This window comes from Kribbella sp. NPDC051620 (genome assembly GCF_044453825.1).
Lineage (GTDB): Bacteria > Actinomycetota > Actinomycetes > Propionibacteriales > Kribbellaceae > Kribbella.
Genome location: NZ_JBITDB010000003.1, coordinates 1 through 114242, shown reverse-complemented (window position 1 = coordinate 114242; position 114242 = coordinate 1). Strand labels below are relative to the sequence as shown.

Sequence of the window (114242 nt, the reverse complement as noted above, 5' to 3'; positions counted from 1 at the left end):
TCGATCGGGATTCGGCGCAGCAACATCCACGGAGTCAGCGAGCTGATCGTCGTCAACGCGAGCACCCACACGGTCGGCGTACCGGCGAGCGCGGCCAGCAGCGACTCCGAGCGTCCGCCGGACGAGGATCCACGCTGCTCGTCAACGAGCAGCAGGGCGCCGATCCAGAACAGCGTCGACAGCGCCCACCCGCCGAATCGGTGAACCCGCTCGAACAGGTCGTGCCGCTTGGCCCGCATCGATGGCCGCGACGTCATCACGATCGCCAGCAGCAGGAGCGACTGCACGTAGTACACGACAAGCAGCCCCAACCCCACCTGGCCGGTTGCGGCGACGGTCAGCGCGAAGAACCACAGCGTCCCGCAGACAGCGCCACCCACATGCAGTCCGCCCAGGTGGTACCCCTTCGCCAAGGCCCACCGAAGCCGCAGCGGCCACGACTTGGGCACTCGCATCACCAACTGGGAAAGGAAGTTCACGAAGAACTGTTGCCGCACCACCACACCCAGCGCGAAGTTGACCTGAGCAACCAGCGCCAGGTTCAAGACGGAGTCCCACCAGTGGCCGCTCAGCCCCCAGCCGAACACCAGCACGTTGGACATCACCACGAACAACGTCAACCGATGGCTCTGCATCATCCGCGGATGCTTCAGCACCCGCCGCGCCACCGGAAGCGGCTCCGGCAGCTTCACGTCCGGTAAAGGGACAGGCGTCAGCAACTCTTGTACCGCAGTCATGAAATTCCCCCAGAATTTCCGAATCACCCCGTTGTTCAAGGTAAGACGCCTCAGCGGCGGATTCGGTTGATTCCGACCCGAATCCCGCCGCCGGAGGACCTCACAATGCGGGAGGCTGTGGCGTCGGTACTTCGAGAGACGACGGCAACCCGAGGAGGCGGCAGTGAGCGGTGGCGACCCGAAGCTGAGCGTGATCATGAGTGAGCGGCGGCAGCTGATCAATCTCGCGTACCGGCTGCTCGGCTCACTCGCGGACGCCGAGGACGTGGTGCAGGAGACGTACGCGCGCTGGTACGCGATGTCGCGGGAGAAGCAGGATGCGATCGAGTCGCCCGGCGCCTGGCTGACGACGGTCGCGAGCCGGATCTGCCTCGACCTGCTCGGCTCCGCCCGGGTACGCCGGGAGCGCTACGTCGGCGAATGGATCCCCGAGCCCGTGCCCGACCAGACCGAGACCGACCCGGCCGACCGCGTCACCCTGGACGAGTCGGTCAACATGGCCTTCCTGGTCGTGCTCGAATCGATGACGCCGGCCGAACGCGTCGCCTTCATCCTGCACGACGTCTTCCGCTACCCGTTCCCCGAAGTCGCCGAGATCGTCGGTCGTACCCCGGCCGCCTGCCGTCAGCTCGCCACCTCGGCCCGCCGCCGCCTCCGCACCTCGCAGACCCCGCCGCCTCCGGAGGCCGAGCGCACCGCGATCGTCCGCGACTTCATGCAGGCCTGGAAGGCGAAGGACATCCAGGCCCTGGTCGGCCTGCTGGACCCGGCGGCCGTCTCGATCGGCGACGGCGGCGGCCTGGTCACCGCTGCCCTCCACCCGGTCGAAGGCGCCGAGGCCATCGCCCGGCACTTCGTCGACATCGCCGAACGCCGAGGCTCCCTCACCGTCGAGGAACGCACCGTCAACGGCCAGCCGGGCCTGGTGGTCCTCGACGAAGGCAACGCCGCCGCCGTCCTCGCCTTCGACCTGGAAGGCGACAAGATCAAACACATCTGGTCCATCCGCAACCCGGAAAAGCTCCGTCCCTGGACGGCGAACTGAACGACGGACGGGTGGTACAGGCGGCCGCCAGAGGGGTGTGTCCGAGGGGTGAGCAGACGACTCGCCGGGGGCTGTGGCAGCCAGTTCATCGTTGTAACGTGGCGGAGATCGCGAAATCGATTTCGCTAGGAGGAGCCGGTGTCGACACCGCTCAAGGTTGCTGTTCTGGGGTTCTGGCACGTTCACGCGAAGGACTACGCCCGGCAGGCGCAAGAGCATCCCGGTACGGAGCTGGTCGCCGTCTGGGATGACGATCTCGACCTCGGCCAGGCGGGGGCAGAGCAGTTCGGCGTCCCGTTCACCGATGATCTGGAGGGGCTGCTGGCCCGGGATGACCTCGACGGGGTCATCATCACCACCTCGACCGACGTGCACCGCGACCTGATGGTCAAGGCGGCCAACGCCGGCAAGCACATCTTCACCGAGAAGGTGCTGGCGCCGACTGTTGCCGAGGCCACCGAGATCATCGAGGCCGCCGATGCCAACAACGTGAAGCTCGTAGTGTCGCTGCCGCGGCTCGCGCACGGCTACACGCAGGCCGTCCGCGAGGTGATCGCCAGTGGTGTGCTCGGCCGGCTCACGTATGGCAGGGTTCGGCTGTCGCACGACGGAGCGATCGCGCGCGACGGCAACGAGGGCTGGTTGCCGCAGCGGTTCTTCGATCCGAAGGCGGCCATCGGGGGAGCGCTGACCGACCTCGGCTGCCACCCGATCTACCTGCTGCAGTTGTTCCTCGGGGCCGACCCCGAGACCGTCAGCGCGACGTACCGGTCGGTGGCCGGGCTCGGCCTGGAGGACAACGCCGTCGTCACCGTCGGCTACCCCGATCAGAAGATCGGCGTGATCGAGGCGGGATTCGCCAGCCCGAACCCGTTCACGATCGAGATCTTCGGTACCGACGGCAGCCTCAGCTACACCGACGAAGGCAACGTACTCCGGGTAGCGGGCAACCAGTTGCCCGTGCCCGAGCACAGCCCGGACCCGTTCGCCCAATGGGTCACCCACATCACCGACGGCACTCGCGCGGACGACAACCTCGCCCGCGCCGTCGAGCTGACCCGGCTCGTGGTCGCCGCCAACGAGGCCGCGACGACGGGCAATTCCATCGCGTACGACGGGAAGGTGATCGGCTGATGACGCAGCTCAAGGTCGGCCTGATCGGCGGTGGTGGGATCGCGTCGGCCCACATCAAGGGCTATCACGAGCACTCCGCCAAGATCCGCATCACGGCCGTCGCCGACGCGGTCGAGACCACGGCCAAGGCCCGTGGCGAGGAGCTGGGCGCAACGGCGTACACGGACTATCTGCAGATGCTCGCAGTCGAGGAGCTCGACGCCGTCGACATCTGCCTCCCGCACCACCTGCACCGCGATGCGATCGTGGCCGCGGCCCAAGCGGGCAAGCACATTCTCTGCGAGAAGCCACTCTGCCTCTCGGCGGACGAAGCGGCCGACGTGCGCAAGGCGGTCACCGAGAACGACGTCACGCTGATGTGCGCGCACAACCAGTTGTTCATGCCGGCCGTGGCGAAGGCGAAGGAGCTGCTGGACGCCGGCACGATCGGCACCGTCTACGAAGTACGGACCACGGACAGCTTCTACAACGACTTCGATCCGGCCAACATGGGCTGGCGGGCGAGCGCGAAGACGAGTGGTGGTGGCGAGCTGATCGACACCGGGTACCACCCGACGTACCTGATGCTGCACCTGGCCGGCGCGCTGCCGGTCGAGGCGACCGCGATGCTGTCCACGCATCGGCTGAAGTTCATGGAGGGCGAGGATTCCGCCCAGGTGCTGATCAGGTTCGACAACGGCGTCGTGGGGCAACTCGTGACGAGCTGGGCCTACGATCCGGCGCCGAACACCGAGCGCTTCTCCGTCGTGGGCGAGCTCGGATCGCTGCGCAGCGACGGCGAATCGCTCACCACCCAGCTCCGCTCGGGTGAGACCGAGACCGTCGATCTCGGGTCCGTCGACACCTTCGTCGCCGAGATCGGGCACTTCGCCGACTCGCTGCTCGGCAAGACCCGCCCGCTGCACACCGAGGAGGAAGGCATCGCCGTCCTCGGCATCCTGCTCGCCGCCTACGAAGGAGCCCGGTCGAACACCATCGCCCCGATCAGATGAAGGCGATCGCGCTCACCCCGAGCGTGATCCCGACCAGATAGGTGCCGAGGGCACCGATATCGCGGAGCGGACCGTGCGCGGCGAGGGTCTTCGCCGACAGCATGCCAACGGCGTGCACGGTCCGTACTGCGAGCGCCGCGACCGACAAGGCATCGACCCACCAGCTGTCGGACAGTGCCGAGCAGACCAGCAGCAGCACGATCATGGTCGGGATGTACTCCGCGGCGTTGCCGTGCGCCCGGACCGCGATGAGAAGCCGGTCGGCGGGGTCGGTCGATGCCTGGGGGCCGCCGTTCTTGCCGCGGATCACCCGCCACCTGGTGACGTTGGCGCCGAGCACGAACAGCAGGACGCCCATCAGGGCGATGCAGACGATCGTGATGGTGGTCATGTGAGGACTCCTTCGAGGTGATGGTTCGGCTGGACGAGGCGGCTGACGATCGTGTGACTGAGTCGGGTACCGAGCAGGGCGTCGGTCTTGTGCATGCCGCCGGGACACGTGACGTTGACCTCGATCAGCCGGCCGCCGATCACGTCCAGGCCGGCGATGGCGATTCCGTGCCGGAGCAGGTGCGGGCGGAGCGCGTCGACGATCGCCCGGTCCGCGTCGTCGATGGCGGCGGGGGCGACGGGCGGGCCGATCCGGAAGTCGTCGGCGCACGGCCTGCGGAGTACGGCGCCGACGATCTCGGCGTCCAGCAGGAACAGGCGTTTGTTGCCGTGCTCAACGGCCGGCAGGTATTGCTGGGCGATCACCTGGCGACGGCCGCCATGTGTTGCCGACTCGAGAAGTGACGTTGCCGCGTGGTCGTTGCCGACCAGCCAGACGTCGAGGCCGGCGAAACCGTCGACGGGCTTGACGACCGCGGTACCGACGCCGGCGACGAATTCGCGCAGGCCGGTGAGCTCGGCCCCGACATAGGTGGGCGGGCACAGGTCGGGGAAACGCAGGGCGATCAGCTTCTCGTGCATGGCCCGGATTCCGTCGGGGCGGTTGACCACCGGCGTACCGGCCAGATCGAGCAGGTAGGTCGTGTGGAGGTAGCGCTCGTCGACAGGCGGGTCGATCCGCAGCTGTACCAGGTCGAAGGTGGCGACCTCGACGACGGCGGTGGCGAGTTCGTCGTACCAGTGCGGGTCGACGATCCAGCGATGGTCGTCGCCGGCCGGCTGGCGCGGCCGGAGGCTGATCCGGTGGGCTCTGGCGTGAAGTTTGCCGTTGGCAACGATCAGGTCCGCGGGTTCGCAGGACCAGACATCGAGGCCGAGGTCCTGGGTTGCGCTCATCAGACCGATGGTGGCGTCAATGTCGGCCTGCAGGCCGTTGAGCGGGTCGGTGACGAAGAGGACGCTGTTCATGCGGCCGGCTCCAGTTCAGGGAGTAGCCCATCGGCCGGGGCGAGGGTTCCCATGGCTGCCGCGTGCCAGTGGTCGGCCAGGTGGGGTTGCTCGGGCTCGAGTCGGCGCAGGGTGCGGCGGCGGAACTCGTCGTCGTACAGGAGGTTGGCGAGGGTCGTGATCACCGGGCCGACTTCGGTGGGTTGCTGCGCGTCGAGGAAGCGGACTTCGAGGTATGTTCCGCGCGGCCGGACTGGTGGGAACAGCGTGGTGAGGTGGTCGGCGGCGCCGCCGGTGACGAAGACGTGGGCTGCTGCTGCGAGTTCGGCGTACGCCGTCACTGGGTCTTTGCGCAGCAGGCGGTCATCGAAGCCGGTGCGGGCGGGATCGGTGCGGAGCCAGGTGGTGAGCCGGCCATCGAGGCCTGAGCTCCTCGCGAATCTTGCTGCGAGGAATGGACCGGCGAGGTTGAGAACTCGCCACTGCTCGATGCCGGCCGCGCCCGGCCACCAGTCCAGGCAGACCTGGGTGGATGCGGTTCGGCGCATCCTGCGGCGGCCGGCGGGGCCGATCGTGTCGAAATGACGATGCATGGCGACGTACCGCGGGGTGGTCAGTTGCAGTGGGACCTCGTGTTCGGGGCGCGGGTCGCAGGGGTGGGCGTGGAGCTGGATTCCGGCTGCGGTGAGGTGGGTCTGGAGATCATCGGTGTAGGCGCGGAGGTTGCCGGCCGGGTCCTGGGCGCAGGGGAGGCTCAGTTCGAGTTGGCCTCCGGGTTCGAAGCTGACGTAGGGGGCGGCGTGCGCAGTACTGGCTGCTTGGCGCACTCGTTCGATCGGTACGGCGGCGCCGGTCGTACTGTCGGCGACCAGGAACTCCTGCTCGACGGCGATGCGCGTGGTCCGGCGGCGGCCCCGGGCGAACAGGCCGGCCACGAGGGGGCGCAGCTCCTTGGTGTCCATGGTCGCTCCTGATACTGTAAGGATTCCTGTCGAAATATTGGAAGGAATCCTTACGGATGTCAAGGGCTGAGCTGCCGCGGCCGGATCGCAAGCCGCTGATCGCGCTGGTCGAGCGGGCCAATCGGGCCCTGCAGGCCGACATGGTGCGGACCGCTCATCTGCGCGGCCATCCGGAGGTCAAACCGGCACACAACTCCGTCTTCGGGACGTTGTCGAGGGACGGTTCGCGGGCCAGCGACATGGCTGAGCGGGTCGGGATCACCCGGCAGTCGATGGGGGAGGTGATCCGCGACATGGTCGGCCTCGGCATCCTCGAGATGCGCCCGGATCCCGAGGATCGGCGGGCCAAGCTGGTGACGTATTCCGAGCACGGGCTGGAGGTCGCGGCCGACGGGTACGGCCATCTGGTCGAACTCGAGCAGCGATTCGCGGCGGAGTTCGGCGCGGCGGAGTACGACATCGCTCGTGACGTCCTCAGCCGGGTCGTGGACCTACTGGACGCCTGGGCTGCCGAAGAAGCCGGCGCTGCCGCCGTTGGCGAGTAGCTGACTTGACTGGAATGTAGTCAGTGCCTACAGTCGTGAACAGAACCTGGACATCAAACGTCCAGAATAGTCGAGAAGAGGACGGCGATGAGAATCTTTCTGGCGGGCGCATCGGGGCTGATCGGGCAGCGGCTGATCCCGCTGCTGCTCGAGGAGGGGCACGTGGTCGGCGGCATGACCCGGTCGGCGGGCAAGACCGAGCTGCTCGAGCGGCTCGGCGCCGAGGCGATCCTGTGCGACGTCTTCGACCGCGAGGCACTGATCGAGGCGGTGACGGAGTTCAAGCCCGACCTGATCCTGAACGAGCTGACCGACCTGCCGGACGACCTGGCTCAGATCGGCGCGCACGCCGAGCTGAACGCCCGGATCCGTACCGAGGGCAACCAGAACCTGATCGACGCCGCACGGCAGGCCGGCTCGCCGAAGCTGCTGGTGCAGAGCGTCGCGTGGCAGTTGCCGGCCGGACCTGACGCGGTGGCTGTCGCGTCGCTCGAGAAGTCGGTCCTCGCCGAGGGCGGCGTCGTCCTGAGCTATGGGCAGTTCTACGGCCCGGGCACCTACAACGAGGCGCAGCTCCCCGCGGAGCCGCGGGTGCAGATCGATCGCGCCGCCGTCCTGACGGTCGCGGCCCTGGATGCGCCGTCGGGCGTCGTCGTCATCACTGACTGAGGAGCTCTTGTGTCAACACCACGGATCCGCACCCTGCCCGCGGGACTCGCACTGGCGGGCGCGGCGATTACCTTCACCAGCATGTACCTGGCAGCGGGCGCGCTGACGCCGTTGCTCGTCGTTTACCAGCAGCGGTTCGACTTCGCTCCCTCGATGCTCACGCTGGCGTTCGCCGTCTACGCGATCGGGTTTCTCGCGGCCGTACTGACGGTGGGGTCGCTGTCCGATCATGTCGGCCGGCGGCCGGTACTGATCGGCGCGCTGGTCGTCCAGATCGCGTCGAACCTGCTCTTTCTCTTTGCCGCCGATGTGGGGTGGGTGATCGGCGGGCGGATCGTGCAGGGGGTGGCGAGCGGAGCGGCGACGAGTGCCTTCACAGCGATGCTCGTCGAGGTCGCGCCGGCTCATCGCAAGCGGCTCGGGACGATTCTCGGCAGCGTGGGGCTGACGGGCGGGCTGGGTGGTGGCTCGTTGCTTGCTGGGTTCGCTGTCCAGTTCACCTCGTCGGCGAACACGATCATCTTCGTCGTACTGACGGTCGCGACCGTGCTCGGGATTCTCGTGGTCGCGTTCTCGCCGGAGAGCGTGACCCGTGCGCCGGGGGCGGCGCGGTCGTTGATCCCGCGGATCTCGTTCCCTGCGGCGACCCGGCGGGAGTTCGTGGCTGCCGCTCCGGTGGTGGCTGCGGTCTGGATGCTGGCGGGGTTGTCCGGCGGGCTGGCGCCGAGCATGGTGCGGAGCGTCTTTCACTCGGACAGCAGTCTGCTGGGTGGCTTCGCGGGGTTCGTCGCGCCGGCGGTGTCGGCGGTGGTCGGGTTGACGTTCGCCCGGGTGGCGCCGCGGCGGGCGATGACGATCGGGATCTACGCGTCGATCATCGGAGCCGTCGGCATCATCACCGGCGTACTGGTCGGCAGCTTGGCGGTCATGATCGTGGGGCAGGCTGTTGCGGGTGTTGGGTTCGGGGCGTCATTCACTGCTTCGCTGCGGCTGATCTTTCCGTTGGCGGCGGCGCATCAGCGGGCCGGTGTGGTTGCGGGGATCTACCTGGTCTCGTACCTCGCGCTGGGGGTGCCGATCGTGATCGAGGGGCAGTTGGTGGGTCCGCTTGGTGAGGTACCGGCGGTGTTCTGGTACACGGCTTTGACGATTCTGCTGGCTTTGATCAGTCTGATTGCTCAGCGGCGGTTGGCGATCAGCCAAGGGTCGCCTGGCGTTCTGTCCGGGCGGAATCCCGCGGAGGCGGCCAAGGCGGCCGCGTCGGCCAGGCCTGCGGCGAGCGCTTCCGGCAGGTGAGCGTCGCTGCCGAAGGCGACGCGCTCGCCGCCTTCCTCCGGCCACCATTGGAGGATCGTCGGATGGAGAGGCAGGCGGGTGTTGATCTCCAGGGCGCGGCCACCGTCGGCCAGGGCTTTGAGGGCGTGCCGCAGTTCGTCCTCGAAGTCTTCTGGGGCGAAGGGTTCGATGGTGCCGGGCCAGGAGCGGATGGGGTAGTCGATGTGGGCGAACACCTCGAACAGATCCGAGCCGGCGACCATGCGGGGGATCTCGGCCAGGTACTCGCGGAAGACCTCGTCGGCGGGGCGATGCGGGTAGAGCTCCCATGGTTCGGCGTAGACGGTGCCGTCGAGCAGGCAGTGCAAGGAGCCGAGCAGCCGGTCAAAGGTGCCCTGGGCAAGCAACTTCCTGAGTTCCACGTCGTGCAGGTGGGGCTGCCCGACCTCCACGCCACTGAGGATCCGGAGGTCCGGGTACTTGGCCCGGCACTTCTCGATCGATTCGAAGTAGCTCTGGGCGGCGAGCTCGGGGGCGTGGAGGATGCCGTTGGTGATCAGATCGGGAAACTTGTCCTCGAGAAATCCCGCCCGGAACGGCGTGTAGTCGACGTGCTCGGTGAAGGCGACCGAGGGGAGGCCCAGCTCGACGGCCCTCGCGCAGGTGCGGTCCATCGACCCTTTGTCCGCATCCCAGGAGTACTCGCTGTGGACATGCCCATCACCCGGTAACTCCATATCCGGCATTCTGCCGCAGCCGGGGGGTGGTGGCAGGTAAGTTCCTTGGGCATGGATGACATCGCCGTCCAGATCATCGAGTACCAGCGCTCGCTGCTCGCCCAGGTGGCAGACCTGGCGGTCCCGCGGGATGGCTACCCTTCGGCCGCCGACGCGGGGGCTGTCGCCTTCATCGAGCGCGTGCTCGCCGAGGACCGCCCCGACTGGCGTTCGCGGGTCGATCGCGCCCTGAATGTAGTGGCCACAGCTAGGCCTCCCGTCGTCGGCGCCGCTTCGGTGGGCGGGGGGCTGGAGCGCGTGCTCGCCGATGCCGACGTTGCATGGCTGCTCCGGCTGTTTGCGCAGGGGTATTACTCCTCGCCGGGGAGTTGGCCGATGCTCGGGTGGCGGCCTGATGCCGGCGGCGCGATGGACGCGAGGTCGACGGAGCTTGCAGTGACGCCGCGGGCGGGGATTGCTGATCGGTATGACTGTGTGGTCATCGGATCGGGGGCTGGTGGCGGTACTGCCGCGCAGGTGCTCGCGGAGTCGGGGCGGTCGGTGCTGGTGGTGGAGATGGGTGGCTATCCGTCGACCGCTGGGTTGGCTGCTGATCATCTTCGCAATCCACGGTCGGTCGCGGGGCTTCCGGCGCCGACTGATCCTGATCCGGCGGGGCGGCCGCGGGTCTCGGTTGTCGATGGGGTGGCGAGGATGGTGCTGCCGCCTGATGGTGGGTGGGGGAACAATGCCTTCACGGTTGGCGGTGGTACTCGGGTCTATGGGGCACAGGCTTGGCGGTTTGTGCCGCTCGACTTCGGGATGGCTAGCGCGTACGGCGTACCGGAGGGAAGTGGGTTGGTCGATTGGCCGATCACGTACGCCGAGTTGGAGCCGTACTACAGCCTGGCTGAGCATCGGTTCGGGGTGAGTGGCGGCGGGGTGGATCCGTGGCATGACGCGCGGTCGGTTCCGTTGCCGATGCCGCCCCTGCCGCGGACCGAGCCGGCGCGATTGCTGGCCGCCGCGGCGGATCGGTTGGGGTGGGGGACGCTCGACGTACCGCTGCTGATCAACTCGGTGGAGTATCAGGGGCGGCCGGGATGTGCGCGGTGTGGGCAATGTGTCGGCTTTGCCTGTCCGGTCGAGGCCAAGTCGGGTACGCACAACACGGCGCTGCCGGCCGCGCTGGCGACCGGCCTGTGCACACTCGTCACGAACACGACCGCGTCGCGCCTGGTGACTGATGATGGAGGCCGGGTCGCCGGCGTCGAGCTGGTTGCCATCGACAACGGTCAGGTCTGGCGGCGTACCGTCGACTGCGCCGAGGTCGTCCTCGCAGCGGGCGCCACCGAGACTCCGCGGTTGCTTCTCAACAGCGCGCATCCCCTTGAGCCACAGGGAATCGGCAACAACCACGACCAGGTCGGCCGCTATCTCCAGGCGCACGTTTATGCGGGCGCCATCGGTCTGTTCGAAGACGAAGTGTCCGACCTGCTCGGCCCAGGAGTGTCGATCGCGACCTGCGACTTCCGGCACGGCAACGAGGGCATCATCGGTGGTGGCATGCTGGCGAACGAGTTCGTCCCGACGCCTGCCGCGACGTACGACTACCTGACCTCGGCCGGCCTCATCCCGCGTACGGGCATCGAGAGCAAACAAGCGATGCGCCACGAGGCCCGCCGGATGATGCGCGTCGTCGGCCCGATCCAGCAAGTCACCTCACCGAACTCGAGAGTCCAGCTGGATCCTGCGATCACTGACCGCTTCGGCCTCCCCGTCGCCCGCATCAGCGGCTCGATCCATCCCGAGGACCTCCGCGCCCAGGCGTTCATGAGCGCAAAGGCCCGCGAGTGGCTCCTCGAGGCCGGCGCCACCCGTACTGCCGTCTCCGCGCCCGCCAACCCCACCCAAGCCAGCGTCGGCCAGCACCAAGCAGGCTCCTGCCGAATGGGCACCGACCCCACCCACTCCGTCACCGATCCCAACGGCCGCCTCTGGACCCACCACAACGTCTACGTAGCCGACGCCTCCCTCCACCCCACCAACGGCGGCGTGAACCCAGTGCTCACCATCCTCGCCAACTCCCTGCGAATCACCACCCGGCTCACCCACCGCTAGCTCGCTCCTTGGCGTAGCGTATCGAATTTGATACCGTCGAGAAGTGGATGTTGCTGACTACGAGCGGGCGCAGATCGCAGACGACATGCGGTTGGCGCTGGCCGACGCGGGGCTGACCCAGGAGGCGTTTGCCCGCCTGCTGGGGACGTCGCGGCCTCGACTGTCCGCCTATCTCAGCGGCCGGACGATTCCGTCAGCCGCTCTGTACCAACGCGCTCTGCGCGCCGGGCGGGCACTCAAGAGCAGCCGTGCCCATGGCTGGATGACGCCGGACCGGACGATCGACGAGATCAACGCGACCCTGGCTGAGGGTGACGAGCAGTGGGCGTTCAAGTTGGTCTTGCAGGCACGCGATCAACTGGCCTACCAGCTGCGCAATCATGAAATGGGTAGTGACGCGTGGCTGCTCCGGAGCCGCGAGATCGCAGATCCGCGCTTCGAGACATTGCTCGCTGCGTTGATCGGACACGAGTTCTCGTCGTACGACGAGCGTCGTACTCCGGAGTGGGCCCGGGACGTCAGGTTGAAGAAGCCGTGGCTCCATCCCAACGCCCGCCGCGGTGCCGACTGGACCAGGAAGAACACCCCGCCATGGCTCGCCGAGCGCGGAATCTTCATCTCCGAACACGATCTGAAGACCGCGTAGAACACTGATGGCAGACGACTTCACCGCACCCGAGATCCGACGACTTCTTGATCTGCTCGAAATGGAACTCGCTGGGCGAGGCGTGGCCGCGGCGATGTAAGTCGTGGGTGGCGCGGCCATCGCGTTGAACTACAGCTCGGGCCGCCGCTGTGGTCAATGCACCGATTCGTGCCGGGCTGCGCATCGAGGTCGCGACTCCGGAAGCGCTGCTGGCCATGAAGTTGGAGATTCACGGTGGCTACGACGACATGCTGCTGTGGTGCCGGAGTCTCGTCGGGATGCTTTGGCCATAAGTGACGTCGAGGCTGCGTGGAGCTCTAGGCGTCGATGAGGGCTGTGTGTTTGCCGGTGGTCAGGGATTGGCCTCGGTCGATCATTTGTTCGGCGATTCGGTCTACGGCGGTGGAGAAGGCGGGGGCGTTGTCGGGGTCCCAGTCTTCGAGGCGGGTGAGGATCCAGGTTCGGTAGGCGCCTACGAAGCGCTGGAAGAGTTCGAGGCCGGGCTGGGTGAAGCGGTAGTGGCCGAGGGTTTCGGAGAGATAGCCGTCGGAGACCAGCTGGGTGGCCAGGGGTTCGAAGACGCCTGGTGGGACCTTGAGGTCGCCGGTGATCTCCTGCAGGGTGGCGGAGCCGCTTTCGGCGCCGCCGCGGAAGACCCGCATGATCATCCAGGCTTGGGCGATCGAGAGTGGGATGCCGGACTCGGCGAGTACTTCGGGGCCGGGGTTGCGTTTGTGGTTCTGGACGACCAGGGCGAACAGCTTCTGCAACTCGTGTTCCGAGTCGAAGGACGCCGGTGCGGCGAAGCTGTCGCCGACGCCGGAGTTGCCGCCGGCCGCGACTCGCGCGGTGTCGCGGAGCGGAACCTCCTTCAGCAGCAGGGCAACGAGCAACCCCACCACGGCAACCGGTACCGCCGCCAGGAACACCACATGCAACGCGTCGGCGTACGCCGCGGTGATCGGTTCGCGAGCCGCCTCGGGCAGATTGCGCACACCATCCACCGATGCTGCCAGCCGCGGATCGACGCCGGGAGGAATCGCGCCGGCCAGCTTGTCCGGCAGCGTCGACGCATAGAAAGACCCGAAGACGGCCACCCCGAAGGAGCTGCCCATCGTCCGCAGGAAGCTCACCCCAGAGGTCGCGACCCCGAGATCCGCATAGTCGACGGTGCTCTGCACGACCACCGTCGGCACCGGCATACAGAGCCCGACCCCGAGCCCCAGGACGACCATGAAGCCCGCCGTGGTCAGGTACGCCGTCTGGTTGGTCATCAGCGACAGCAGGTAGAGCCCACCCGCGATCAGCACCGTCCCGATGATCGGGAAGATCCGGTACCGCCCGGTCTTGCTGATGATCGTGCCGACCGCGATCGACGCGACCAGCAACCCGATCACCAGCGGCAGCATCTGCAGCCCGGAATCCGTCGCCGACGCCCCGTGCACGTACTGCAGGTACGTCGGCAGGAACGTGACCCCGCCCAGCATCGCGAACCCGATGATGAAGCTCAGCAACGCACACACCGAGAACACCCCGGACCTGAACAACCGCATCGGCAGCAACGGCTCGGCCGCCCGCAACTCGACCAGGATGAAGAGCCCGAGCGCGATCAGCGACCCGAACGTCATCGCGATGATCGTCGGCGACAGCCAGTCGTACTCGTTCCCGCCCCACGTGGTCACCAGAGTCAGCCCGGTCGCGGCCAACCCGATCAGCAGGATGCCCGCATAGTCGATCGCCGGTTTCACCGCGGCCTTCACCGACGGCAGCGTGATGGCCGCGACGATCAGCACGATGACGCCCAGCGGCAGGTTCACGTAGAACGCCCACCGCCAGCTCAGTTGGTCGACGAACAGCCCGCCGAGCAGCGGCCCGGCCACCGTGGAGACGCCGAAGACCGAACCGATGAAGCCCTGGTACTTCCCGCGCTCGCTCAACGGCACGACGTCCGCGATCACCGCCGTCGCGGTCACCATCAGGCCGCCGGCGCCGAGCCCCTGGATCGCCCGCGACCCGACCAGCCAGAGCATGTCGTTCGCCATTCCGCACAGCGCGGACCCGGCCAGGAACAGCACGACGCTGATCAGGAACATCGGTTTGCGCCCGTACAGGTCGCCGAACTTGCCGACCAGCGCCGTCATGATGGTCTCGGCCAGCAGGTACGCCGTCACCACCCAGGACAGGTGGTTGGCGCCGCCGAGATCGCTGACGATGGTCGGCAACGCGGTCGCCACGATCGTCTGGTCGAGGGCCGCGAGCAGCATTCCGAGCATGATCGCGACCACCACGGCGTTCTGGGTGGCCTTTCCGACGGGCTGGGCCTCGGTCTCCATGAGCTGAATGTAGCGACTCGATGACGGAGTGCTACCACGGAATCACCGCGATCGGGTCTCAGAATTTCCGGCCCGTACGATGGACAGGTGCCATCGACACTGCCCGAGGGGGAGGTTGCGCCCCGGGACGGGTCGCTGCCGGAGCCTTCCCTGCAAGAGGCGGCCACCAGACCTTTCGGGTTCTATCTGCACGTCCCGTTCTGCGCCGCGCGCTGCGGATACTGCGACTTCAACACCTACACCGCCAAGGAGCTCGGCGGCGGTGGTTCGCAGGCGTCGTACGCCGAGACCGCGGTGGCCGAGGTCCGGCTGGCGCGCAAGGTGCTCGGCGACCTGGACCGGCCGGTCGACACGGTCTTCTTCGGCGGCGGTACGCCGACCCTGCTCCCGGCCGAGGACCTGGGCCGGATGCTGGCCGCCGTGCGGGACGAGTTCGGGCTGGCCCCCGGCGCCGAGGTGACGACCGAGGCGAATCCCGAGTCCGTCGATCCGGCGTACCTGGCCGCGATCCGCGAAGCGGGCTTCAACCGGGTCTCCTTCGGCATGCAGAGCGCGACCCCGCACGTGCTCCAGATCCTCGACCGCTTGCACACGCCCGGCCGCGCGCTCGAAGCGGCCAAAGAGGCGACCGCCGCCGGGTTCGAGCACGTCAACCTCGACCTGATCTACGGCACTCCGGGCGAATCCCTCGACGACTGGCGCCGGTCGCTGGAGTCCGCGTTGTCCGCCGAACCAGACCATGTCAGCGCCTATGCGCTGATCGTGGAGGACGGCACCCAGTTGGCCCGGCGGGTACGCCGCGGCGAGTTGCCGATGCCCGACGACGACGATCTCGCGGACAAGTACGTGTTGGCCGACGAGCTGCTCACCGCGGCCGGCCTCGGCTGGTACGAGGTCTCCAACTGGGCCCGTACTCCCGAAGCCCGCTGCCGCCACAACGAGCTGTACTGGCGTGGCGACACCTGGTGGGGGATCGGCCCCGGCGCCCACAGCCACGTCGGCGGAGTCCGCTGGTGGAACGTCAAGCACCCCACCGCGTACGCCGAACGGCTCGCGGCCGGTGACAGCCCGGCGTACGCGCGGGAGACCCTGGATGCCGAGACGCGCCGGGTCGAGCGGGTGCTGCTGGAGATCCGGCTGGCCGACGGGCTGCCGCCGGACGTCCTGGACGAGGCCGGCCGGCAGGCCGTGAAGGATGCGGTGGGCAACGACCTGCTGACCGAGAAAAACGACCGCTTGGTACTCACTCGGCGTGGCCGGCTGCTGGCCGACGCCGTGGTTCGTGACCTGTTGCCGTAACCCGGCAGGGCCGGGAAAAGGCCAGGAAAAGCAGCGATCCGTCACCGGTGTGGTTCGGTCCGTGACATTTGCGACGGGTATGTACTGACCAATGCCCGGTCATGTCTCAGCGTAACGATGTGGTCCTTGACACAGTCAGTTGAAACGCTCGAAACTCATTCCACTTTCCCTCACCGAAAGCGCTCTCAACCCGTCCTCTGTAACAGGGAGCATTTCCCATGCGGCCCAGCGCCCGCCAACGCAGTGCCGTAGTGGCCCTCGCCTGCAGCCTCACCCTGCTCGCGTCCGCCTGCGGCGGAAGCGACCAGCAGTCCTCCTCCTCGGATTCCGGCTCCGGCGACGACGGCGCGAAGATCGAGCTGACCATCGCGACGTTCAACGAGTTCGGTTACGACGACCTGTACGCCGAGTACGAGGCCGAGCACCCGAACATCAAGATCACCCCGCGCCGGGCCAAGACGGTCGACGAGCACATCAAGAACCTCGACACGAACCTGGCCGCCGGTTCCGGGCTGGCCGACATCGAGGCGATGGAGATCGGCTGGATCTACAACTACCTGGCCAAGGCCGACAAGTTCGTCGACCTGCGCGACTACGGGGCCAACGACCTCGGCGACCGCTGGCTGGACTGGAAGGTCGCGGGCGCGACCACCGCCGACGGCAAGATCATCGGCTACGGCACCGACATCGGTCCGGAGGCGATCTGCTATCGCAAGGATCTGTTCGCCAAGGCCGGCCTGCCGACCGACCGGGCCCAGGTCGCCAAGCTGTTCCCGGACTGGAACTCGTACTTCGCCACCGGCCGCAGGTTCAAGGCCAAGGTGCCGGGCTCGGCCTGGTACGACTCCTCGGTGCTGGCCTGGGAGGCGATGCGCAACCAGCTGATCGAGGCCTACTACTCCAACAACGACCGGTACCTGGGTGACGAGAACCCGTTGCTGAAGCAGACCTGGGACCAGATCGTCGAGGGCTACCAGGATGGTTTGTCGGCCAAGCTGCCGGCCTGGAGCGACCCGTGGACCAAGGCCTTCCGCAGCGACGCGTTCGCGACGATGGCCTGCCCGGGCTGGCTGCTCGGCGTGATCCAGGACAACGCCGGGACGTTCGGCAAGGGCAAGTGGGACGTCGCCGACGTGTTCCCCGGCGGCGGTGGCAACTGGGGCGGGTCGTACCTGACCATCCCGAAGCAGTCGGCCAACCCGGCCGAGGCGGCCAAGCTGGCCGCCTGGCTGACCGCGCCGGAGCAGCAGATCAAGGTCTTCAAGAAGATCGGCTCGTTCCCCTCCACCCTGGACGCCTACGAGGCGCCGCAGGTGAAGAGCCAGGTGAACGCCTACTTCAACAACGCGCCGACCGGCAAGATCTTCATCGACCGGGCCAAGAGCGTGATCCTCAAACAGCACAAGGGCCCGCGCGAGGGCGAGGTCAACACGGTCTTCACCGACGCGCTGGCCCGGGTCGACGCCGGCAAGCAGAAACCCGACGACGCCTGGAAGCAGGCGCTGCGCGACGCGGACAAGGCCGCCAACACCCGCAAGGGCGGTTAGGCCGGATCCGCAGACCGCCCCGGCCGGTACGGCGGTGTTTCCGGCGGCCGGGCCCCGATTGGTACTACGGTGGCAAGGTCAGAATCAGCCGGGGGAGGTCCGTAGTCGATGCACGGTGGTCTGGGCAGTGGATCTCCGACGCTGGAGCAGGTGGCTGCGCTGGCCGGGGTCTCGCGCGCGACCGTCTCCCGGGTGGTGAACGGATCGCCGAAGGTGCTGCCGGAGACGGTGGCGGCGGTCGAGCGGGCGATCGGCGAGCTCGGGTACGTGCCGAACCGGGCCGCTCGCGCGCTGGTGACGCGCCGGACGGATTCGGTCGCGCTGGTCGTGCCGGAGCCGGACAGCCGGGTGTTCTCGGACCCGTTCTTCGCCGGCATCCTGCGCGGGATCAGCATGACCCTGGCGCCGACCTCGTCGCAGCTCGTGCTGCTGATCGAGCCCGCCGAGGGTGACGACCAGCGGTTGCTGCGGTACCTGCGCGGCGGGCACGTGGACGGCGCGATCATCGTCAGCCACCACGGCCGCGACAACGTGCTGCAGGAGCTCGCCCAGTTGCCGCTGCCGATCGTGTTCAGCGCGCGGCCGCTCGGCGTCGAGGTACCGGTCGCGAGTGTCGACGTCGACAACGTCGCCGGGGCCCGGACCGCGGTCGAGTACCTGTTGTCGAAGGGGCGCCGCAAGCTCGGTACGGTCGCAGGCCCGCTCGACATGACGGCCGGCCTCGACCGGCTGACCGGCTACCAGGAAGCCATGAAGGAGGCGGGGATCGAGCAGGCCGTTGCCTATGGCGACTTCACCGCCGACGGTGGCGAGCAGGCGACGCTGCGGCTGCTCGACCAGCATCCGGAGCTCGACGGGATCTTCGTCGCCAACGACCTGATGGCCACGGCGACCCTGCGGGTGCTGTCCCAGCTCGGCAAGCGGGTGCCCGAGGATGTCGCGGTGGTCGGGTTCGACGATTCCGTGGTGGCGACGACGACCACGCCGATGCTGACCACCGTGCGCCAGCCGGTCGAAAAGCTCGGCGCCCGGCTGGCCGAGATGCTCCTGGCCAAACTCGCCGGCGCCGACCTGACCAGCCCGGAGATCTACGACACCGAACTGATCATCCGCGGATCCGCGTAAAGCATCACGGCGGGTCGTTCTGGAACTGGAACTGCACTCGGATGGATCCGTCGAGCGGTACGACGAGGGTCGTGTTGGATGCGTTCCATTGCTGCGGGACCAGGAACAGCCGGTTCTGCCCGACCACCAGCAGCCGCAACCCGCGGTACCGGTAGTTGAAGGTTTGCTCGGTGCCGGCGGTCCGGAGCGTGGTCTCCTCGATTCCGGGTGAGCGCAGTTGCAGGCGCTCCTTGGTGTCGAGGATGACGACGGGGAACTGCTTGAGGTTCTGCGCGTCCGCCTTCGCCAGGCCGCGTCCGGAGTACTGCGCTGTCGTCGCCGTCGCCCAGAACGCGCAGGTGGTGGTGACGACGGCGAGCAGTCCGAGCAGCATGTACTGCGGGGTGAGCCCGGCCGCTTTGCGATCGAAGTACGAGAGGTAGGCCAACGTCGCCGCGGACAGCCCGATCACCGCCGGTACCACCAGGGCGTAGTACGGGAGGTGGCCGAGCAGGGGATAGCCGATCAGGCCGACGACGCCGAGGAGCAGGAGCGCGATCGTGACGATCTTGGCGCGCCGGATGGTGGTGGCGGTCGGCTGGATCGCGTTGTGCAGCAGGAGTCCGGCGACGGCGAGCAGGGTGATGCCGAGCAGGGGGACGAGCAGCGGCTGGGGGCTGCGCATCACGTAGTCCTGGGTGCGCAGGCCGATCGTGTCGACGTCGATCCCGAAGTACTCGTACTGCGCGCGAGCGGACACGTAGCCGAAGTAGAAGAGCAACCCGCTGATCAGTGTCACCGGCGCGACGATGCGGGTCGCGAAGGTCACCCAGCGCTCGAGCTGGGACTGTTCGTCAGCCACTCGGCGGACCAGGGGTGAAGGAGATCTGGCTGCCCGGCACCTGGCCCTGCAGGGACTCGCAGTCGGCCTCGGTCGCGCACTCGGCGGACGCCGACAGGATCAGCTGGACGGCGTTGCCGTCGGCGATCTGCCGGACGCCGACGAAGCACGGCTTGAAGGTGTTCGACTGCCAGACGAGGTCGGTGCCGCACGGTGGCGACTTGTCACCGCAGCCGGTCTGGTCCAGTTCGAAGACGCCGCCTGGTTCGAGATGCGGCGAGCCGACCTGGATCGTCGTACCGTCCGGGATCGGGTTGCGGCCGAGCCAGTTGACCTCGGCGCACTGATAGCCGTTCTCGGTCGTCTCGACGTTGCCGCCGATCGGCGCCGACGCGATCTCGATCGACGGCTTCTGCCGGCTCGGCTGGGCGGTCTCCGGATCGGTGGGCTCGACCGATGGCTCGCTGGGCTGGCTCGCGGCCGGGCTGTCCGTGTCGAAGGTGATCGGGTCGTCACTCGAACCGCTGCCACCACAGCCGATCAGCAACAGAAGCAGGCACCACGTCACCAGCGAACGCACAAGGGTCATGACACGACCACCCCCAAGTCGGCCCTTGCCCTCAGCATGCGCTTTAGGGCACCGCGCGACAACAGTTCGTGGTTTCCCGCTCTGTCGAAGGGCGTTGTGATCGTGGTAGATCTACGAACAGACAAGGGGGGATCCATGTCCGATCATGAGATCCGGATCGCGCTGGTGCTCAACGGTGGCGTCAGCCTGGCGGTCTGGATGGGTGGAGTCACGCACGAGCTGGACCTGATCCGGCGGGCGTCCGGCACGGCCGGGGCGCCGAAATCACAGGCTTACGACGAGCAGCTCGCGAGCCGGTGGCGCGAGCTGTGCCGTCGTGGTGGTGAGCGTCGCAGAGTCGTGGTCGACGTCATCGCCGGTACCAGCGCAGGCGGACTGAACGGGTCGTTGCTCGCGACGGCCATCTCGCACGGGTCGACGCTCGATCCACCCGGTGCCGACGACGAGCGCGGGCCTTGGCTTCGGCAGCGCTGGGTGGGGCTTGGGTCGCTCGAGGTGGGCAAGCTGGTGCCTGCGTTCGGGGTCGCGTCGACGTCGGTGCTGGACGGGAAGTACTTCCTCAAGGAGCTGAAGAGTCTGCTCGATGGGGTCGCGAAGGCCGGCAAGCCGACGGCGGCCGACCCGGTCACGCTGTTCGTCACGGCGTCCGGACTCGGGGTGCAGCAGTTCGAGGCGAAGGACGCGGCGGGTCAGGCGTTCGTCGTACCGGATCATCGGTACCTGTTCTGCTTCACCAGCGAGAAGGCTGCCGTCTACGACGGTGCCAAGCGGTCGTTCTCGGTGGATCCGAAGAACGGGTTGCGGGACACGGAGCTGCTCGCCCGGGCGGCGCGCGCGTCGGCGTCGTTCCCGGCCGCGTTCGGGCCGGTGCTGGAGACGCCGAAGATGGCTGCCGCGCCACCGCGAGTCCAGCCGACGCAGGCGAAGTCGGGCACCTGGCTGGTCGACGGTGGGGTGCTGGACAACGCGCCGTTCGGGCCGGTGCTGGACGTCGTCGCGCGGCGGCCGGTCACCGGACGAGCGAGCCGGTATGTGCTGTACGTCGTACCGTCGGCCGGAATCGGTACCGCGGCCGAGACCCGGCTGACCGACGCGAGCGAACCGAACTGGCGGGTCTCGGCGATGTCAGCGGTGAAGTTCCCGCGTGAGGTGGACTTCCGGTCCGACGTGGAGCAGCTCGAACGGTTGCTGCTGGAGGCCGACGCGTCCTGGTCGGACTCGCAGCGGCTCTTCGATCGTTGCATCGAGCAACAAGATGAGCGGGACCGGTTGCGGCAGGCGGCCGGGTTGCTGCAGCCGGCGTACGCGCGTGGCCGTGCTGCTGGTGGCGTCTGGGAGGCGGTCACCATCGCGACGCATGACCAGTCGACCGTGCTGGATGCGGCGACGGCTCTGTCCGAGACGGAGATCGACGACATCCTCGGCACCGATCATCCGTGGGTGCCGGCGCCCGATGGTTCGATCGCGCCGGTGGTGAAGGATTTTGCCGGGAACCCTTGCTGGGCTTGGGGAACCGGCGCGGCCGAGCGGGTCGTCCGGTTGGTACTGCGGTCGCTGCGGACCAAGATCGACAGTGCGCCGCGCGAGCAGCGGGCGGAGCTGGAGCGGCGGTTGAAGGCGACGAGCGACAGCCTGCAGAAGGTACAGGCCGTTCGGGACGCGTTGTCGGAGGAGCTGGCCGAGGCGGATCTGGATCTGCAGCCGGCCGGCGGAGCGGAGGCAGTCGCGGTCGCGCTGAACGACATCTTCGAGACGCTGCAGGTGCAGCGGGCGCTGGGCGACGAGTTCGCGGCGCTGATCTCCGTCGTCGGTGCCGAGGTGGTGGAGACGGCGCTCGAGGTGGAGATCGTCTCGCGGTGCACGTCGGCGCGGACGCCGCAGCAGCGCAGCGCGCCGTTCAAGTTCTTGCGGCTGGGGCCGGACATCCCGCTCACCCTGCTCGACTCGGTGACCGCGGGGTCGATCGCGAACGACCTCAAGGAACGGATCCTGTACGGGACGCAGGTGAGCCATTTCGGTGCCTTCGGGGCGGCGGACTGGCGGCGCTGGGACTGGCTGATGGGCCGGCTGCACTGCGTCGCCCATCTCGGCGCGATGCTCGGTGCTGAGCCGGACTGGATCCGCGAAACCCAGCGGCTGGTGCTGGAGGCCGAGGAGTGGAAGCTGGACGACGTCGCTGAGCGGGTCCAGCGGCTGGCGCACGACTTCCCGGTCGATGCGGGGTTGGGTGCGCTCACGACGATGCGGAACGAGCTCAATACGAGTCGGGAGGGCATCGAGACGACCAGGGGACTGGCCGACCGGATGGTCGAGGTGTCGGGCGGGCTGGGGCCGGCGGTCGGGCACTGGGTCAAGTCGATGGCGGGACGGAAGTACAAGCCGGATACCTGGGCGCTGCAGGTCGCTCGGTGGTTCACGGAGCCGGCCCGGTTCAGTCTCTGGCATCGGCTGGTCAAAAATCCGGACCTGACACCGGCGCGACGGCCGTTGATCTTCCAGCGGTGGCTGCCTGCGGCCTTGCTGGGGGCTGCGGTCGTGTTGCTCGTTGCGGCGGGCGTGGTCGATCTCGCTGCGGTGCGGGTTGTCGCGGGGGTGCTGGCGGGCGTGTTGCTGACCCTTGCGGTGGCGTTCTTCGTGGGGTCGCTGCTCATCCGGCGGTTGCGGCGGCGGATCCGGGGCTGGATCGAGGAACGGGTGCCGGCGATCAGTCCTGCGTCACGAAATCGATGAGCTCCTCGACCCGGCCGAGCAGCTCCGGCTCGAGATCGGCGTAGCTGCGGACCTTGGACAGGATGTGCTTCCAGGCGGCGGCGACGTCGGCCTGGTCGGTGGCCGGCCAGCCGAAGGTCTCCAGCACGCCCTTCTTCCACTCCTGACCGCGCGGGATCTTCGGCCAGGCGGCGATGCCGACCGACGACGGCTTGATCGCTTCCCAGATGTCGATATACGGGTGGCCGACGACCAGGACGTCCCGGTTGTTGATCTCGGCGGCGATCCTCGACTCCTTCGAGCCCTCGACCAGGTGGTCGACCAGGACGCCCAGGCGCCGGCCGGGACCGGGACGGAACCGGCTGACGATGGCCGGCAGGTCGTCGATGCCTTCCATGTACTCGACGACGACGCTCTCGATCCGCAGGTCGTCACCCCAGACCCGCTCGACCAGCTCGGCGTCGTGCCGGCCCTCGACGTAGATCCGGCTCGCCCGCGCGACCTTGGCCCGCACGTTCGAGACGGCGACGGATCCCGAGGCGGTGTGCGTCTTCTTGGCCGGGGCGGCCTTCTTGGGCGCGATCAGGTTGACCGGCTTGCCGTCCACCCAGAACCCGGGGCCGAGCGGGTACGTCTTGATCTTTCCGTGCCGGTCCTCGAGATCGACCACGCCGTGCTCCCATCGCACCACGGCCCCGACGTACCCGGAACTGGGTTCCTCGACCACCAGCCCCTTCTCGATCACCAGATCGACGGTCCGCCCGTTCTTGGGCTTCCGCCAATCCCCAGCCAGCACGTCCCGCCCATACCGATCAGCCACCGTCCAAACCTAACTGGTTCAGGTACCAGGCGCGGGTTGGGTGGCGGGCGAGTTTGCCGCTGGAGGTTTTGTGGATGGTGCCTCGCTGGGTGAGGACGACGTCGTGGACGCGGAGGTCGTGGTGGCGTTTGACGGCGGCGCGGATGGAGTCGGTGGGGTCGTCGGGGGTGATGTGTTCGACGACGACGATCAGGTGCTCGGAGTCTGGGGAGGGGATGGAGAAGGCGACCACCCGGCCGGGTTTCAGGGCTGGGTGGGTTTTGTGGATGGTGGCTTCGAGGTCTTGGGGGTGGTGGTTGCGGCCGTCGATGATGATCAGGTCCTTGAGGCGGCCGGTGAGGTAGAGCTCACCGGCGTACAGGGTGCCGAGATCGCCGGTACGGAGCCAGGGGCCGGTGCCATCGGTGAGGGTGGCGTTGAAGGTTTGTTCGGTACGGGCGGGGTCGGACCAGTAGCCGCGGGCGACGTTCGGGCCGGCGATGCAGATCTCACCGATCTGGCCCGGGGGGAGTGGGTTGCCGTCTGGGTCGGCGATCACGACTGTTTGGCCGCGGGGTGGGCCGCAGGAGACCAGCTCGGTGCTGCCGAAGGTTGCGATGGTGGGCTCGGCGTCGATGGGGGCGCTGGCGACGAAAACGACGGCTTCGGCCAGACCGTACGCCGGGACGTGAGAGGTCGGGTTGAAGCCGTGATCGCGGAAGGCATCGGTGAAGGCCGTGAGGGTTGCCGGTCGGATCGGTTCGGCGCCGTTGAGGAACGCCTTGTAGCGGGTCAGGTCGAGGTTGGACTTGTCCGTGATCCGCTGGACGCAGTGGTCGTAGGCGAAATTGGGTGCCGCGGTGTAGACGTCCAGGGCCTCGTCGGCGAGCTGGAACCAGCGGGCCGGCCGCATCAGGAACGCCACCGGATCGGTGAACGCCGACCGGTCACCGTGCAGGATCGGTACGCCGAACGCGAGCATCAACCCCATGTCGTGGAACAACGGCAACCAGCTCACCGTCATCGACCGCCCCGGCCGGAACGCGAACGCCTCGATCAGCTGGCCGATGTTGGCGACCAGGTTGGCATGCGACACCATCACCCCAGCCGGCGACCCGGTCGACCCCGACGTGTACTGGAGATACGCGATCTCGTCCCCATCGATCGCCTCCAGTTCCCACTCAATTGATCCGAGCTGGTCGGTGGCAATCACCGGCAGACCGAGCCCGTTGCAGGCCTCCAAGGCGCCCGTGGTGGTGAGCGCACATACCGGAGAACAATCGGCAAGCACACCATCCAGCCGCGCGCGGTGCCCCGGGAGATCCGGCGGGAACAACGGGACCGCGATGGTTCGCGCGTAAAAGGACCCGAGCACAGCTACGAGGTAGTCGAGTCCCTGCGGCAAGAGGACCGCGACCCGATCGCCCGGCTGCGCAGTTTTGCGGATGGTCGCGGCGACGGCGCGGGCACGGCCGTCGACCTCAGCCCACGTCAGCGTGGTCCGTGAGTCGGCGCGATAGTCGACGTACGTGTAGGCAGGCTGGTCAGGCTTCTCCCTGGCCCACCGCGCGACCAGGTCGACGATCGTGGTCATGACCCCGGCCAGGGAGCGACCGGTACGTCGGTGACGCGACCCGGCGGCGGGGTGATCGGCAGGCCGAGCACCTCGAGCATCGCGAGCTGGGTGTGGAAGGCGAGCGCGTCGGCCGTCAACTCGATGTACCGCTGATGTCCGTCGTCGGCGGCGCGGTCGAGCAGAGCGTCGATTGAGGTGCTCGGCTTCGTTGTGGCGATCCAGTACTCCGCGCCGAACGGCGTCGCGTCGGTCGAGGTCGAGGAGTAGAACGGCAGCCGGACCTCCGCCGGAGCGAGATCGGCAAGCATCGGACCGAGCTGATCCGGCGTCCGGGCCAGCGCGGCGATCACCCGGGCGCCCTCGGTCGCGGTCAACGCACCCGCAACCACCGCGGCTGCAACCTCCCCACACCCCTCCGCCACGATCGCCGCCGGCACCACCCCGTACTCCCGCCAAACCAACGCCAACCCCACCTGCACCGCAAACCCAACCGGCAACTCATCACCCACCGCCACAACGTCCGTCCGCACTGCCTCCCGCAACGAGACACCAGCAGCCCAAACCATCAACGCATCAAGCTCAACCAGCACCCCCAAAAACCCAGGCACGCTCTCAGCCAGCTCCCTCAATCCAGTAGGTGAGGAACTCTGGCTGGGAAATACCCAAACCGGCTGGGGTGGGGTGGGTAGTGCTTCGGCGGCGAAGTTGGTGGGGTGGGGGGTGGCTTGGGCCAGGGATGTTAGGGCGGCGGTTAGGTCGGCTGGGTGGCGGCCGGTGATGGCGGCTCGGAGGGGGCCGCGGGGGAGGCGGCGGGCGAGGGTATGGGCTAGGTCGGCGGTGCTGGTGGCGGGGTTGGTTCGCAGGTAGGTGGCGAGTTGTCCGGCGTGGGTGCGGATTGCGTCGAGGGAGGTGTCCGACAACAGCAGCCGGGTGGGGCCGGTTGATGGGGTGCGGGCAGCGGGATGTGTTCGGCGTACTACGGCTTCGGGGCAGGAGATGGCTGCGCCGACCGGGAAGGGGAGGAGGTCGGGGGTGAGGCCGCGGTCGGCGGTCAGTACCGCCTCGAAGAAGTCGCCGGAAGGTTCGCCCTGGGGGTCGGTGCATAGGGCAAGTACCTGGTCGTGGTCGCGTTCGGCGTCGGCGAGGCGTTTGAGGACGACGACCTGGCAGGCCGGGCCGTCCAAAACTGCCACCGCGAACTCGACGACACCGGTGCGCAGATCGGACATCGCCGTGGACAGTGAGGCGCCGTCGAGGTCGCGCGGCGGCATCCCGGCGTGTTCGAGGGCCTCCCAGATGACTTCACGCAGCGTCTGCCCGCTCGCGGTCGACTTGAGCGACCGCCGGGCGAGCCCGATGACTGCGAGCTCGGAGCCGGACAGCGCGTCTGGCGAGCTGATCGGAACGCCGTCGGGTGCGGCCGGGCTCAGCAGGCCGCGGATCAGTTGGTTGATGGTCGGGTAGCGCCAGACGGACGACGGCTCCAGGCGGCGGCCGAGGACTTCCTCGAGCTCACCCGTGACAGCGACGGCATCCCGGGAGGCGACGCCGTACTGCTCGAGCAGCCGGTCGGCGTCGACGTCCGCGGGCGGCAACTCGCAGGCGCGGGCGACCCGGTCCACCAGGAAACGTCTGAGGTCGAGCTCGCTGATAGCCATCTCGCGAACGAAGATAGGTCATCGCTCGCGAGCCGGCGGTGACCTCAGTAGCTTTCGACGGCGTGGGTCGGGGCGGCGCTCCGGATCGGGGAGACGATTGTGAGCAGGAGGTAGACGAGGAATCCCGCCACCAGACCGACGACCCAGGAGTAGTCGTAGAGGGGTTGGAGGAACGGGATCAGGCCGTCGGCAGGGAACGGGCCGGCACCGGGGTTGGAGTAGGCGCCGCCGACGGCGAGGAGGGAGCCGACGAGGGTGGCGACGACAGCTCGCCAGTTCCAGCCGGCGGCGTACCAGTAGCGGCCGTTGGGGAGGTACAGGTCGGCGAGGAAGAGGTTGGTGCGGTCGACGAACCAGTAGCCCGCGATCAGCACGCCCGCCACCGACGCGAGCAGGCCGCCGTAGAACGACAGCCAGACGAAGATGTAGATCGACGGGTCCGAGATCAGCCGCCAGGGCTGGATCACGATGCCGATCACGCCGGTCAGCAGGCCGGCGGTGCGGAAGTTCAGCCAGCGCGGCAGGGCGTTGGCGAAGTCGTACGACGGGCTGACCACGTTCGCCGCCACGTTGCACGACATCGTCGCCAGGATCGCCATGATCAGGCCGATCGTGACCACCACCGGGTTCTCGAAGCGGCGGGTCAGCTCGACCGGGTCCCAGATCGCCGAGCCGTAGACGATCACCGTGCCGGAGGTGGTGATGATCGAGACCAGCGCGATGAACGACATCGTCGTCGGCAGCCCGATGATCTGCCCGATCACCTGCTGGCGCTGGCCTTTGCCGAACCGGGTGAAGTCGGGCATGTTCAGCGACAGCGTCGCCCAGAACGCGATCATCCCCATCAGCGACGGCGCGAAGATCTTCCAGAAGTCGGCGTCCCAGCCGAGCTTCGACGGCTGCGACAGGATCGGCCCGAAGCCGCCGGCCTTGACCAGCACCGTGATCATCAGCGCCAGGAAGGCCAGCGTGACCAGCGGCGCGGCCCAGTTCTCGAACCGCCGCAGCGCCTCGATGCCACGCCAGATCAGCACCATCTGCAGCACCCAGAAGAAGAAAAAGCTGAGCCACATGGTCCACGGGTGACCACCGATCGCGCCGGCATCGGACCAGCCCGAGCCGGCCAGCTCGCCGACGATCACGTAGATCGCCTGGCCGCCGATCCAGGTCTGGATGCCGAACCAGCCGCACGCGACGAACGCCCGCAGCAGCGCCGGGAAGTTCGCCCCGCGGACCCCGTAGAAGGCTCGCGCGAAGACCGGGAACGGGATACCGTACTTCGTACCCGCGTGGCTGTTCAGCAGCAACGGCACCAGCACGATCAGGTTTCCCAGCGTGATCGTCAGGAACGCCTGCAGCCAGTTCATCCCGAGCGCGACCAGCCCCGCCGCGAGCAGATAGCTGGGGATGTTGTGCGCCATCCCCATCCACAGCGCCGCGTAGTTGTACGTCGTCCAGTGGCGCTCCGGCAATCGGGTGGGAGCCAGCTCGGCATTCCCGTACCGGCTGTCGGCGACAACGGCCGGGTCGGCCAGTTCCACCCGCCCGTCCGGGTGGGTGATCTGTTCAGGAAAAGCCGGGGCCGCATGCGCCATCGTCGCCACCTCGTCCGCAGTCGTGTTTCGCACCAACGTGCGGGATGACGGACGTCCTGTCAACGCATAACAGCACAGCGTCACCGTCGTCGCCGACGGTGGCCGGGCTCACTCGTCCTTTGCTAGTCCGAGCAACGGCAGGGTCGGGCGGCGGGGAGCGCCCAGCGCGGCGTAGCCGCGGCGTACTGCCTGCTCGAGGTGGGCTTGCGGCCACGGCCAGTCGTCGGTGTGGGCGAGCGCGTCCTCGAGCGAGGTGCCGTTGTGATGCAGGCCGGAGATCGTGTTCGCGACCGTGCCGATGTCGCCGTTCTGGTCGCGGACGAACTCTGCGTCGACGACCGCACCGTGCCCCGGTACCACCTTGGCGGTCGCGGACAGCAGCCCGATCAGCCGGTCGACCGTGTCGGCCCACTCCAGCGGGTACGAGTCCTCCCCGTACGACGGGGGCGCGGACTCCTCGATCAGGTCGCCGGCGAAGAACACGTCGACATCCGGTACGACGACCACCACGTCGCCGTCGGTGTGGCCATTGCCCAGGTGCAGCACCTCGACCCGCCGGTCGCCGAGCTCGATCACCTTTGCCACGGCGAAGGTGTTGTCGATGGCAACGGTCTCGGCGACCGCTGCGGCGGTGTTCTCCTGCGCGTAGCTGGTCGCGTCCTTGAAGGCGGGATTGCCGAAGACGTGGTCGAAGTGCGCGTGCGTGTTGACCACCCAGCGGATCGGCGCGTCGGTGACCTCGCGGATGTGGGCGAGCAACTCCTCGCCCTCGGCGGGAGTGCCGCGGGTGTCGATCACCAGCGCGCCCTCGCTGCCGACGACCAGCCCGATGTTCACGTCGTACTTCTCGTACCGCCGGACCCAGGTCCGGTCGCCCAACTCAACCCACGCGCTCATGCCGACGACCCTAACCGCAGCGGTCAGCGGGAGATGACGTCGCCTGCCAGTACCTGACTCCTGTCGATGCCTTCGAGCAGCAGGCCGACGTTCTCGCCCGCGCCGGCCGTCTTGAGCTTCTTGCGGAACGCCTCGACGCCGGTGACGCGCGTCGTCGCGACCTGCTGCCCGGCGCGCATGATCAGCACTTGGTCGCCTTCGGAGATCGTGCCGGTGGTGATCCGGCCGGTCACCACCGTGCCGCGGCCGGTGATCGAGAAGACGTCCTCCACCGGCAGCACGAAACTTTCGCTGTCCCGCGGCCGCGGCGCGTCCGGCAGCTCCCGCTTCCAGAACTTCCATCCCATGCCGCGACCTTAGGCCATATCCAGCCGCCGGAATGGGGGTTGAAGGCCCCCGGCCAGCAGCCTAAGGTCGCAGAGCTGAACCGATTCATCCGATCTCTACACCGATGAAGCAATCGAAGGGCGGCGGCGTGACGACACGACGGGCACTGGTGGTCCGGGGTGGCTGGGAAGGGCATGTCCCGGTCGAGGCGACCGAGCTGTTCATCCCCTTCCTGAAGGAGAACGACTTCGAGGTGACGGTCTCGGACACCACCGAGAGCTACCTCGACCTGGCCGGTGTCGACCTGGTGCTGCAGTGCATCACCATGAGCGAGATCACCGCCGAGCAGGTCTCGGGCCTGGAGACGGCGGTCCGCGCCGGCACCGGCCTGGCCGGCTGGCACGGCGGCATCATCGACTCGTTCCGCAGCAACACCGACTACAGCTTCATGACCGGCGGCCAGTTCGTCTCGCACCCCGGCGGCGCGGTCGACCACCGGATCGAGATCGTCTCCGACCACCCGATCGTCGAGGGGCTGACGCACTTCGACCTGCGCACCGAGCAGTACTACGTGCACGCCGACCCGACCAACAACGTGCTGGCCACCACCACCTTCCGGGCGCACCCGGACTTCCCGTGGATCGACGGCGCGACGATGCCGGCCGTCTGGACCCGCACCTGGGGCGAGGGCAAGGTCTTCGTCGCCACGCCCGGCCACACCGTCGCCGACCTCGACACGCCAGAGGTCCGCACCATCATCGAGAGGGGCCTGCTGTGGGCGAGCAAGTGACCAACGTCGGCATCGTCGGCACCGGTGTCATCAGCGGTACCTACCTCGAGCACCTCGCCAAGCTCCCCGGCGTCAAGGTGGTCGCCGTGGCCGACCTGGACATCTCCCGGGCGCAGGCGATCGCCGATCAAAACCCGGGCGTCCGGGCCCTGACGTCCGACGACTTGTTCGCCGACCCCGAGGTCGACATCGTCCTCAACCTGACCATCCCGGCCGCCCACGCACCGGTCCACCAGGCTGCGCTGCAGGCGGGCAAGCACGTGTACGGCGAGAAGCCGCTGGCCGTCGACCGTGCCGAGGCAGAGCCGTTGCTCAAGCTCGCGGCTGCCAACAAGCTTCGCATCGGCTGCGCCCCAGACACAGTGCTCGGCACCGGCACGCAGACTGCCCGCGTGGCGCTCGACCGTGGCGACATCGGCGTACCGACCGCAGCGACGGCGTCGTTCGTCACGCCTGGGCATGAGCTGTGGCACCCGGCGCCGGAGTTCTACTACCAACCAGGTGGCGGCCCGCTGCTCGACATGGGTCCGTACTACATCACCAGCCTCGTCACTCTGCTTGGACCGGTGAAGCGGGTCACTGGTCGGGCCGGGCGCTCCCAGGAGCAGCGGAAGGTGCACAGCGGGCCGCGGGCCGGGGAGACGTTCCCTGTCGGAGTACCGACGCATGTGACCGGCGTACTGGAGCACGAGTCGGGTGCGCTCACCACTGTGCTGATGAGCTTCGACGTGTGGGCCGCACGGCTGCCGCGGATCGAGATCTACGGCACGGAGGGCAGCCTGTCCGTCCCGGACCCGAACAACTTCGACGGCACGGTGGAGATCGCGACTGCCACCAACCGTGACTGGACGCAACTCCCGGTAGCCGGTGGGTACGCCGGTGCCGGCCGCGGCGTCGGAGTGGCCGACATGGCTCGCGCACTGCGCAACAACGAGCCGCACCGGGCGGATGGCGCGCTGGCCTACCACGTGCTCGACGTCATGGAGTCGCTGCTCGAATCTGCCGCTCAGGACCAGTCGGTGGACGTGGCGAGTACGGTCCAGCGGCCTGCCGCCGTACCTTTGGGAGCGTCGCCGGAAAGCAGCTGAGATCCGTCCCACGCCGCTACTTGTGGGTAGGTGTCGTGCGGGCTCGGTAGACTGGCACTCGAAACTCGGGAGTGCCAACCCGAGGGGCCGACGTGAGAGGGGTGGTGCGCGTGCTGGACGAACGCAAACTGGACGTTCTCCGAGCCATCGTCGAGGACTACGTGGCCACCCACGAGCCGGTCGGCTCGAAGACCCTGGTCGACCGGCACAACCTCGGCGTCTCCCCGGCCACGGTCCGCAACGACATGGCCGCGCTGGAGGAGGAGGGGTACATCACCCAGCCGCACACCAGCGCCGGCCGGATCCCGACCGACGCCGGGTACCGGCTGTTCGTCGACAAGCTGAGCACCGTCAAGACGCTGTCGCCGGCCGAGAAGAAGGCGATCTCGTCCTTCCTGGTCGGCGCGGTCGACCTGGACGACGTGGTCCGGCGTACCGTCCGGCTGCTCGCCCAGATCACCCGTCAGGTCGCGATCGTGCAGTACCCGACGCTGAGCCGGTCGAGCGTGCGGCACGTCGAGGTGGTCACGATGACGCCGCGGCGGCTGCTGCTGGTGCTGATCACCAGCACCGGCCGGGTCGAGCAGCGGATCGTGGAGACCCAGGACGACGTCGACGAGCAACTGATCGCCGACCTGCGCTCCCGGCTGAACTCCGCGCTGACCGGCCAGCGGCTGACCGACGCGGCGACCTCGCTGGCCAGCGTCACCGAGACCTTCCCACCGGCCGACCGGTCGCTGGTGGCCGCCATCGTCACGAGTCTGCTGGAGGCCTTCACGGTCGAGGGCGAGCAGCGGATCGCGGTCGGCGGCGCGGCCAACCTGACCCGCTACGGCGACGACTTCGAGCGCAACGTGAAGCCGGTGCTGGAGGCGCTCGAGGAGCACGTGATCCTGCTCAAGCTGCTCGGCGAGGCGACCAACCCGCAGACGCTGACGGTCCGGATCGGCCACGAGAACCCGTACGAAGGACTTGCCACCACCTCGGTCGTCGCCACCGGCTACGGCTCCAAGTCGGAGGCGCTGGCCACTCTCGGCATCGTCGGCCCGACCCACATGGACTATCCGAGCACGATGGGCGCGGTCCGCGCCGTCGCGCGCTACGTCAGCCAGATCCTGGCCGACTCGTGAACCACCGAACGCACCGAACACTGCCTACCAAGTGGTCTGGAGTATGAGCACCGATTACTACGCCGTCCTCGGCGTCAGCCGCGACGCGAGCCAGGACGAGATCAAGAAGGCCTACCGCAAACTGGCCCGCCAGTACCACCCGGACGTGAACGACTCCGAGGACGCGCACCACAAGTTCCAGGAGATCGGCCGCGCGTTCCAGGTGCTGAGCGACCCGCAGAAGAAGCAGGTCCACGATCTCGGCGGTGACCCGTTCGCGAGCGGGCCCGGCGCGGGTGCGGGCGCCGGCTTCGGCCAGGCGTTCACCTTCACCGACATCATGGACGCCTTCTTCGGCCAGACCGGCGGGGCGACCCGTGGGCCGCGGCCACGCACCCGGCGCGGCCAGGACGCCCTGATCCCGCTGCGGATCGACCTCGCCGAGGCGGCCTTCGGGACGACTCGTGAGCTGAAGGTCGACACCGCGGTACTCTGCCCGACCTGCTCCGGATCCGGCGCGGCCGCCGGCTCGGAGCCGGTCACCTGCGAGATCTGCCACGGCCGGGGCGAGGTCACCCACACCCAGCGCTCGTTCCTCGGCGAGGTCCGGACGATGCGTCCGTGCCCGAACTGCCGCGGCTTCGGCACCACCATCCCGAACCCGTGCGTCGAGTGCGCCGGCGACGGGCGGGTGCGCTCCCGGCGTACCGTCACCGTCAAGATCCCCGGTGGCGTCGACAGCGGCACCCGGGTCCAACTGACCGGCCAGGGCGAGGTCGGCCCGGGCGGCGGCCCGGCCGGCGACCTGTACGTCGAGATCGAGGTCGAGCCGCACGAGATCTTCACCCGCAGCGGGGACGACCTGCACTGCACGGTGACGCTGCCGATGACGGCGGCCGCGCTCGGTACGACGATCGACCTGCCGACGCTCGAGGGCGAGACGACCCCGCTGGAGATCCGCGCGGGAACGCAGTCGGGGACGGCGATGACGCTGACCGCTCGCGGTGTACCGCGGTTGCGGCACGCGGGGCGTGGCGACCTGATCGTGCAGGTGATCGTCGAGACGCCGACCAAGCTCGACGACGCGCAGAAGGACCTGCTGCGGCAGATCGCCGAGGCGCGTGGCGAGGAGCGCCCGCAGGGTCATGTCCAGGCGGCGCACAAGGGTGTCTTCGGGCGCCTGCGCGACGCCTTCGGTGCGCATTGAAAACGACTTAGGCTGCCGGGCGATGGGACTCGCGGTCTTCTACCTGCCTGATCTCGACGGCCCCGAGCTGGTACTTGACGGGGCCGAAGGTCGTCATGCGGCCGTCGTACGCCGGATCGCCCCGGGCGAGCGAATCCGGCTGACCGACGGCCGGGGCTCGTTCGCCGAGGGTGCGGTCGTGGCTGCCTCCAAGAGCGGCCTGACCGTGGCAGTCGACCACCGTGGTGAGGTCGACTTGGCGAGCCCGCGGCTGGTCGTAGTACAGGCTCTGCCGAAGGGGGAGCGGGCCGAGCTGGCTGTCGAGATGCTCACCGAGGTGGGCGTCGACCTGATCGTCCCGTGGAACGCGGACCGCAGCCAGTTCCGCGCCAACCCCGAACGCGTGGCCAAGACCGAGAGCAAGTGGAGGGCCTGGGCCTTCGAGTCCAGCAAACAGTCCCGCCGCTCCTGGTTCTGCGAGGTGGCTCCCATCGCCTCCACCTCCGAGGTCTCCGAACTCCTCGCCGACGCCGCCCTGGCGGTGGTCCTGCACGAAGAAGCCACCACCCCGATGGCCTCGCTGAAGTTGCCGGACAGCGGCGACATCGTCATCGTCGTCGGCCCCGAAGGCGGCATCACCCCAGCCGAACTGGAAGCCTTCGCCGCCACCCCGGTCCGCCTCGGCCCCACAGTCCTCCGTACTTCGACCGCCGGCGTGGCCGCCGCCTCCGCCCTGCTCGCCCACTCCCGCTGGAGTTGACCCCCGATGGACTGGCTGGAATGGCACCAGGACTACGACGACCCATCATCTGACCTGAGCGGCCGGCTCCGCTCGGTCCAGCGCGCGATCCGGACCCACCTGGACGCACATCCCGAGGGCCCCATCCGGGTGATCAGCGCCTGCGCCGGCCAGGGTCGCGACCTGATCGAAGTACTGGCCACCCACCCGGCCCGCGACCGCGCCACCGCACGCTTGGTAGAGCTAGACCCCCGCCTGGCCGAGACAGCCCGCGCAGCAGCTGCTGCTAACGGGCTCACCGGCATCGAGGTCGTAGAGGCCGACGCCGGAGCAAGCGCGACCTACGCGGGCGCAGTACCGGCCGATCTGGTCCTCTTCTGCGGCGTCTTCGGCAACATCACTCCCGCCGACACCCAGGCCACCGTCCGCGCGCTCCCCGCCTTCTGCACCCCCGGCGCCACCGTCATCTGGACCCGCGGCCGCCACGATCCCGACATCCGCCAGGACATCCGCGGCTGGTTCACCGACTCCGGCTTCGAGGAGCTGTCCTTCGACGCCCCCGACGACGTCGTCTGGTCCGTGGGCGCCAACCGCTACGTGGGCTCCGGCGCACCGGCCGTCGCGCCGGAACGCCTCTTCACCTTCACGTCCTACTTCACGTAGACGGTCTTGGAGTCCAGGTCGGTGATGCGGCCGTCCTCCGGAGAGAGCAGGTAGACCTCGATCAGCCATTCGCCGGGGCCGAGCTTGGGGGTGAAGGCGTACGGGGAGAACTTCTGGCCCTCGGCGGCCATCGTGTAGTTCTTCACGACCGCCTTGGTCTTCAGGTTGGTGGCCTTCCAGTCCACCTGGGCCTCGAATGCCGACGCGATGCCGGTGACCTTGAAGAACTGCTTGACCGTCTGGTTGTTCTCCGGGGTCTCGATCCAGACCATTGCCTGGACGTCGGCCTTCTGGGCCTTGTTCAGCGGTTGGTTCGCGTCGATGACGCCGAAGATGGCCCTGGGGATGCGGCCCTGCTCGGTGATCTGGACCGGGACCGTCCGCTGCAGCGCGCCCTGGACGGTGTAGACGAGTTGCTGGGCGGCCATGTCGGCGACGTCCGGCTCCAGGGTGGCCTCAGGCAGTTGCTTGAAGTCGACCAGGATGAGGTCGTCGGTGTAGCGGACCGAGTTGACCGCGGCGCCGTCCCAGGGCGACACGTAGTCGGGGTCGCCAGAAACCTTCGACATCGTCATCAGCCGGACGGCCTCCTCGGCCGGCCGGCCGTTGATCGACTGCCAGGTCCGGTACAGGCGGTAGTCGGGGCCGTTCTTGTTGCCGACGACCTTGCCGAGCCAGTAGATCGGTACGGCCTTCTGCTTGACCTCGGTCTCCTGGACCGCGCGGGTCTTGTCCGTCGGAGCCACGGTGGGCGGCTGGCTGGATGCCTTGGTGGGGGCGGGCCTGGGGGTGACAGGCAGCGTGGGGGCGGTGCGGGACGGGTCGGCGGACGCGCTGGTGGTCGTGTCCGGGCCGCCGGCGATGCTGGGCTGGTCGGCCGTCTTGGTGTTGTCGTTCAGTACCGTGAACGCGCCGATCGCCGCCGCCGTACCGAGCACCGCCGCGCCCGTGGTGATCACCCAGGGACGCCGGCTGACCGGCGTGCGCTGGTTCCGGACCCGGGCCTGGATCTCGTGCAGGCCGTCGGCCGGCTCGATCCGGTCGGCCTCCTCGGCCAGACTTCGCCGCATCAGCTCGTCGAAAGGGTCTTCCCCGTGGTTGCTCATGCGCTCTGCTCCAGAACCTGGCGCAGCGACCTGGTCGCTCGCGCGGCGTGACTCTTCACGGATCCCCGGCTGATCCCCATCGTGTCGGCGATCTCCGCCTCGGACAGGTCACCGTAGTACCGCAGCACCATCACGGTGCGTTGCTTCTCGGGCAGGGTGCGCATCGCCTCGATCACCCGGTCGGTCTCAGCGCTGCGCAGCGCGGCCTGCTCCGCGCTCGGTTCGTCCGGCAGGGACTTCGGCAGATGCTTGTCCACCACCACCAGGTGCCGCTGCCGGGACCGGCAACGGTTGACCACGGCGGTCCGCAGGTATGCCAGGGCCTTGTGCGGGTCGCGGAGCCGGTTCCAGCGTCCGTGCATCGCCACGAAGGCGTCCTGCACGATCTCCTCCGCCGAACCGGTGTCGCGCAGCAGCAAGGCGCCGAGCCGGACCAACGACGTGTAATGCGCCGTGTAGACAGCCGTCAGCGCCTCGTCTGCATCCCACGAGGACTCATGTGCCACGCACTCTTCGTACACCACGGCCGGTTGTGCCACGCAACGGAGACGCGAAGGTCCGGTCCCAGGTTGACAACCTTCGGCGAATATCGCCCCGGCCGGGCGGTTTTGAGGCGGCCGGAGGGTTTTATCGGATGAGGCTGTCGGGTGGGGCCGCTAGCATGGGTGGGTCACACCATCGGGCATTTGGAGGAACAGGCTGTCCAGGCCACGCAGTATCGAGCCGTCGCAACCGGATGCGGCGCGCGCTGACGGCAGCGCAGCAGGTGCGGGTCAGGGTGCCGGTCGCGGCACCGGTCACACGGCGTCCCACAAGATCGTCGTACCGAACAGCATCGTCATGGTGGCGTTGCTCGGGGCCCGGGACGAGTTCCTCCGGATCATCGAGAAGGAGTTCGACGCGGACATCCTGGTCCGCGGCAACGAGATCACGATGACCGGCGAGCCGGCCGAGCTGGCCCTGACCGAGCGGCTGGTCGACGAGCTGATCGCGGTGGTCCGGACCGGTCACGGGCTGACCGCGGACTCGGTCGAGCGCAGCATCGCGATGATCAAGGCCGAGACGGTCGAGAGCCCGGCCGACGTGCTGACCCAGAACATCCTGTCCAGCCGCGGCCGGACGATCCGGCCGAAGACGCTGAACCAGAAGCGCTACGTCGACGCGATCGACAAGAACACGATCGTCTTCGGGATCGGCCCGGCCGGTACCGGCAAGACCTACCTGGCGGTCGCCAAGGCGGTCCAGGCGCTGCAGGCCAAGGAGGTCAACCGGATCATCCTGACCCGGCCGGCCGTCGAGGCCGGCGAGCGGCTGGGATTCCTGCCCGGCACGTTGTCGGAGAAGATCGACCCGTACCTGCGGCCGCTGTACGACGCGCTGCACGACATGCTCGACCCGGACTCGATCCCGCGGCTGATGACGGCCGGCACGATCGAGATCGCGCCGCTGGCGTACATGCGCGGCCGGACCCTGAACGACGCCTACATCATCCTGGACGAGGCGCAGAACACCTCGCCGGAGCAGATGAAGATGTTCCTCACCCGGCTCGGTTTCGGCTCCAAGATGGTCGTCACCGGCGACGTCACCCAGGTCGACCTGCCGACCGGGACGAACTCCGGCCTGCGGGTCGTCCAGGACATCCTGGAAGGCGTTCAGGACCTGGCGTTCTGCCGGCTGACGGCGCACGACGTCGTCCGGCACAAGCTGGTCGGCCGGATCGTGTCGGCTTACGAGAACTACGAAGGCAGCGCTGACAACCACCGATGAACGTAGAGGTCAACAACGAGTCCGGCGTCGAGATCGACGCACACGGACTGATGCGGCTGAGCCGCTTCGTGATGTCGTCGCTGCGGCTTCACCCGGAATGCGAATTGTCGATCAAACTGGTCGACGAGGACACGATGGCGCGGTACCACGTCGAGTTCCTGGATCTGCCGGGCCCGACCGACGTGATGTCGTGGCCGATGGACGAGCTGCGCCCCGGCGGGGACAGCACCGATGACGCCGACCTGCCGCTCGGGCATCTCGGCGACATCGCGCTGTGCCCGACGGTCGCGGCCGCCCAGGGCGCGAAGGCCGGCCACGGCACCTGGGCCGAGCTGGAGCTGCTGACCGTGCACGGCATCCTGCACCTGCTCGGCTACGACCACGCCGAACCCGCCGAGAAGGCGGAGATGTGGGACATCCAGGGCCGCCTGCTCGAGGCCTGGCGGGCGCCTGGAAACAGGCTCGGGCAGGAGTGACGGACCGGTGAGTTCCCACGACGGCGTTCTGCTGATTGTGGCTGCGGTGCTGGTGCTGCTGGCCGGGCTGTTCGCCGGCGCGGAGGCGGCGTTCTCGGCGTACTCGAAGGTGCGCGCCAACGAGCAGGTCGAGCAGGGCAACCTGCGCGCGGTGAAGCTCCGCGACCTGCTCAGCGACGCTCCGCGGTACCTGAACTCCCTGCTGCTGATCCGGCTGAGCTGCGAGATCACCGCGATCGTGCTGGTCACCCAGGCCCTGTCGAACATCTTCACCGTGACCTGGCAGCACATCCTGATCACCGCGGTGCTGATGGTGCTGGTCTCCTACGTGATCATCGGCGTCGCGCCGCGCACGCTGGGCCGGCAGCACTCGGACCGGTTCGCGATGGTCTCGGCCGGCCCGATCATGACGCTCACCCAGGTGCTCGGACCGCTGCCGAAGCTGCTGATCCTGATCGGCAACGCGCTCACCCCCGGCAAGGGCTTCGCCGAGGGCCCGTTCGCGACCGAGGCCGAGCTGCGCGCGCTGGTCGACCTGGCCGAGAAGTCGTCGGTGATCGAGAAGACCGAGCGGCAGATGATCCACTCGGTCTTCGAGCTCGGCGACACCATCGTCCGCGAGGTGATGGTGCCGCGCACCGACATGGTCTACATCGAGCGGCACAAGAAGCTGCGCCAGCTCACCTCGCTGGCGCTGCGCAGCGGGTACTCCCGGATCCCGGTGGTGGGTGAGTCGCTGGACGACATCGTCGGCGTCGTCTACCTCAAGGACGTGATGCGCCGGGTCTACGACAACGCCTCGGCGGAGTCGACCGAGCGGGTCGAGTCGGTGATGCGGCCGTGCATGTACATCCCCGACTCCAAGCCGGTCGACGAGCTGCTGCGCGAGATGCAGGCGGCCCGGATGCACGTGGCGATCGTCGTCGACGAGTACGGCGGTACCGCGGGCCTGGTGACGATCGAGGACATCCTGGAGGAGATCGTCGGCGAGATCACCGACGAGTACGACGAGGCGCCGGAGGCGGTCCAGGCGCTGTCCGACGGCGCCTACCGGGTCTCCAGCCGGTACCCGATCGACGAGCTCGGCGACCTGTTCGGCGTACCGCTGGACGACGACGACGTGGACACCGTCGGCGGCCTGATGGCCAAACTGCTCGGCAAGGTGCCGATCCCCGGCGCCGAGGTGGAGATCCTCGGACTGTCCCTCACCGCGGAACGGCCGTCCGGCCGCCGCAACCAGGTCGGTACCGTGCTGGTCCGGCGCGGACAGCTCGCCGACCAGCCGCAGGACAGCAGCCACCAGACCGCCTGACACACTTCGCCTGGCACACATCGCCTGGCACACTTCGATCACATGGAGCCATCTTTGCCTGCCGACCTCTCGGCCGAAGACGCCAAACTGGTCACCCTGGCGCGCGCCGCCCGGGCCCGTACCCGCGCCGCCGAAGGAGCTGCCGTCCGGGACACCGACGGGCGGACGTACGCCGCCTGCACGGTCCAGCTGGACACCGTGCTGCTGAGCGCATTGCAGCTTGCGGTGGCGATGGCCGTATCGTCAGGTGTCAAAGGCATCGAGGCAGCCGCCGTGGTCACCGACCACGAGCCCGCTGAGGTCGATGTCGAGGTGGTCCGTTACTTCGGCGGCGCCGCCCTTCCGGTAGTCGTTGCCGATGGCAACGGAGAGGTTCGTGATGTCGTCCACACCTGAGAACGTCGTACCCGAGTTCAAGTCCGGGTTCGCCTGTTTCGTCGGCCGGCCCAACGCCGGCAAGTCGACGCTCACGAACGCCTTGGTCGGGCAGAAGATCGTGATCACCTCGTCGAAGCCGCAGACCACCCGGCATGCTGTCCGGGGCATCGTGCACCGGGCGGACGCGCAGCTGATCCTGGTCGACACCCCGGGCCTGCACAAGCCGCGGACGCTGCTCGGCGAGCGGCTGAACGACATAGTCAAGACCACCTGGGCCGAGGTCGACGTGATCGGCATCTGCCTGCCGGCCAGCGACAAGATCGGCCCGGGCGACCGGTTCCTGGTCGCCGAGGCCGCCAAGGTGGCCAAGACGCCGAAGGTCGCGCTGGCGACCAAGGCCGACCTGGTCTCGCCCGAGCGGATGATCGAGCACCTGTCCGAGATCCAGACGCTGGGGGAGTCGGTCGGGATCGAGTGGGCCTCCGTCGTACCGGTGTCGGCCACCTCGGGGTACCAGGTCGACACGGTGGCGGACGAGCTGGTGAAGTTCCTGCCGGCCGGCCAGCCGCTCTACCCCGACGGCGACGTGACCGACGAGCCGGAGGAGATCCTGGTCGGCGAGCTGATCCGCGAGGCCGCCCTCGAAGGCGTCCGGGACGAGTTGCCGCACTCGATCGCGGTCACCATCGACGAGATGGGGCTGCGCGAGGGCCGGCCGGACGACAAGCCGCTGCTCGACATCTACGCCAACATCTTCCTCGAGCGGGACAGCCAGAAGGGCATCGTGATCGGTCACAAGGGCGCCCGGCTGCGCGACGTCGGCGCCAACGCCCGCCGCCAGATCGAGGCCCTGCTCGGTACGCCGGTCTACCTCGACCTGCACGTGAAGATCGCCAAGAACTGGCAGACCGACGCCAAGCACCTGCGGAAGCTCGGGTTCTGATGGCCGGAGCCCCGGTCCTGCTCAATCCCTCGTACTACGCGCTCACCGGCCCGCACGCCGGGCTGGCCGAGAGCCGTGGCCGGGTCCGGCGCTATCCGCCCGAGGTCGCGCCCTTCCTCGGCCTGCCGGACGACGTGACCGACCAGGACTGGGCCGACGCCGCGGAGCTTCTCGGGGCCGGCCACAGCGCGGCGTACAAGCGTCTCGATCTGCCGTTGCCGAGCAGCTTCAAGCTGGTCCAGCAGTTCGGCCTGGTCCAGTTCGTGGCACCGGATGCGTTCGGCGAGCCCGATCCCGAGGTGGTCGTGCTCGGCCCGGACGACGTGCCCGAGATGGTCGCGCTGACCGCGTTGACCGAGCCCGGCCCGTTCCGCACCCGGACGATCGAGTGCGGCCGGTACGTCGGCCTGCGCCGCGACGGTGAGCTCATCGCGATGGCCGGCGAGCGGTACAAGCTGCCTGGGTACACCGAGATCAGCGCGGTCTGCACGCACCCGGCGTACCGGGGTCAGGGGCTGGCGAGCCGGCTGATCCGCGATGTCGCCGCCGGTATCGAGGCGGCCGGCGATCGCCCGTTCCTGCACACCGGCGCCACCAACACCAGCGCGATCCGGCTCTACGAACGCCTCGGCTGGTCGGTCAGCAACCGGATGTCGGTCTCGATCATCGAGCCGGTCTGACCAGCAGCGTGGGCGGGCGGGGGACGCCTCGCCCGGCGGGGTGAGGCGTTCCTCGGCTACTGCCGGAAGGCGTTCAGAGCGACTTCTGATACTCGATCGAACGCGCGACGATGACGTAGTTCAGCTGCTCGTTGATGCCGATCATGTGGTTGTTGGACTCGGCGTTCCAGGTGTCCAACTGGGTCAGGGCCGGTTCGGCCTCGCGCAACCAGAGCAGCATGGCGGTCTTGGTCAGCGCGCCCAGCCGGTGACCGCGGTGGTCGCGGGAGACAGCCGTGTCGTTCTGCTCCGCGATGTGCGGACGCTCCCGCTCGACCGTGACCACCGAGTGGCCGGCCAGCTCGCCGGTCTGGCGATGGCGTGCGATCACCCGGTACATGGTCTGGTTGTGTCCCCGCCGGGCCGCCTCGTAGGCGCGTAGCCGCTCCGGGGTGAAGACGTCGTCCTCGATGTCCAGGTCATCCCTCGGCGCATCGTTGATCGAGGCGGTGACCGCGACCATGCCTGCCAGCATCTCGTCGGGCAGCGCGCCGATGATGCGGAGCAGTTCGTAGTCGGCCGACGCGAGTACGGCTTCGTCGTACAGCTTCTGCACGGTGGTCCAGTCCAGGTTCGTGATGTCCTGGCGGCGGTTCACCTCGACGGCCTTCGGCTCGAACCCGTGCCGCTTCGCGAACGCGTCCGCCTTCGGCAGATCCCAGGAACTGATGCCGATCGAGGTCCGGTCGAGCTCGCGGGCGACCTGCTCGCCGTACCGGACCAGCTCGCTGCCGACACCGCGGCCGCGATGCTCCGGATGGACCTGGACGTCGAGCCAGGCCAGATGGGTGTTGTCGTACGTCGGGGCGAAGACGGTGACCAGGCCGATCACCGCACCGCTGTCGTCGCGGGCCAGAAACGCACGGCCCGGGTCACCGTCCCAGCCGTACCGGAGATCCGCCGCATAGCCGGTCGGGGTCGACAGCAGGGCCGCCGGGCAGTCGACGGCGTGCGTCGCGATCTGCAACTCCACCGCGGACGCGCAACCTGCAGCGTCGTCGGGGTCAAGCCTGGTGATGTCCACCTGCCCAGAGTGAGGGGTCGAGGCCGCTCACCGCGAGTCATTTAACGGCGGTACGGAATTACCCCGCTGACCCGGGTTTCGATCCCGGGTACTGCGGTTGTTAGTGGCAATGATTTGGGAGCGGTGATGGACGAGCGGACGATCACTCGACCGGGCCTGGAGACGCCGGCCGAGAGCAGTGCATGGGCGCTCTTGCAGGACCGGGTCAGCATCAACCTGCACCCGATCGGTGGGCCGATGTCGATCGGTCTGTACGGCCTGGCCGCGGCGACGCTCTCGCTGGCCGGCCTGCAACTGGGCTGGATCAGTCCCCGCGAGGGCCCGAACGTCGCACTCACGCTGATCGGCTTCGCGTTCCTGGCCCAGTTCCTCGCCGCGGTACTGAGCTTCCTCGGCCGCGACGGCGCGGTGGCGACCGCGATGACCGTCCTTGCCCTGACCTGGCTGGTGACGGGGCTGATGCTGCACCGTTCGGCTCCCGGCGCCACCAGTGACGCGCTCGGGCTTTTCCTGCTCTTCACCGGTACGGCGATGATTCTTGCCGCTGTGACCGCGGCGACCAGCAAGCTCGTCACGGCTGCCGTCTTCGGCTTGGCCGCGGTCCGCTTCCTGGTTGCCGGCGGTTACGAGCTGTCCGGCAGCCAGGCTTGGGAGCGGACCAGCGGGGTACTGGGTCTGCTGCTGTTCGTGGTGGCCATCTACGCCGCGTTCGCGGCCGGTCTCGAGGATGCGATGGGCCGGACGATCCTTCCGCTCGGCCGCCGCGGGCAGGGCAAGGTGGCGATGCACGGCAGCCTGCTCGAACAGGTCAGTCAAGTGCCCAATCAGCCCGGAGTCAGGACGAGGCTGTAGGTGGCAGAGCGACGGATGGAGAGGCGAGATGGATCGGATCGCTGACATCTGGGGTGAGCGGACGCCGTACCCGGCGGGTGGTGGCTGGCCGGACCGGGTCGACCAGTATGTCGACGAAGGTGTACCCGAGACAGAGATCGACTGGGTGCAGTCTGCCTGTGTGCTGTGTTCGAACGGTTGCGGAATGGATATCGCTGTCCACGACCATCGGATCGTCGGTGTCCGCGGGCGCGCGGTGGACCGGGTCAACCACGGGCGCCTCGGCCCCAAGGGCCTGTACGGCTGGCAGGCGAACAACTCCGCCGACCGGTTGACCACACCGCTGGTACGCCGCGACGGCCAACTGGTGGAGGCCGGCTGGGACGAGGCGATGGATCTGGTGGCCGAACGGTCCCGCCAGGTGCTGGCCGAGCAGGGACCGCTCGGGATGGGCTTCTACAACAGCGGTCAGCTGTTCCTCGAGGACTACTACACTTTGGCGCTCATCGTCCGCGGCGGCATCGGCACCCCGCACCTCGACGGCAACACCCGCCTGTGCACGGCCACGGCCGACTTCGCTCTCAAGGAGACCTTCGGTACCGACGGCGCGCCGGGTTCGCTGACCGACTTCGACCACTGCGACACGTTGTTTGCCATCGGCTACAACATGGCCGAGACGCACACCGTGCTGTGGGCGCGGATGCTGGACCGGTTGCAGGGACCGGATCGGCCGCGCCTGGTGGTCGTGGACCCTCGCCGGACCAAGGTGGCCGAGCAGGCCGACGTACACCTTGCCATCCGCAACGGCACGAACCTTGCCCTGCTCAACGGTCTGCTGCACGAGCTGATCGCCAATGGCTGGGTCGACGACAAGTTCGTGCAGGCCCACACGGTCGGCTTCGACAAGCTGGCTGAGACGGTCGCCGACTGCTCGCCCGAGTGGGCAGCCGAGATCTGCGGTGTAGGAGCCGACGACATCCGGGCGGCGGCCCGCATCATCGGTACCGCGGAACGGCTGGTCTCCACTTGTTTGCAAGGGGTCTACCAGTCCCATCAGGCGACGGCGTCGGCCTGCCAGGTGAACAACCTCAACCTGCTGCGCGGCATGATCGGCAAGCCCGGAGCCAGCGTCTTCCAGCTCAACGGGCAGCCGACCGCCCAGAACACCCGGGAGACAGGCGCCGACGGCGACCTCACCGGCATGCGGAACTGGCAGAACCCGGCCCACATCGAGGAGCTGGCGAAGGCCTGGAACCTCGAACCGGAACAGATCCCGAGCTGGGGCCCGCCGACCCACGCGATGCAGCTGTTCCGGTACGCCGAAGAAGGCTCGATCCGGTTCCTCTGGATCGCCGGCACCAACCCGGCGGTGTCGCTGCCGGAGTTGCACCGGATCCGGTCGATCCTCGGCCAGGACCGGCTCTTCCTCGTGGTGAGCGATCCGTTCCTGACCGAGACGGCGCGGTACGCCGACGTGGTGCTGCCGACCGCCATCTGGGGCGAGAAGACCGGCACCTTCACCAATCACGACAGGACCGTCCACCTGTCCGAGAAAGCGGTCGAGCCGCCGGGGGAGGCGCGACCCGACCTGGAGATCTTCCTGGACTACGCAGACCGGCTGGGACTTCGTGACAAGGACGGCCAACCGCTGGTGAAGTGGCGAACGCCGGAGGAGTGCTTCGACGCGTTCGGCGAAGTGACACGTGGGCGGCCCTGTGACTACTCCGGGCTGTCCTACCAGAAGCTGCGTGGTGGGAGTGGCATCCAGTGGCCGGTCACCGAGGAGCAGCCGGAGGGGACCGAGCGCCTGTACACCGACCACGTGTTCAACACGGCCACCGATTACTGCGAGGACTATGGTCACGACCTGCTGACCGGCGCGGCTCAGGAGAAGAAGGATTACGCGGCCCTGGAGGCGAATGGTCGTGCTGTCCTCAAGGCCGCGCGCTACCTGCCACCGCACGAGCCACCCGACGACGATTACCCGCTGCTGTTCACCAGTGGCCGTACGGCGTACCACTTCCACACTCGGACCAAGACCGGCCGGGCTCCGCAGCTTCAGGCCGCGGCGCCCGAGGCGTGGGTGGAGATCTGTCCGGCCGACGCCGAGAAGCTCGGCATCGCCGACGGCGAGCTGGTCAGAGTGGAGTCACGTCGCGGCAGGCTGGAGGCGAGCGCCCGGGTCAAGGGCATCCGTGAGGGCGTCGTGTTCGCGCCGTTCCACTACGGCTACTGGGACCACCTCGGCGCAGGTCCGAACGGGCGCCCGACCGCAGCGAACGAACTCACCAGCACCGACTGGGATCCGGTCTCGAAACAGCCGCTGCTCAAGCTCGCCGCGGTCCGGGTCTCCAAGCTGGCCGACTGAGGAGGCGACGTGAAGCTCGACCACGCGATCACGGAGGTCCAGACCGCCGAGGCCGACCTCGGCCGCCGACTCCGGGTCATCGGCGAACGGCATGCGGTGGAGCACGACCTGTACCACCTCGGGCACACCCTGGCGAAACAGTGCGCGGAACACCTCGACCAGCTTGCGCCGCTGGCCCGGAAGTACGGGGTCGAACCGGAGGGCCCGCCCGCCGACTCACCCAGCCTGCTGGAAAAGGCCAGACACAAAGGTGCGGAACTGCTCGGCCGGACCGAAGCGGCCGGCCTGCTGCTCCTCGACGATCTGCGCGACCTGTACCTGTGCGCGCAGCACGCCGAGATCGCCTGGACGATCCTTCAGCAGGGAGCCAAGGCCGCGCGTGACCTCGAGCTGCTCGAGGTGGTCAGCAAGTGCCACCCCGAGACCGAGATCTGCGCCAAGTGGCTCCGCACCCGGATCAAGGAGACCAGCCCGCAGGTCCTCGCCACCGGCTGACTACATCCCGTACGAGTGGTCGACCTTCATCGTGAACAGCAGCCGCTTGTCGGCCACCATGGCACGCCGGTAGTCGTCCCAGTCCGGGTGCTCGCCCGACGCCTCGCGGTAGTAGGCGACGAGCTGCTCGACGGTGTCGTCATGCTCGTCGGCCGCTACCGGAGTCAGCTCGGCGTTGCCTTCCAGCACGACGTACGACCGCCCGCCCGGCCCGTTCACGTACAGACTCGCCCGCGGATCCCGCCGCAGATTCTTCGTCTTGGCCCGCCCATCGGTGAGCGACACCCGGATCACCTCACCGTCGTACAAGTAGGTGACGTTGGACAGTTGCGGGCGGCCGTCGCGCTTGATCGTGACGAGCACACCGAGGCCGGTCTTGCCGGGGAGGTTTGAGGTCATATCCAGAGCTTAGAAATTCAACCAAGCTTGAACGCAACCGTCACTCTCCGTCTCGGTCCGCGAGACCCCGGGTTCGACCTCTGGATGTGGTTGTGCATAGACTCACAGGCATCATGCGGCACCAGCTTCTTCTCCTTCGCTGCCGCGGCGAGGCCTGACGTAGGCCGGTTTCCTCGCCGCGGAGTTTCGTCGTACGCCGGTCGATCGTTGACCCAGCTGTACACACTTCCCGCGAGGAGACCCGCAAGCATGGCACCCAAGAATCAGCCCAAGCCCGTTCAGCAGTCCTCCGGCATGCCGATCGGGCGCTACAGCGCGTTCCCGCCGATCGCGCTGCCGGACCGGACCTGGCCGGCCAAGTCCGTCGACGCGACGCCGCGCTGGCTGTCCACCGATCTGCGCGACGGCAACCAGGCGCTGGTCGAGCCGATGTCGCCGGCCCGCAAGCGGCGGATGTTCGACCTGCTGGTGAAGATGGGCTACAAGGAGATCGAGGTCGGTTTCCCCAGCGCCAGCCAGTACGACTTCGACTTCGTCCGCAGCCTGATCGAGGGCGACGCGATCCCCGACGACGTCACCATCTCGGTGCTGACCCAGGCGCGCGACGAGCTGATCGAGCGGACCGTACAGTCGCTGGAGGGGTCGCCCAAGGCCACCATCCACCTGTACAACGCGACCGCGCCGCTGTTCCGCCGGGTCGTGTTCAACGTCGACAAGGCCGAGTGCCGCAACATCGCCGTACGGGGCACCGAGACGGTGATGAAGTACGCCGACGAGATCCTGGGCGACTGCGAGTTCGGCTACCAGTACAGCCCCGAGATCTTCACCGGCACCGAGCTCGAGTTCGCGCTGGAGGTGTGCGAGGCGGTCAGCGACGTCTGGCAACCCGCCGAGGGCCGCGAGATCATCCTCAACCTGCCGGCCACCGTCGAGATGTCCACCCCGAACGTGTACGCCGACCAGATCGAGTGGTTCGGCCGCAACCTGACCCGGCGTGAGCACAGCACGATCAGCCTGCACCCGCACAACGACCGCGGTACGGCGGTGGCCGCCACGGAGCTGGCCTTGATGGCTGGTGCGGACCGGGTCGAGGGCTGCCTGTTCGGCCACGGCGAGCGGACCGGCAACGTGGACCTGGTGACCCTGGGGATGAACCTGTTCAGCCAGGGCATCGACCCGCAGATCGACTTCTCCGACATCGACGAGATCCGCCGTACGGTCGAGTACTGCACCCAGATGCGGGTGCCCGAGCGCCAGCCGTACGCCGGTGACCTGGTGTACACCGCCTTCTCCGGCTCGCACCAGGACGCGATCAAGAAGGGCCTGGAGGCGCTGGACAAGCAGGCCGCGACCGAGGGCATCCCGGTCGGCCAGATCCACTGGGAGGCGCCGTACCTGCCGATCGACCCGAAGGACGTCGGCCGGTCGTACGAGGCGGTCATCCGGGTCAACTCGCAGTCCGGCAAGGGCGGCGTCGCGTACATCATGAAGTCGGAGCACCGGCTCGACCTGCCGCGCCGGCTGCAGATCGAGTTCAGCCGGGTGATCCAGCAGCACACCGACGCCGAGGGTGGCGAGGTCGGTCCCCAGCAGATGTGGGACATCTTCGAGGCCGAGTACCTGGCGCCCGGCAAGCTGTCGCTGCTGACCGTCAACTCGACCTCGGGTGAGGGACAGAACGACGCGCTCCGGGTGCAGGTCTACTCCAACGGCGTACCGCACGAGCTGGTCGGCGAGGGCAACGGTCCGGTGTCGGCCTTCGTCGACGCGATCAAGCCGCTGAAGTACGACGTCCGGGTGCTGGACTACCACGAGCACGCGCTCTCGGCCGGTGGTGACGCCCTGGCCGCGGCGTACGTCGAGTGCGAGGTCGGCGACGAGGTCTACTGGGGTGTCGGCCGGGACGCCAACATTCTCACTGCCTCCTTGAAGGCGGTCGTCTCGGCGATCAACCGCGCGACCCGTTAATTGCATGGTGTTTCACGCCCAGAGCTGATTGGCTCTGGGCGTGATCACCGTCCGCGAGATCGACCCACACGACGTTGCGGCCTTCGACGCCTGGTACGACGTACTGCGCGCCGGCGCGGTCGCCGATCGCGAGGTGCCGCTCGTCTTCACCCACGACGCGACCGCGAACTCGCTGCGCACGGACAACCCGATCAAGACCAGGCTCCCGGTCGCCGCGTACGACGGCGAGCGGGTGGTCGGCGCGATGCTGTTCGAGTACAACCTGAAGAACGACCTCGACGCGGTCATGGTGGAGATCGACGTACTGCCGGCTGAGCGGCGGCGGGGGATCGGTACCGCGCTGTGGGGCTGGGCGAGGTCGAAGGCCGCGTCGCTCGGCCGGACGATCTACCAGATCGAGCTCGCCATCCCCGAGGGGTTGACGCCCGACACCTGGCCGGGGTCGGTGTTCGCCACGAAGCTCGGGTTCGTTGTCGAGCACGTGGAGGACCATCTCGTCGTACCGCTTCCGTACGAGCGCTCGGTGGAGCTGGAGCCGCTGGAGGGGTACGAGCTGATCTCCTGGGCAGGGCCGTGCCCGGAGGAGTACCTGCCGGTGTACGCCGATCTGCGCAGCGCGATGGCCCGCGACGTACCGACCGGCGGGATGACGCGTGAGCCGAAGCTCTGGACTGCTGACGAGCTTCGCACGCTGGAGGAGCGCACCGCCAAGAGCTACCAGGCTCTGGTCGTCCTGGCCCGTACTCTCGACGGCCGTCCCGCCGGCTACACGGTCATATACCTACCGCTGACCGACCCCGACAACGTGCAGCAGCTCGACACCCTCGTGCTCCGCGACGACCGCGGCCACAACCTCGGCGCCCACCTCAAGGCAGCCAACCTCGACCAACTCGCCAAGCACCTCACCACCCAGAAATGGCTGCACACCTGGACCGCCGAGACGAACGGCGCCATGCAGAAGGTCAATGCCCGCTTCGGCTTCGTAGCCCGCGAGAAGAACGTCGAATACGAACTGGAACTCCCCGCGCCGACGCTCCGCCCGGCCGCGCGAGCTGTCGTGCTGGACCCGGAGGACCGGATCCTGTTGCTGCGCTTCGAGTTCGCGGACGGGCATGCCGTGTGGGCGGCGCCCGGTGGTGGGGTGGAGGTGGGGGAGTCGTTGCCGCAGGCACTGACCCGGGAGCTGGCCGAGGAGATCGGCATCGTGCCGCCTGCCGATGCACCGCACTTGTGGCATCAGGTGACGGTCGCTGACGGGCATGCCGCCGGGTTCGACGGAGTGACGAACGACTACTTCCTGGTGCGGACCGATGCGTTCACCCCGGCCGGCTCGATGTCGGTGGAGGAGATGCTGGCGGAGAACGTGCACGGGCATCGCTGGTGGACTTTCGAAGAGATCCAGAACCATCAAGGCCCGGAGTTCCTGTCGCCCCGCACTCTGCCGCTTCTCCTGGCCCGCCTCCGCGACGACGGGCCGCCTCCAGAGCCGGTCTTCATCAGTCTTTGACTCGGGCCGGCCGATCAGAGGCGGCGTTCCCAGGTGAGGTGGCCCTCGTCCATCAGGGCGTGGCCGTCGGCGCCGGCGGCGACGCTTGGGTCGTGGGTGGCGATGATGACGGCTGCGCCACGGTCCGCCTCGGCTCGCAGCAGCGCGAGGACGCGCTCTCTGTTGGTGCTGTCGAGCTCGCTGGTGGACTCGTCGGCGAGGATCACCTTGCCCCGCTGGGCCAGCCCGCGCGCGACCGCCACGCGTTGTTGCTCGCCACCTGACAGCTCCTCGACCAGGTGGTCGCCGCTGTCCTCCAGCCCGACGTCGGAGAGCGCTTTCGCGATGATCTCGTCGATCGACTCCAGCGCCTCGTCGCGGTCCTGGTCGTCCGACGGCAACTTCCGTTCGGCGAGCAGCGGCATCGACAGGTTCTCCCGCGCCGTGAGCACCCGCGCCAATCCGTTGCCCTGCGGAATCAGTACGACGCCGTGCGCCGCCGCCCGTGGCCGGTCGACGATCTCCAGCCCGTCGACCTCGACCGAGCCCGACTTGGCCGAGACGGCGCCGGCGATTGCCCAGAGCAACGAACTCTTGCCGGCCCCCGACGGCCCGCTGACCGCCAGCACGTACCCGGGCGGCACCCTCAGCGACACGTCGGCCACCGCGACCAGGTCGTCGTACGCGACAGTGAGGTTGTTGACGGTGATCATGCCTCGCCCTCCTGCTCGACCGGCGTCAACCGGACCTCGCCGTCCTCGGTGGTGGTCACGCGCAACAGCGTTCCCGGTGGCAGCAGCTCCGCGACATGCGGCGGCAACGGCAGCGAACCGTCGGTCGCGACCACCGCGAACTCCTCACCCGAGCGACCCTCCGAGGCGATCCGCCCGTCCTTGATCGTGATCGTCCGAGGCAGTACCGCCGCCACGTCCGGGTCGTGGGTGATCAGCAGCACGGTCATACCGGTTGCCTTGTTGATCGTCGAGATCGCGGCCAGTACCTCGTCACGCGCCCGGTGGTCGAGCTGGCTGGTCGGCTCGTCGGCCAGCAACAACCCGGGGAACGTGGCGATCCCGACAGCGACCGCGCAGAGCTGGATCTGGCCGGGCGTGAGCCGCTCCAGCGGCGTCTGGGAATGGTTGCTCAGGCCAACGAGATCCAGTACGTCCCGCGGCGTCGGCAGCGGCCGCCCCCGTACTGCGGCACGCTGGGCGTACCGGACATTGTCCTCAGGCGTGAGGTACGGAATGAGGTTGCGCCCGGCCCCCTGCAGCACGATGCCGACGTCACCGGCCCGCATCCGGTCGAGCTCGGCCTCGGTCATCGTCGCGATGTGGTGCTCGCCGATCTGCAGTCGCCCGGCGCTCGGGGTCAGCAAGCCGCCGCACAGTTGCAGCAGCGTGGACTTTCCCGCGCCGGACGGCCCGAGCAGCCCGACCAGTTCGCCCGGCCGGACGCTGATCCCGATCCCGGACAGCGCCGCGACGTCGTGACCCTGGCTGCGGTAGATGTGCACCAGGCCGGTCGTGTTGATCGCGAGGCCGGTCATGACAGCTCCTCCCGGATCCGGGTGTAGCCGGCTCGCCGGTTGACGCCGGTGCCGAGCAAGAGGGTCGCCGCTGTCATGATCGCCGTACTGATCAGCGTGAGCGCCAACGCGACGTACCAGTTGGTGGTGAGGTCGAGGGGGATCGGCGACGGTTGGCTGGTCGGGGCGAAGAGCGGGATCATCGGCAGCGCGACATGGGCGCCGAGTATGCCGCAGGCCGAGCCGAGCAAGGCGGCCAGTGCGACCGGCCCGGTCTGCTCCCACCTCGCCGCCCGTCCGGTCGTGGCCGCCGGTACGCCGGTGATGCGCAGGCTCGCGTAGTCCTGGGCCCGGGAGCGCCAGGACGTGACGATCATGAGCAGCAGAACGATGATCGCCAGCGCCCAGCCGGCCACACCGATCACCGGTGTCAGTTGGAGCGCCAGCGCGCTGGCCGAGCGGCCGTAGGTGGCGACCTGGTCGGACTTGCGGTCGATGAGGGTCGCCGGGATTCCGGCCTTGCCCAGCTCGTCGATGATCTGCTGGGAGTGGGCCAGGCCGTCCTCGTTCAGCCAGAGCTCGAAGTCGGTACTCGTGTCGGCCACGCTGCCGCCCAACCGGCGTACCGTCTCCAGATCGACGACCGCGGTGTGCGTGGTGTAGCGCGGGATCGTGGTGCGCAGCCGGTCGAGCTTCTCGACCGTGAACTCGAGACCGTCCAGGCCGGGCACGGTCTGCGACTCGGTGACCGCGTACTCCGGGCTGATCAGGGCCGGTACTGCGACCGGGATCCGGCTGGTCTGGACGCTCAGCTCCCGGCCGATGCTGGTGATGCCGAGGACCAGACCGTTCGGCGGCCCGTCGGTCGCGCTGATGCTGCCCAGGTTGGCGGCATCGCTCTCGGTCTGGTCGGGCGCGACCCAGGTGCCCGCCTTTCCGAGCGGGATCGACGGCTGGGTGTCGGTCGCGACCTTGTCGATGGTGATCTCGCCGCGGATGCCGGCCGAGTCGCCCAGCTCGCGGGTGACGCTGAGCCGGATCAGGTCGCAGGTCTCGGGGCAGACGATCTGTTTGCTGAGCTGGACCGGTTTCCCGGCCGCCAGCTTCATCGGCGGGTAGTCGACGGTGAACCGGGACCCGGTGTCGTGGCTGAAGAGCGTGGCCTGGAGAGCGACGGATTCCGCGGGTGGCCCCACCGGCACCTCTTCGCCGTCTCCGGTGGGTGGGTGGTAGGGCTGCATCGCGCCGGGCGTCGCGGTGATGGTCAGCCGCTCACCCTTCAGCGTGATCGGCGGTGGCTCGGTGGGCGCCTTGAGCTGCCGGAAGCCGTCGGCATCGGTCAGCTGGTCACCGCGGAACGCGATCCGCTGGTAGCTGTCCGGCTCGATCATCAGCGTGCGCAGGCCGTCCGGGTTCGACGGTGACGAGAGTACGACCGGAGTCAGCCAGCGCCGGTCGTGGTCGATCTTGTCGATCGCGGTGCTGAAGTCGGAGAAGACTCGCACGTCCATCGACAGGACGCCATCCGCGCCGACCTCGTACCCGGCGCGGTAGTCGCGGTTGCGGTCGGCCACGGAGGAGGCCTGGCCGGCGAATGAGACCAGTGCCGTCGCGACTGCCACCACCGCGACGATGCGGGTCACTGCTGGGCGGCGGGCCACCTGGAGCGCTCCGAGCGCTAGACCGAGCTGGCCACGGCGTAGGGCTTGCCTGCTGATCAGGCCCGCGGTCGGGAGGAGGAGGTGGGCAAAGGTCAGGCCGACCGCGAGCGCGAGCAGGCTTGGCGTCAGTACCGGCAGTGGACCGCGGCCGCCACCGGTCAGTGCGCCCAGCAGCCCTGCTGAGGCGATGACGATGACGATGACGTCGATCAGGCCGATGGTCCGGCCCCGGCGCCGCGGCACGATCCGGCGGAGCAGGGTCGAGATGGGCTGCCGGATGACGGCCCGGATGGTCCAGGCGACAACTGCGAGTCCAACCAGGGCCGCAAGCGCTGCAGCGGCCGGTACGGTCCAGGGCAGCTCCAGTGGTGCCCCGTCGTTCAGCCAGGTACTGCGCACCACAAGCAGCAGGCCGAATCCGGCCAGCGCACCCAGCAGCGTGCCGACCACTACCGGCACCGCCAGCTCGGTAGCCAACGACCGGCCGGTACGCCGTGAGCTGGCGCCACGCAACCGGGACACGGCCAGCTCGGGCCGACGCTGGTCGACCACAGCGGCCAGTGCGAGCGCGAGCACCACAACGCCGAACAGGGCCACCTGGACCATCACCAGCGGGATGATCGTCGCGGCCTGCTTGCGCTCGGCGGTGATCCCGTCGATGACGCTGGCCAGTGCGGAGGTGTTGGAGGTCTCGAACTGAGCGCCCTCGACGGTGGCATCCTCGGTGGCCTGCCGGAGCCTGGCCAGGTCGCCGACCCGGGCCTTGCCCGGCAGCGGGTGGACATCCACGGTCCCGTGCGCACCCCAGACGCCCTTCTCCAGGGTGTCCCGGGTGGTGAAGATGTAGTCAGAGGTGGCCGGACGGGTCTCGCTGGCCGGAATCGAGTGGCCGGTCGGGCCGGCGCCGTACCAGTACGGGTCGTTGTCGTCGGCGCGGTAGATGCCGACCACACGGAGCTGGCCGCCACCGGCGTACTTGGTCGACTGGGCGTTCAGCCGGGAGCCGATGGCAACGCCGAAGTTCTTCGCGTCCTGGGTCGAGACGGCGGCCTCGTTCGGCGCGCTCGGACACTTGCCTGAGGTCAGTACGAGCTTCTCGCAGTACCCGTCCCGCCAGACCACCTTGCCGGTCTGCTCCGGCTTGCCCAGACCCCAGCCGGCATCGACCGACACGCCGTAGAGCGGCGGGCTGAACAGCGGGCGCAGGTCGTCGGGGATCAGCGTGGCGATCCGCTCCGGCGGTGCCGAGGCGTTGGGTCCGCTGACCATCGCCGAGGGGATCGACTCGAGCTGCCAGCTGGCCGACAGCCACTGGCTGGTCAGGGTCTCCGTGGTGACGGTCTGCTCGACCGCGCGCGAGAACCACGGCGCGAACGTGGCGCAGGCGCCGATCAGCACGCTCACTCCGGCGAGCACGAGCATCTGGGACCACCGGTAGCGCAGCGCCTGTTTCAGAAACATCAGTGGCTCACCCCTAAGCCGTTCCACCCCTTGGACAACGATTCACTTCCTGGCCGAAGATACGGAAAACCGGGGTCGGGCAGCCCGTCAGAGGTCAAATGACACAGAGTCGTTACGGCGGTATAGGTTTCTTGGCATGCGTGAATCCCAGCTCGGAGAACTGACCGTTTCGGCCCTCGGCCTCGGCTGCATGGGGATGTCCCAGTCGTACGGCGTGCAGAGCGACGACGCGGAGTCGATCGCCACGGTGCACGCGGCGATCCATGCCGGCTGTACTTTCATCGACACCGCCGATGTGTACGGCGACGGTGCGAACGAGGAGCTGGTCGGGCGCGCCCTGGCCGGCCGCCGGTCCGAGGTCGTGCTGGCGACGAAGTTCGGGTTCCAGCGGGTCGGTTCGGACATCCCGAACGTGGTGAACGGGCGGCCGGAGTACGCGGCCGCCGCGCTCGATGCGTCGTTGGCGCGGCTCGGGGTCGACTACGTGGACCTCTGGTACCTGCACCGGCGCGACCCGGAGGTGCCGATCGAGGAGACCGTCGGGGCGATGGCTTCGGCGGTAGAGGCTGGGAAGGTCCGGTACCTGGGGCTGTCGGAGGTGTCGGGCGAGACGGTGCGGGCGGCGCATGCGGTGCACCCGATCAGCGCAGTACAGAGTGAGTGGTCGCTGTGGACGCGCGACCCGGAGACCGGCGTACTGCCGACGCTGCGCGAGCTGGGGATCGGGTTCGTGCCGTTCAGCCCGCTCGGGCGCGGGTTCCTGACCGGGCAGATCACCTCGCCGGACGATTTCGAGCCGGACGACATGCGGCGGGGGATGCCGCGGTTCAGTGGCGAGAACTTCCAGCGCAATCTGGATCTGGTGGCTCGCGTACAGGCGCTGGCCGCTGCGAAGGGGGTGCTGCCGAGTCAGCTGGCGTTGGCGTGGTTGCTTGCGCAGGGCAATGATGTCGCGCCGATCCCGGGGACCAAGCGGCGCAAGTACCTGGCCGAGAACCTCGGTGCTGTTGACGTTTCGCTGTCCGCGGAGGAGCTGGCGGAGCTGGATGCGGCGTTCCCGCCGGATGCGGTGGCGGGGGATCGGTACGCGCCGGGCGGGATGAAGATGGTGGGCAAGTGATCGGCGTGACCGGGTCGACCGGTCAGCTGGGGTCGCGGATCGCTCGGCTGCTCGCGGCGGAGGGAGTGGCGCAGCGGTTGATCGTGCGGGATCCCGGTCGGGCGCCGTCGTTGGCTGGGGCGGAGGTCGCGCAGGCGGCGTACGGAGAGCATTCCGCGTTGCTGAACGCGCTGGACGGGGTCACGACGCTGATGTTGCTGAGCGCGACGGAGTCGGCGGATCGGGTCTCGTTGCACAAGGCAACTGTTGATGCCGCGGTGGCGGCTGGGGTGCAGCGGATCGTTTACACGTCGTTCGTCGGTGCTTCGCCGTCGGCGACGTTCACGTTTGCGCGGGATCACTGGCACACCGAGGAGCACGTGCGTTCTACGGGCGTCGACTTCACGTTCTTGCGGGACAACTTGTACCTGGACTTCTTGCCGGGGTTCGTCGGCGCTGACGGTGTGATGCGCGGGCCGGCGGGGGATGGGCGGGTCGCCGCGGTGGCGCGGGACGATGTCGCCTCCGTCGCTGCTCGGGTGCTGGTATCGCCGCAGCATTCCGGGATGACCTATGACCTGACTGGGCCGTCGGCGTTCACCTTGACCGAGGCGGCTGCTTTGCTGAGCGCGGCGTGGGGCCGGCCGGTGCGGTACGAGCCGGAGACGCTCGACGAGGCGTACCGGTCGCGCGAGGGCTTCGGCGCTGCCGCGTGGGAGGTGGCCGGCTGGGTCACGTCGTACGCCGCGATCTGCAGCGGCGAGCTGAGCGGCGTGAGCAGCGCCGTCGAAGACATCACCGGCCACCCAGCCATCAGCCTCGCCGACCACCTGGCCAAGCTCTGACCTCTCGCCTCGCTCGGCCTCGTGGGGATTGTCGACGGGACCTGAGAGAATGGTCAGATGCCGCTCTATCGTGACGAGGCGATCGTGCTCCGGGTCCAGAAACTGGGCGAAGCCGACCGGATCGCCACGCTCCTGACCCGCGGCCACGGCAAGATCCGCGCGGTCGCCAAAGGCGTCCGCCGCACCTCATCCCGCTTCGGCGCTCGCCTGGAGCCTTTCAGCCACGTCGACCTGCAACTCGCCACCGGCCGGACCCTCGACGTGGTCACCCAAGCGGTGTCGATAGCGGCATACGGCGAAGGCATAGTCAGCGACTACGCCCGCTACACCACCGGCACGGTCATCCTCGAAACGGCCGACCGCCTGGTGGTGGAAGAAAAGGAACCCGCCACCCAGCACCACCTCCTGCTGGCCGGCGCCCTCCGGGTCCTCTCCGCCGGCGAACGCACCCCCGGCCTGGTCCTCGACTCGTTCTTCCTCCGCTCCCTTGCCATCTCCGGGTACGCCCCCTCCTTCGACGACTGCGCCAAATGCGGCGAACCAGGCCCCCACCGCGCCTTCAACCCCGCCGCCGGCGGCATGGTCTGCAGCACCTGCCGCCCACCCGCCTCCACCATGCCGTCCCCCGCCACAGTCACCCTCCTAGCAGCCCTCCTCACCGGCGACTGGCCAACCGCGGAACGCACAGACCCCAAAACCCGCCGAGAAGCCACCACCCTCGTCTCCGCCTTCACCACCTACCACCTGGACCGCCTCCGCTCCCTCCGCCACCTAGACCTAACCCCCAGCACCCCACCCCAACTAAAACTGGGCTAACCCACCCACCCCGCCACACCAACGCGGCCCGCTCACCAACCGGGGACACCCCCCGCCACCGGCCCCCCGCGACTGCTGGCTGGGCAGTCGGATCCGCGTCAGCGCGAGCCGGCCCGACGCGTGAACTGGGTGAGTACTGTCCGCGCGAACAGGTACAGCGCGAGCGCGCGCCAAACAGACACCCGTACTAGGGACGGCAAGCCGAACAGCCGCCTGTACTGCATGAGCGCGGCGGCTGTTTCGAGTGAGTGCTGGCCGGCCAGTCACCTGTACTACGTGAGCGTGGGCCGGGCAGAGGCGTGTACCACGTGAGCGCTGGCCAACCGACGTACGTGCTGGGTGAGGCCTGGCCGGGCTGGCGCCTGCACTGCGTGACAGCGAGCCGAGCAGCCGCCTGTACTGCCTGAACCTGACGGCCTCTAGCGGGTGAGCGCCGGCTGGGCGGTCACCTGTACTGCGATGGTGCTGGCCGACCAGTCGCCTGCGCCGCGTGAGCGTATTGCGGGCAGAGGCCTGTACTGCCTACGGGTGGCCGGGCGGGTGTCTGTACTGCGGGGGCATGGACGAGAAGACCGAGCAGACGCCTGTACTGGGTGAGAGGTGCCGAGCGGACGCCTACTGCTTGGGGGCCGCGTATTGGTAGCTGTCAGCAGTTGTTGGGGGCTGGCGCTGTCGGTTGGTCGCCATTGGGATCCACCAGGACAGGTACAGCCTCACCGATCCGTAGTTGCGTGGATGCCTGTTGGGTCATGTCGATCTGGCCGGTATCGCCGAGGGTGCTCTGCCAAGTGATGCTCCAGTGGGCGGTCGCGCTAACCGGGTATCGGCACTTCGGCTGCTCATGCGACGTCTTCCGATACCGATGACCACAATCAGGCGAATCCGCAATACCCGCCGCCTTGCTGTAGGGCGTACCAGCGCCCTCGCACCGAACCGTATTCCCGTCACCCATCGTCCAATCGACTGCCTTGACGACTCCTGTGGCCGTCACCCGAAGCCCGGGTACTTCCGCAAACCGCGTGATCGGCCCATAGGTGTTCTCCGACTTGTCCACCCACAACCACACCGGCATATTCACCAGCCCGATCTCCCCAACCCCCGGCGCAGACCGCACCTGCGGCTTCGCCAACTGCATCTTGGCAATCGCCTCATACGCCAACGTGAGCGGATCAACCACCACAGTGTCAGGAGGCCCAGGCAACCACACCCACTTGGTCACCAGATGTCTGCCCTGGCTGTACCCCTGCTCGCGTAAGCAAGCCCAGACCTCCCCATCGGTATGCCCGCCCCAACTGGGATCTGACTTTGGCGGCTGCGGGGTGAGCCTCTGCAGATAGCACTGTTCACTATTCGACCAGTTCCCGAGGTCCGAGGTGCAAGCTTGGGCGCCACCGTTGTGCTGGCATACGCGCTTACCAACCTTGGTGGACTTCCCGGGGCTGGTCTTCTTGCCAGCGCCTTTGCCGAGTTCAGACTTCAGCCAGAAGGTGCACTTGTGGGTGATCGGCGAGCAGACCTTGACGTAGCGGGGATCGTCCTGCGTTGCGGCGGTTGCTCGGGGCGCCGCAACGATGGCCAACCCCAAGGTGACCGTAAGGCAGACGCCGCCGAGTATTTTCAGCATTTTCCTGCCAGCGCCTTCTCTTCGACCAGGAACCACACCTTGGTGGTCTGACCCGCGGGCGGAGCGAAGACCATGCGAGCCAGCACCTTGTGTCGGTCCCCGTCGTCCGGGCCAGCCGGCACTGGCTTGTCATTGGACTGGTAGCGCGTGACGACCTCTGAGCTGTCGAGGCAGGAGACAAGGTCGACCTCGGGCTGCTCGCCCTTCAGCTTCACAGAATGACTGATCGGGATGACCTTGACGTTGCCACTTTGATACCACCCGTTGGCGGACTGGAATCGGAGCTCGCCGAGGACCGAGATCAGCCACGGGTCACCGTTTCCCGCCTGGAGGAGCGTTGCCCGAGCCGGTCTCTCAGGGTGGCGCAGGGCGACGGCAACAGCCTGACGTGCCGCGGAGTAGCGGCTCTTGGCGGCGGCGATGGCGCCTTCTTCTTCCTCGTTGGCCGTGGGGGTGGGGGAAGCCGTGGAGGTCGACGTAGGGGTTGTCGAGGCAGGAGTTGTGTTGGGTTGACCGGCTTCGGGGGAGTTGTTGCAGGCGGCTAGGGGGAGCGCGCAGAGGGCAACGGTTAGGAGAAGCGGTCGGCGGGGCATGCGGGTGGGCTCCGATCGTGGGTTGCTGGCGGTACAAGGTTCGCATACGGAGGGTGTTCAGGGTGGGGGTTGTCCACAGGGGTGTGGGAGGGCGGAGGGGTGCGGGAGGGCCTTGGGCAGGGGTTTGGGAGGATCTGGGTATGTCGCCTATTGGTCGTCGTCGGGGTCGGGTTGGGGAAGGTCGGCGCGGGGAGGTTGTTGCTCCTGATGTGCATCCTTCGGGGGCTCGGCCGCCGGGGATTCCCAAGGAGTTGGTGCCCAATCACGTGGCGATCGTGATGGATGGGAACGGGCGGTGGGCGAAGGCGCGGAATCTGCCGCGGACCGAGGGGCACAAGGCGGGGGAGGCTTCGCTGCTCGATGTGATAAAGGGTGGGATCGAGATCGGGGTGAAGTACCTGTCGGCGTACGCGTTCTCGACCGAGAACTGGGCCCGGTCGCCTGATGAGGTGCGGTTTCTGATGGGGTTCAATCGCGATGTGATCCACCGGCGGCGCGACGAGCTGGACGCGATGGGGGTGCGGGTCGTCTGGTCGGGGCGGCGGCCGCGGTTGTGGAAGAGCGTGATCGACGAGCTCGAGTACGCGCAGGAGCGGACGAAGAACAACGACACGATCACGCTGCAGTTCTGCGTGAACTACGGCGGTCAGGCGGAGATCGCGGACGCGATGCGGTCGATCGGCGCGGAGGTTGCCGCGGGCAAGCTCAACCCGGACCGGATCACCGAGAAGACGATCGCGAAGCATCTCTACCACCCGGAGGTCCCCGAGGTGGACCTGTTCGTCCGGTCGTCAGGTGAGCAGCGGACGTCCAACTTCTTGGTGTGGCAGCTCGCGTACGCCGAGATGGTCTTCCTCGACACGCTGTGGCCGGACTTCGATCGGCGCGATCTGTGGCGCGCGATCGAGCTCTACGCCCAGCGCGACCGGCGCTACGGCGGCGCCGTGCCCAACCAGGTCGAGCAGGCCTGACAACACCAGCCGGTACTACGTAACGCCCGTGAGCCGGTCGAGGGTCTAGGCTCGCCAATCGACCGATGGATGTCGTCGAGGGGAGTTGCCGACCGTGCAAGAGCAGCCGACGGGTGAGACGCCGGAGCAAGCACTGGCGCGGGAGTTGCGGGGCGCCCAGGCGGAGATCCGCGGCGTCCGCTCCGTACTGGACGACGCCCTCGCCGAAGACGACCGCCTGGCCGCACTCGCCGCCACCCCGCCAAACAACACCGGCCAGAGCAGCGGGGGGCAGGGCAATGCCGGCCTCGGTGATACCGGGACGAGCGGCGCCGCGACGGGCAACGTTGCGCAGGGCAATGGCGTGGCGGGCGGTAGTGGGCAGGCGGAGGGTGGTTGGCGATGACGGTGGCGGAGGATCGGCAGCGGGCTGCCAGTCTGACTGATCAGACGGCGTCGGCGCTGGTCGCTGCGCGGTCGGCGATGATGTCGGCGCGGCAAGCGACGGCTGACTTCGATCGGTTGCTCGACGCGCGGTTGGATGAGGCGGGGACTCTGGGGGTACCCGCACAGCGCGCTCGCGAAGGCGAGTATGCCGGTCGGCAGGCCGACAACCCGGGGGCTCGTGACAACGCCACCGATGACATCCGGAGAGCGCTCTACAGCGCTGGATTGACCAGTGATCAGCTCAACGGCCGGCTTCAGCGCGACCTCGGTCAGCTCGAGCAGATCGGGGACGACCTCGATCGGAGTTCCCGCACACTCACGCACGCGAAGAGTTTCCTCGACGAGCTCGAGCAGTTGCCCGTCGAGCGGGATGAGCAGACCGGCGAGCCGACCCCGGAGGCGGCCGAGCAGCTCAGGCAGACGTCGATCCTGCGGCAGCGGGTCAGCACCATCGAGAGCTCAATCGGCGAAGCCACCACCGGGGTCAAAGGCGCCGAGACGCAGCTCAAGCAGGCCCGTGAGACGGCTCGGAACCTGGTCCAGTCACCGCCGGGCGTCGGCACCGATGGCCGGATCTCCAACGCGATCGACCAGACCCGCGAGGAGCTCGGCAGCAACCTCCGGTCCGCTCGCCAACAGCTCGACGGCGCGAACCAGGATCTCACCGCCGCCCGTCCAGCCGCGGAAGAAGCCGCCCACCGCAGCGTCGACCTCGCCAACGCCACCAGAGCCGGCCTCAACCCGACCCAACCCTCACACCAAGGTCCTCCCGGAGCCTCCTCCGAGTCAGACCTGAGCCGCCGCCTCAACGGCCCCTCCCAAAACCCAACCCTCGAACGCTAACCAAAGCACTTACCGACGGGGTGAGGGGAGTAGGCCTCGTTCGATGGCGACTGTTACGGCTCGGGTGCGGTCGTCTACGTCTAGTTTGGTGAAGAGGCGTTGTAGGTGGGTTTTGACGGTTGCCTCGCCGATGAAGAGTTCTCGGCCGATCTCGGCGTTGCTGAGGCCTCGGGCTACGGCGGCCAGGACTTCCAGTTCGCGTGGAGATGGCTGGACGGCGGCGGGGGCGGGTGTGCGGAGTCGGGACATCAGGCGCGCGGCGACCGGGCCCGCGAGGACTGTTTCGCCGCGGGAGGCGGCTCGGATTCCGTCGAGGAGTTCGGCGTGCGGTGTGTCCTTGAGGAGATAGCCCGCGGCGCCGGCTTCGACCGCGTGCAGGATGTCGGTGTCGGTGTCGTACGTCGTCAGTACCAGCACCCTCGTCGTCGGATACCCGGACACGATCGCGCCCGTCGCCGATACTCCGTCGCGACGTGGCATCCGCAGGTCCATCAGTACGACGTCCGGCCGGGTCGACTCGACCAGCGCGAGGGCCTCCTCGCCGTCGCCCGCCTCGCCGACCACCTCGATGTCGTCGGTGACCGCGAGCATCCCGATCAGCCCCGAGCGGACCACCGGATGGTCGTCCACCACCAGCACCCGTACCGTCATCAATCCTCCTGACCCGTCGCCGGGATGAGTACCTGCACCCGCGTACCACGCCCCGGCGCGCTGTCGACCGACACCGTGCCACCGGACTCCTCGACCCGCCCCCGCATCGCCGCCAGCCCATACCCACCCGTGGCCGCCGACGGCGAAAACCCAGCCCCATCGTCACTGATCTCGATCGCCACCCCATCAGCCGACATCCCGAGCAGAATCCGCACCCGGGTGGCTCCAGCATGCTTCCGTACGTTCGCCAGCGACTCCTGAGCCGCCCGCAACAACACCACCTGCTGCCCCTGAGGCAACGCGGCGACCTCGTCATCAGCCATGTCCAGCGAAACCTGTACGTCGACCCCGGTCTCGGCCGCGAACCGCTCACCCTGCCGCTGCAGTACTTCGGCCAGCGTCGCCCCACTCAACGCGACCGGTGTAAAGGCCGCCACCAAAGCCCGGGCCTCGGCCAGATTCTCGCGAGCCGTGTCCTCGATCGCCGCCAACCGCCCAGCCGCCGGCTCGACCGCACCACGCGAAAGCTCAACGGCGGCCGTCTGCGACAGCATCACGATGCTCGTCATCCCCTGCGCGAGCGTGTCATGGATCTCGCGAGCCATCCGCTCCCGCTCAGCCATCACGCCAGCGGTGTGGTGAGCTTCGGCAAGCTCGTCCCGCGCTGCCTCCAACTGCTCGATCAGCTCGGCGCGCTGCTGGCTCTGGCTGATCACCTTGTCGATCCAGATGCCGAGCAGCAGGCTGACGACCAGGCTGATCACCATCCACGGCAAGATGTCCCAGAAGGCGTCCATCGTCCAGCCGGCCGCCCAGAGCTGCGCCGTGCCGACCGCGAACAGCAGCAGGAAGCTGAGCGGTACCGCGTCGAGCGTCCGGTCGCTCAGCAACCAGATCTGCGGCGAGACGATGAACAGGATGAAGACCGACGGCGGGAAGAGCGCAACTGCGGCGCTGACGCAGACGAGCATCACCGCCCGGTACAGATGAGCCTGCCACCGGCTGCGCGAGATCATCGCCGGCATCGCGAGCAGCCGGTAGGCCAGGGCCAGTACCGCGACCAGGGCCAGGTACACGATCCGCTGCGGGGTGGTCAGCTCGGAGGAGAAGAGAGCTGCGATCGCGGTGACGCCGAGCAGCGCGTAGAAGGTGATGTGCCAGCCGATCAGGGTGCGCACCCAGACGGGCTGGTCCACCTTGGTACCGGAGAGCTCCATGCGCACCATCTTCCTCCAGAACCACCGGAGGTCGCTCAGGGCGCCTCCGGTGGTCGCAGAGTAGGGAGTGCCGAACATCAGCCGGCGTCTCGCCTGGTCCAGCGGAAGACCCGCTGGGCGACGATCAGCCCGACCACGAGCCAGACGACCAGGACGATCGCGCCGAGACCGAGGTGCCAGGACTGGCCGGGCTCGGTCTGGACGAAGCCGTCGGGCAGGAACACCGAGCGCATCCCCGAGGCCAGCCACTTCAGCGGGAAGACCGAGGCGACGCCGCGCATCCAGGACGGCAGGCTGCTGTAGACGAAGTACACGCCCGACATGAACTGCAGCAAAAGAACTACCGGGGTGACGACCGCGGAGGCCGCCTTTCCGGACTTCGGTACGACGCTGAACGCGATCCCGAGCACCGACCCCGACGCGGTACCGAGCACGAAGATCCACAGGAAGTCGAGCCACTTGCCCGGCTCGGTCGGCAGGTCGACGCCGAGCAGCAGCCCGGAAATCGCCAGCAGCAGGGCGATCTGCGCGATCGAGGTGATCAGGACCTGGCCGATCTTGCCGATGAAGTACGCCTGCGGCGGCATCGGCGTACCGCGCAGCCGCTTGAGCAGACCTTCGTCGCGCTCCAGCGCGATGCTGATCGCCAGCGACTGGAAGCTGCTCAGGAAGATGCCGGAGGCGATCATCCCGGGGGTGAAGTAGGTGGCGGCGTTGACGCCCTGGCCGAAGTCGGTGTCGCCGAAGACGGCGGAGAAGATGGCCAGGAAGATGATCGGGAAGAAGAAGGTGAAGATCAGCGCCTCGCGCTCGCGGAAGAACTCGCGGACCTCGAGCTTGGTCCGGGCGACGCCGACCGCCATCGTCGACGGCAACGGCTTGCTGGTGACGTTGTGAGAGGTTGCCATCAGAGTGCTCCAGCTTCGATCGCTTCGGTGTCGGTATCGGCGGCCGTGACAGCCGTGGTCGTGGCCTTGCCGATCAGGTCCAGGTAGATGTCTTCGAGACTCGGACGCCGTACTTCGAGCTCCGGTACTTCGCCGTCGAAGCGGGCCATCAACGCGGCCACCTCGGCCGTCGGCTGGTCGGTGCGCAGTTCGTGCGGGCCGTCCGCGTCGGACCAGGAGACCCTTGCGGTCCGGGCGCCACGGCCGCCGAGCGTTTCCGGCGTACCGACCTCGATCATCCGGCCGTCCGCGATCACGCCGACCCGGTCGGCCAGGTGCTCGGCCTCGTCGAGGTAGTGGGTGGTGAGCAGGATCGTCGTCCCGCCGGTGCGCAGGTTCTCGATCAGGGTCCAGAACTGCCGGCGGGCCTCGGGGTCGAACCCCGTGGTCGGCTCGTCCAGGAACAGCAGTTCCGGGTTGCCGATCACGCCGAGCGCCACGTCGAGCCGGCGGCGCTGACCGCCGGACAGCTTGCGCGGGCGGGTCTTGCGCTTGTCCTCGAGCCCGACCGCGGCGATGACCTCGTCGGGGTCGCGCGGGTTGGGGTAGTAGGAGGCGTAGTGCCGGACGAGTTCGGAGACCGACGACTCGGCCTCGTCGCGCGAGGTCTGCAGCACGATCCCGATCCGGCTCCGCCACAAGCGGTCGGCGTGGGCCGGGTCCGTGCCCAGCACGCTGATCTCACCCTCGTCCGCTCGGCGGTACCCCTCCAGCACCTCCGTCGTCGTGGTCTTGCCGGCGCCGTTCGGGCCGAGCAGCGCGAACACCTCACCGCGGAGGATGTCGAGGTCGACGCCACCGACGGCGACCTTGTCCGGGTAACGCTTGACGAGTCCTCGGACCCGTACCGCGAGCTCTGTCTCTGTCATGGCTCAACCTTCCCGTCCGCAAGGGGTCCCGGGGGAGCATCGGACGACGGACCGGCTGTCCCCCGACCGGTGGACAGACACCCGTAGTACGGGATGCCTACGGGACTTTTTCGGGTTAGCGTCTGGGCATGAGTCAGACCGTGCGTGGAGTCGTCGCCCTGAGCAAGGGCGCGCCAGTGACCATCGAAGAGATCACCATCCCCGACCCCGGCCCGGGCGAGGCCGTCGTGAAGGTCCAGGCGTGCGGCGTCTGCCATACCGACCTGCACTACCGCGAGGGCGGCATCAACGATTCTTTTCCTTTTCTGTTGGGCCATGAGGCGGCCGGGGTGGTCGAGTCCGTCGGCGAGGGGGTGACGGACGTCGAGCCTGGTGACTTCGTCGTCCTGAACTGGCGAGCCGTCTGCGGCAACTGTCGCGCCTGCCTGCGCGGGCGCCCGTGGTACTGCTTCAACACGCACAACGCCAAGCAGAAGATGACCCTGGCCGACGGGACCGAGCTGTCGCCCGCACTGGGCATCGGCGCGTTCGCCGAGAAGACCCTGGTCGCGGCAGGGCAGTGCACGAAGGTCGACCCGGCGGCGAAGGCCGAGGTGGCCGGCCTGCTGGGCTGTGGCGTGATGGCCGGGCTCGGCGCTGCGGTGAACACCGGCAATGTCGGGCGTGGCGACACCGTTGCCGTGATCGGCTGCGGCGGCGTCGGTACTGCGGCAGTCGTCGGTGCCCGGTTGGCCGGGGCTGCCCGGGTGATCGCTGTGGACCTCGACCAGCGCAAGCTCGACGTGGCGTTGGAGCTCGGTGCGACGCATGCGGTCAACTCGAAGGAGCTGGACCACGACGGGGTCGTCGCGGCGGTGCAGGAGCTGACCGGTGGGTTCGGGGCGGATGTGGTGATCGATGCGGTGGGTCGGCCGGAGACGTGGAAGCAGGCTTTCTACGCGCGCGATCTCGCCGGGACCGTGGTGCTGGTCGGCGTACCGACGCCTGAGATGACGCTCGAGATGCCGCTGCTGGACTTCTTCGGGCGGGGTGGTTCGCTGAAGTCGAGCTGGTACGGCGACTGTCTGCCGTCGCGCGACTTCCCGATGCTGATCGACCTGCACCTGCAGGGGCGGCTGCCGCTGGACCGGTTCGTGTCCGAGACGATCGCACTGGACGAGGTCGAGGCGGCGTTCGAGAAGATGCACCACGGCGACGTGCTGCGATCGGTGGTGCTGTTCTGATGCCGGCCCGGATCGAGCGGGTCGTCACGTCCGGCACGTTCAGCCTGGACGGCGGCACGTGGGACGTCGACAACAACGTCTGGCTGGTGGGCGACGACGAGGAGGTGCTCGTCATCGACGCCGCCCACTCGGCCTCCGCGATCGTCGAGGCGGTCGGTGATCGCCGGGTGGTCGCGCTGGTCTGCACGCACGGCCACAACGACCACATCAACGCCGCGGTGGACTTCCGCGACGCGGTGAAGGCGCCGATCTGGCTCAACCCAGCCGACCGGATGCTGTGGGACACGGTCTACGACGAATCGCCCGACCACGACCTCGCCGACGGCACCACCTTCGAGGTAGCCGGTACTACGCTCCGCGCGATCCACACCCCAGGACACAGCCCCGGAAGCACCTGCCTGTACGCCGAATCGCTCAACTCCGTGTTCACCGGCGACACCCTCTTCCACGGCGGCCCCGGCGCCACCGGCCGCTCCTACTCCGACAAACCCACCATCCTCAACTCCATCCGCACCAACCTCCTGACCCTCCCCCCAAACACCCTCGTCCACACCGGCCACGGCGACACCACCACCATCGCCGCCGAGACCGGCAACATCAGCTGACTCAGCGGCTGCCATGCCACTGAGCCGGGTCGCCGCGTCCTCGCGGCTCAGGATCGCGCCGCTGACCGCGTCCCCGGACCGCCACCCCATCAATCGGCGGCTCACGCCACGGGCTCGCAGCGGGGATGAGCCGCCGGCCCGCGACCTCCTTGGGTCCATTGATGGGCTGGCGGTCCGCCCCGTCCGCCCGCCGGGACCGCCAGCTCGCCATGGCCACCGGGCTTCCCCGTTCGCCATTGCCCACCCCCGCCCCCGCCCACTCCTGGCCCCCCCGCCCGCCGCGCCCGCAGGGCGGGCGGGGCGTCGGTCAGCTCAGCGCCGCTCGCACTCGGCTTGCGCCAACTCCCCTCCCGCTGCCGCCCCGCCCGCAGGGCGGGGCGGCAGCGGTCTAGCCGAGCGCCGCGGTGTTGCCGGCGACCCATTCCATGTCTGGGTAGCGGGTGCCGGCTGGGGTGAGGTTGGAGAGGGAGGTGATGTCTTCGGGGGTGAGGTCGACTGCGAGGGCGGCCGCGTTCTCTTCCAGGTAAGGGCGGCGTTTGGTGCCGGGGATCGGGGTGATGTCGTTGCCTTGGGCAAGGAGCCAGGCGAGGGCGACCTGGGCGGGAGTCGCTTCGTGGCGGGCGGCGACGGTGCGGATCTGCTCGACCAGGGCGAGGTTGGCGGCCAGGTTCTCGGCGTCGAAGCGGGGGAGTGTCTTGCGGAAGTCGTTGTCCGCAAGGTCTTCCTGGCCGGCGATCCGGCCGGTCAGCATGCCGCGGCCGAGCGGGCTGTACGGCACGACGCCGATCCCGAGTTCGCGACAGACCGGCAGCACCTCAGCCTCGATGTCACGGCTGAACAGCGACCACTCGGACTGCAGCGCCGCGACCGGGTGCACCGCATGCGCCCGCCGAATGGTGTCCGCCGACGCCTCGGACAGTCCGATGTGCTTGACCTTGCCGGCGTGCACCAGCTCCGCCAGCGCACCGACCGTCTCCTCGATCGGTACCGACGGATCGGCGCGGTGCTGGTAGTACAGGTCGAGGTGGTCCACGCCGAGCCGCCGCAGCGACGCATCGAGCGCCGACCGGAGGTACGCCGGTGAGCTGTCGAGCCGGATGAGCTTGTACGTCGCCGGGTCCATCACGATGCCGAACTTGCTGGCCAGCACCACCTCGTCGCGCCGGCCCGCGATGGCCTTGCCGACGAGTTGCTCGTTCTCGCCGGCGGCGTAGATGTCGGCGGTGTCGAGGAAGGTGATGCCGAGGTCGAGGGCACGGTGGATGGTGGCGATCGACTCGGTGTCGTCGCCGGGGCCGTAGCCGAAGCTCATCCCCATGCAGCCGAGTCCGAGCCGGCTGACGTCAGGTCCGTTGGTACCGAGAATCACAGTTGTCTCCAAGTGAAAAGGCATGGCTCCGCCACCCGACAGCCGCAGAGCCGGTTGTCAGTTGGAAGGGCAGAGCAAGGGGTCAGGGAGTGCAGTCGCCGCCGTATGTGGCGATCTTGTAGTCGGTGACCGCGAGGGCCGCCTGCAGTTCGCGCAGCCGGCGCTGGATCGTGGCCCGGTGCTCCAGCATCAGCGCGAGCCGCTGCGGGGCAGTGGATTCGCCTTGGTACACCAGCTCCATGTAGTGGCTGATCGTGCTGATCGGCATGTCCGACAGCCGCAGCCGGGTGATGAACACGACCCGGCCGAGGGTTTCCCGGTCGTAGGTCCGGTGGCCGGCCTCGTCCCGGGCGACGGTGAGCAGGCCGGTGCGCTCGTAGTACCGGAGGGTGTGAGCGGTCAGACCGGTGGCCTCGGCGACCTCCGCGATCGTCAGTACGTCGGGGAGGTCGTCCGGGAGCTCCAGGAGCTGCAGCAGCTCGTGGTCCATCGGCTTCAGCTCTGGGGCTTCGTAGCGCTCGGCGAGCGCGTGCCGGCGATCGGAGGAGCTGAGGACACCCGTTGTGTTCATGACTAAGAACGTACGGGTTAGAGCGCGCTCTAACGCAAGCCCGGGGTCAGGAGGGCTGCTGGCAGTCCGAGCAGGTGCCGAAGATCTCCAGGGTGTGGCTGACGTCGGAGTAGCCGTGCTCAGCGGCGACCTTGTCGGCCCAGCGCTCGACGGCCGGGCCCTCGACCTCGACCGTCCGCCCGCAGTTGCGGCAGACCAGGTGGTGGTGATGACCCTTCGAGCAGCGCCGGTACGCCGTTTCGCCGTCGGCGGTGCGCAGTACGTCGACCTCACGCGAGTCGGCGAGGGCCTGCAGGGTGCGGTAGACCGTGGTCAGGCCGACGGCCTCACCCGCGCCCCGGAGCTCCTGGTGGATCTCCTGGGCCGTCCGGAAGTCGTCGAGATTGTCGAGCGCGGAAGCCACCGCCGCGCGCTGACGGGTCGAGCGTGTTCCGATGGCCACCATGCCTCCTGTCATCCCTTCACCGTGATTTTCCGCGGTAACTCGCCAATTCTCTCAGAAGTCAACAACTTAGTGTTCATCCCAGTGATCTCCGTGCGCCGCATGCAAATGACCGTCGTGGACGTAGTCGACGTGATCACCGTGTTCGATCTTGGGATGGCCGCACTTCGGGTCGTGGGCGTGCTGGTGAGCGGTACTCACCACGTGCGGCTCGGGGACCGGTAGGCCGATCTCCGGTTCCTCGTCCGCGAGGGGAGTCAGGACGCCACGGCGACGGCGTACCAGGGTGCCGGCGATCGCCGCGACGACGAAGCCGGCCAGGGCCAGCACGACGATCGTGGCGCCGGGAGCGACGTTGGCGTTGTACGACGTGATGATGCCGGCCAGGCAGGCCGCGACACCGATCGCACAGGCGGTGACGAAGGTACTCCGGAACGACCGCGTGAACTGCTGAGCGGTCGCAACCGGCACCACCATCAGCGCACTGACCAGCAGCAGCCCAACCGTCCGCATGGCGACGGTGACCGTCACAGCGGCCATCACTGCGATCAGGAGGTTGAGCAACTGCACCCGGAGGCCGGTGACGCGAGCGAACTCCTCGTCCTGACACACCGCGAACAGCTGCGGGCCAAGGCCGATCGCGACGACCAGTACCGTCACAGCCAGCCCCACAACGACGTACAGGTCAGAGGGGGAGACAGTGGTGAGCGAGCCGAACAGGTAAGTGTTCAGCGTCGCAGCGCCCTGTCCTGCCAGGCCTATGAGCAGCACACCGCCCGCTATGCCGCCGTAGAACAGCAGTGCGAGCGCCACGTCCCCGCTGGCCTTGCCGCGCGCCCTGACCAGCTCAATGGCGGTAGCACCGGCTATAGCGACCAGTACTGCGGTGAGCACCGGCGCAGTCCCGGTCAAGAGCCCCAGCGCGACACCGGTGATCGCGATATGCCCGATCCCATCGCCCATCAGCGACAGCCGCCGCTGGACCAGGTACGTGCCGATCGCCGGTGCGGACAACCCGGTGAGCAGCCCGGCAATGAGCGCCCGCTGCATGAACTCGAGCTGGAACAACGTCATGACAGCCACCCCGGCTCGTCGTCGCTGGACCCGTGCGGGTGGACATGAGCGTGCGTCTGCGAGGCGTGCGGCGGACCGTCGTACACGACCCGGCCGCGGCGCAGCACGATCGAGCGGTCGATCAGCGCGTCCATCGGGCCGAGGTCGTGGCTGACCATCACCACCGTCGTACCGCGCGCGACCCGCTCCCGGATCGCGTCGGCGAAGATCGCCTGACTCGCCAGGTCGACGCCAGCGGTCGGCTCGTCGAGGATCAGCAGATCAGGATCCGAGACCAGCGCGCGGGCGATCAGCACCCGCTGCTGCTGGCCACCGGACAGCTCGGCGACGCCGTCCTTGCGCCGGTCGGCCATGTCGACGATCTCCAGCGCCTCGTCGATGGCAGCCCGGTCAGCCGCCTTCAGCGGGCGGAACAGCCGCCGCTTCGAGAGCAGCCCGGACGACACCACCTCGGCGACAGTCGCCGGTACGCCGCCTGCCGCGGTGATCCGCTGCGGGACGTAGCCGATGCGATTCCAGTGGCGGAAGCGCGGTACCGGAGTACCGAAGAGCCGGACCTCGCCGCGGGCGGCCGGCAGCAGGCCCACGACCGTCCTGATCAGCGTGGACTTGCCGGAGCCGTTGGTGCCTAGCACGGCGAGGACCTCGCCGGCCCGGATCCGCAGATCCACGCCGCGCAGGACGAGACGACCGCCCAGGTCGACCGAGAGATCGGTGACCTGGACGGCGTCTTCACGTGTTGGGGTCGATGTCACGCGCAGCTGTTCGCCTTCCGGAGCTCCTGCAGATTCTCGCGCATCAGCGAGAGGTAGGTCTCCTGGGAGTTCGCGTCCGACAGGCCCTCGATCGGGCTCAGGACCGCGGTCTTGACGTGGACGTCGCGGGCGATCGACTCGGCCACCTTCGGGCTGACGAGCTCCTCGTAGAAGATCGTGGTGACCTGCTGCTTCTGCACGATCTCCTGGACCTCCTTGATCCGCGTCGGGGTGGGCTCGGCGTCGGGGCTGAACCCGGCGATGCCGACCATCGTCAGACCGTACCGCTTCGCCATGTACGCGAACGCCTCATGGCTCGTCACGAACGTCTTCAGTTTGCAGTCGGCCAGCCCGGTCTTGTACTCCGTGTCGAGCTTGCCCACCTCGCCGAGCAGGGTCGCGGCGCGCTGCTTGTAGCCGTCCGCGTGGTCGGGATCGGTCGCGACCAGCTTGTCCGTCACAGCCTGTACCACGGCCTCGTACCGGACCGGGTCGAGCCAGAAGTGCGGGTCGAGGCCGTCGGAGACGCGCGACGCGGGAGCGACGTACGAGGCGGGCTTCACGGTCCCGGTCGGCGTGCCGGTCGGGCCGGCCGCCTCGCCCTCGGGGTGTTCCTCGAAGTCGGCGCCGGTGGCCTCGAGCTTGGCGGCGGGCGCGACGTCGAAGCCGGCGCTCTTCGCGTTCTGCGCGACGGCCTCGTCGACGGCCGGCTGCAGGCCGCCTTCGTAGACGACCAGTTTGGCGCCGGCGATCGTACCGACCTGCTTCGGCGTCAGCTCGAGGTCGTGCGGCTCGACACCGGGCGCGGTCAGGGTGGTCACGTTCACCGCATCGCCCCCCACCGAACGGGCGATGAACTCCAGCGGGTAGAACGAAGTCACCACGTCGAGCTTGCCGCCGGATCCGCCCGCGGCGTCGTCGCCGCAGCCTGCCAGAGTAACCACTGCCAGGGCGGCGAGCCCGGCGACGACAGCACGCGTACTAGATCTCATGACAATCATTTTCATTTAAGTGGGGATGGTTGTCAAAACAGGGAGTTGACGGATGGCCAAGCGGACCGTAGGACGGCGGCGCGCCGACACCAAACCGAACCGCGGGCGCCGGCTCGAAATTCCGCGCGGTCACGGCCATGGGCACGGTCACGGACACGGCTCCGAGGTGATCGACACGTCGGTCGTCGACTCGGACGCGGTGGTGGCCCGGCGCGTCCGGATAGTGGTCGCGGGGGTGCTGATCCCGCTGATCGCGGCCGCCGTGATCGCCATGATCGTGCTCTGGCCGGGCGGCGATCTGAAGATCGCGGCGGCCGAGCAGACCGGGGCGAGCGGCACCGTCGTGTCGCTCAAGGCCTGTCCGGAGAGCCCCGCCGACTGTGATGAGGCGACGGTCAAGCTGCGCAGCGCGCCCGGCGCGGACAAGGGACTGGAGGTGCCGGTCGAGGTACCGAAGGGCAAGAACGCGGCGGTGGAGATCAAGGCCGGCGACCGGATCATCCTGGGGGTGCAGAAGGGCGCGGCGCTCGCCGACCGGTACCAGTACGTCGACCACGACCGGTCGATCCCGTTGATCGCGCTGGCGGTGATCTTCGCGATCGCGGTGATCGCGCTGTCCCGCTGGCGGGGAGTGGCGGCGCTGGGGGCGCTGGGCATCACCGCGCTGACGCTGACCCAGTTCATCCTGCCGGCCATCCTGAAGGGCTCGAACCCGTTGCTGGTGGCGGTGGTCGGCGGCTCGGTGATCATGGTGATCGCGCTCTATCTGACGCACGGCATCAACGCCCAGTCGTCGGTGGCGCTCGCGGGGACGATCGCGTCGCTGGGGCTGACCGCCTTCCTGGGGTGGGGCTTCGTCAAGCTGAGCGCGTTCTCCGGGCTGGCCAGCGACGGGGCCTCGGCGGTCAAGGCGTACGTTCCTGGGCTCGATCTCACCGGGCTGCTGGTGGCTGGGATCGTGATCGGCTCTCTCGGGGTGCTCGACGACGTGACGGTCACCCAGGCGAGCGCTGTCTGGGAACTGTCGGCGGCCAACCCGGCAGCCAGTCGAGCGTCGCTGATCGGTGCGGGGCTGCGGATCGGGCGGGCGCACGTCGCCTCGGTGGTGAACACGCTGGTACTCGCGTACGCCGGCGCCGCGCTGCCTATCCTGATGGTGTTCGCGATCGGCGGGGTATCGACCGGGTACCTCCTCAGTACCGAGATCGTCGCCGTGGAAGTCGTCCGAGGTCTGGTCGGCAGCCTCGGGATCATCGCGGCCGTCCCGTTGACCACGGCGCTGGCCGCAATGGCTGTCGCCGACCGGTCCCGCGACCTCGTCGGCGTGCCCGAGTCCGTTGCCGGGGCAGGAGAATCTGCGGTATCCGAGTAATTCCGGGACTTCGGCGGTTGACCCAACAAAGTCCCCGGCAGGCTCTTCCCAAGGGGTCCTGAGGCGATCTAGAGTTCCGATCTGTCACGGATTGGCCGACCCAGTTCACTGTCCGTGGCAGGACTCGTGAGGAGCCGCGGATGACTCGACGCGTTGGTGTCTGGCTGTTCGGAGCAAGAGGATCGGTCGCAACCACGACCATCGCCGGAGCAGCAGCACTCCACCACGGAATCCCGCCCGCCGGAGTAGTCACCGAACTCCCCGACTTCACCGGCACCGACCTGATCCCCCTGGACGCCCTCGTCTTCGGCGGCCACGACGTAGTAGAAACCCCGCTCTCGAAACAGGTCGAGCGCCTGATGACCGGCGGCGTCCTCCCCCCCGGCCTAGACCGCCTGATAGCCACCGACCTAGCCGAAGCCGAACGCCAAATCGTCGTACTGCCGACCGGCGGCCCACAGAACGAATTGATCGGCCGGATGGCCGAGGACATCCGCGCCTTTCGCCTGCGCAACGACCTCAGCCAGGTCGTGGCGATCAACGTCGCCTCGACCGAGGCGCCGTACGAAGTGCCAGTTACTACGGCTGCGGAGCTTCGGGAAGCGCTGGCAGTTCCAGACGTCCTGCCAGCCAGTTCAGTGGGTGCGTTGGCGGCGTTTGAGGCGGGAGCGGCGTATGTCGACTTCACGCCGTCGACCTCCATCCGGCCGGCCGCGGTCAGGGAGTGGGCGGTTGAGAAGGGAATGCCGTACGGCGGGCAGGATGCGAAGACGGGGGAGACGTTGGTGAAGAGCGTGCTCGCGCCGATGTTCGCGGCCCGCGCGCTTCCCGTGCATGCCTGGTCCGGTACCAACCTGCTCGGCGGCGGCGACGGTGCCACCCTCGCCGACCCGCGCGCCGCGGAGTCAAAGAGCATCTCCAAGGAACGCGGTCTGGCCGAGATGCTCGGCGACGTCGCCGGTGACGTCCACATCGACTACGTCGACCCGATGGGCGACTGGAAGACCGCCTGGGACCACGTGCTCTTCTCCGGCTTTCTCGGCGTCCGGATGACGCTGCAGTTCACCTGGCAAGGCTGCGACTCCGCCCTAGCTGCCCCGCTCGTACTAGACCTGGCCCGTCTCTCAGCCCTCGCCCTGGACCGCGGCCACGTCGGTGCCATGCCCTTCCTCGGCTTCTACTTCAAAGATCCGATCGAGTCGACCGAGCACGCACTCGCCCGCCAGTACGACGAACTGCTCCGCTGGACCCGCTCATGCTGAGGCGCACCACCAAGCGCCCCCGCCTGGCCGACCTCGCCGAGCTAGTCAGAGCCCCAGCCGCCCTGACCGTCCCCGGCGACGTACTGGCCGGCGCAGTAGCCGCTGGCAACCTCCGCCCGACCCGACTAGCCGGTCTAGCCGCGTCCTCCGTCGCCATCTACTGGGCCGGTATGGCCCTGAACGACTGGTCTGACCGAGACCTAGACGCAGTGGAGCGCCCAGAACGCCCCATCCCCTCCGGCCGAGTATCACCCGGTACTGCGCTCTCCCTAGCCTCATCACTCACCGCCGCCGGCCTAGCCCTCTCAGCCCTGGCAGGCGACCGCCACACCTTCCGTACGTCGGCAGTCCTCGCCGCAACCGCGTGGACCTACGACCTGAAGGCCAAGAACACCCCGCTGGGCCCAGCCGTCATGGCGACTGCCCGCTCGCTCGACGTACTGGTCGGCGCAGGCAACAACCGCCGAGCAGCCCTCCCAGCAGCCGCCGCCATCGGCAGCCACATCCTCGCCACCACCTACATCTCCCAAGGTGAAGTCCACGGCAGCACCCCCACCTCTTCCCGAGCCGCCCTAGCCGCAACCGCCGCAATAACCGCCACCACCGCCCGCCCCACCTCCACCCGGCCAGGCACCGCCGGCGCGCTGCTCTCTGCGGTGTTTGCCGGGCTCTTCGCTCGGTCGGTCGGGTCGGCTCAGTTGGTCGCCGCTGGCGACCCGAGCGCGGCGAACCTTCGCAAGGCTGTCGGGGCGGGGATCCACGGACTGGTTCCGTTGCAGGCCGCTTGGTGTGCTCGGGGTGGCAGGCCCTTGGTCGGCGCAGGTTTGCTGGCCGCGCTTCCATTGGCCAAGGCGCTGGCAAGAAAGGTGTCGCCGACATGAGATTCGGTTACGGGACCAACGGATTCGCCAACCACCGACTGCCCGAGGCGCTCAAGGTGATCGGCGAGCTCGGGTACGACGGAGTTGCGCTGACCCTCGACCACAACCACCTCGACCCGTTCGGGCCGGACCTGCGCCAGCGCACCGCCGAGGTCGGCAAACTGCTTGCCGACGGCAACCTCGCCGTCGTCGTCGAGACCGGCGGCCGTTACGTCCTCGACCCCTACCGCAAGCACGAGCCGACCCTGCTGCACACCCACGGCGCCGAGTGGCGCATCGCGCTCCTCGAGCGCGCCATCGAAGTAGCCGCGGACCTCGGCGCCGAAGCAGTCTCCTTCTGGTCCGGCACCCTCCCGCCGGACGTGTCACCCGAACTCGGCTGGCAGCGACTCATTGCTGCCTGCAACCAACTGGTCATCTACGCCGCCGACCGTGGCGTCCAGCTCGGCCTCGAACCAGAACCAGGCATGCTCATCGATGACCTGGCCGGCTACCTCAAACTCCAGGCCGAGGTAGGCAGCGAGACCCTCGGCCTCACCCTCGACATCGGCCACCTGGTCTGCAACGAGCCACTGTCCCCGCCGGCCTGCATCACCGCCGCCGCCCCCTACCTGGTGAACGTCCAGATCGACGACATGCGCCGAGGCGTCCACGAACACCTGGAGTTCGGCACCGGCGAGGTCGACTTCCCACCCGTCCTCCAAGCCCTGAAAGACATCCAGTACGAAGGCCTGGTAGCAGTAGAACTCCCACGCCACTCCCACGCCGCCCCCACCATCGCCAAAGACTCCCTCACCTTCCTCCGGAAGGCAGCAGGATGACGGGGGAGATGCCGCCGGGCGCTGCCGGCGTGCAGTGGGAGGCTGGGACGTCTGCGGTTGAGTTGGAGGTCCTGCTGCCTGTGGCAGCTCGGGTGTGGTTGGCGGGTGCACGGCAGCAGCCGCTGGCGACTAGCTTTCCGGCTGCTGCACGGAAGGTTGGGCACGGGCGGTTGAGTCCGGCGTGGACTGCTGATCAGGCGGTCCGTGCGCTGCTGCTGATTGGTGCGCCTGCCGACGAAGTACTGGCTGTCTATCGGTATGGCGACACCGCGGAGAAGCTTGCCGTACTTCATGCGCTCTCCGTCGCCGACGTCGCGGACGCTCTCCAAGACCAAGCGATCCCGATCGTCGAGGATGCGTTGCGGACCAATGATCAGCGGCTGGTGGCCGCCGCGCTTGGCCCGTATGCGACGCGGTACCTGTCCCAGCACGCCTTCCGGCACGCGGTGCTGAAGTGTGTGTTCGCGAACATCCCGCTGGCCGTGGTCGACGGCCTGCCGAAGCGGGTGGATCCGGAGCTGATCCGGATGATGACCGATTTCGCCGCCGAACGGAGCGCAGCCGGCCGGGCCATCCCGACCGACTTGGAGGCGTACCTCAACAGCCCGCCCTAAGAGGTGTCCTATGCGCATCTTCGATCCGCACATCCACATGACCTCGCGGACGACCGACGACTACGCCGCGATGGCGGCCCACGGAGTGCAGGCACTGGTGGAGCCTGCGTTCTGGCTGGGGCAGCCGCGGACCAGCGTCGGCTCGTTCGTCGACTACTTCGACGCGCTGATCGGCTGGGAGCCGTTCCGCGCCTCGCAGTACGGGATCAAGCATCACTGCACGATCGCCCTCAACCCCAAGGAGGCGAACGACCCGCGCTGCCGCGAAGTACTCGAGGTACTGCCCCGGTACCTGGCCAAGGACGGCGTCGTCGCGGTCGGCGAGGTCGGCTACGACTCGATGACCCCGGAAGAGGACGAGGTCTTCAGCCATCAACTCCAGCTGGCAAAGCAGTTCGAGCTCCCGGTACTCGTCCACACCCCGCATCGCGACAAAGCGGCCGGTACCACCCGCACGCTCGACGTCGTCAAGGAATCCGGACTCGCGCCGGAGTGGGTCGTCGTCGACCACCTCAACGAGGTGACCGTCAAGGAGGTCGCCGACTCGGGCTGCTGGATGGGCTTCTCCATCTACCCCGACACCAAGATGGACCCCGATCGCATGGTCGTGATCCTGCAGCAGTTCGGCACCGAGCGGATCCTGGTCAACTCGGCCGCCGACTGGGGCAAATCCGATCCGCTGCGCACCTACGCGACCGGTCAGGCGATGCTCGCCGCCGGCTTCACCGAGGACGACGTCGACCAGGTGCTCTGGCGCAACCCGGTCGCCTTCTACGGCCAGTCCCAACGGCTCGAACTGGGCGAGGTACAGGCTGCGGACTCCTTCGAGGGCAACTCGATCCTGCGAGGAGCCAGACCATGAGATTCCGGCACCCCGACGGCTCGATCGTCCACCTCGCGTACTGCACCAACGTCCACCCCGCCGAGGACCTCGAAGGCGTCATCGCCCAGCTCGACGGCTGCTCCGCGCTGGTCCGCAAGGAGCTCGACGTCCCCGTCCTCGGCGTCGGTCTCTGGCTCGCCAACACTCTCGCCGACCGCCTCGCCAAGTCGTCCGTCGCGCTCAACCGCCTCCGCCAGGCGCTCGACCGCAACAACCTCGAGGTCGTCACGCTCAACGGTTTCCCGTACGCCGGGTTCCACGACCGCGTCGTCGGCAAGAAGGTCTACTCGCCGGACTGGACCGAGCCCGCGCGACTTCAGTACACGCTCGACCTGGTCGACGTACTCGCCGAACTGCTGCCGGCGGACGCGTCGTACGGATCGATCTCGACCCTTCCGCTGGCTTGGCGTACGCCGTGGGACCGGACCCGCGACGCGGCCGCCCGCGACGCCTTCAACCGCCTGGAACTCCGGCTCGCCAGAACCGAGGAGACCACCGGCCGCCGCATCCGCGTCGCGATCGAACCCGAACCCGGCTGCATCCTCGAAATGGTCCCGCAAGCCGCCGACTGGCTCACCCCGTACGCCGCTCAGTCGCTGATCGGTCTCTGCCTCGACACCTGCCATCTCGCGGTGCAGTTCGAGCAACCGGCCGAAGCATTCAGCACGTTGCGGCGGGCCGGCGTCGAAGTCGTCAAGAGCCAGGTCTCGGCCGCTCTGCATGTCCCGCATCCGGAGGATCCGGCAGCTCGGGAGCTGCTCAACGAGTTCGCCGAACCGAAATTCCTGCACCAGACCCGTGAGTACGGCGGTCCCGGCATCGACGACCTCGACATGATCGACCAACTGTCCGGCCACGCGTCCTGGCGAGTGCACTTCCACGTACCCGTGCATGCCGCGCCGCGCCCTCCGCTGACCAGTACGACGGACGTACTCGAGGAGAGCCTGCAACACCTCGTCGGCGGACCTCATCCGCTGACCCATCATCTGGAGTCCGAGACCTACACCTGGTCCGTACTTCCCAGCGCCCCCAAGTCCCCGCAAGAACTCGCCGAAGGCATCGCCGGAGAGCTCGGTTGGCTCCGCGACCGCCTGATCGGCCTCGGCCTGGAGGAAATCAAGTGAGCAAGCAAGTCGTCGTGATCGATGTCGTCGGGCTGACCCCACGGCTGTTGCGCAGGATGCCGAGACTGCGGCAGCTGCCGCTCAACCGGGAGCTCGGGACGGTACTGCCCGCCGTCACCTGCTCGGCCCAGGCCACCTTCCTGACCGGGGAGTTGCCGACCGAACACGGTGTCGTCGGCAACGGCTGGTACTTCCGTGATCTCGGTGAGGTCTTCCTCTGGCGCCAGCACAACCGGCTCGTCCAAGGGGAGAAGCTATGGGATGTCGCCCGGCGCGAGAACCCGCAGTACAAGGTGGCCAACGTCTGTTGGTGGTACGCGATGGGCGCGGAGACGGATCTGCTTGTCACGCCGCGGCCGATCTACTACGCGGACGGGCGGAAGGCGCCGGACTGCTACACGCGGCCGGTCGAGTTGCATGATCGGTTGACCGGCAAGCTGGGTGCTTTTCCGCTCTTCCACTACTGGGGGCCGACGGCATCGATCAAGTCGAGCAAGTGGATCGTGGCCGCGTCGCGACAGATCCTTGCCGAGGACAACCCCGATCTGTTGCTCACGTACATCCCGCATCTCGACTACGACCTGCAGCGGTACGGCGCTTCGTCGGTCGAGGCGACTCGGGCGGCGATCGAGCTCGACGCGGTGCTCGCGCCGCTGCTCGACGATGCGGAGGCGAAGGGTGCGACGGTGATCGTGCTGTCGGAGTACGGGATCACCGATGTCTCGCGGCCGGTGGACATCAACCGGTTGCTGCGGAGTGAGGGGCTGCTGGAGGTGTACACCCAGGACGGGATGGAGTATCTCGACCCGTGGGCGTCTCGGGCCTTCGCGGTGGCGGATCATCAGTTGGCGCATGTGTATGTGAAAGATCCGGCCGACGTCGACGCTGTCAGCAAACTCCTCACCGGGCGGGCCGGGGTCGCCGAAGTACTCGATGCCGAGGGCAAACGTGCGCAAGGCCTGGACCATGAGCGGTCCGGTGAGCTGGTCGCGATCGCCGAGCCGGACTCCTGGTTCACCTACTACTACTGGCTGGACGACGCCCGAGCCCCCGACTTCGCCAAGGGCGTCGAGATCCACCGCAAACCCGGCTACGATCCGGCCGAGCTCTTCTTCGACCCCTCCGACCGCTTCGTCAAACCCCGCGCCGCCTCCTATCTCCTCCGCAAGAAGGTCGGCCTCCGCTACGCGATGCAGGTCGTCCCGCTGGACCCGTCGATCGTCAAGGGCTCCCACGGCCGCCTGCCCTCCAACCCCGAGGACGGCCCGGTCTTCCTCAGCACCGACGCTGAGCTGGCTCCAGAAGGAAAGGTGGAGGCAACTACAGTACGAGACTTGCTGCTCAAGGCGGCAGGTCTAGGAGGCGCCGGAACCTGATGAAAGGACGTCGCGCGGTACTGATCGCGACGCTCGGAGTGCTGGGCGCCCTGGTGCAGCCGGGCGCGGCCGTGGCGGCGGGTAGTGGGGACATCACCGCCGAGATCATCGCCGGGCGGAACGTCACGCTGTCCGGCGATGCCGTCGTGAGGGTGCCTGCCGGGACCACGACGTACGACGGCGTGATCACCGGCGAGGGCACGCTCCGGATCAGTGGACGCGGCACCCTGATCCTCAGCAGGGACAGCGACTTCACGGTGCCGAAGGCCAAGCAACGGCAGGCCGTCGAGATCCTGGGCGGGAACCATCCGTACGTCGTGGTCAAGCACCCCGATCCGCCGGCGGTCATCGTCGACCGGGGTGCCACGCTCCAGTACGGGACGGGCGGCAACACCGGCCTGATCGGGAGGTTTCCGTACAACACCCCGGGTTACCAGCTCAATCAGGACAACATCGAGGTCAACGGCACCCTGCGGCTGTCCCTCGTCCGGACCTTCAATCTCGGCACCATCAGCGGCTCCGGGCTGGTCAGTCAGCCACGCTTCCTGTGGGGCACGCTCGATCTCGCCGGGACCCACCCGTTCTCCGGCGTGATCGACAACGGGACCGGGATGGCCGCGGGCAAGCCCGAGTTCGCCGTGGCGCTGCCCAATGCCCGGGCCGTCGTCAACCAGGGCACCTGGACGATCGACACCCCGCTGAACCAAACCATCACCCTGCGGCAGAACTTCTACCAGCGTGAGTACGGCAGTGACATCAACGTCCAGTCGCGCCCGGGCAGCAAGGTCGTACTCACCGGGCAGTACAGCTATTCCGACCGGGGTGGCGACACCTTCCCGTCGCTCAGCGATCCCGCCATCAACTGGCGCAAGATCGCGCACGACCTCAACAAACGGGGCACCAACATCAAAGGCGCCGACGTCCAGTGGGGTGACGGCTCCACGCACCAGATCTTCATGCCAGGCACTGCGAAAACCGTCTACATCAACCTGCTGGCGGCCCGGTCCCGTTCCAAGCTCTCCTTCGCCTACAACGGCCCGGTGACACTGGGCGCCCCGATCGGCGGCGGCGTCTTCCACGACACGCTCAAGGCGCCGGGTGCCGGCGACATCGTCATCAAGTCGGTGCGGGGTAATGACGTGACGTTCGCGGCAGACCAGTACTACGACGGCTCCACGACGATCGAGATGGGCGCGGTCCTCCGGCTCGGCAGCGGGCGACCGGGCGGTGACGGCAGCCTGCTGACGAAGGCCGCGCTGTTCAAGGTCGTCAACTTCGGTTCGCTGATCGTGCAGAACACGAGGAAGACGACCTCGCTCTCGAAGATCAGTGGAAGCGGATCGTTGACCCAGGCCGGCGCAGCCACCACCCGCCTCACCGGAGCTGTCACCTATACGGGGAAGACGACGATCTCGCAGGGCGTCCTTGCCCTTACCGGCGGCAGTCTGAAGTCCAGTACTGCCGTGGCGCTCACCAAGGCAGGCGCCAAGCTCGACCTGACCAGCGCGGGGAACCAGACGCTGCGCAACCTCACGATGCTCGGCGGTACGACGGTCCTGGCCGGCAGCGACTCGACTGTCACCCTGGCGCAGGCATCCACGCTCGCCGGCACCTTCAAGGGGGGCAAGCTGCTCAACACCGGCGTACTGCGTGGGTCGTTCTCGGTGAACGGGGACTTCGCGCAAACCCGGAGCGGCCGGTTGACGACCCGCGCGGACGGCAAGCCGCTGAACGTCACCGGCACGGTGTCACTCGCGGGGGCGCTCGCCGCGGATCCAGGGGCCGAGCCGGACCGTTCCGCCCAGGAGATCACCATCATCGACAACGCGGGTTCTGACCAGGTCGCCGGTACCTTCACGGGTCTCGACGAAGGCGCCGAGGTGCCGGTCCGCGGCACGAAGTACGCCATCACCTACCAGGGCGGCGACGGCAACGACGTCAGCCTGAAACCGGTGAAGGTGAACGCCGCCGTAGCAGCGCCGAACCAGCCAGCGACAGAAAACACGCCGCAGGCAACCACTTCGCCGGCCGGCAACTCGGCTGTCCTGCGGACAGCGAGCCTTGTCGCCGCAGCCGCGGCGGTCCTCGTACTGGGCCTGCTCCTCTTCCGTCGACGCCGCCGGACAGCCAAGCCTTCAGGCTGATTCGCGGAGGATCAGTTCTGTCGGGAGGATGACTGAGTCGGCTGAGCCGTTGGTGAGTAGGTCGAGCAGGAGGCGTACTGTGCGCGCCGCCTGCTCGCCCATCGGGCTGCGGACTGTGGTTAGTGGGGGAGCGGTGTAGAGGGCTGCTTCGATGTCGTCGAAGCCGACTACTGCTACGTCGTCGGGGACTCGGCGGCCGGCTTCGCGGAGGGTGCGCAGGGCGCCGATCGCCATCAGGTCGTTGGCGGCGAAGACCGCATCTAGGTGCGGGTCGTCTTGCAGGAGTTGGCGCATCGCGTCGGCGCCGGAGATGCGGGTGAAGTCGCCGAGGGCAACGATCGAGCGGCGGTCGGTGTGCTGGAGGGATTGGCGGTAGGCGTTCAGGCGCTCTTGGGCGGCTTGCATGTCGAGTGGGCCGGAGATGGTGGCGATTCGCTGGCGGCCTTGGTCGAGCAGGTGCTGGACGGCCTTGGTCGCGCCGCCGACGTTGTCGTTGTCGACGTATGGCATCAGACCCGGCGTCGCGAGTCGTCCGTGCGAGACGATCGGCAGACCGGTGCGAGCCAGTACTGCGGGCAGCGGGTCCGACCCGTCCATCGACACGAGCATCGCGCCGTCCACATGACCCGCTGCCAGGTACTGCTCAACCCGCAACCGGCTCTCGGCCGACCCGGCGAGCACCAGCGACACCTGCTTGCCGGCCGCCTCCAGCGCTCGCGACGCGGCCCGGACGACCATCGCGAACATCGGGTCGTCCGACACCAGCCCGGCCGGCGGATCGGAGACGATGATCGCGATCGTGTTGGTCTTCTGGGTGACCAGATTGCGCGCCGCGCCGTTCGGCACATAGCCGAGCTCGGTCACCGCGGCCATCACGATCTGCCGGATCTCCGGCGCGACCGTGGGCTCGCCGTTGATCACCCGGGAGACGCTCGACTTCGACACGCCCGCCCGCGCCGCGACGGCATGCAGCGTCGGTCGTCGCACGCGATACCCCCTCAGGTCTGGGGGAGCGCTCCCCACGACTGAGCATCCCGGCGGTTCCGGAACCTTGTCAAGCCGTCGCCCGGGGTTACGTCAAGGTTGCGCCCAGGTCACCGCGAGGTCTTGACACCGTTCCCTCAGCACGGTTTTCTCAGACTCAGGGAACGTTCCCCGGGACGTTCCTGATCGCGCAGCTCATCGTCCCGCCCCAGGAGATGCCCATGCCGTCCCTTTCCCCGCCCCTGCCCAGAACCAGAGTCAGAGCGCGCCTCAAGGTCGCCGCGCTGATCGCCATCGCGACCAGCTTCGTCCTGGCGCTGATCGTCAGCCCACCCGCCGGCGCCGCCGACACCCTGCTGTCCCAAGGCAAGACCGCCACCGCGTCCTCCACCGAGAACACCGTCTTCACGGCCGCGTCCGCGGTCGACGGCGACGCAGGGACCCGCTGGTCGAGCGCTCACGGCGTCGACCCGCAGTGGATCCAGGTCGACCTCGGCCAGACCGCCACCGTCAACCAGGTCGTCCTCAACTGGGAGACCGCGGCCGCGAAGGCCTTCCAGCTCCAGGTCTCCGCCGACGGCACCAACTGGAACAACATCTACACGACCACCACGAGCACCGGCGGCAATCAGACGCTGACGGTCTCCGGTTCCGGCCGGTACGTCCGGATGCTCGGCACCCAGCGCACCACCCAGTGGGGTTACTCGCTGTGGGAGTTCAAGGTCTTCGGTACCACCTCAGGCACCGGCCCCGGCCCGGGCAGCAAGCTGCTCTCGTACGGGAAGACCGGCGCTGCCTCGTCGCAGCAGAGCGACGGCAACTGCTGGGAGTGCACCCCGGCTCGCGCGTTCGACCTCGACCCGGCCAGCCGGTGGGCCACCACGACCGACAGCGGCTGGGTCGACCCGGGCTGGATCTCGGTAGACCTCGGCGCGACCGCCCAGATCGACAAGGTGATCCTGCAATGGGATCCCGCGTCGGCGAAGTCGTACCAGATCCAGGTCTCCAACGACAACGTCAACTGGAGCCCGATCTACACCACCACGAACGGCCCGGGCTTCAAGGAGACGCTCAACATCACCGGCACCGGCCGGTACGTCCGGATGTACGGCACGCAACGCAATACTCCGTACGGGTACTCGCTGTGGGAGTTCCAGGTCTACGGCACCGGTGGTGCGCCGACCACCCCGCCCACCCCGCCGGCCGACCCGGCGAACCCGCCGCAGTTGGTGTGGTCCGACGAGTTCAACGGCGCTTCCGGTACCAAGCCTGACATCAACAAGTGGCGCGCTGACCCGGGCAACGGCCAGAACGGCGAGCTGCAGGTCTACACCAACCACAACAACACGCAGATGGACGGCGCCGGGCACCTGGTGCTGGAGGCTCGTCGCGAGGTCACCCCGGGCTCGGCCTGCCCGATCGACCCGGTTACCGGTAGCGGCACCTGCCAGTACACGTCCGCCCGGATGAACACCGGCACCAAGTTCGACACGACGTACGGCAAGATCGAGGCGCGGATCCAGGTGCCGAAGGGCAACGGGCTGTGGCCCGCGTTCTGGATGATGGGCTCGGACTTCCTGACCGGCCGGCCGTGGCCCTACAACGGCGAGATCGACATCATGGAGATCCTCGGCCGGGAGACCACCAAGGCGTACTCGACGCTGCACGCCCCGGCCTACAACGGCGCCGGCGGATACGGCGGGTCGTACGGGCTGCCGGGTGGGGCCGACTTCTCGGCCGGCTTCCACACCTGGACGATGCTCTGGAACAGCACCAGCATCACCTACCAGGTCGATGGCACCACGGTGTTCGTCGTCGACAAGGCCCAGCTCGAAGCGACCCGGGGGCCGTGGATCTTCGACCACCCGTTCTACCTGATCCTCAACCTGGCCGTCGGCGGCGACTTCCCCGGCCCGCCCAACGCACAGACGCCGTTCCCGGCCCGCATGCTCGTCGACTACGTGCGGGTGTACAAGTGAAGCGCGCGAAGTCGGGCACGCTGTTCGTCGGCCTGCTGGCGTTGTTCGGCGCCTACCTGGTGAGTGCCGGACAGCCTGCGCAGGCAGCCGAAACGCTCTTGTCCCAAGGGCGTCCCACGCTGGCTTCCTCGGTGGAGAGCGCGGCCTTCCCGGCCGCCGCCGCTGTCGATGGTGACAACGGCACGCGGTGGGCCAGCAGCTTCGCCGACAACCAGTGGCTCCAGGTCGATCTGGGTTCGTCCCAGGTCGTCAATCGTGTCCTGCTGCGCTGGGAAGCGGCGTACGCCAAGGGCTTCCAGCTGCAGACCTCCGACAACGGCACCAGCTGGACCACCATCCAGACCACCACGAACGGCACCGGCGGCGAGCAGAGTTTGGTTGTCAACGGCAACGGCCGGTACGTACGGGTGCTGGTCACCCAGCGGGCGACCCAGTGGGGTGCCTCGTTGTTCGAGTTCCAGGTGTACGGCGGGACGGCGAGTGGCCCGATCGTCCGGGTGGCCGAGTTCCTCGCGGACTGCCCGTACACGCACCGGCTGCCCGACGACCCGATCGTGTTCCCGAACATGCCAGGCGCCTCGCACATGCACAGCTTTTTCGGTGCGACCGTGACGAACGCCAGCACCACGGTGAACGACCTGGTCAACTCGCCGACCTCGTGCAACCCGGCCGAGGACAAGTCGTCGTACTGGGTGCCCACGCTGTACGTGAACAACCAGCCGGTCGAGCCGACCGGGACGACGTTCTACTACCTCGGTGAAGGCGTCCGGGACGACGTCATCGCGCGGACCCAGCCACTGCCGTTCGGGCTGCGGATCGTGGCCGGCAACGCGAAGGCGACCGGGCCGAACGACAACACCATCTCCCGCTGGTCCTGCCTGCACGCCGGTGACGCCGGTTCGGGGCACGACTTCATCAACTGTCCGGCCGGCACGATGCTGGAGTCCTACCTGGACTTCCCGCAGTGCTGGAACGGGCGCGACCTCGACTCACCCGACCACAAGAGCCACATGGCCTACCCGGTCAACGGCGAGTGCCCGGCCAGCCACCCGGTGCCGGTGCCGAAGCTCCGCCAGGTACTGCGGTACCCGGTGAACGGTCCGACGGCCGGCTTCCGGCTCGCGTCGGGCGGCGGCTTCACCATGCACGGTGACTTCTTCAACGCTTGGCCGGTGGCCGAGATGGAGCGCCGCGTCAACGACTGCATCCGCCCGATCATCAAGTGCGGGGCCAACGGGCACCCGTAACCCCCTGACGGCCGGGCGGGTCCCCGTCCCAGGACCCGCCCGGCCGCTGTTCGTAGTACCGGGATCTCTGCTTTGCTGGTGGGGAGCTCTCCACCGCCCCCGTTTTTCGAGGAGTTCACCTCATGAAGGCTGTCGCTTGTGCTGTCTTGCTCGTCGCCCTGACCGGCTGTGGTTCGTCAGCCGCCAGTACGCCGGCCGCGCCGCCGCCGCAGACGCCGACCGTCAGCAAGTTCGCGGTCAACCCGTCGTTCAACGCGACCGACCTGGCCTGGATCGAGCTGATGATCCCGATGGACGACCAGCTGATCCGGGTCCTCGGGATGGCGCAGAAGCAGGCGACCGACCCGGCGGTACGGACGTTCGCGACCCAGGTGAGCGCCGGGCACAAGGCCGAGGTCGCCAAGTTCGTCGCCTTGCGCACCCGGGCGAACTGGCCGGCGAAGAATCCGCACGAGGGCCATGACATGCCGGGCATGATGACCGAGCCCGAGATCGTCACCCTGGGCAAGACCAAGGGCGCCGCCTTCGACCAGCTCTTCGAGAAGAACCTCAAGGAGCACCTGGACCAGTCGATCGTGCTGGCCCGCAGCATCACCACAGACGGCAAGGACGCCGAGACCAAGAAGCTGGCCGCCGCGATCATGACCAGCCGCGCCGCCCAGCTGAAGCAGCTTGCGGCGCTCTGACTAAGGTACCGAGGTGAAGATCGTCGACGCCTCAGTCATCGTCACCAGCCCGGGCCGCAACTTCGTCACGTTGCGGATCACCACCGACGACGGCCTCACCGGTCTGGGGGATGCCACCCTCAACGGCCGCGAGGTCGCGGTGGTCGGCTACCTGCGGGACCATGTCGCGCCGCTGCTCATCGGGCTCGATCCGCACAAGATCGAGGACACCTGGCAGTCGCTGTACCGAGGCGCGTACTGGCGGCGTGGGCCGGTCACGATGGCCGCGATCGCGGCAGTCGACGTCGCGTTGTGGGACATCAAGGCGAAGGTCGCGAATCTGCCGCTGTACCAGCTTCTCGGTGGCGCGAGTCGCGATCGGGTACGGACGTACGGGCATGCCAGCGGGCGTGACGTACCGGAGCTGTTCGACTCGGTTCGGGTGCGGCTGGAGCAGGGGTACAAGTCGATCCGGATCCAGACCGGAATCCCTGGCCTGCAACGGGTCTACGGGGTTGGCGGAGAGCCGGACGTTACGCCGGACGGACGGGTGCGACCGCTCGTCGAGGACTGGGACACGGCTGCCTATCTGCGGCACATGCCGTCGGTGTTCGAGGCTGTGCGCAACGAGTTCGGTGCGGAGCTGCCGTTGCTGCACGACGCGCATCACCGGCTCACGCCGCAGCAGGCTGCTCGATTCGGCAAGGACCTGGAGCCGTACGACCTGTTCTGGCTCGAGGACTGCACGCCGGCCGAGAACCAGGAAGGGCTGCGGCTGGTCCGCAGCCACACCACCACGCCGCTGGCCATCGGCGAGGTCTTCAACACCATCCACGATTTCCGGACGCTGGTGAACGAGCAGCTGATCGACTACGTCCGCGCCGCGGTCACGCACTTCGGTGGGGTCTCGCCGATCAAGAAGCTCTTCGACTTCGCCGCCCAGCAGCAGATCAAGAGCGCCATCCACGGGCCTGAGGACATCTCCCCGGTCGGGATGGCCGCCGCGATCCACCTCGACCTGGCGATCCACAACTTCGGCATCCAGGAGTACGCCGGGTACACACCCGCCACCGAGGAGGTGTTCCGTCACGCCTACACCTTCACCGACGGCCACCTCCACCCCGGCGAGGCGCCGGGCCTGGGCGTCGAGCTCGACGACGACCTGGCCGCCGCCCACCCGTACGCCCCGGCCTACCTCCCGGTGAACCGCCTGGCCGACGGAACAGTTCACGACTGGTGATCAGGCCCTGACGAGATCGGTGTAGTCGGGGAGGGCCAGCGATCCGAGTGCCTTGCCGATGCCGTTCTGAGCCCAGATCCGGCGCTGCACCCAGGTCGGCAGGTGCGGAAGTACTGCGAAGCCCAGCGGTACTGCCCGCATCGCCAGCCGGCTGCCGGGGATGATCGTCCTCATCACCTTCGGCCCGAGCGCCCGGCTCCCGTCGACGGACTGCCGGATCATGCGCTCGTAGTTGCGCAAGCCCGACGGCAGGTCGCCGCGCGCCGCGGCCAGCTCACCCGCGAGCACGTACGCCGTGATGACGGCGAGGCTGGTACCACCGCCGACCGCCGGTCCTGGGCAGTAGCCGGCGTCGCCAACCAGCCCGATCCGGCCCTTCTGCCAGGTGTCGAGGGTGATCTGCGCGATCGAGTCGAAGTAGAAGTCGTCGGCTGCGTCCAGATGCTTCAGCATCCGGGGTACTTCCCAGCCGTATCCACGGAACTCGTCGGCGAGCAGCCGCTTCTGCTGCTCCTTATCGCGGTGGTCGTAGCGCAGTTCAGCGTCTCGGCGGAACATGAAGGCGGCCCGGGCCTGGCCGGTCTGGTGCACTCCGTAGAGACCGACGAGCCGGTCGACCTTGAGGTGCGTGAGCATCCGGTTGCCCAGCTGGAGCTCGTCGGGCATCGAGTAGACAGCGAGATAGCCGCCGAGTGGGCGCTGCATCGACTCCTCGGGCCCGAACGCGAGCCGCCGGACAGTGGAGTGCATCCCGTCCGCACCGATGACGAGGTCGAACCGGCGCGGATCCCCGTGGTCGAAGGTCACGTCGACGCCGGTGCCGTCGTCGGCCAGAGTCGCGATGGAGTCGCCGAAGATGTACTCGACGCGGTCGCGGGTGGCGTCGTACAGGAGCCTGGTGAGCTCGCCCCGGAGGATCTCGACGTGCCGGTCGGAGATGCCCGCGTTGAGCCGGTCGAGATCGATCGTGATCGGGCGCTTGCCGTCGCGGTACAGCGTCAGCTCCTCGGTCCGGGTGCGGGCCTCCCGGACGGCGTCACCGAGACCCATCCGCCCGGCCACCTCGACGGCGTTGCTGAACAGGTCGACCGCATGCCCGCCGAGCCCGTGCCGCAGTTCCGGCGTCCGCTCGACCACCGTCGGCTCGAACCCGTACCGCTCCAGCCAGTAGGCAAGCACCGGCCCCGCCACACTCGCACCTGAGATCAGTACCTTCTTCTTCACGGTCGCCTCCTCCCGAGGATTGGTTACTTAACAGAAGGTAGGCGCCCTACTACCACTTCGCCTGCGGCCCTAGCTGTTGGCGATGCGGGAGACGGCGAAGAGGAGGATGACGAGGACGGAGAAGATGCGCATGCCGCGGGCGCCGGTGGTGACCACTGGCCAGGAGAGGAAGCCGAGCCAGGCGAGCAGCAGGGCCAACAGGATCAGGGCGGGGATGCCGACGGCGATCGGGGCGAAGACGCCGATCAGGGCCAGTACCAGGGTGATGCCCGGCAGGGTGAGCTTCGGCATGGCGTGCAGCCGGGCCACGATCGGGTAGCTGGCCTTGGTGATCCGTGCCCGGAGCGGGCTGACCGGCTGACTGCTGGGTGTGCTGCTCATCCGGCCATTGTTCCAGGTCGCCAGAGCAGGGCCGTTCGAGCAGGGCCGTTCGAGTAGGGCCAGCGGATGGTGACGCGGCGTGACGCCGTACGCTGTCGCGGGTGTTCGTGGTGATCAGGTTCCGGGTCGAGCAGGCCGCACAGCCGGAGTTCATAGAGCGGCTCGAGACCGCCGTCGAGGTGCTCTCGCGGCAGAAGGGTTTCGTCGCGGCCAGGACCGGGCGGAACGCCGATGAGCCGGAGCTGCTCGCGCTCAGCATGGAGTGGGTGAACATCGGCAGCTACCGCCGCGCGCTCTCGCCGTACGAGGTGAAGCTGGCGGCCGTACCGCTGCTGTCGCAGGCAATCGACGAGCCCACCGCGTACGACGATCTCGGGGAATTCGCACCGCACCGCTGACCCGATAGCCTTGACCTTTGCCGTACCACCAATCTGGAGTCGAAAAGTGCCCGTGGATACCGTCGATGCCGTCGTCAGCCTCAGTAAGCGGAGAGGCTTCGTGTACCCGTGCGGCGAGATCTACGGCGGTACCAAGTCGGCGTGGGACTACGGCCCGCTCGGCGTCGAGCTGAAGAACAACGTCCGGACCCAGTGGTGGCGCTCGATGGTGACGAGTCGCGACGACATCGTCGGGCTGGACTCCTCGGTGATCCTGCCGACCCGGGTCTGGGAGGCGTCCGGCCACCTGCAGGAGTTCGTCGACCCGCTGACCGAGTGCCAGTCCTGCCACAAGCGGTTCCGTGACGACCACCTGCGCGAGGACTTCGCCCGGCGGAAGAACAAGGACGCCGACGACCTCAAACTCGACGAGATCGCCTGCCCGAACTGCGGCAACAAGGGCACCTTCACCGAGCCGCGGATGTTCAACGGCCTGCTGAAGACGTACCTCGGCCCGGTCGAGTCCGAGGAAGGCCTGCACTACCTGCGGCCGGAGACGGCGCAGGGCATCTTCATCAACTTCGCCAACGTGATGGGCACGGCCCGCAAGAAGCCGCCGTTCGGCATCGCCCAGGTCGGCAAGAGCTTCCGCAACGAGATCACCCCGGGCAACTTCATCTTCCGGACCCGCGAGTTCGAGCAGATGGAGATGGAGTTCTTCGTCGCGCCCGGCTCGGACGAGGAGTGGCACGAGTACTGGCTGAAGGCGCGCTGGGACTGGTACACCGGTCTCGGGCTGAACCCGGACAACATGCGGCTGTACGAGCACCCGAAGGAGAAGTTGAGCCACTACTCGAAGCGCACCGTCGACATCGAGTACAAGTTCCACTTCGGCGGCAAGGAGTTCGACGAGCTCGAGGGCATCGCGAACCGGACCGACTTCGACCTGTCGACGCACTCCAAGCACTCCGGCGTCGACCTGTCCTACTTCGACCAGGAGAAGGGCGAGCGCTGGACGCCGTACGTGATCGAGCCGGCCGCCGGGCTGACCCGCAACGTGCTCGCGTTCCTGCTCGACGCCTACACCGAGGACGAGGCGCCGAACGCCAAGGGCGGCGTCGACAAGCGGACGGTACTGCGCTTCGACCCGCGACTCGCCCCGGTCAAGGCGGCCGTGCTGCCGCTGTCCCGCAACGCCGACCTGTCCCCGAAGGCCAAGGATCTGGCCGGCGAGCTGCGGAAGAACTGGAACGTCGACTTCGACGACGCCGGCGCGATCGGCCGCCGCTACCGCCGCCAGGACGAGATCGGTACGCCGTACTGCATCACCGTCGACTTCGACACGCTCGAGGACCAGGCGGTGACGATCCGCGAGCGCGACTCGATGAAGCAGGAGCGGGTCGCCCTGACCGAGGTGACCGGCTACCTGGCGCAGCGTCTGGTGGGCTGCTGACGATGCCTGCTCTGTCGCTGCGGGGGATCATGACGCCCAGCCGGACCAAGTTCGGCGTGGCCGTCTTCGGGCTGAGCGCGCTGCTGGTCTTCCTGGTGGCAGGCTGCTCGGACAGCTCGCCGGATGCCGGTGGCACTCCCTCTACGACTGGTTCTTCGGGGCCGAGCGCGCCCGCGTCGAGCATTCCGACCGCCTCGACGCCGACGCTCAAGCCGCTGCCGGTGCCGTCGAAGCCGTGGCCGACGCCGTCGGTCAAGGGCGAGCCCGCTTCGGATGCTCCGCTGGCGCGACGGATCCGCTTCGCGATCTCGAAGCAGGCGCAGATCACGGCTGGCCGCGCCGCGACGACGACGGTGAACTGCCCGGGGATCGACAAGGCCGAGACGGCCGGCAAGCACACGCTGACCTGCACGGTGACGTACGCGGGCAAGTCGTACACGGGTGAGCTGACGGTCGACGCGAAGCAGTACTCGGCGACGTACAAGTTCACCTCCGACTCGGTCGCGATCGTTCGTGCCAAGGTTGTCGACGCTGTTCTGCGGACGGTGCCGGGTGCGGCCAAGGTGACTTGCACGATGGATGACGTCGCTGTCGTCAAGCACACGGCCGACGGTATCGCTTGTGACGTGACGACGACGGCGAACGCGGTACAGCCGTACAAGGCGCAGATCTCTGGCAACGGCCAGGTGCTGGTGGTGAAGGCCTGACATGTTGAAGCTCGGTGACCTGACGATCGACACTCCGGTGGTGCTCGCGCCGATGGCCGGCATCACCAACGCGGCGTACCGGCGGTTGTGTGCCGAGCAGGGCGCCGGGCTGTACGTGTGCGAGATGATCACGTCGCGCGGGATCGTCGAGGGCGACCAGAAGAGTCTGGACATGCTCACCTTCGACGAGCGCGAGACGGTCCGCTCGGTGCAGTTGTACGGCGTCGATCCGGTGTACGTCGGGCGCGCGGTGGAGCTGCTGTGTTCGGAGTACGGGGTGGCGCACGTCGACCTCAACTTCGGCTGCCCGGTGCCAAAGGTGACGCGCAAGGGTGGCGGCGCGGCCCTTCCCTGGAAGCGGAATCTGCTCGGGGCGATCCTCGAGGCGGCGGTGCGCGCGGCGACGCCGTACGGGATCCCCGTCACGATGAAGACCCGGATCGGCATCGACAGCGCTCATCAGACCTACCTCGACGCGGGCAAGATCGCCGAGGAGTCAGGCGCGGCCGCGATCGGGCTGCACGGACGTACCGCTGCGCAGGCGTACTCCGGCCAGGCCGACTGGACGAAGATCGCCGAACTCGTCGAGCACGTGAACATCCCGGTACTCGGCAACGGCGACATCTGGGAGGCGTCCGACGCGCTCCGGATGGTCGCCGAGACCGGTTGCGCCGGTGTCATCGTCGGGCGCGGATGCCTCGGCCGGCCCTGGCTCTTCCGCGATCTCGCGGTCGCCTTCGATGGCGGCGAGGCGCTCAACCTCCCGACCCTCGGCGAGGTCGCCACCGTCATGCGCCGCCACGGCGAACTCCTGGCCGGGCTGATGGGCGAACAACGCGGTCTGCGCGACTTCCGCAAACACGTCCCGTGGTACCTCAAAGGCTTCCCCGCGGGCGGCGAGCTCCGAGCAGCCCTGGGCATGGTCGACTCCCTGGCCCGCCTGGACGAACTGCTAGCCCAGCTCGACCCGACCGCACCCTTCCCAGTACAGGAGTTGGGCTCGCCCCGCGGCCGCCAAGGCAGCCCCCGCGACCACATCGTCCTCCCACACGGCTGGCTGGACGACACCGACGGCCTCAACACCGACATGGCCGACGCGGAAATCGGCGTCTCAGGCGGCTAACCAGACCGCCCCACCCCGACTCGCTCGTCGTGCCGGAGTCTTGAGCCCGCCCGAACCGCGTCGCGGGCTGGCGCTTGAGTATCCGACCCGCGCCGGGGGTGGTAGAGCCAGCGTGCTGAGTGGCGGCCCAGGGGACTGTGCCGGTGTCTTTGAGGGCTAGACAGATTGCCCACCCCGACTCGCTCGTCGTGCCAGAGTCTTGAGCCCACCCGAACCACTTTGTTGGTGACGTGGGTGGGTAGGTGGACTATGTGGGCGTTGGGTGAGTGTTTGGGCCCGCCCGTGCTCGCTTGTCGAGCTGGGGTTTGAGCTCGCCCGGACCACGCCGTCGGCTGGTGCTTGCGGATCCGACCCGCGCCCGGGGTGGTACAGCCGGCGTGCCGGGTGGCGGTGTGCCGCGTCTGGGCGAAAAGCGATTGAAGCGGCAACCTTTCTGATCTGCGTGGCAACTAGGGGTGTACCGACGAGGGCGAGCCGTGGTCAGCGGCGTACGCCCTCTGTGCCAACACCGATCGGAGCATTACGTGTCACCAGACGACCCGAGATCCGCCGCGCAGCCGATGTCTTGGGCTCGCACGCCCTGCCGTGGCCGGATGGTCCGGCCATTTGTCGTGGGGGCGGTGGTGATGCTTGCCGCCTCGGCCGGTGTCGGCACCTTGGCGCCCAGCGCGGGCGCCGCGACGACTGTCGGCATCAGTGTGGATGCCGGTACCTCCTTGGGTACGGTGCCCAGCAGTGGGACCGGCCTCAACACGGGCTTCGGTGACGACCACATGGGGACTGCCAAGGTGTCATCGCTGATGAAGGCCGCGGGAGTTCGGCAGCTGCGCTATCCGGGCGGCTCCGGCGCGGACGAATACCACTGGAAGACCCACAGCTCCGGCGACGGCACCGGCTGGATCCCTTCCAACACCGACTTCGACCACTTCATGGCCACCGCGAAGAGGGTCGGCGCCCAGCCGATCATCACCGCGAACTACGGCTCCGGTACCCCGCAGGAGGCCGCCGACTGGGTCAAGTACGCCAACGTCGACAAAGGTTTCGGCGTGAAGTACTGGGAGATCGGCAACGAGGTCTACGGCAACGGGCACTACGGCGACGGCAAGGGCTGGGAAACCGACACGCACGCCGACAAGAGCCCGACGGCGTACGCGAACAACCTGATCGCCTACGCGAAGGCGATGAAGGCCGTGGACCCGAAGGTGAAGATCGGAGCGGTGCTCACCACCCCTGGCGGCTGGCCGGATAAGGAGAAGGCCCCGGGTGACAGCGCCGACTGGAACCACACGGTGCTCTCCATCGCGGCGAAGTCGATCGACTTCGTCATCGTCCACTGGTATCCGGGCGGCACCACCACGGCCGACCTGCTGAACACCCCCTCCCGGATCGCCGGTGTCAGGTCCGAGCTGCGCTCGCTGATCTCCACCTACGCGGGCTCGCGCGCCGCTTCGGTGGAGATCGCGGTCACCGAGACCGACGCCGTCGGCTCGCCCGCCTTGACCAGCCAGGCCGCCGCCCTGTTTGCGCCGGACACCTACATGACCTGGTTCGAGCAGGGCGCCACCCACGTGGACTGGTGGAACCTGCACAACGGCTCGGGCGAAGCGCCCACCACCGTCAACGGCGAGACCGACTACCGGGACGGGGGTGTGCTGTCGGCCGGAACCTGCGCCGGGGGGAAGTGTGAACCGCCGCGCGATACGCCGTTCCCCACCTACTGGGGCATCCGCTCGCTGACCGCACTGGCGAAGCCTGGCGACACCATGGTCAAGTCGTCCTCGGGCAACTCGTCGGTTGCCGTGCACGCGGTGCGGAGCAGCACCGGCGGTCTGAACGTCATGCTGATCAACAAGAGCCCGCGGACCGCAGTACCGGTGTCGCTCTCGTACCGCGGATTCACGCCGGCAGCAGGGGCGGTCACGACCGTTTCGTATGTCAAGGGAGGCGCCGCCCTGACGACGGCGAAGCGGGGCACGGCGGTCGCACAGACGTTGCCGCCGTACTCGATCACGACTCTTCAACTGAAGCCCGCGTCGGCGACCGTTGGCGCTGACAAGCCGACGCCCGCCCCCACACCGACTGCCGGTACGCCGAGCGCCGCCACGCCGACCACCGGTACGCCGACCGCCCCCACGCCGACCGCCGCCACACCGGTCGTCTCCGCCTCCGACACGCCTGGCACCCGTGCGCAGGCGAACGTCGGCGCACCCGCCGGCCGGCCGGCCCCGAGCAGCACCTCCGGCGCCCTGGCTTCCACCGGGGCGAGCAACGCTGTCACGTACGGCGCCCTCGGTGGCCTGCTGCTCATCGCTACCGGCGGCGTGCTGGTATATCGCGGACGTCGCCGCAGGGCTTTGCACGCGAAGTGACACCTCGCCATCTCCGGCCGCCAACCTGTCCGTGGTTCGCCAAAACGGTGCGTAGGTGTGACCGGTTGCGGTCTGTGTGGGGTTGGTGACTGCGTGAAGAGGCCTACGTGGTCAAGGGTTCTCATGCTCGCGTAGGGCGCGTGGGAGGTGGTAAGACGGCGAGATGCACTTGCCTTCAGCACCTTTTCTCTCGGCGGTCGCGGAGCCGCTCTACCGGGCGGCGGTCGTGGGTGGCAGGACGAGCCTGGAGGCATTGGCTGAGCGTGCCGGTGTCGACCAGGCCGTCGCCGCGGACGAGGTGAGGGTGCTGGCTGCCATTGGGTTGCTCGAGGTGACCGACGGCGGGATCGAGGCAGTCGCGCCGCGGATTCCGCTGGAGCAGGTGGCGGCTGAGCATGCGAGGGCTGCTGACGCGACTCGTCAGATCGCCTCGGTTTTTGCCGGCATCTGGAGCGAAGCCGGTGACCGCTCGAGTTTCGTGGAGGTCATCACGGATGAGGCGCGGTGCGCGGCGGTCGAGGTCAAGCTGATGGACGACACCGCCTCGACCGTCGACGGTTTGTGCATCGGACCCGTCTCGCCGCGGAAGGTCCAGAGCGGGATGGAGATCCCGCGGCCCGGCGTGGCGGTCGGATTCCTGGCGGCGATGGAACGCGGTGTGCGAGCCCGCGGGCTGTACGGCGTATCGGTGCTCGAGGACTTCGAAGGACTCGCCGCGGTTCATCAGTGCATCGCGGTCGGCGAGCAGGCGCGCGTCTTCGCCCAGGTACCGCTCAACCTGATGCTGTACGACGACAAGCGCGCGCTGTTGTCGGTACCGGGCCAGAAAGGGGCGCGACGGTCACTCATCATCGTCCACGAATCCGGCCTGCTCGACTCCTTGGCCGGCCTCTTCGAGGTCTTCTGGCAGATGGGCGTGCCGCTGTCGGCGGAGTCTCAGGTGGTCGACGCGTTGGATGGTCCGGGTTCGGGTGAGCAGCAACTGTTGTCCTACCTGGCAGCCGGCCTCACCGATGAGGCGATCGCTCGCGACCTGGGGGTGAGCGCTCGTACGGTCGGCCGGCGGATCGCTCGTCTCGAAGAGGTGCTCGGCGCCCACAGCCGGTTCCAGCTGGCCATCCAAGCGAGCCGGCGGAACTGGATCTGAGCCGGCGCAGCAACACCTCCCCGAGCCCGAAGCGCTCGAGGAGGTGCCACTGGTCACACGCGCAGGTTCGCGATCACTCCGCCACGGACGCCGTGAACGCGCCGGATCCGGAGTCGGCCTTCACCACGAGGCGGAAGCTGCCCGCCGTGTTGTTGTAGGTGAACGACTCGTCCGGATTCGGGCTGATGCCCTGGGCAACCGTCACCCAGGAGAATCCGGACAGCTTCTGCAGGTACACATCGAAGTCGCTGCCGGTCGGCCCGTCGAGGCAGACCTTGAGCTGGCCCGCGTCGCTGTCGCTGAAGGCGGGGAACGTCTTGCTGCCGCCTGCAGTGAGGCTGCCGCTGTAGGTGAGCGCGCCGGTGCACGTCCCGCCACCGGCGCCGGAGACGACCCACGAGAACGACACGCTGGCAGTCTTGCCCGCGGCGTCGGTGACCTTCGCCGTCACCGTGGAGGTGGCCGCGGCGGTCGGCGTACCGGAGACCAGGCCCGTCGAGGCGTTGACCGTGAGGCCCGCGGGCAGACCCGTCACCGACCACGAGTACGGCGTGGTGCCGCCCGTCGCTGCGAGCTGCAACGTGTCAGCGGTCCCCGCCGTGCTCGTCTGGGCGCCGGGGTTGGTGACCGTCGGGGAGCCGGGGTCCGGGGTGCCCGTGCCACACGTCTCGGTCGTCGCCGCGACGGCGATCGCTGTGAACGCCTTCTCGACCGCTTGGCACTCAGCCGAGCCCTGGCCGTAGAGGTCCTTGGCGGACTTGATCGCGCCGGTCCGGGCGTTGGAGTACTTGCTCGACGACGTGAGGTAGGTCGCCAGCGTGCGGTACCAGATCTTCTCGGCCTTCGCGTGACCGATGCCGGTCACGGCCGCGGCGCCGGAACAGGTCGGGGAGTTGTAGCTGATCCCGTTGACCGTCCTGGCGCCCGATCCCTCGGAGAGCATGAAGTACCAGTGGTTGAGCGGGCCCGACGAGTAGTGCGGATTGAGGGAGCCGAGCGTCGAGGACCAGCAGTCCTTCGACAGTCCGTCCTTGCTCGGCTTGTCCATGTAGCGCAGCGGCGCGCCGTTGCCGTTGATGTCGATCTCTTCACCGATGAAGTAGTCCGGTACGTCGTTGGGGTTGTTCACGTAGAACTCGATCGCCGTGCCGAAGATGTCGGAGTTCGCCTCGTTGAGCCCGCCGGCCTCACCGCTGTACACGAGCCCTGCGGTGTTCTCGGTGACCCCATGGCTCATCTCGTGCCCGGCGACGTCCAACTCGGTGAGCGGAGCGGCGTTGTTCGCACCGTCGCCGTACGACATCTGCGTGCCGTCCCAGAACGCGTTCGACATCGCGTTGGCGAAGTGAACGCGTGAGCGTGCCCCGCGGCCGTCGTTCCAGATCCCGTTCCGGCCGAGCTGGGTCTTGTAGTACTCGAACGTCTTCTGCGCGCCGTAGAGCGCATCGACGGCGGCGGACGCGCGGTCGGAGTTCGCCCCGGTGCCCCACTTGTCGTCGGCGTCGGTGAAGATGTCACCGTCGGGGCCCTCACCCGTGTTGGGGTCGCCCTGGTTGTGTACGTCGGTTGCCGTGTGGCCCAGCGAGTCCCTCATCTCGAAACCGCCGCCCGACTTGGCGCTGGTGTTGATGCTGACGTTGCCGACGAAGATGCCGTCGCCGGTACCGGTCTTGATCTCGTCGTCGGTCAGCAGCACGGCGCCCGTGGCTGCGTCGACGTACGTGTGCAGGCGGGTCGGAACCTGGTTGGCGCGAAGGCCGGTGGTCAGTACGTCGTACGCCAGCTTGGGCCCCTGGTCGGTCACCAGGACGACCAGTTCGTTGCCAGCGGTCTTCTCGTCCTTGGTGGCCTGTGCCGTGGCCAGTCCCTTGGCCTGTGCGGCGGCCTTGGAGATCTTGGGGGTCCGCGACGCGGGCGCGACATTCTTGCGACCGAGGTTGTACGTGACCTCTTCGATGGCGCCCTTCGCGTCCTTGTGGGTGACCAGGTCACCACCGATGACGCTCAGTCCGTCGAGCGTGCGCTGGTAGCGCACGTGCTTGCTCCCGTCCGCATCCTCGATGACGGCTTTGACGGTCAGTTTCTCGCCCGATGCCAGGCCCAGCGCGGAGGCGCTCGCCGGGGCGTGCGCCTGCTCGTCGGCAGTCAAGGAGGCCGGCTCGTGGGCGACGGCGCCAGGAGGGGTCTGGTCGGCGTGGGCGGCGAAGAAAGGCGTCATCACCAGCCCGGTGGCGAGGAGACCGCTGACGGCGGTCAGCCTGGTCTTTTTTCGATTCACAACTGCTCCTTGGGGGCGGGGCCGACGATCGGCCGACCTGTGCTGCGCCGACCGCGTCCGAGGCGTACCGGACGCGGTGGCGTTTGGGTGCTCCGAGTTTGAGCAAGCCCCAGCACCAGCGGAAGGCGTTCTTGCTGGCGGAGATCGGCACCGCCGATTTAGGACATCACCGGACCGCGACCGCATCGTTGCCGAAAGCACCAAGACCGCAGTGGAAAGCTGCGCCGGGCGGCCCAGGCGGGGTGCTGCGGCCGGCGTGATTGGGGGCAGCCGGGGTCGCGTACGTTGCCCGGCAGGCGCCGATCGCTTGGCGGGCGTTCGATCAGCGGTGGGCTGAGCTCCTTGCGATCGGCCCAGCCGGCCGGACGGTGGTGTCCTGCTGTTCCAGCCACTTGGAGATTACTTGGTTTGCCTCTGCGGGCATTTCCTCCTGGATCCAGTGCCCGCAGTCCAGGCCGACCACTTCCACGTTGGGCACGAACTCTGTCAGGTTTTCGGACCTCGGGATCGCCCAGTCCCGGTCGCCGTAGATCATCAGGGCGGGCTGTCGGACGATCGGGTCCACGTCCGCCAGCAAGTGCCAGTTGCGGTCGAGGTTCCGGTACCAGTTGATGCTGCCCGTGAATCCCGATGACTCGAACGCGGAGACGTAGACGGCCAGTTCGCTGTCGCTCATGACGGGCTCGCCAATTGGTGTTTTCGCTCTGGCGAGATTGATCATCGCCATGCCAGGTTCAGGCGGCGCGGGGGGCACGTTCTTTCGGTAGAGGTTGCGGAGGAACTGGAATGCGTTCTCGTCGAACACGGCGTCCGCAACACCCGGCTGTCGATTGAAGTGGACGAAGTAGAAGTCGGGGCCGAGGAATTCTTCCATGACCTCGATCCACGGCCTATCTCCGCGCACCTGGTAGGGCAGGCTGAGGCTGATCACCTTGTTCACCCGGTCGGGATGCAACAGGACCAGTCCCCAGACGACGAAGGCACCCCAGTCATGACCGACGAAGGTGGCGTCTTCGTAGCCATAGTGGTCGAGGAGCGCGACGAGGTCACCGGACAGGTGCTCGATGTCGTAGTCCGTCACTTCGGTCGGGCGGGATGACTTGCCATAGCCCCGCTGGTTCGGTGCGATGACGTGGTAGCCGGCCGCGGCGAGCGTGGGCATCAGGTGACGCCACGAGAAGGCGTGCTCCGGCCAGCCGTGGCAGAGCACGATGGGCTTTCCCTCGTTTTCTCGACCTGCTTCGAAGACTTCGAGTTCCACCCCGTTGACCGGAATGATGGTGGGACTGGGAACCTCATACTTCTGCATAACCGCACGCTAGAGGCCTTATAGGACAGCTGCTGACCTACTCGAACACACTTCGCGGTGGGGGCTGTGGGCCGAGCTCAGGGTTGTTGGCTCCGGCAGCGGTTAGGCTCCTGGTATGGCGAGCAAGCCGGATGAGGTGCGTGACGGGGTTCCGCTGACGAACCTGGACCAGCCGCTGTTCGATGGGGCTGAGGCGACCAAGCGGGACTTGGTGGACTACCTCGACGCGGTGCACGAGCAGATGCTGGCGGGGTTGGCGGAGCGGGCGTTGTCGGTGGTCCGGATCCGGCCGGGGCAGCCGTCGTTCATGCAGAAGAACGTGCCGAAGTACACGCCGGAGTGGGTGCGGACGGTGCAGGTGTGGGCGGAGGCGTCCAAGCGGGAAGTGTCGTATGCCGTCTGCGACGACCGGCGGACGCTGCTGTGGTTCGCGAATCAGCGGGCGGTCGAGTACCACCCGGCGCTGATGCGGCTCGACCGGCCGGATCGGGTCACGCAGTTGGTACTGGACCTGGACCCTCCGGAGGGCGACGACACGTTCGCGCTGGCCGTGCAGGCCGCGCTGCTGGTCCGGCAAGCACTCGCTGACCTTGGGCTGGACGGAGCGGTCAAGACGAGCGGCGCCAAGGGCGTGCACGTCTACGTCCCGATCGACGACACCGCCACGATCGAGGACGCGGCGGCCGCAACCCGCGCGATCGCCGCCCGTGCTGCCCGGATCGACCCGGCGCTCGCGACGACGGCGTACGTGAAGGAAGAACGCCACGGCAAGGTCTTCGTCGACTCCACCCGGGCCGGCGGCGCCACTGTCATCGCCGCCTACAGCCCCCGCATCCGTCCTGGCACCACGGTCTCCTTCCCTGTCGGCTGGACCGACATCGAGCAGGTCACCCCCAGAGACTTCACCGTCAAGACAGCACCGGCCCTACTCACCACCTCCTGGCCAGACCAACTCCCGGCCCCGCAAACCCTCCCCGCCGACCTGATCGCCGAGGGCCACGAAATCCCCATCGCCCGAGTCGTAGCCATGCACGAAGGCAAACGCCGCAAAGCCGCCGCCCGTAAAGCCGCTGAAGACAACTAACCGAACCGCCGAGCCCGCCTCCGCCGATGCCGCCCTTGCCAGTGGGCCGCGGCCGGCCTGGGCGGCGACCTGCCCGCGTTGGACACGGCCGGCCTCGGTGACCCGTCGCTGACCGGCGCCTAGTACTCGGTGGCCGTCGTCAGGTCCAAGGCGGCGTACCGGACATCGTCCACCGGGTGGTTGCGAAGGTCGACCAGAACCGCCCGCCACGCAGGTGACCAGGCGGAGTTGTCGGCGGCGGCTGCCACCATCGCCAACGCGAGGTGGCCGTCCACCGCACGGCCGGTTCGAGCAAGCTCGGTCGCGGGGGCGAGGGTCTGGGTGGCAGTCCGGTGGGACGGGCCGTTCAGGCGGATTCGGAGTTGCTGGGCGGCAGCGGCGACCACCAGCGGACGGTCTGCCATCAGATCCGCGACCGCGGTCAGCCCGACCATCGGCTCGGTCCAGTCGAGTGCCCAGATCATCGGCGGCACCCGAAGCGCCAGATACCCAGGCGCCACCAGTTCGGCCGCCGCGTCGAGCAGCGGTTGCTTGCTGGTCCAGTCCACCGCGCCGTTCACCTTGGCCATCACCAGCGCGAGCCGCTGACGGGCGGGATGGTCACGGTCGGCCTCGGCGTTCGGTACGCCGGGCTTGCTCTCCAGCCGGATCAGCAACCGGACGACCGAGATCAACTCATCGCGGCCGTGCCCGGCGGCGATCATGCCTGCCAGCGCGTTCGTCGCGTCGCTCCAGTTCTGGCTGCGGTTGGTGAGGTCGGTGATGAAGGCGGCGCACACGGGTGCCACTGCTGGGTTGTAGGGAGCCCAACCCGCCAGGGACCGCAGCGCAGCACCCACGGTCGGTGACTCCGGCCGGTTGGTCACCGCAATCAGCAGGTCCGCATACCGCGACCTGAACTGCGCGGCGATGCTCAACGGCGCCCGCTGCACCAGTGCCTCCGCAGTAGCGGGTGAATCGTGCACAGCCTCCTGCAGCAGTGCCCACGCCTCCGGCTCGTGCAGTAGGTGTTGCGAAGCCGCACTGGTGATCGCCGCCCGCACATCCCGATGCGCACCAGCCCAGGCCTCAGCCAGTACTTCGCTAGCGCCCTCTGCACGCAGTACTCCGAGCAGCCGCGCCGCCTCCTTCTGCGACGTCACCTTGGCGCCCTCACCCAGCAGCACCGGCCGGAACGTCTCAGCCAAGGTGCTGGGCTTGGCGAACCGGGCAGCCCGACTGGCCGCGTAGAGAGCCACCCGTGCCCGGTCATCACCCGCATGACTCAGCAGTACCGGCAGCGCCAACTCTGGCCGGTCGATCCAGGCCAGCGCACCAAGAGCAGCCTCCTGCAGCACCACCAGCTCGCTACCGAGGAAGGGCTCGACCGCGGCCCGCCCGATGCCCGGCAACCGGCCCAGTGTCGAGACAGCCCGTGAGCGCGCCCACTCGGGCATGCGGGCGTCGTTGGCGGCGGCTGCCACCAGTTCGGCGTACCGGCTGTACTGGCGGGGGAGCCAACGCTGCAGGGCGACCGGGGAGACGTGCCAGGCGGGGTGGTTGCGGGTGAAGCGGCGGATCCGGTCAGGCGCGGCCAGTACCGGGTCGAGGAGATCGGTGCGGACCTCGGTGACGGCCGCCCAGATGGAGTCCCAGCGAGCCATCCCGACCTCGCGATCGATGATCCGGCCGACGCGTTCCGCCCGGGTCGCCGGGGGAGCGAGCCAGAGCCTGGCGGCCTGGTCGACCGTGTACTCCTTGTTCGACCAGACGGCCTGTTCGAGAACCAGGTGCAGGTCGTCGATGGCCCAGCCTCGCCGGCCGAACGCTTCGGCGATCGCGAAGGCGAGTCCGAACTCCTGACGCTTGGCCGCCGCTTCGACGTACGGACGCAACGCGTTGTAGACGGCAACCTCGCGACCGCGTGGCAGACCGTCGACGAGTCCGGACAAGCTGACCGAGCCGGTGCTGCCGGCGAGTCGCGCCTGAGCCTGCAAACCCCAGTCGAGCAACGCGAAATGGTTGCCTAGGGCACCTTGCCGGACCGCGGTCTCGGCGAGCTGGTTGAGCGAGGCGCGGGAGCTCCAGGAGAGGTCACGGGCTTCGAGGGCATCGGTCAGCAGCGTCTGCAAAGCGTCGACGTGGAGGTCGGTGAGCTGTGACGGCGGCAGCGAGGCCGCCTCGTCCAGCACTGCCTCGCGGACCGGGTCCTGGTCATTGCGGACCCTGGTCGCCCAGTTCAGCGCCTTCTCGATCGACTCCGGTTCGCGCGAATGGCCAGCGGCGGCGATGACGGCGCGGTAGACGACGACGCGGGCCGATGCCTCGGGCTGGTTCGCCTCGGGTTCCAGTCTGGCGAATGCCTCGGCGAAGGGAAGATAGCCGCTGTAGAACCACTGCCGTTGTGGGTCGCGGTCCTGGTAGAGCTCGATCATGCGACGGGCCTGCTCATGCCGGAGTCTGCTGGGAAGAACCGCCAGGAGGTCGTCGGACAGCTCCGTCCGGCCGAGCTCGATGGTGGCGGTGATGCCTTCGAAGACCGCCGAACGCCGAGCGGGCGGGAGATCGGCCAGCAGGTTGGCTGGATTGGGCCAGAGGTTGCGGCCGAGGGCGACCAAGTCGTCGTCGGCGAACCGGTACAACCTCCGCCGGAGCGCGGGAGTGAGAGCGCGATGGAGCGCCCGGGCCCGGTCCGGCGCGAGCAGGAGCTGGAGCAGACCGGCCGGGTCGAGGTCGGCGATCCGGCCGATGATGCTGATGACGGGCCACGGGAGGTCGTAGCGCGGCATCGCAGTTTTGATCAGCTCGAGTACGCGCTCCGGGTGGCTGTCGATCGCCGCGACCACGCCGTGCGCGACGCTGTTCCACCACTCGGTCCGGTAGATGGTCTCCTCGGGCAGCGTGCGGGAGGCGTGGTCCAGGACGGCCTCTGGGTGACGAGCGGCCAGCCGAGCCCACTCGCCCGCCGAGAATGTGTAGGCCAGGTCGGGTAGGAGGCGTTCGACGGTGGCTGGGTCGGTGCTGCTGAGCAGGCCGGCGGCGGCGTGGTCGCCCCAACGCTCGCGCTGTTCCTCGATCAGGCGCGTGGCGAGAGCTTGCCGACGGGTCCGCCGGATGACTCCGAGGATGCGGGTGCGCAGGGCTGCAGGCGCATCGGCGTACAGGCTGTAGAGGGCGTCGTCGGAGACCGGTACTCCGCGCCCTGCGGCGGCCAGCGCGCGCCATTGGAGCTGCGGGTCGCTGAGCAGCTTGGTGATCTGCTCGACGTCGCCGCCGATCTGGGCGAGCTGCAGTCCGATCGTCCGGGCGAAGGTGTCGCCGGTGTCGAGCTCGGCGATCAGCGCCGACTGGTTGGCGGGATCGCGTCGCGCCTCGCGGGCGACCAGCCGGACGCGTTCGCCGTACGGGAGTCGGTCGAGGGCGGTCAGCAGTTCGGTCGCTCGCATTCCCACATCCTGCCGAACGGGGGAGTCAGCGGGCGGTCGAATCGCAGGGTCACGCGGGCAGTTGAGCCGCCATCAGGAGTTCGGCCGCCTCGCGGGCGCGGGTCGCGGGTGCGTTGGACTCGGAGAACACCGAGGTGGTGATCGCGCCTTCGCTGAGCAGGATCAGGTAGTCGGCCAAGCGCTGCGGATCCTTTGCGCCGGCCGCTTCGGACAGCTCCGCCAGCGCGTCGCGGAAGCCCGCCTTGTGCTTGCGGGCCAGCTCCGCGACGGCGGGGGAGACCGTGCCGAGCTCGCCGAAGGAGTTGATGAAGGCGCAGCCGCGGAAGCTCTTCTCCTGGAACCAGTCGTCGAGGAAGTTGAAGACCGCGAGGATCCGCTCGCGCGGATCGGTCTCCGCGTCGACGTGTTCGGCCAGCATCGACTTCCACTGCAGGTCGCGCTTGTGCAGGTAGGCCTCGATCAGGTGGTCCTTGGACGGGAAGAGCTGGTAGAGCCGCTTGAGCGAGACGCCGGACGCGGTCCGGATCGCGTCCATCCCGACCGCCTGGACGCCGCGTTCGTAGAAGAGCGCGTCCGCCGCCTCGAGCACCTGCTGCTGCGCGGTCGCTGTGTCGATCGTCATAACGCCTTCCTCGGACTGCTGCTTGCGCGGAGAACCATCGTTCTCCTAGAGTAGCCGACATCTGCTGAGAACGTTCGTTCTCCGCTTCGATCCAGTCTGAGGAGTACCGCGATGACCGTTCTGGAGCCCGCTGCCCAAGCCTTCGCCGACGCGACCAGCGTCCCGCCGTTCCTGTTCCAGTTGCCGCCGGACGAAGGCCGCAAGGCGGTCGACGACGTGCAGACCACCGACTACCCGAAGCTTCCCGTCGACGAGGAATGGCTGACCGTCCCGGCCGGCGATGGTTCGGTGAAGGTTCGGGTCATCCGGCCGGCGGGGAGTACTGGTCCGTTGCCGGTCATCCTTTACATCCACGGTGCCGGCTGGGTTTTCGGCGGCTCGCACACGCATGACCGACTCGTGCGGGAGCTGGCCGTCGGGGCGGGGGCGGCGCTGGTCTTTCCGGAGTACGACCTGTCGCCGGAGGCGCGGTACCCGGTCGCGCTGGAGCAGAACTACGCGGTCGCGCGCTGGATCGTTGCTGCTGGCAAGGATCACGAGCTGGACGCGAGCCGGCTGGCGATCGTCGGTGACTCCGTCGGCGGCAACATGACGGCGGCCGTGACGTTGCTGGCGAAGGAGCGGGGCGACGTCACGTTCACGCAGCAGGTGCTGTTCTACCCGGTCACGGACGCGTCCTTCGACACGGCGTCGTACGACGAATTCGCCGTAGGCTACTTCCTGCAGCGGGACGGGATGAAGTGGTTCTGGGATCAGTACACGACCGACGAGGCACAGCGCAACGAGATCACCGCGTCGCCGCTGCGGGCGACCCTCGAACAGCTCCGCGGCCTGCCCCAGGCACTCATGATCACCGGCGAGGCGGACGTACTGCGGGACGAGGGCGAGGCGTACGCCGCCAAGCTCCGCGAGGCCGGCGTCGAGGTCACCGCCGTCCGGATCGCCGGCATCATCCACGACTTCGTGATGGTCGACGCGATGCGGGACACCCACGCGGCCGAAACCGCGATCAACCTCGCCATCACCACCCTGCGCAAGGCGCTCGCCTGAAAACTCCTTGTACTACTGGCCGCCGGCGCCCGAGCTGACCTTCTCCAGCTCGGCGTAGGCGGCCGCGAGCTTGGGCAGCGTGTAATGCGCGTTCAACCCACTCGGATTGGGCAGGATCCACACTCGCGTCTCACCGATCCGCCTGACCTGCTCACCCATCACTGCCTTGCGCTCGTTGAACGCATCCCGGTACGCCGTAACCCCTACCACCGCCAACCACCGAGGCTGGTACTCGAGCACCTTCGCCACGAGGTTCTCGCCCCCGGCAATCAACTCAGCCTTGGTCAACTCATCAGCCCGAGCCGACGGCTTGTCCACCACATTGGTGATCCCCAGCCCCAACCCGAGCAACTCCTCCTGCTCGTCCGGCCGAAACACCCGAGGCGTGAACCCAGCCAAATGCAATGCCGGCCAAAACCTGTTCCCCGGCCGCGCGAAGTGATGCCCGGTCGCCGCCGACACCAGCCCCGGATTGATCCCACAAAACAAAACCCGCAACCCCGGCCCGACCACATCACCCAATACCTGCACCCCAGCACCCTAGCCCCGGCCTGACGAAGAACCGGTGTTCGCCAGCGGACGCCGATGCCGAGCTTGTACGGCGTACCGGCTGCCTTCGATGTCAACCCAGGGTTGACGATCGGTAGAAGTCAACCTAGTGTTGACGCATGACCCCTGGACCCGATCTTCAGCAACTCATCGACATCATTCGCCACGACGCCGGTACCGACGACGTCCTCGACCAGCTCGGCACCGCCGCGAGCGCGATCAACGAACTGACCAGCACCAGCGACGCCGCGCTCGGATACTTCGTCGACCGCGCCCGGGGTGCCGGCAAGTCCTGGGTCGAGATCAGCGCGGTGCTCGGCGTCAGCAAGCAGGCCGCGCACAAGCGCTTCGCCGACTCCTGGACCGCCCAGGCGGTGCTCGGGCACTACACGCCGCGGACCAAGGCCGTACTGGAATCCGCGAAGGATGTGGCCCGCGGCATGAACCACCCGTTCCTCGGCACCGAACATCTGCTGCTCGCGCTCTACAGCCAACCCGAGGCGATCGCCACCCGCATCCTGGTCGCGAAGGGAATCACCGAGGAGGCGATCGCCGCGGCTGTCGCGCCGCTGAGCCCCGCCAAGGGCCCGTCGAAGGACGTTGAGGCCGCCCTGTCGGCCGAGAATCCGCCGTACACGCGCAAGGCCGCGCACGTCCTCCAAGGCGCGGTCGCCGAAGCGCTCGTCCTCGGTCACAACTATGTCGGCACCGAGCACCTCCTGCTCGCCTTCTACCGGGACTCGGCCAGCGTCGCGACGGAGGTCCTGGTCGGTCTCGGGCTCGACGAATCGGCCGCCTGGGCGGCGGTACGGGCCGCTCTCGAGGAGGTGACGAAGGCCAAGTAGCTTTGGCGACATGCCTGACTGGAGCTCCCGCCTGGAAGAGTTGGCAGTTGGGACCGCGGTACCGGGCGCGGTGCTCGGCATCTGGGCCGATGGCGAGCAGACCATCGCGCCGTACGGTGTCCTGAACCGTGCGACCGGTGTCGAGGTCACGGCCGGTTCGCTCTTCCAGGTCGGGTCGATCACCAAGACCTGGACCGCGACCCTGATCGCCCAACTCGTTGCCGAAGGCAAGCTGTCGTTGGACGACGCCGTCGTGAAGGTGTTGCCCGAGGCGCCGATCGACGGCCGGATCACCGTCCGCCAGCTGCTCACCCACCAGAGCGGCATCGACGGCGATCTCTTCACCGACACCGGCCGGGGCGACGACTGCCTGGAGCGGTATGTCGGCTTGCTGGCCGACGTCGACCAGCTGTTCGAGCCCGGTACTGCGTACTCCTACTGCAACTCCGGCTTCGTCCTCCTCGGCCGCCTCGTCGAGGTCCTCGACCACCGCACCTGGGACGAATCGCTGCACGCCAGGCTGATCGAGCCACTCGGCCTGACCTTGACCACGACTCTCCCCGAGCAAGCCATCCTGCACCGCAACGCGCTCGGCCACACCGCGGACGGCGTACCGGTGAAGACCTGGAACCTGCCCCGCAGCATCGGCCCCGCCGGTCTGATCACCCAGAGCGCGGCCGACCTGTTGCGCTTCGCCCAACTGCACCTGGATCAGTACGCCGAAATGCGTGAACCCCAGGTGGCGGTCCCTGGCGCAACCGGTGGATTCGAGGCGGTCGGCCAAGCATGGCGGCTATATGACTGGTCAGGCCGCAAACTCTTCGGGCACGACGGGACGACGGTGGGACAACTGGCCTTCCTCCGCATCGACCCGGAAGCCCGTTTGGCCGTGTGCTTGCTGACCAACTCGGCCAACGCTCCAGCCCTGTTCGACCAGCTCGCCTCCGAGATCTTCACGTACTACGTGGGCGCCGCCGTACCACTCCCGCCGGAGCCGATCGAGGGTGTTTCCGCAGGTGAGGAGCATGTTGGGGTCTACGAGCGGGCCGGCGTCCGGATGGAGGTCGTCCGCCGCGACGACCGCCTGGTCCTCACCTACCAGGCCACCGGCGACCGCCTCGCCTTCGCTGAAGAGCCCCTGGTCGAGTACGAGCTGTATCCGACCGACCCCGGCGACGGTAACCACTTCGTCGCCCGCAACGCGCCCGGTCAACCCTGGACCACGGTCACCTTCACCCCGACTTACTTGGTCAACTCCGGCCGGGTCACTCCACGCACAAGTTAGAGATTTCACGGGCGTGCGCTGGAAGAGCGAGCTAACGTCGTCTGAGTGACCAGTGCACCTGTTGATCTTCCTCGTAAGGCCGGCGAGCTGCGCGCCGCCGGATTCGTCCCCCGCTCGATCAAGGCCGAGATCCGCGACAACCTGCTGACGGAGTTGCGCGCGGGCCGCGACCCTTGGCCCGGCATCGTCGGATTCTCCCGCACCGTGATTCCCCAGCTCGAACGCGCCCTCATCGCGGGGCACGACGTAGTACTCCTCGGCGAACGAGGACAAGGCAAGACGCGGCTGCTCCGCACCCTGATCGGTTTGCTCGACGAGTGGACACCCGTGATCGAGGGCGCCGAGCTGCCCGAGCACCCACTCGACCCGATCACGCCCGCGTCCAAGCGCCGCGCCGCCGAGCTCGGTGACGACCTGCCGGTCGCCTGGCTGCACCGCAGCCTCCGGTACGCCGAGAAGCTCGCGACCCCCGACACGTCGGTGGGCGACCTGATCGGCGACGTCGACCCGGTCAAGGTCGCCGAGGGCCGCAGCCTCGGTGACCCCGAGACGATCCACTTCGGACTCGTACCACGCGCGCACCGCGGCATCGTCGCGATCAACGAGTTGCCCGACCTGGCCGAGCGGATCCAGGTCGCGCTGCTGAACGTGATGGAGGAGCGTGACATCCAGGTCCGCGGGTACACCCTGCGCCTGCCGCTCGATGTGTTGCTGGTGGCAACCGCCAACCCCGAGGACTACACCAACCGCGGCCGGATCATCACCCCGCTGAAGGACCGCTTCGGCGCCGAGGTCCGGACGCACTACCCGCTCGACATCGACGCCGAGGTGGACGTCGTACGGCAGGAATCGCATCTCACGGCTGAGGTGGGCGAGCCGCTGCTGGAGGTGCTCGCGCGGTTCGTACGGCACCTGCGGGAGTCGACCGCGATCGATCAGCGCTCGGGTGTGTCGGCGCGCTTCGCCGTTGCCGCGGCTGAGACGGTCGCGGCTGCTGCGCTTCGCCGTTCCGCGATCACGGGTGAGGAGCCGGCTGTCGCCAGGCCGGTCGACCTCGAGGCTGTTCCCGCCGTACTGCGGGGGAAGCTGGAGTTCGAGCCGGGTGAAGAAGGACGTGAGGCGGAGCTGCTCGAGTACCTGCTGCGTCGCTCGGTGGCCGACACCGCGCGCGAACGGTTCGCCGGCCTCGACCTCACGCCTCTTGCGGATGCCGTTGCCCAAGGCCACATGGTGACGACGGGCGAGCGGATCCCGGGTCGCGACGTACTGTCCGCGCTGCCCGAGCTGCCGGTGCTGCACGACGTGGCGGCGCGTGCCGGCGTCTCGCCCGACGACTCACCTGGCCGGATCGCGGCGGCGGTGGAGTTGGCGTTGGAGGCCCTCTACTTGTCCAAGCGATTGGCCAAGGACGCCGACGACGACACGACCGTCTACGGGGCCTGACATGTCCCAGCTACCGGAAGGTTGGTCGTACGGGCCGTGGCATGACGGTCCGGATCCGCTCGCCCCGCCGGTGGATCTGCGGGACGCGCTGGACGAGCTCGGCCGCGATGTGATGGGCGGCTCGTCACCGCGGTCCGCGCTGGAGGAGTTGCTCCGGCGCGGGACTCGCAACACCCAAGGGCTCGACGATCTGACCCGGCGATTGTGGGAGCGGCGGCGCGAGATCGAGCGGCGGCACAACCTCGACGGCACCCTGCGCGACGTACAGCGGCTGCTGGACGAGGCGCTCGAGGCTGAGCGGCATGATCTGTTCCCGAATCCGTCGGACGATGCGCGGTTCCGTGAGATGCAGTTGGACGCACTCCCGTCGGGCACTGCCGCCGCTGTGCGGGAGTTGGCCGACTACGACTGGCAATCGAGCGAGGCGCGGCAGAAGTACGAGGAGATCCGGGAGCTGCTCGGTCGTGAGCTGCTCGGGTCGCGGTTCGAGGGGATGAAGGGGGCCCTGCAGAACACGACGCCTGAGGACGTCGAGCGGATCAACGAGATGCTTGCCGATCTCAATGCGCTGCTCGCCGCTCATGCACAGGGTCATCCGCAGATCGATCAGCTCTTCGGCGAGTTCATGGCCAAGCATGGCGAGTTCTTTCCGGAGAATCCGCGCACTGTGGATGAGCTGATCGACGTACTCGCTGCCCGCGCGGCGGCCGCGCAGCGGATGCTCAACTCGATGACGCCGGAGCAGCGGGCCGAGTTGGCTGAGCTTTCGCAGCAGGCTTTCGGCAATCCGCAGTTGTCGCAGCAGTTGGCGAATCTTGATGCTCAGTTGCAGGCGTTGAGGCCGGGCGAGGACTGGTCGGGGTCCGAGCGGATGAGCGGCGACGATCCACTCGGGTTGGCCGAGGGCGCTCGGGCGATGTCGGATCTGGCCGAGCTGGATGCGCTGGCCGAGCAGCTGGCCCAGTCGTATCCGGGCGCTCGGTTGGAGGACATCGATCTCGACGCGCTGACACGCCAGCTCGGTGACGAGGCGACGGTCGACGCGCGCCGGTTGTCGGAGCTCGAGCGTGAGCTGCGCAACCAGGGGCTGTTGGAGCGTGCGCCTGACGGCACGTTGCAGTTGTCCCCGAAGGCGTTGCGGCAACTCGGCCAGACGGCGCTTTCGGACGTACTGCGAACCGCGCGCGGCCAGTCGGGTGAACGGGATGCCGCGTCTGCGGGAGCGGCCGGCGAGCTGAGTGGGTCCACCCGGGCTTGGCAGTTCGGCGACACACAGCCGTGGGATGTACCTCGGACTGTGCGTAACGCAGTACTGCGAACCGCTGGTTCTTCACGTGATGGCACGGTGCGGCTCGACGTGGCGGATGTGGAGATCGCCGAGACCGAGCATCGGGCGCGAGCTGCGGTCGCCTTGCTGGTCGACACGTCGTGGTCGATGGTCCAAGAAGGCCGTTGGCTGCCGATGAAGCGAACGGCCCTCGCCCTGCACCAGTTGATCTCGAACCGCTACCGCAACGACGCCCTCCAACTGATCACCTTCGGCCGGTACGCCGGGGTGGTGGAACTGCCGCAGCTGATCGGCATGGAAGGCACCTGGGAACAAGGCACCAACGCCCACCACGCCCTGCTCCTGGCCGGCCGTCACCTACGCCGCCACCCCGACGCCCAACCGGTCGTCCTGATGGTCACCGACGGAGAGCCGACCGCCCACCTGGAACCGGACGGCACCGCCGAATTCGACTACCCACCCCGCCCGGCAACCCTCCGCAAAACAATCTTCGAGGTAGACCGCCTGGCCAAACTAGGCGCCACCGTCTCCATCTTCCGCCTGGGCGACGACCCCCGCCTAACCTCCTTCGTAGACCTACTGGCCCGCCGAAGCGGCGGCCGAGTCCTAGCTCCGGACCCAGACGGCCTAGGCGCAGCCGTAGTAGGCGACTACCTAAGAACCCGCCGCCGCCTGTAGCGCCAGAACAAGAGCCAAGAGTAAAGAACAAGAGTAAAGAACAAGAGCAAAGAACAAGAGCAAAGAACAAGAGCAAAGAACAAGAGCAAAGAACAAGAGCAAAGAACAAGAGCAAAGAACAAGAGCAAAG

103 protein-coding genes (1 of these 103 running past the window's edge) are annotated in these 114242 nt (G+C 68.1%); 62 read left to right on the top strand and 41 right to left on the bottom strand.

All coding sequences use genetic code 11. The annotated features are described in order from the left end of the window. Positions 1–737, bottom strand: partial view of a hypothetical protein gene (locus ACIA12_RS13590; protein WP_396367267.1) — the 5' portion only. Its footprint begins 604 nt before the window's first position; only the first 737 of its 1341 coding nucleotides appear in the window; its start codon is at positions 735–737; the stop codon falls past the left edge of the window. A 163-nt stretch (positions 738–900) separates the two neighbouring features. Here ACIA12_RS13590 and sigJ point away from each other — a divergent pair, with 163 nt between their 5' ends. The 3 genes from sigJ (at position 901) to ACIA12_RS13575 (ending at position 3908) form a co-directional block, all read left to right on the top strand. After that, positions 901–1782: an RNA polymerase sigma factor SigJ gene (gene sigJ / locus ACIA12_RS13585; protein ID WP_396367266.1), complete on the top strand. Its 882-nt coding sequence runs from the start codon at positions 901–903 to the stop codon at positions 1780–1782. 138 nt (positions 1783–1920) lie between these two features. Next, positions 1921–2916: a Gfo/Idh/MocA family protein gene (locus ACIA12_RS13580; protein WP_396367265.1), complete on the top strand. Its 996-nt coding sequence runs from the start codon at positions 1921–1923 to the stop codon at positions 2914–2916. Beyond that, positions 2916–3908, top strand: coding sequence for a Gfo/Idh/MocA family protein (locus tag ACIA12_RS13575; RefSeq protein ID WP_396367264.1), 993 nt, complete (start codon positions 2916–2918; stop codon positions 3906–3908). Before ACIA12_RS13580 ends, ACIA12_RS13575 begins: the two co-directional genes overlap by 1 nt. Here ACIA12_RS13575 and ACIA12_RS13570 read toward each other — a convergent pair. The 3 genes from ACIA12_RS13570 to ACIA12_RS13560 are packed head-to-tail and all read right to left on the bottom strand — an operon-like array spanning position 3901 to position 6208. Beyond that, positions 3901–4299 carry an MAPEG family protein gene (locus tag ACIA12_RS13570; protein WP_396367263.1) on the bottom strand — a complete coding sequence of 133 codons (399 nt, stop codon included), beginning with the start codon at positions 4297–4299 and terminating at the stop codon, positions 3901–3903. The genes ACIA12_RS13575 and ACIA12_RS13570 overlap by 8 nt on opposite strands. Further along, positions 4296–5267, bottom strand: a complete 972-nt coding sequence (locus tag ACIA12_RS13565) for a hypothetical protein (protein WP_396367262.1) — start codon at positions 5265–5267, stop codon at positions 4296–4298. The genes ACIA12_RS13570 and ACIA12_RS13565 overlap by 4 nt, the downstream gene beginning before the upstream one ends. Further along, on the bottom strand, positions 5264–6208 hold the full coding sequence (locus tag ACIA12_RS13560) for a glutamate-cysteine ligase family protein (RefSeq protein ID WP_396367261.1): 945 nt from the start codon (positions 6206–6208) through the stop codon (positions 5264–5266). Before ACIA12_RS13560 ends, ACIA12_RS13565 begins: the two co-directional genes overlap by 4 nt. 56 nt (positions 6209–6264) lie before the next feature. Here ACIA12_RS13560 and ACIA12_RS13555 point away from each other — a divergent pair, with 56 nt between their 5' ends. The 3 genes from ACIA12_RS13555 to ACIA12_RS13545 all read left to right on the top strand — a co-directional run bounded on the left by ACIA12_RS13555 (position 6265) and on the right by ACIA12_RS13545 (position 8718). After that, positions 6265–6753: a MarR family winged helix-turn-helix transcriptional regulator gene (locus tag ACIA12_RS13555; protein ID WP_396367260.1), complete on the top strand. Its 489-nt coding sequence runs from the start codon at positions 6265–6267 to the stop codon at positions 6751–6753. A gap of 87 nt (positions 6754–6840) precedes the next feature. Beyond that, a complete protein-coding gene (locus ACIA12_RS13550; RefSeq protein WP_396367259.1) occupies positions 6841–7422 on the top strand; it encodes an NAD-dependent epimerase/dehydratase family protein in 582 nt (193 codons plus the stop codon). A 9-nt stretch (positions 7423–7431) separates the two neighbouring features. Next, the gene (locus ACIA12_RS13545; RefSeq protein WP_396367258.1) at positions 7432–8718 is read left to right on the top strand and encodes an MFS transporter; all 1287 of its coding nucleotides are present in this window, start codon (positions 7432–7434) and stop codon (positions 8716–8718) included. On the opposite strand, the gene ACIA12_RS13540 is transcribed toward ACIA12_RS13545, so the two are convergent. After that, complete coding sequence (locus ACIA12_RS13540) at positions 8601–9434, bottom strand: PHP domain-containing protein (RefSeq protein WP_396367257.1); 834 nt, start codon at positions 9432–9434, stop codon at positions 8601–8603. The two genes, ACIA12_RS13545 and ACIA12_RS13540, sit on opposite strands and share 118 nt — an antisense overlap. 51 nt (positions 9435–9485) lie before the next feature. Between ACIA12_RS13540 and ACIA12_RS13535 the strand changes: the two genes are divergently transcribed. Next, on the top strand, positions 9486–11534 hold the full coding sequence (locus ACIA12_RS13535) for a GMC oxidoreductase (RefSeq protein WP_396367256.1): 2049 nt from the start codon (positions 9486–9488) through the stop codon (positions 11532–11534). 43 nt (positions 11535–11577) lie between these two features. Further along, on the top strand, positions 11578–12180 hold the full coding sequence (locus ACIA12_RS13530; protein ID WP_396367255.1) for a helix-turn-helix domain-containing protein: 603 nt from the start codon (positions 11578–11580) through the stop codon (positions 12178–12180). Between the two features lie 317 nt (positions 12181–12497). Here the strand turns inward: ACIA12_RS13530 and ACIA12_RS13525 are convergent, their stop codons facing one another. Next, entirely contained in the window at positions 12498–14513 is a 2016-nt protein-coding gene (locus ACIA12_RS13525) for an MDR family MFS transporter (RefSeq protein WP_396367254.1), read from the bottom strand. 87 nt (positions 14514–14600) lie between these two features. Between ACIA12_RS13525 and hemW the strand changes: the two genes are divergently transcribed. From hemW to ACIA12_RS13510, 3 genes are all read left to right on the top strand, one after another. Further along, positions 14601–15812: a radical SAM family heme chaperone HemW gene (gene hemW / locus ACIA12_RS13520; protein ID WP_396367253.1), complete on the top strand. Its 1212-nt coding sequence runs from the start codon at positions 14601–14603 to the stop codon at positions 15810–15812. Positions 15813–16030: 218 nt separating this feature from the next. Continuing rightward, positions 16031–17359 (top strand): extracellular solute-binding protein, encoded by a 1329-nt coding sequence (locus ACIA12_RS13515; RefSeq protein ID WP_396367252.1) that lies wholly within the window; start codon positions 16031–16033, stop codon positions 17357–17359. Positions 17360–17467: 108 nt separating this feature from the next. After that, positions 17468–18484, top strand: coding sequence for a LacI family DNA-binding transcriptional regulator (locus ACIA12_RS13510; protein WP_396367251.1), 1017 nt, complete (start codon positions 17468–17470; stop codon positions 18482–18484). 4 nt (positions 18485–18488) lie between these two features. Here the strand turns inward: ACIA12_RS13510 and ACIA12_RS13505 are convergent, their stop codons facing one another. Both ACIA12_RS13505 and ACIA12_RS13500 read right to left on the bottom strand, forming a co-directional pair. Continuing rightward, positions 18489–19325, bottom strand: coding sequence for a hypothetical protein (locus ACIA12_RS13505; protein WP_396367250.1), 837 nt, complete (start codon positions 19323–19325; stop codon positions 18489–18491). Further along, positions 19318–19893, bottom strand: coding sequence for a hypothetical protein (locus ACIA12_RS13500; RefSeq protein ID WP_396367249.1), 576 nt, complete (start codon positions 19891–19893; stop codon positions 19318–19320). Before ACIA12_RS13500 ends, ACIA12_RS13505 begins: the two co-directional genes overlap by 8 nt. Before the next feature lie 135 nt (positions 19894–20028). On the opposite strand from ACIA12_RS13500, the gene ACIA12_RS13495 reads away from it, so the two are divergent. Beyond that, complete coding sequence (locus ACIA12_RS13495; RefSeq protein ID WP_396367248.1) at positions 20029–22623, top strand: DUF3376 domain-containing protein; 2595 nt, start codon at positions 20029–20031, stop codon at positions 22621–22623. Here ACIA12_RS13495 and ACIA12_RS13490 read toward each other — a convergent pair. The 6 genes from ACIA12_RS13490 to ACIA12_RS13465 form a co-directional block, all read right to left on the bottom strand. Further along, a complete protein-coding gene (locus ACIA12_RS13490) occupies positions 22598–23422 on the bottom strand; it encodes a DUF3097 domain-containing protein (protein ID WP_396367247.1) in 825 nt (274 codons plus the stop codon). The genes ACIA12_RS13495 and ACIA12_RS13490 overlap by 26 nt on opposite strands. Further along, positions 23415–24995, bottom strand: a complete 1581-nt coding sequence (locus ACIA12_RS13485) for a fatty acyl-AMP ligase (RefSeq protein WP_396367246.1) — start codon at positions 24993–24995, stop codon at positions 23415–23417. The genes ACIA12_RS13490 and ACIA12_RS13485 overlap by 8 nt, the downstream gene beginning before the upstream one ends. Continuing rightward, positions 24992–26635 carry an acyltransferase domain-containing protein gene (locus tag ACIA12_RS13480; RefSeq protein ID WP_396367245.1) on the bottom strand — a complete coding sequence of 548 codons (1644 nt, stop codon included), beginning with the start codon at positions 26633–26635 and terminating at the stop codon, positions 24992–24994. Before ACIA12_RS13480 ends, ACIA12_RS13485 begins: the two co-directional genes overlap by 4 nt. A 44-nt stretch (positions 26636–26679) precedes the next feature. Next, positions 26680–28230, bottom strand: coding sequence for an NCS1 family nucleobase:cation symporter-1 (locus ACIA12_RS13475; protein ID WP_396367244.1), 1551 nt, complete (start codon positions 28228–28230; stop codon positions 26680–26682). A 108-nt stretch (positions 28231–28338) separates the two neighbouring features. Further along, positions 28339–29127, bottom strand: coding sequence for an MBL fold metallo-hydrolase (locus ACIA12_RS13470; RefSeq protein WP_396367243.1), 789 nt, complete (start codon positions 29125–29127; stop codon positions 28339–28341). Between the two features lie 23 nt (positions 29128–29150). Then, the gene (locus tag ACIA12_RS13465; RefSeq protein ID WP_396367242.1) at positions 29151–29474 is read right to left on the bottom strand and encodes an EF-Tu/IF-2/RF-3 family GTPase; all 324 of its coding nucleotides are present in this window, start codon (positions 29472–29474) and stop codon (positions 29151–29153) included. A gap of 104 nt (positions 29475–29578) precedes the next feature. Between ACIA12_RS13465 and ACIA12_RS13460 the strand changes: the two genes are divergently transcribed. From ACIA12_RS13460 to ACIA12_RS13435, 6 genes are all read left to right on the top strand, one after another. Next, entirely contained in the window at positions 29579–30244 is a 666-nt protein-coding gene (locus ACIA12_RS13460) for a ThuA domain-containing protein (RefSeq protein ID WP_396367241.1), read from the top strand. Continuing rightward, positions 30229–31332 (top strand): Gfo/Idh/MocA family protein, encoded by a 1104-nt coding sequence (locus ACIA12_RS13455; RefSeq protein ID WP_396367240.1) that lies wholly within the window; start codon positions 30229–30231, stop codon positions 31330–31332. Before ACIA12_RS13460 ends, ACIA12_RS13455 begins: the two co-directional genes overlap by 16 nt. 110 nt (positions 31333–31442) lie before the next feature. Next, the gene (hrcA, locus tag ACIA12_RS13450; protein ID WP_396368287.1) at positions 31443–32462 is read left to right on the top strand and encodes a heat-inducible transcriptional repressor HrcA; all 1020 of its coding nucleotides are present in this window, start codon (positions 31443–31445) and stop codon (positions 32460–32462) included. A gap of 43 nt (positions 32463–32505) precedes the next feature. After that, on the top strand, positions 32506–33648 hold the full coding sequence (gene dnaJ / locus ACIA12_RS13445; RefSeq protein ID WP_396367239.1) for a molecular chaperone DnaJ: 1143 nt from the start codon (positions 32506–32508) through the stop codon (positions 33646–33648). Positions 33649–33670: 22 nt separating this feature from the next. Then, complete coding sequence (locus ACIA12_RS13440) at positions 33671–34387, top strand: 16S rRNA (uracil(1498)-N(3))-methyltransferase (RefSeq protein WP_396367238.1); 717 nt, start codon at positions 33671–33673, stop codon at positions 34385–34387. Positions 34388–34393: 6 nt separating this feature from the next. Continuing rightward, positions 34394–35029, top strand: coding sequence for an SAM-dependent methyltransferase (locus tag ACIA12_RS13435; protein WP_396367237.1), 636 nt, complete (start codon positions 34394–34396; stop codon positions 35027–35029). On the opposite strand, the gene ACIA12_RS13430 is transcribed toward ACIA12_RS13435, so the two are convergent. After that, positions 35017–36135, bottom strand: a complete 1119-nt coding sequence (locus ACIA12_RS13430) for a Gmad2 immunoglobulin-like domain-containing protein (protein ID WP_396367236.1) — start codon at positions 36133–36135, stop codon at positions 35017–35019. The two genes, ACIA12_RS13435 and ACIA12_RS13430, sit on opposite strands and share 13 nt — an antisense overlap. Then, positions 36132–36641, bottom strand: a complete 510-nt coding sequence (locus tag ACIA12_RS13425) for a SigE family RNA polymerase sigma factor (RefSeq protein ID WP_396367235.1) — start codon at positions 36639–36641, stop codon at positions 36132–36134. Before ACIA12_RS13425 ends, ACIA12_RS13430 begins: the two co-directional genes overlap by 4 nt. A gap of 334 nt (positions 36642–36975) precedes the next feature. On the opposite strand from ACIA12_RS13425, the gene ACIA12_RS13420 reads away from it, so the two are divergent. The 6 genes from ACIA12_RS13420 to ACIA12_RS13395 are packed head-to-tail and all read left to right on the top strand — an operon-like array spanning position 36976 to position 41691. Then, positions 36976–37902 carry a PhoH family protein gene (locus ACIA12_RS13420; RefSeq protein WP_396367234.1) on the top strand — a complete coding sequence of 309 codons (927 nt, stop codon included), beginning with the start codon at positions 36976–36978 and terminating at the stop codon, positions 37900–37902. Further along, complete coding sequence (gene ybeY / locus ACIA12_RS13415) at positions 37899–38378, top strand: rRNA maturation RNase YbeY (protein WP_343984004.1); 480 nt, start codon at positions 37899–37901, stop codon at positions 38376–38378. The genes ACIA12_RS13420 and ybeY overlap by 4 nt, the downstream gene beginning before the upstream one ends. 7 nt (positions 38379–38385) lie before the next feature. Next, positions 38386–39690: a hemolysin family protein gene (locus ACIA12_RS13410; protein WP_396367233.1), complete on the top strand. Its 1305-nt coding sequence runs from the start codon at positions 38386–38388 to the stop codon at positions 39688–39690. Positions 39691–39732: 42 nt separating this feature from the next. Beyond that, a complete protein-coding gene (locus ACIA12_RS13405) occupies positions 39733–40086 on the top strand; it encodes a cytidine deaminase (RefSeq protein ID WP_396367232.1) in 354 nt (117 codons plus the stop codon). Continuing rightward, on the top strand, positions 40070–41011 hold the full coding sequence (gene era, locus ACIA12_RS13400; protein ID WP_396367231.1) for a GTPase Era: 942 nt from the start codon (positions 40070–40072) through the stop codon (positions 41009–41011). The genes ACIA12_RS13405 and era overlap by 17 nt, the downstream gene beginning before the upstream one ends. Further along, positions 41011–41691, top strand: coding sequence for a GNAT family N-acetyltransferase (locus ACIA12_RS13395; RefSeq protein WP_396367230.1), 681 nt, complete (start codon positions 41011–41013; stop codon positions 41689–41691). Before era ends, ACIA12_RS13395 begins: the two co-directional genes overlap by 1 nt. Positions 41692–41764: 73 nt before the next feature. Here ACIA12_RS13395 and ACIA12_RS13390 read toward each other — a convergent pair whose 3' ends face one another. Then, complete coding sequence (locus tag ACIA12_RS13390; RefSeq protein WP_396367229.1) at positions 41765–42754, bottom strand: GNAT family N-acetyltransferase; 990 nt, start codon at positions 42752–42754, stop codon at positions 41765–41767. A gap of 126 nt (positions 42755–42880) precedes the next feature. Between ACIA12_RS13390 and ACIA12_RS13385 the strand changes: the two genes are divergently transcribed. Genes ACIA12_RS13385 through ACIA12_RS13375 form a run of 3 tightly spaced genes read left to right on the top strand, consistent with a single transcriptional unit; the run spans position 42881 to position 46448 of the window. Further along, complete coding sequence (locus ACIA12_RS13385) at positions 42881–43606, top strand: hypothetical protein (protein ID WP_396367228.1); 726 nt, start codon at positions 42881–42883, stop codon at positions 43604–43606. Positions 43607–43634: 28 nt separating this feature from the next. After that, positions 43635–45953, top strand: coding sequence for a molybdopterin oxidoreductase family protein (locus ACIA12_RS13380; RefSeq protein WP_396367227.1), 2319 nt, complete (start codon positions 43635–43637; stop codon positions 45951–45953). A gap of 9 nt (positions 45954–45962) precedes the next feature. Further along, positions 45963–46448, top strand: a complete 486-nt coding sequence (locus ACIA12_RS13375) for a hypothetical protein (RefSeq protein ID WP_396367226.1) — start codon at positions 45963–45965, stop codon at positions 46446–46448. Here ACIA12_RS13375 and ACIA12_RS13370 read toward each other — a convergent pair whose 3' ends face one another. Next, positions 46449–46847, bottom strand: coding sequence for a PPOX class F420-dependent oxidoreductase (locus ACIA12_RS13370; protein ID WP_396367225.1), 399 nt, complete (start codon positions 46845–46847; stop codon positions 46449–46451). 249 nt (positions 46848–47096) lie between these two features. Here ACIA12_RS13370 and leuA point away from each other — a divergent pair, with 249 nt between their 5' ends. Next, on the top strand, positions 47097–48815 hold the full coding sequence (leuA, locus tag ACIA12_RS13365) for a 2-isopropylmalate synthase (RefSeq protein WP_396367224.1): 1719 nt from the start codon (positions 47097–47099) through the stop codon (positions 48813–48815). A gap of 40 nt (positions 48816–48855) precedes the next feature. After that, positions 48856–50322 carry a GNAT family N-acetyltransferase gene (locus ACIA12_RS13360; protein ID WP_396367223.1) on the top strand — a complete coding sequence of 489 codons (1467 nt, stop codon included), beginning with the start codon at positions 48856–48858 and terminating at the stop codon, positions 50320–50322. A 14-nt stretch (positions 50323–50336) separates the two neighbouring features. Here ACIA12_RS13360 and ACIA12_RS13355 read toward each other — a convergent pair whose 3' ends face one another. From ACIA12_RS13355 to ACIA12_RS13345, 3 genes are read right to left on the bottom strand one after another with little or no spacing between them, the layout of a single operon-like run. Continuing rightward, the gene (locus tag ACIA12_RS13355) at positions 50337–51014 is read right to left on the bottom strand and encodes an ABC transporter ATP-binding protein (protein ID WP_396367222.1); all 678 of its coding nucleotides are present in this window, start codon (positions 51012–51014) and stop codon (positions 50337–50339) included. Further along, positions 51011–51850 carry an ABC transporter ATP-binding protein gene (locus ACIA12_RS13350; RefSeq protein ID WP_396367221.1) on the bottom strand — a complete coding sequence of 280 codons (840 nt, stop codon included), beginning with the start codon at positions 51848–51850 and terminating at the stop codon, positions 51011–51013. The genes ACIA12_RS13355 and ACIA12_RS13350 overlap by 4 nt, the downstream gene beginning before the upstream one ends. Continuing rightward, positions 51847–54951, bottom strand: a complete 3105-nt coding sequence (locus ACIA12_RS13345) for an FtsX-like permease family protein (protein ID WP_396367220.1) — start codon at positions 54949–54951, stop codon at positions 51847–51849. The genes ACIA12_RS13350 and ACIA12_RS13345 overlap by 4 nt, the downstream gene beginning before the upstream one ends. 136 nt (positions 54952–55087) lie before the next feature. On the opposite strand from ACIA12_RS13345, the gene ACIA12_RS13340 reads away from it, so the two are divergent. From ACIA12_RS13340 to recO, 3 genes are read left to right on the top strand one after another with little or no spacing between them, the layout of a single operon-like run. After that, positions 55088–56071, top strand: coding sequence for an aldo/keto reductase (locus ACIA12_RS13340; protein ID WP_396367219.1), 984 nt, complete (start codon positions 55088–55090; stop codon positions 56069–56071). Beyond that, positions 56068–56895, top strand: a complete 828-nt coding sequence (locus ACIA12_RS13335; RefSeq protein WP_396367218.1) for an SDR family oxidoreductase — start codon at positions 56068–56070, stop codon at positions 56893–56895. The genes ACIA12_RS13340 and ACIA12_RS13335 overlap by 4 nt, the downstream gene beginning before the upstream one ends. Before the next feature lie 57 nt (positions 56896–56952). Beyond that, entirely contained in the window at positions 56953–57711 is a 759-nt protein-coding gene (recO, locus tag ACIA12_RS13330) for a DNA repair protein RecO (protein ID WP_396367217.1), read from the top strand. Between the two features lie 646 nt (positions 57712–58357). Here recO and ACIA12_RS13325 read toward each other — a convergent pair. Both ACIA12_RS13325 and ACIA12_RS13320 read right to left on the bottom strand, forming a co-directional pair. Further along, positions 58358–59335, bottom strand: coding sequence for a hypothetical protein (locus ACIA12_RS13325; RefSeq protein ID WP_396367216.1), 978 nt, complete (start codon positions 59333–59335; stop codon positions 58358–58360). Further along, on the bottom strand, positions 59329–59550 hold the full coding sequence (locus tag ACIA12_RS13320; RefSeq protein WP_396367215.1) for a hypothetical protein: 222 nt from the start codon (positions 59548–59550) through the stop codon (positions 59329–59331). The genes ACIA12_RS13325 and ACIA12_RS13320 overlap by 7 nt, the downstream gene beginning before the upstream one ends. Positions 59551–60068: 518 nt before the next feature. Between ACIA12_RS13320 and ACIA12_RS13315 the strand changes: the two genes are divergently transcribed. The 3 genes from ACIA12_RS13315 (at position 60069) to ACIA12_RS13305 (ending at position 62168) form a co-directional block, all read left to right on the top strand. Further along, positions 60069–60899 (top strand): isoprenyl transferase, encoded by an 831-nt coding sequence (locus ACIA12_RS13315; RefSeq protein WP_396367214.1) that lies wholly within the window; start codon positions 60069–60071, stop codon positions 60897–60899. A gap of 94 nt (positions 60900–60993) precedes the next feature. Further along, complete coding sequence (locus ACIA12_RS13310; RefSeq protein ID WP_396367213.1) at positions 60994–61284, top strand: hypothetical protein; 291 nt, start codon at positions 60994–60996, stop codon at positions 61282–61284. Beyond that, positions 61281–62168, top strand: a complete 888-nt coding sequence (locus tag ACIA12_RS13305; protein ID WP_396367212.1) for a hypothetical protein — start codon at positions 61281–61283, stop codon at positions 62166–62168. The genes ACIA12_RS13310 and ACIA12_RS13305 overlap by 4 nt, the downstream gene beginning before the upstream one ends. A 9-nt stretch (positions 62169–62177) precedes the next feature. On the opposite strand, the gene ACIA12_RS13300 is transcribed toward ACIA12_RS13305, so the two are convergent. From ACIA12_RS13300 to ACIA12_RS13285, 4 genes are all read right to left on the bottom strand, one after another. After that, positions 62178–62819: a response regulator gene (locus ACIA12_RS13300; protein ID WP_396367211.1), complete on the bottom strand. Its 642-nt coding sequence runs from the start codon at positions 62817–62819 to the stop codon at positions 62178–62180. After that, entirely contained in the window at positions 62819–64036 is a 1218-nt protein-coding gene (locus tag ACIA12_RS13295) for a sensor histidine kinase (protein WP_396367210.1), read from the bottom strand. The genes ACIA12_RS13300 and ACIA12_RS13295 overlap by 1 nt, the downstream gene beginning before the upstream one ends. Positions 64037–64113: 77 nt before the next feature. After that, positions 64114–64944: an ABC transporter permease gene (locus ACIA12_RS13290; protein ID WP_396367209.1), complete on the bottom strand. Its 831-nt coding sequence runs from the start codon at positions 64942–64944 to the stop codon at positions 64114–64116. Beyond that, a complete protein-coding gene (locus ACIA12_RS13285; RefSeq protein ID WP_396367208.1) occupies positions 64944–65852 on the bottom strand; it encodes an ABC transporter ATP-binding protein in 909 nt (302 codons plus the stop codon). The genes ACIA12_RS13290 and ACIA12_RS13285 overlap by 1 nt, the downstream gene beginning before the upstream one ends. 128 nt (positions 65853–65980) lie before the next feature. On the opposite strand from ACIA12_RS13285, the gene ACIA12_RS13280 reads away from it, so the two are divergent. Together ACIA12_RS13280 and ACIA12_RS13275 are read left to right on the top strand one after the other, a co-directional pair. Next, the gene (locus ACIA12_RS13280) at positions 65981–67075 is read left to right on the top strand and encodes an S-(hydroxymethyl)mycothiol dehydrogenase (RefSeq protein ID WP_396367207.1); all 1095 of its coding nucleotides are present in this window, start codon (positions 65981–65983) and stop codon (positions 67073–67075) included. Then, the gene (locus tag ACIA12_RS13275; RefSeq protein ID WP_396367206.1) at positions 67075–67680 is read left to right on the top strand and encodes an MBL fold metallo-hydrolase; all 606 of its coding nucleotides are present in this window, start codon (positions 67075–67077) and stop codon (positions 67678–67680) included. Before ACIA12_RS13280 ends, ACIA12_RS13275 begins: the two co-directional genes overlap by 1 nt. A 388-nt stretch (positions 67681–68068) precedes the next feature. Here ACIA12_RS13275 and ACIA12_RS13270 read toward each other — a convergent pair whose 3' ends face one another. From ACIA12_RS13270 to ACIA12_RS13245, 6 genes are all read right to left on the bottom strand, one after another. Further along, positions 68069–69073, bottom strand: coding sequence for an aldo/keto reductase (locus tag ACIA12_RS13270; RefSeq protein WP_396367205.1), 1005 nt, complete (start codon positions 69071–69073; stop codon positions 68069–68071). Positions 69074–69131: 58 nt separating this feature from the next. After that, positions 69132–69620, bottom strand: a complete 489-nt coding sequence (locus ACIA12_RS13265; protein WP_396367204.1) for a MerR family transcriptional regulator — start codon at positions 69618–69620, stop codon at positions 69132–69134. A 46-nt stretch (positions 69621–69666) separates the two neighbouring features. Then, the gene (locus ACIA12_RS13260; protein ID WP_396368286.1) at positions 69667–70065 is read right to left on the bottom strand and encodes a Fur family transcriptional regulator; all 399 of its coding nucleotides are present in this window, start codon (positions 70063–70065) and stop codon (positions 69667–69669) included. A gap of 66 nt (positions 70066–70131) precedes the next feature. Further along, on the bottom strand, positions 70132–71136 hold the full coding sequence (locus ACIA12_RS13255) for a metal ABC transporter permease (RefSeq protein WP_396367203.1): 1005 nt from the start codon (positions 71134–71136) through the stop codon (positions 70132–70134). Next, positions 71133–71891: a metal ABC transporter ATP-binding protein gene (locus ACIA12_RS13250; protein ID WP_396367202.1), complete on the bottom strand. Its 759-nt coding sequence runs from the start codon at positions 71889–71891 to the stop codon at positions 71133–71135. Before ACIA12_RS13250 ends, ACIA12_RS13255 begins: the two co-directional genes overlap by 4 nt. Beyond that, the gene (locus ACIA12_RS13245; protein ID WP_396367201.1) at positions 71888–72883 is read right to left on the bottom strand and encodes a metal ABC transporter substrate-binding protein; all 996 of its coding nucleotides are present in this window, start codon (positions 72881–72883) and stop codon (positions 71888–71890) included. Before ACIA12_RS13245 ends, ACIA12_RS13250 begins: the two co-directional genes overlap by 4 nt. Positions 72884–72935: 52 nt before the next feature. Between ACIA12_RS13245 and ACIA12_RS13240 the strand changes: the two genes are divergently transcribed. From ACIA12_RS13240 to ACIA12_RS13200, 9 genes are all read left to right on the top strand, one after another. After that, positions 72936–74255: a YibE/F family protein gene (locus ACIA12_RS13240; protein ID WP_396367200.1), complete on the top strand. Its 1320-nt coding sequence runs from the start codon at positions 72936–72938 to the stop codon at positions 74253–74255. A gap of 140 nt (positions 74256–74395) precedes the next feature. Continuing rightward, positions 74396–75517 (top strand): inositol-3-phosphate synthase, encoded by a 1122-nt coding sequence (locus tag ACIA12_RS13235; protein WP_396367199.1) that lies wholly within the window; start codon positions 74396–74398, stop codon positions 75515–75517. Beyond that, complete coding sequence (locus ACIA12_RS13230) at positions 75511–76398, top strand: SCO3242 family prenyltransferase (RefSeq protein ID WP_396367198.1); 888 nt, start codon at positions 75511–75513, stop codon at positions 76396–76398. The genes ACIA12_RS13235 and ACIA12_RS13230 overlap by 7 nt, the downstream gene beginning before the upstream one ends. After that, on the top strand, positions 76395–77219 hold the full coding sequence (locus ACIA12_RS13225; protein ID WP_396367197.1) for a sugar phosphate isomerase/epimerase family protein: 825 nt from the start codon (positions 76395–76397) through the stop codon (positions 77217–77219). Before ACIA12_RS13230 ends, ACIA12_RS13225 begins: the two co-directional genes overlap by 4 nt. Next, positions 77216–77833: an EboA domain-containing protein gene (locus ACIA12_RS13220; RefSeq protein ID WP_396367196.1), complete on the top strand. Its 618-nt coding sequence runs from the start codon at positions 77216–77218 to the stop codon at positions 77831–77833. The genes ACIA12_RS13225 and ACIA12_RS13220 overlap by 4 nt, the downstream gene beginning before the upstream one ends. Before the next feature lie 10 nt (positions 77834–77843). Then, the gene (locus ACIA12_RS13215; protein WP_396367195.1) at positions 77844–78695 is read left to right on the top strand and encodes a TatD family hydrolase; all 852 of its coding nucleotides are present in this window, start codon (positions 77844–77846) and stop codon (positions 78693–78695) included. Continuing rightward, positions 78692–79840, top strand: coding sequence for a metabolite traffic protein EboE (eboE, locus tag ACIA12_RS13210; RefSeq protein WP_396367194.1), 1149 nt, complete (start codon positions 78692–78694; stop codon positions 79838–79840). Before ACIA12_RS13215 ends, eboE begins: the two co-directional genes overlap by 4 nt. After that, positions 79837–81216, top strand: a complete 1380-nt coding sequence (locus tag ACIA12_RS13205) for an alkaline phosphatase family protein (protein WP_396367193.1) — start codon at positions 79837–79839, stop codon at positions 81214–81216. The genes eboE and ACIA12_RS13205 overlap by 4 nt, the downstream gene beginning before the upstream one ends. Next, on the top strand, positions 81216–83360 hold the full coding sequence (locus ACIA12_RS13200; RefSeq protein ID WP_396367192.1) for an autotransporter-associated beta strand repeat-containing protein: 2145 nt from the start codon (positions 81216–81218) through the stop codon (positions 83358–83360). Before ACIA12_RS13205 ends, ACIA12_RS13200 begins: the two co-directional genes overlap by 1 nt. On the opposite strand, the gene ACIA12_RS13195 is transcribed toward ACIA12_RS13200, so the two are convergent. After that, the gene (locus ACIA12_RS13195; protein ID WP_396367191.1) at positions 83352–84347 is read right to left on the bottom strand and encodes a LacI family DNA-binding transcriptional regulator; all 996 of its coding nucleotides are present in this window, start codon (positions 84345–84347) and stop codon (positions 83352–83354) included. The two genes, ACIA12_RS13200 and ACIA12_RS13195, sit on opposite strands and share 9 nt — an antisense overlap. A 218-nt stretch (positions 84348–84565) precedes the next feature. On the opposite strand from ACIA12_RS13195, the gene ACIA12_RS13190 reads away from it, so the two are divergent. The 4 genes from ACIA12_RS13190 to manD all read left to right on the top strand — a co-directional run bounded on the left by ACIA12_RS13190 (position 84566) and on the right by manD (position 89475). Then, complete coding sequence (locus ACIA12_RS13190; protein ID WP_396367190.1) at positions 84566–86323, top strand: discoidin domain-containing protein; 1758 nt, start codon at positions 84566–84568, stop codon at positions 86321–86323. After that, a complete protein-coding gene (locus ACIA12_RS13185) occupies positions 86320–87570 on the top strand; it encodes a DUF1996 domain-containing protein (RefSeq protein WP_396367189.1) in 1251 nt (416 codons plus the stop codon). Before ACIA12_RS13190 ends, ACIA12_RS13185 begins: the two co-directional genes overlap by 4 nt. A 122-nt stretch (positions 87571–87692) precedes the next feature. Further along, the gene (locus ACIA12_RS13180; protein ID WP_396367188.1) at positions 87693–88256 is read left to right on the top strand and encodes a DUF305 domain-containing protein; all 564 of its coding nucleotides are present in this window, start codon (positions 87693–87695) and stop codon (positions 88254–88256) included. Between the two features lie 13 nt (positions 88257–88269). Further along, positions 88270–89475, top strand: coding sequence for a D-mannonate dehydratase ManD (gene manD / locus ACIA12_RS13175; protein ID WP_396367187.1), 1206 nt, complete (start codon positions 88270–88272; stop codon positions 89473–89475). Here the strand turns inward: manD and ACIA12_RS13170 are convergent, their stop codons facing one another. Continuing rightward, a complete protein-coding gene (locus ACIA12_RS13170) occupies positions 89476–90699 on the bottom strand; it encodes an FAD-dependent monooxygenase (protein WP_396367186.1) in 1224 nt (407 codons plus the stop codon). It lies immediately after the preceding gene. A 69-nt stretch (positions 90700–90768) separates the two neighbouring features. Continuing rightward, positions 90769–91080: a DUF6703 family protein gene (locus ACIA12_RS13165; protein ID WP_396367185.1), complete on the bottom strand. Its 312-nt coding sequence runs from the start codon at positions 91078–91080 to the stop codon at positions 90769–90771. A gap of 101 nt (positions 91081–91181) precedes the next feature. Between ACIA12_RS13165 and ACIA12_RS13160 the strand changes: the two genes are divergently transcribed. The 6 genes from ACIA12_RS13160 (at position 91182) to ACIA12_RS13135 (ending at position 98256) form a co-directional block, all read left to right on the top strand. Continuing rightward, positions 91182–91478 carry an antibiotic biosynthesis monooxygenase family protein gene (locus ACIA12_RS13160; RefSeq protein WP_396367184.1) on the top strand — a complete coding sequence of 99 codons (297 nt, stop codon included), beginning with the start codon at positions 91182–91184 and terminating at the stop codon, positions 91476–91478. Between the two features lie 46 nt (positions 91479–91524). After that, the gene (locus ACIA12_RS13155; RefSeq protein WP_396367183.1) at positions 91525–92910 is read left to right on the top strand and encodes a glycine--tRNA ligase; all 1386 of its coding nucleotides are present in this window, start codon (positions 91525–91527) and stop codon (positions 92908–92910) included. Positions 92911–92912: 2 nt separating this feature from the next. Then, positions 92913–93617: a hypothetical protein gene (locus ACIA12_RS13150; RefSeq protein ID WP_396367182.1), complete on the top strand. Its 705-nt coding sequence runs from the start codon at positions 92913–92915 to the stop codon at positions 93615–93617. Between the two features lies 1 nt (position 93618). Continuing rightward, the gene (gene dusB / locus ACIA12_RS13145; RefSeq protein ID WP_396367181.1) at positions 93619–94740 is read left to right on the top strand and encodes a tRNA dihydrouridine synthase DusB; all 1122 of its coding nucleotides are present in this window, start codon (positions 93619–93621) and stop codon (positions 94738–94740) included. A gap of 593 nt (positions 94741–95333) precedes the next feature. Next, positions 95334–97109 carry an LPXTG cell wall anchor domain-containing protein gene (locus ACIA12_RS13140; RefSeq protein ID WP_396367180.1) on the top strand — a complete coding sequence of 592 codons (1776 nt, stop codon included), beginning with the start codon at positions 95334–95336 and terminating at the stop codon, positions 97107–97109. Positions 97110–97272: 163 nt separating this feature from the next. Beyond that, positions 97273–98256 carry a LuxR C-terminal-related transcriptional regulator gene (locus ACIA12_RS13135; RefSeq protein WP_396367179.1) on the top strand — a complete coding sequence of 328 codons (984 nt, stop codon included), beginning with the start codon at positions 97273–97275 and terminating at the stop codon, positions 98254–98256. Between the two features lie 73 nt (positions 98257–98329). Here ACIA12_RS13135 and ACIA12_RS13130 read toward each other — a convergent pair whose 3' ends face one another. Together ACIA12_RS13130 and ACIA12_RS13125 are read right to left on the bottom strand one after the other, a co-directional pair. Continuing rightward, entirely contained in the window at positions 98330–100534 is a 2205-nt protein-coding gene (locus ACIA12_RS13130) for a M4 family metallopeptidase (protein ID WP_396367178.1), read from the bottom strand. A gap of 322 nt (positions 100535–100856) precedes the next feature. Beyond that, positions 100857–101843, bottom strand: coding sequence for an alpha/beta fold hydrolase (locus ACIA12_RS13125; RefSeq protein ID WP_396367177.1), 987 nt, complete (start codon positions 101841–101843; stop codon positions 100857–100859). A gap of 115 nt (positions 101844–101958) precedes the next feature. Here ACIA12_RS13125 and ligD point away from each other — a divergent pair, with 115 nt between their 5' ends. Further along, entirely contained in the window at positions 101959–102927 is a 969-nt protein-coding gene (gene ligD, locus ACIA12_RS13120) for a non-homologous end-joining DNA ligase (RefSeq protein ID WP_396367176.1), read from the top strand. Positions 102928–103046: 119 nt separating this feature from the next. Here ligD and ACIA12_RS13115 read toward each other — a convergent pair whose 3' ends face one another. Further along, a complete protein-coding gene (locus tag ACIA12_RS13115; protein WP_396367175.1) occupies positions 103047–106352 on the bottom strand; it encodes a hypothetical protein in 3306 nt (1101 codons plus the stop codon). A gap of 49 nt (positions 106353–106401) precedes the next feature. Beyond that, complete coding sequence (locus tag ACIA12_RS13110) at positions 106402–106974, bottom strand: TetR/AcrR family transcriptional regulator (RefSeq protein WP_396367174.1); 573 nt, start codon at positions 106972–106974, stop codon at positions 106402–106404. A gap of 111 nt (positions 106975–107085) precedes the next feature. Between ACIA12_RS13110 and ACIA12_RS13105 the strand changes: the two genes are divergently transcribed. Next, the gene (locus tag ACIA12_RS13105; protein WP_396367173.1) at positions 107086–108024 is read left to right on the top strand and encodes an alpha/beta hydrolase; all 939 of its coding nucleotides are present in this window, start codon (positions 107086–107088) and stop codon (positions 108022–108024) included. Between the two features lie 12 nt (positions 108025–108036). Here ACIA12_RS13105 and mug read toward each other — a convergent pair whose 3' ends face one another. Beyond that, on the bottom strand, positions 108037–108555 hold the full coding sequence (gene mug, locus ACIA12_RS13100; RefSeq protein WP_396367172.1) for a G/U mismatch-specific DNA glycosylase: 519 nt from the start codon (positions 108553–108555) through the stop codon (positions 108037–108039). A gap of 137 nt (positions 108556–108692) precedes the next feature. Here mug and ACIA12_RS13095 point away from each other — a divergent pair, with 137 nt between their 5' ends. Genes ACIA12_RS13095 through ACIA12_RS13080 form a run of 4 tightly spaced genes read left to right on the top strand, consistent with a single transcriptional unit; the run spans position 108693 to position 114112 of the window. Further along, positions 108693–109418 (top strand): Clp protease N-terminal domain-containing protein, encoded by a 726-nt coding sequence (locus ACIA12_RS13095; protein WP_396367171.1) that lies wholly within the window; start codon positions 108693–108695, stop codon positions 109416–109418. Positions 109419–109428: 10 nt separating this feature from the next. Then, positions 109429–110703, top strand: a complete 1275-nt coding sequence (locus ACIA12_RS13090; protein WP_396367170.1) for a serine hydrolase domain-containing protein — start codon at positions 109429–109431, stop codon at positions 110701–110703. Positions 110704–110748: 45 nt separating this feature from the next. After that, positions 110749–112146, top strand: coding sequence for an ATP-binding protein (locus ACIA12_RS13085; protein WP_396367169.1), 1398 nt, complete (start codon positions 110749–110751; stop codon positions 112144–112146). 1 nt (position 112147) lies between these two features. Beyond that, a complete protein-coding gene (locus ACIA12_RS13080; protein ID WP_396367168.1) occupies positions 112148–114112 on the top strand; it encodes a VWA domain-containing protein in 1965 nt (654 codons plus the stop codon). The last annotated feature ends 130 nt before the right edge of the window (positions 114113–114242 follow it).

What these genes read in the sequence shown, in the direction of transcription:
- ACIA12_RS13575 (WP_396367264.1), top strand. Translation starts at nt 2,916, where the DNA reads ATGACGCAGCTCAAGGTCGGCCTGATCGGCGGTGGTGGGATCGCGTCG.
- ACIA12_RS13570 (WP_396367263.1), bottom strand. Translation starts at nt 4,299, where the DNA reads ATGACCACCATCACGATCGTCTGCATCGCCCTGATGGGCGTCCTGCTG.
- ACIA12_RS13565 (WP_396367262.1), bottom strand. Translation starts at nt 5,267, where the DNA reads ATGAACAGCGTCCTCTTCGTCACCGACCCGCTCAACGGCCTGCAGGCC.
- ACIA12_RS13560 (WP_396367261.1), bottom strand. Translation starts at nt 6,208, where the DNA reads ATGGACACCAAGGAGCTGCGCCCCCTCGTGGCCGGCCTGTTCGCCCGG.
- ACIA12_RS13555 (WP_396367260.1), top strand. Translation starts at nt 6,265, where the DNA reads ATGTCAAGGGCTGAGCTGCCGCGGCCGGATCGCAAGCCGCTGATCGCG.
- ACIA12_RS13550 (WP_396367259.1), top strand. Translation starts at nt 6,841, where the DNA reads ATGAGAATCTTTCTGGCGGGCGCATCGGGGCTGATCGGGCAGCGGCTG.
- ACIA12_RS13540 (WP_396367257.1), bottom strand. Translation starts at nt 9,434, where the DNA reads ATGGAGTTACCGGGTGATGGGCATGTCCACAGCGAGTACTCCTGGGAT.
- ACIA12_RS13535 (WP_396367256.1), top strand. Translation starts at nt 9,486, where the DNA reads ATGGATGACATCGCCGTCCAGATCATCGAGTACCAGCGCTCGCTGCTC.
- ACIA12_RS13525 (WP_396367254.1), bottom strand. Translation starts at nt 14,513, where the DNA reads ATGGAGACCGAGGCCCAGCCCGTCGGAAAGGCCACCCAGAACGCCGTG.
- ACIA12_RS13515 (WP_396367252.1), top strand. Translation starts at nt 16,031, where the DNA reads ATGCGGCCCAGCGCCCGCCAACGCAGTGCCGTAGTGGCCCTCGCCTGC.
- ACIA12_RS13510 (WP_396367251.1), top strand. Translation starts at nt 17,468, where the DNA reads ATGCACGGTGGTCTGGGCAGTGGATCTCCGACGCTGGAGCAGGTGGCT.
- ACIA12_RS13500 (WP_396367249.1), bottom strand. Translation starts at nt 19,893, where the DNA reads ATGACCCTTGTGCGTTCGCTGGTGACGTGGTGCCTGCTTCTGTTGCTG.
- ACIA12_RS13495 (WP_396367248.1), top strand. Translation starts at nt 20,029, where the DNA reads ATGTCCGATCATGAGATCCGGATCGCGCTGGTGCTCAACGGTGGCGTC.
- ACIA12_RS13485 (WP_396367246.1), bottom strand. Translation starts at nt 24,995, where the DNA reads ATGACCACGATCGTCGACCTGGTCGCGCGGTGGGCCAGGGAGAAGCCT.
- ACIA12_RS13480 (WP_396367245.1), bottom strand. Translation starts at nt 26,635, where the DNA reads ATGGCTATCAGCGAGCTCGACCTCAGACGTTTCCTGGTGGACCGGGTC.
- ACIA12_RS13475 (WP_396367244.1), bottom strand. Translation starts at nt 28,230, where the DNA reads ATGGCGCATGCGGCCCCGGCTTTTCCTGAACAGATCACCCACCCGGAC.
- ACIA12_RS13470 (WP_396367243.1), bottom strand. Translation starts at nt 29,127, where the DNA reads ATGAGCGCGTGGGTTGAGTTGGGCGACCGGACCTGGGTCCGGCGGTAC.
- ACIA12_RS13465 (WP_396367242.1), bottom strand. Translation starts at nt 29,474, where the DNA reads ATGGGATGGAAGTTCTGGAAGCGGGAGCTGCCGGACGCGCCGCGGCCG.
- ACIA12_RS13460 (WP_396367241.1), top strand. Translation starts at nt 29,579, where the DNA reads ATGAAGCAATCGAAGGGCGGCGGCGTGACGACACGACGGGCACTGGTG.
- dnaJ (WP_396367239.1), top strand. Translation starts at nt 32,506, where the DNA reads ATGAGCACCGATTACTACGCCGTCCTCGGCGTCAGCCGCGACGCGAGC.
- ACIA12_RS13440 (WP_396367238.1), top strand. Translation starts at nt 33,671, where the DNA reads ATGGGACTCGCGGTCTTCTACCTGCCTGATCTCGACGGCCCCGAGCTG.
- ACIA12_RS13435 (WP_396367237.1), top strand. Translation starts at nt 34,394, where the DNA reads ATGGACTGGCTGGAATGGCACCAGGACTACGACGACCCATCATCTGAC.
- ACIA12_RS13430 (WP_396367236.1), bottom strand. Translation starts at nt 36,135, where the DNA reads ATGAGCAACCACGGGGAAGACCCTTTCGACGAGCTGATGCGGCGAAGT.
- ACIA12_RS13420 (WP_396367234.1), top strand. Translation starts at nt 36,976, where the DNA reads ATGGTGGCGTTGCTCGGGGCCCGGGACGAGTTCCTCCGGATCATCGAG.
- ybeY (WP_343984004.1), top strand. Translation starts at nt 37,899, where the DNA reads ATGAACGTAGAGGTCAACAACGAGTCCGGCGTCGAGATCGACGCACAC.
- ACIA12_RS13405 (WP_396367232.1), top strand. Translation starts at nt 39,733, where the DNA reads ATGGAGCCATCTTTGCCTGCCGACCTCTCGGCCGAAGACGCCAAACTG.
- era (WP_396367231.1), top strand. Translation starts at nt 40,070, where the DNA reads ATGTCGTCCACACCTGAGAACGTCGTACCCGAGTTCAAGTCCGGGTTC.
- ACIA12_RS13395 (WP_396367230.1), top strand. Translation starts at nt 41,011, where the DNA reads ATGGCCGGAGCCCCGGTCCTGCTCAATCCCTCGTACTACGCGCTCACC.
- ACIA12_RS13385 (WP_396367228.1), top strand. Translation starts at nt 42,881, where the DNA reads ATGGACGAGCGGACGATCACTCGACCGGGCCTGGAGACGCCGGCCGAG.
- ACIA12_RS13380 (WP_396367227.1), top strand. Translation starts at nt 43,635, where the DNA reads ATGGATCGGATCGCTGACATCTGGGGTGAGCGGACGCCGTACCCGGCG.
- ACIA12_RS13370 (WP_396367225.1), bottom strand. Translation starts at nt 46,847, where the DNA reads ATGACCTCAAACCTCCCCGGCAAGACCGGCCTCGGTGTGCTCGTCACG.
- leuA (WP_396367224.1), top strand. Translation starts at nt 47,097, where the DNA reads ATGGCACCCAAGAATCAGCCCAAGCCCGTTCAGCAGTCCTCCGGCATG.
- ACIA12_RS13355 (WP_396367222.1), bottom strand. Translation starts at nt 51,014, where the DNA reads ATGATCACCGTCAACAACCTCACTGTCGCGTACGACGACCTGGTCGCG.
- ACIA12_RS13350 (WP_396367221.1), bottom strand. Translation starts at nt 51,850, where the DNA reads ATGACCGGCCTCGCGATCAACACGACCGGCCTGGTGCACATCTACCGC.
- ACIA12_RS13345 (WP_396367220.1), bottom strand. Translation starts at nt 54,951, where the DNA reads ATGTTTCTGAAACAGGCGCTGCGCTACCGGTGGTCCCAGATGCTCGTG.
- ACIA12_RS13340 (WP_396367219.1), top strand. Translation starts at nt 55,088, where the DNA reads ATGCGTGAATCCCAGCTCGGAGAACTGACCGTTTCGGCCCTCGGCCTC.
- recO (WP_396367217.1), top strand. Translation starts at nt 56,953, where the DNA reads ATGCCGCTCTATCGTGACGAGGCGATCGTGCTCCGGGTCCAGAAACTG.
- ACIA12_RS13325 (WP_396367216.1), bottom strand. Translation starts at nt 59,335, where the DNA reads ATGCTGAAAATACTCGGCGGCGTCTGCCTTACGGTCACCTTGGGGTTG.
- ACIA12_RS13315 (WP_396367214.1), top strand. Translation starts at nt 60,069, where the DNA reads ATGTCGCCTATTGGTCGTCGTCGGGGTCGGGTTGGGGAAGGTCGGCGC.
- ACIA12_RS13305 (WP_396367212.1), top strand. Translation starts at nt 61,281, where the DNA reads ATGACGGTGGCGGAGGATCGGCAGCGGGCTGCCAGTCTGACTGATCAG.
- ACIA12_RS13300 (WP_396367211.1), bottom strand. Translation starts at nt 62,819, where the DNA reads ATGACGGTACGGGTGCTGGTGGTGGACGACCATCCGGTGGTCCGCTCG.
- ACIA12_RS13295 (WP_396367210.1), bottom strand. Translation starts at nt 64,036, where the DNA reads ATGGAGCTCTCCGGTACCAAGGTGGACCAGCCCGTCTGGGTGCGCACC.
- ACIA12_RS13290 (WP_396367209.1), bottom strand. Translation starts at nt 64,944, where the DNA reads ATGGCAACCTCTCACAACGTCACCAGCAAGCCGTTGCCGTCGACGATG.
- ACIA12_RS13285 (WP_396367208.1), bottom strand. Translation starts at nt 65,852, where the DNA reads ATGACAGAGACAGAGCTCGCGGTACGGGTCCGAGGACTCGTCAAGCGT.
- ACIA12_RS13280 (WP_396367207.1), top strand. Translation starts at nt 65,981, where the DNA reads ATGAGTCAGACCGTGCGTGGAGTCGTCGCCCTGAGCAAGGGCGCGCCA.
- ACIA12_RS13275 (WP_396367206.1), top strand. Translation starts at nt 67,075, where the DNA reads ATGCCGGCCCGGATCGAGCGGGTCGTCACGTCCGGCACGTTCAGCCTG.
- ACIA12_RS13270 (WP_396367205.1), bottom strand. Translation starts at nt 69,073, where the DNA reads ATGCCTTTTCACTTGGAGACAACTGTGATTCTCGGTACCAACGGACCT.
- ACIA12_RS13265 (WP_396367204.1), bottom strand. Translation starts at nt 69,620, where the DNA reads ATGAACACAACGGGTGTCCTCAGCTCCTCCGATCGCCGGCACGCGCTC.
- ACIA12_RS13260 (WP_396368286.1), bottom strand. Translation starts at nt 70,065, where the DNA reads ATGGTGGCCATCGGAACACGCTCGACCCGTCAGCGCGCGGCGGTGGCT.
- ACIA12_RS13255 (WP_396367203.1), bottom strand. Translation starts at nt 71,136, where the DNA reads ATGACGTTGTTCCAGCTCGAGTTCATGCAGCGGGCGCTCATTGCCGGG.
- ACIA12_RS13245 (WP_396367201.1), bottom strand. Translation starts at nt 72,883, where the DNA reads ATGAGATCTAGTACGCGTGCTGTCGTCGCCGGGCTCGCCGCCCTGGCA.
- ACIA12_RS13240 (WP_396367200.1), top strand. Translation starts at nt 72,936, where the DNA reads ATGGCCAAGCGGACCGTAGGACGGCGGCGCGCCGACACCAAACCGAAC.
- ACIA12_RS13235 (WP_396367199.1), top strand. Translation starts at nt 74,396, where the DNA reads ATGACTCGACGCGTTGGTGTCTGGCTGTTCGGAGCAAGAGGATCGGTC.
- ACIA12_RS13230 (WP_396367198.1), top strand. Translation starts at nt 75,511, where the DNA reads ATGCTGAGGCGCACCACCAAGCGCCCCCGCCTGGCCGACCTCGCCGAG.
- ACIA12_RS13225 (WP_396367197.1), top strand. Translation starts at nt 76,395, where the DNA reads ATGAGATTCGGTTACGGGACCAACGGATTCGCCAACCACCGACTGCCC.
- ACIA12_RS13220 (WP_396367196.1), top strand. Translation starts at nt 77,216, where the DNA reads ATGACGGGGGAGATGCCGCCGGGCGCTGCCGGCGTGCAGTGGGAGGCT.
- ACIA12_RS13215 (WP_396367195.1), top strand. Translation starts at nt 77,844, where the DNA reads ATGCGCATCTTCGATCCGCACATCCACATGACCTCGCGGACGACCGAC.
- eboE (WP_396367194.1), top strand. Translation starts at nt 78,692, where the DNA reads ATGAGATTCCGGCACCCCGACGGCTCGATCGTCCACCTCGCGTACTGC.
- ACIA12_RS13200 (WP_396367192.1), top strand. Translation starts at nt 81,216, where the DNA reads ATGAAAGGACGTCGCGCGGTACTGATCGCGACGCTCGGAGTGCTGGGC.
- ACIA12_RS13190 (WP_396367190.1), top strand. Translation starts at nt 84,566, where the DNA reads ATGCCGTCCCTTTCCCCGCCCCTGCCCAGAACCAGAGTCAGAGCGCGC.
- ACIA12_RS13180 (WP_396367188.1), top strand. Translation starts at nt 87,693, where the DNA reads ATGAAGGCTGTCGCTTGTGCTGTCTTGCTCGTCGCCCTGACCGGCTGT.
- ACIA12_RS13165 (WP_396367185.1), bottom strand. Translation starts at nt 91,080, where the DNA reads ATGAGCAGCACACCCAGCAGTCAGCCGGTCAGCCCGCTCCGGGCACGG.
- ACIA12_RS13150 (WP_396367182.1), top strand. Translation starts at nt 92,913, where the DNA reads ATGCCTGCTCTGTCGCTGCGGGGGATCATGACGCCCAGCCGGACCAAG.
- dusB (WP_396367181.1), top strand. Translation starts at nt 93,619, where the DNA reads ATGTTGAAGCTCGGTGACCTGACGATCGACACTCCGGTGGTGCTCGCG.
- ACIA12_RS13140 (WP_396367180.1), top strand. Translation starts at nt 95,334, where the DNA reads ATGGTCCGGCCATTTGTCGTGGGGGCGGTGGTGATGCTTGCCGCCTCG.
- ACIA12_RS13135 (WP_396367179.1), top strand. Translation starts at nt 97,273, where the DNA reads ATGCACTTGCCTTCAGCACCTTTTCTCTCGGCGGTCGCGGAGCCGCTC.
- ACIA12_RS13125 (WP_396367177.1), bottom strand. Translation starts at nt 101,843, where the DNA reads ATGCAGAAGTATGAGGTTCCCAGTCCCACCATCATTCCGGTCAACGGG.
- ligD (WP_396367176.1), top strand. Translation starts at nt 101,959, where the DNA reads ATGGCGAGCAAGCCGGATGAGGTGCGTGACGGGGTTCCGCTGACGAAC.
- ACIA12_RS13115 (WP_396367175.1), bottom strand. Translation starts at nt 106,352, where the DNA reads ATGCGAGCGACCGAACTGCTGACCGCCCTCGACCGACTCCCGTACGGC.
- ACIA12_RS13110 (WP_396367174.1), bottom strand. Translation starts at nt 106,974, where the DNA reads ATGACGATCGACACAGCGACCGCGCAGCAGCAGGTGCTCGAGGCGGCG.
- ACIA12_RS13105 (WP_396367173.1), top strand. Translation starts at nt 107,086, where the DNA reads ATGACCGTTCTGGAGCCCGCTGCCCAAGCCTTCGCCGACGCGACCAGC.
- ACIA12_RS13095 (WP_396367171.1), top strand. Translation starts at nt 108,693, where the DNA reads ATGACCCCTGGACCCGATCTTCAGCAACTCATCGACATCATTCGCCAC.
- ACIA12_RS13090 (WP_396367170.1), top strand. Translation starts at nt 109,429, where the DNA reads ATGCCTGACTGGAGCTCCCGCCTGGAAGAGTTGGCAGTTGGGACCGCG.
- ACIA12_RS13080 (WP_396367168.1), top strand. Translation starts at nt 112,148, where the DNA reads ATGTCCCAGCTACCGGAAGGTTGGTCGTACGGGCCGTGGCATGACGGT.